Below are 115,343 nucleotides of genomic sequence, written 5' to 3' on the forward strand. Positions count from 1 at the left end.
GGGCTTAACGTTAAAGAATCTGACCGTCGCCAATGGTTATGCGGACCCGCAGGGCGGCGGCGTTTATAACCAATTCGGTAACCTCACCGTGTTGAATAGCACCTTTGTCGGTAATACCGCCACCCGCACCGGCGGCGGTATTGCCAACTACTCGGATACCTCTCTAGCCAATCCCGGCGGTAATCTCACGGTGGTTAACAGTACGTTCTCCGGCAACAGTTCGGTTTTCGGCGGCGCGATTAGAAACTCCGGTATTGCGGCGACGATTATCAACAGCACCATTGTCGGCAATAGCGTGCAGCTACCGGTTTGCCCGCCGGGCTTTTTTTGCTCCCTGGAAGACAACGGCGGCGGCATCGAAAATCTTGGGACGCTGAATCTACATAACAGCATAGTCGCCGGCAATACGGCGGCGGTGGGTGATGCCGATATTGGCGGTTCGCCAACGACTGCCAGTTACAACTTGATTGGCTTTCCCGCTACCCTGTTTTACAGATGGAACGGTATTGGCCCGATAGTGCAGGTAGATGGCAGCAATGGCAATATCACCGGTGTCGATGCGAGCACATTGGTCGCAGCTACTTTGGCTAACAACGGCGGCCCGACCCAAACTTTGGCGTTAATCCCTGGCAGCGCCGCCATTGATGCCGCCGATAACGCACTGTGCGCAACTGCACCGGTGAGCAATTTGGATCAACGCGGCTTGGCTCGCCCGCAAGGCCCGCAATGCGATATCGGTGCTTTCGAATTGGCAGCTGTACCTTCGGCGGATCTGGCAGTCAGCGGCACAGCCAGTGCGGCGATGGTGCGCGACAGCATGACCTTGACAATTGTCGTTAAGAATAACGGTACAGCCGATGCCACGGGTGTGAAGTTAATCGATACCTTGCCGGTCTCCGGATTGTCTTCAATCTCCGCAACTACATCGCAAGGCAGTTGCAGTGCGCCAGTCAGCGGCAAGATCACTTGTAACTTGGGTAGCCTGGCAAACACAGCCACCGCTACGGTCACCGTAAAAGCCATTCCCAGCGCTGCTGTTACGTTGAGCAATCAAGTGACTGTGCTGGCCGACCAAAATGACGGCCAGCCGCTTAACAACAGCGCCACGCAAACCGTCGCGGTGCAGCCGCTGTTGTGTAATGGTTTGGTGCCCACCATAGTCGGCACTCCCGGTGCGGATACTTTGGTCGGTACCAAACGCCGCGACATCATCCACGGTTTGAGCGGTAACGACACCATCAGCGGCGGCGCGGATAACGACATCATCTGCGGCGGTCTAGGCCAAGACACACTGAAAGGTGACGCCGGCAACGACACCCTAAACGGGGAAGCGGGTACGGATAGCTGCGACGGTGGTTCCGGCACCGATACCGCGACCAATTGCGAGGCTAAAATCGCTGTTCCTTAGGCTAAGCATGATTTCATATAGAGGATAGACTGGGTAAAACAATGTGAAACCCAGCGGAAACCATACTTTTGCAAGTTTATTTCTTGGGGATGGCAGGATGCCGATTACCCAAATGGTCGATGTCGTCCAGGCTCATAATCGGCGAATACATTAGATCGTTAATATCGCTGGAGCGCTCCCAACCCAAAACCATCTGACCTATGGCGCGTTTGGTCATTTTGATGAAGCGCGATTCCAGCTGTTGGCGGCCACCGGGCGAATTTTCCGATTCCGGGTGCATGCGCGCGGCGGAAACCACCGAACAGCGGCAGACCTTGTCATGGTAGGAAAACTGGAAACGAAAATTTCTGGCCCGGCTGTTGATGTCGCGGTTAGTCAGAAAAATAAAATAGGTGTTGCTGTCCGCTTCCGGCAAACGCTGCATTACGGTTTTAGCCTGTTCGAAGATGTCTTCCGCCGCGAATTGTTGAGAGCCCGGCATCGGCCATCAGGCCTTGCGTGCCCATAGCCACAGTGCCCTTAACCCACAGCCCGAATTCCTTACTCAAATCCCTGCCGATTTGCGCCGCAATATCTTCCGAGAAATCATTCAACGGAATCAGATAAACATTCACGGGACCGGTTTTTTCGGTGGCTGCTGGTGGGTAAAGTGAGGCGGTCGATATAGATTTTGGGGCCGGAGCGGGGTTGGCTGCGGCTAATGGCTGGGTATATGGAGAGCTTGTTGTGCAGCCAGCCAGGGCGGCCGATAAAATAATCGTCATTGATAGATGTTTCATTTGCGCTGTCTCGAGTCGATGCATAAGTTGGCATGGAAACGGATATGGGGTTTCCAAACGATGCCAGATGACTATCGCTTGGCTGTGTTAAACAAAGTGAAACTCATCGAAAATCTTTAAAGCAGGGTTTTAATCCACAGCTATGTGCTGCTGGGACGAGTAACATCAATCACAACAACATCAAGTCTATGTCTATCATCGATAGTTATTAGTGATCGAAGCGCATCTTCTAGTTCCTGAGCGGTTTCAGGTTTTTGTATTGGTTCTGGAGGCGTGGGCATGCGTTTTGTTGGTTTTTCGTCAAACCAAAATACCAAGTAAATACCATATCCGCTGGCTTGTGGGTCGCGTGTATATAGGGTATCCAACTGGTTTGCGCAGGCCGTCCATAAGGCCGAATGGTAATTCCGTTTAATTTCAATAGGCAATTTCTGTAAGGCTGCGTTCAGTAACACTATATCTGCGCGTTTGTCATCTACCATATGCCCTTCAGGTTCCACCGCTATTTCCAAAGGCGTAAACTTTTGTCTTAGCAAATCGATTAAACGGTCGCGGCAGGACTCCTCGGATTTGGGCTGGTTTGTAATTCGGCCATACGAGTCTTCGTTCCAGAATATTTTAAAAATATCTGTATTTTCTGTTCGAATTTTAATGGCAACATCTTTTAAATATTCGATAGTTAAATTATAAAGATCAGCTATGTTAGTTGGTTTGCCATTTGATAGCGCTGAGATTGTTTGTTGCCAGTTAGGTTGGGAAAATAGTTGTTTTCTCCTTAAAGAGCTCTGATTGGCTGCTGCGTGTTTTAAGTGATCTAAATAGCTATACAGTGTAGGTTCATTAATAAATTTATTTAAGACCTCTATTGATTCGTTATCCACTCGTGTTGCTAGCTGGGTTATTTTATTTTTAACAAATTGCGCAGCATCAAAAAACTCATGCGATTTATTGTTATCTTCGATTATTTCGTCAATATTAGGGTATCGACTGCCAGTCAACGTAATAATAAATTCTATTTGACTATTTGAAAGTAAAGTGGGGTGAGTTGTAGTGTCAGCAATTCGAATTCGATCACTAAACCATATGTATGTCAAAATAAAATCATCACGTTTTGAGGAGAAGTCTTCAATCGCTTTTTTGAAATTTTCAAAATCTAGTAAAAATCCAATACAAAACCATAATGCTTTTTGTTTTAAACGTATTTTTGTATGGGGTTTTATTGAGGAATATGTGAGTAGGAGTAACTGATTTTTCGCTTCAGGGATCGTAATGGCTTTTAATAGTAAAGTCCGCAATGACTCCATTGATGCTTTTGGATATTGGCTTAACAATCGCAAAATAGTTTCAGTCCTGTTTTTATCAAGATTGGAGTTTTCGCAAATATCTCTTAGGCCAATCACATGTTCTTTCTTGCTTGCCAAAAATAACTCCACTACTTCCAAGTAAGCTGATTGGACAAGTTCGGGATCATATTGAAATAATGCATATTGCCAGTCAGGTGTTATTTCTGTGCGGGAATTCCCTTCAGTAAGATAAAATGAGGGGAATAATAGATTTATTGTTAGGCTTGATTTGAGTGCTGGTTTAGGGATGTCGTTTAAATCGTTTTTTGTATTCCAGTATTCATTTGTTCCGGCTAATATTGCAAACCACCAATCTTTAAACCTTCCTTCTGAATATAGGCTTACTATTTCAAATGTTGTAGGGAGATCGTTTCTGTAAAGTGCGGCTTGTAGTCCTTCTAGCGAAAATTGCAAATTTGATTCACCCAGTTCTATTTCCAGGCGTTTATGTGGTATCAAAGTGTTATCAACATCAGAAAATCTTGAAAAATATATCTTTGCTAACCAACTCATCCAACCAAGATGCGAGCCTGCGCGGATCAAGGCCAGGTCTTTATCGAAAGCTATACGATTTTTTTGCTGGTTATTCAGTCTATTTTCCCTGAGGGTGACGGTTTTATTTATTTTATTCCAGCGCCATTCTGGGATTTCACATTGGCAGGTACGAGACCATATGTCTTCAAGTTCGGGATGATTAGTGCGGTAGTTAAATAAAATGTCAAATAATTCAATATTGGTTGTTTGCGAAGTTATTATGACTAAAGTCAACTCAAAAATAAATTGATCATGCTCGTCACAGTGTTCTTTATTTGCAATTTTTGAAAATGAATGTGTTGCAATTTCATCGGCATTGTATTGATATCTGACCAATTCCCGAAAATTATTCCAAAATCCATGGATATTAGAAAAGTCTTTATGCTCATTTAGTGCCAGGTTAAATATAAGGATTAAAAAACACGGGTTTTCTTCTAGCCAGGATTTAATAACGTCCCTGCGATGGCGTCCGTAGCCAGAATAGAACTTTAATCTTGATATCCAGCGCCATAGTTGGTTTGCATCAATGTTGCCTTCGGCGTGTAAAGTTCGTTCTAATAATTCATATGCAAAGCTCCAAACCTCATCATATTCACTGACATTATCGAAATTTATTTGCGATAACAAATCAAGTGTGTTTGGTAAGTCGTTAATAGGTAAGGCTCGGCTTAAGAGCCACAAGTTACCTGTAACAACTTTGTTATGGTCGTAGTGATTAATGTGGTCAATAATAAGATGAATAGTATCTTCAGGAGAAAAATACTCATTATATAATTTGTAAATTACTTCTTCTTTTAAACGAATGTCGTCGTTGGACGACTTAAGAGTTTCTCGGGTTGCTTTGACGGCTAATTGCTTTCCATTCGGAATGGCATGTATTAATCCTTCAATTGCACGAGACCTTTCGGCATAGGGTGCGCAGTTGTCGCAAAATAGATTTAATAACTCATCTTTAAGTTCAGGTTGTTGTTCCCCAAACTTAATTGCATCTAATACAATTGATCGCAAATGAAATTGTTGCGGTTTTCTTAATAATATAGATTTAAACTCACATGCTATATCTGGAGTGGATAAAAAACCAAGCGGCGCTCCTGACCAGTCTTCGGCACGAAACCAAGGGTTTTTTTCGGTAAGGTTTAGTAATTCATTTAGTAGTTTTTTCCGACTTGATAGTGAAAGACAGCTTACATCTCCAAGAACTAATACTCCGTAGGGGTCATTTTCTAGTAACGAATCAGTATGTTCGGGTAACAATTGAGTTAACCATGCATATAAGCCGCGCAGTTCCGGCGCTGGATGATTCTCTATTCCCAGCCAGCTAACTACTCGTCGAACAGGTAAGCCATTACGAACAGATTTAACTAACCAGCATGCGGCTAAATATTCGGCAATAGTCCGATGAGAATACCCGACTTGTTCTTCCTGATGATTGGTAATAACAAATGCGCGTTTTGTTATAGCCGCCAACACTATTTCCGAATCGGGATAAGGTATATCGGCATAACTGTTATCCGCGTTTGTAAGTAATGAAATGCCCTCAATATCTGTAATCAGTAATACAGCACAAGCAGCGCCAGCAGCATCTTTTAGCTGATCGATTTTGTATGCAGCTAATCGTTTGTGTTTGTGATTGCTGTTATGTTCCAACAGAAGTAAATCCGTTGCGTTTTCGAACAATTCAGTTTTTGTACTCGGCCATTGTCCATTTTTTACAGTATCAGCCAACATTATTAATGTTTGCGGGTTGCTGAGCATTGTTTCGATTCCTTTTTCGAATGCTTTTGCTTTGAATTCAGTAGGGTTGGCAATATTTTTTTCGCTCAATATTTGATCAATTCCATCCTCGTTCAAGGCTTCGAGGATCACTACACAATATCCACCAGTTGCATCGAAGTATGGCTTAAATAATTCAAGGTCTGTTTCTCCAAGCCAATCAGCCACCCGGCATGATAATCTGACCTTGGAGGGCTTTATTTGTTTGATGTGCTTGATTATTTCATCAATCGAATCTGGCTGATCTGTGCGTGATCGCTTCTCGTCTAGGGCATCGATATAAATTGGCTTATTGCTAAAATTTTCATCAGCATGAATTGTAAAATTTCGCGAGGATATGAAGTTTCCTTTTTCATGGTCTGCGCCGTTTCTGAAGAGATATGTTTTTCCAGCTCCAGGCTCCCCTAACAAAATAATATTTGGTATTTCCAAAATATCTGCAAACGTTAAAGCTTGGTTGCTTTCGTTATTTTGATTGGGAGGATATATTTTTTTGATTGCTCGGTCTAGCATCTATGAGGGTTAATCGTAGGGGCGGATTGAAGTCAGGTTAGGTATGTAGCACATACCAATTTTCTTGTCATAAAACCAAAATCAACCACCGCGCTGGTAATGATACCGACAAGCAATGACAGTAATATGGCTATCGGAAACGGCATAAACCAAGCGATGCGTATCGTCTATACGGCGCGACCAAAAACCGGCCAGATTTTCCTTTAACGCTTCCGGTTTTCCGATGCCTTCGAACGGTGCGCGCAATACTTCCGTAATCAGTTTGTTGATGCGGGTTAGGGTTTTTTTATCCTGTTCTTGCCAATACAGATAATCGGACCAGGCGGCTTCTGTCCAAGCCAGCAGTCTAGTCATCCAATAAAGCTCGTTCCGTGGTTTGGCCTTGGCGGTATTGGGCAATGGATTCGGCCAGGTGGGCGGCGTTGGCGGGCGATTTCAGCAGGTGCACGGTTTCCATCAGGCTGTTGTAATACTCTAGCGACATAACCACGGCGTCTTGGCTGTCGCGGCGGGTTATGACGGTGCAGTCGGCGTCGTTGACAACTTGGTCCAGCAGTGTTTTAAGGCCATTTCTGGCTTCGGTAAACGAGACTATGCGCATGATTGAACCCCAGTTGTTCCTAATATTGTACAAGTCTAGGTTGTCGGGTGGGGCTTTGCAACTTTGCGATTAGGTAGGCCGGAATAAGCGAAAGCGTTTCCGGCAAACTTAGCAGCCAGAAACGGTTGTCAGCTTATGGCGAGTTTGTTCGGGTAGCAAATTTGGCGAGCCAGCCGCTCAAAGCAGCATATGGGTATCAAGCAGCAGTTTCATCGTCAGTGCCGAATAGCTGCGCAATCTCTTCGCTGCCCATACTGTCAAAATCGTCGGGCACTTTGATATGCCCGCTTAGGAACCCCAAGCGTCGGATCTGATCGCCAGTTGAGTTGTACAGTGCGGAAACTTTAACCAACTGTTTGCCTGCTTTGGCAATCATGAACGGTTCGCCTTTGGCGGCTTGTTCGACCAAGCGAGATAAGTGAGTTTTTGCCTCGTGGATATTTACTGTTTGCACGAAGACCTCCGATAAACCAAGTTGAGTTGATTTAGCCTATCACGCATCTTTGCCGTTTGCCCCCTCAAAGTACTAGCGTTTGCTGATTTAGCCGGCTAATAAACTCTCATATGGAATCGCCAAGCCGTCGTGCAGGCGTTTGATCATTCTTAGGCTCAAAGGGCGTTTGCGGTTAAGGACTTCCGATACGCGGCCGCTGCTGCCGATATAAGTTTCCAGGTCTTTTGCGCTGAGGTTTTGCTGCTCCATACGGAATTTGATGGCCTCGATAGGGTCTGGCGGGGCGATAGCGTAATGTTTGTTTTCGTAAACCTCGATCAAGGTAACCCATACCTCCATTTCATCGGCCTCCGGGGTATCCGGTTCGGCTTGGAATATGGCTTCCAGCCGTTGAAAGGCGGCTTTTAATTCATCGTCGTTTCGGATTGGCTTAATAGTCATTGACCGTCTCCACGTCAATTAGGTCGTATTGGGCATGTGTGCCAACAAACTTTATCCAGGCAATGCCGGCGCGATATTGCATTTCTACTACTAGACGGTATTTGTTGCCGCCAATGTTAAATACTACGCGATTGTTATTGCAGATGCTGGCATTACGATATTGATTCTTGATGGCTTGCGGTGAAGGCCAATTGGCTTTCAGGGCTTCTTCGTACCAACTTTCAAGTGGGCCTTTTGCATCGCGATGCGAGGGCTGTTCCCAAAATTTCTTGATGGTGCTTTTTGCTATGACCCGCATGATTATAGAGTTTTATCTCCCCAATTGGGAGCAGTGTAAGCGGTGCTGTTACTCTACGCAAGGAACAAATATTCGCTTAACAAGTGCGCTGAGACTTAATGCGAAGAGTGCATGTCGCTCGCCAATTGAATTTGCGTTACTGGGGATGCGCCGACTGTAGCTCGGCGCATCCGTTCCAAAACAACTCTACTCGTCGTCCTGGCAGCCAAAATGATACTGATAATCCGCGATTGCGCGTCTGATGACCTCATGGGCCTCTTCGCGGCCGTAGACATGAGTAATTTCACAGACGCTTTTTTCGCTGGGTAAATGTTTGTAGGTCAGGAAGTAATGCTTCAAGCGATTGATATACGATTCGGGGCAGTCGGAGACGTCGCGCCATTGCCGGTAGAATTCGTCGCCTTTCATGACGGCGATGATTTTGTCGTCGGCCTCGCCGCCGTCTAGTAACCGAAAACCGCCGATGGGGATGGCTTGTAGCAGGATGTCGCCATGCGTCACGCTACGTTCGCTTAATACGCAAATATCCAGTGGGTCGCCGTCGCCCTTGCTGACCGGTTTGCCGGATTGTGCGGCGGCGTATTCGGCGATTTTTTCCGCGCAATAACTGCGCGGAATGAAGCCGTACAGAGTAGGAATCATGTTGGAGAATTTTTGCGGCCGGTCGATTTTCAGATAGCCGCTGTCTTTGTCGATTTCGTATTTCACCGTGTCGGACGGCACGATTTCTATGAAGGCGGTGACGATGTCCGGGGTGTTGTCGCCGGGCGAGATGCCGTGCCAGGGGTGGGCTTTGTGTTTTATATTCATCTAAGGTTTAGGGCTTTGGGGAACAAGGTTATAGGGATATTTACCAGGGTGGGGGCAATGCGCAAGCCAATCAAGTCTAATAGTAGTATCTGATTGGGCTTGCGTTAAATGCCGTTGAGTTTGTTTATCGGAATTACTCGTCGGCGGCGACAGGCGCGGGCTTGAGCTTCATGTCTTTATTCAGCCGTTGCAGGCGCTTGATCATTTCTTTTTTCATCTGTTCGCGGCCTATCGAGTGCTTCAGGCTGCTGCCTATGCCCGCGACTTGATCGGTAGAACTGCGGATCGAGTAAAACACCAGTGTGCCGTCTTTATAGGGCAAGCCGCCGGCGACCACTTGGCTGGAGTTGTAAGAGTGGCCGACGTAAAATTGTCTGGAGACGATGATGCCGCCGCCTTCGCCGATGGCGATTACTCGGTGATTTAGCACGGCGGTGGGGCGGTCCTCCACGCGCCGATTCAACCATAAAAACTGTTCGCTGGTATTGGCCGGCAATGCGGCGGGATAGTTTAACCAGGCTTGTTGCAATTCCGGAAAGTAACGCGCCCAGGCTTTGCTGTTCACGGCGTCGTTACGCAGTTCCGCAGCCGGGTCGGCTGTGCCGCCGTCGCGGCTGTAAGGGGCAATGCCGGCCAGGCCGCTTTTTTTATAGGCTTGCAGGCGTTGCAGTAAAAACTCGCGGTATTTTTGGTTGGCGGTTCTCAGTATGTTTTTGTTGTCGGCGTCTTCCAGTCCGGCTTGCAGGCTTTTCAAACTGTCCAGTTCGGCTTTGGAGAGGTTGAATTCGTCGCCCGGCTCAGCTTCCAGAAAGGCCTTGGCTTCGTCCAATTGCTTTTCGGTAAACGCAAACTTCTTAAAACTATCGACGCTGGCGTTATCGCCCAGTATGCCGGTGGCGACGATGTCGCTCTCGCCGGCGTTGAGTTTGCCCTTTTTGATGTAATCGGCCAGTTGCGGCAAGCCTACCGGTATGATCATCGCTACGCCAATAGCGAGTTCTTTTTGGCTGGTTTCGCTGACGTCGTAACCGACGATTTCGCCGCGTTCCAATTGCGGGATTTGTGCGGCGCTGATGCCGAAGTTCTGTAGCGCTTGCTGTGGGCTAGGCGCGTCTTGAGCGTATGCCGCTTGCTGAAATAGCGCGGCGGCACTCAGTAAAAGGATGGGAAAAGACAGTTTGTGGATCAACATAAAAACTCCGTTTCAAATAGGTATTCTGATAAAAAGTATGAGGCTTTGGGCCGCAGATTGCTGAAAGCGTTCATTCTGAAAACGTGTGTGCATCGCCGCGTGCCGTTTATTTGTCCGAACCGAACAATTTAGAAATACTGGAATCGCCGCGTCCTGCCGGTTTTGTCGGCGTTGTTGCCGTTGAGGTGGGCGCCGGCTGCGGTGTCGGTTGCTGATTTTCCGTATCGAACAGCCGCGCAAACTCAGAAGCAGGCAGCGGTTTGGAAAACAGATAGCCTTGGCCGTAGTCGCAACCGGCGGCAGTTAGCAATTCCAGTTGCTGCGCGGTTTCGATGCCTTCGGCTATCACTTTCAAGCCCAGTTTATGCGCCATCACTATTATTGCTTCGCACAGCGCCAGGTCGCTGGAATCCGCTTCCAGATTGCGTACAAAACTCTGGTCTATCTTCAGATAATCGATGTCGAATTTTTTCAGATAAGACAGTGACGAATAGCCGGTGCCGAAATCGTCGATAGCCACCTGGATGCCCGCATCGCGGTAGGCGTATAAATGGTCGCGGACAATATTGTCGGCATCCAGCAACAGGCTTTCGGTAATTTCGATGACGACGCATTGGCCTGATAAGCCTAGTTCATGCAAGTAGTCTATCCATTTGCTGTCACCCAGATTGCTGCGCGTAAATTGTACCGGCGACTTGTTAATACCCATTTGTAAATCCGGGCGATAGTGGGCGCGCCACTCGGCGACTTGTTTTGCCGCCATCCGAAATACCCAATCGCCGATATCGACTATCAGTCCGGTCTCTTCCGCCAACGGAATAAACTCCGCCGGGCTGATCATGCCGCGCGTGGGATGTTGCCAGCGGATCAGCGCTTCGGTTTTATGCATTCTGCCGTTGCTCAATTCGATTATCGGTTGATAGTACAGGCAAAACTCTTGATTGGTCAGTGCTTGGCGCAGGTCGCTGGTCAGGCGCATCCGGTTTTGCGCGGTCTGCTCCATCTCGCTGGTAAAAAAGTTGTAGCGGTTGCGGCCTTGTTGCTTGGCGGAATACATGGCCTGATCGGCGTTTTTGATCAGTTGCTCAGCTTCCAGCGCGTCTTGCGGATAGAAGGTAATGCCGATGCTGACCGAGATGTAGGCCAGTTCCTCGCCCAAACGAAACGGTTCGGCAAGCTGGTGCAGGATGGCTTGCGCGACGCGGTCTATGCTGGTTTGCGAGTCCAATTCGCCCAGAATGATGGTGAACTCGTCGCCGCCCAGCCGAGCCACCGTATCGACATTCCGCACGCAAGCCAAGATGCGCCGCGCGGTTTCCTGCAACAAAATATCGCCCATGCCGTGACCTAGGGTATCGTTGATCTCTTTGAAGCGGTCCAGGTCCAGCAGCATCACCGCCAAGCTGTTTTTGTCGCGCTGGGCTTTCTTGATTTCCTGGTTCAAGCGATCCTGGAACATGCGTCGGTTGGCCAAGTCGGTGAGCGGGTCGAAATTGGCTTGGCGCCAGATGGTTTGTTCGACATGTTTTTGCTCGGTAATTTCCGAGAACATCGCCACCCGGCGCTCTACTTCGCCGTGTTCGCCGTAGATGGTGTTGATCACCAGCCATTCTTGGTAAATATCGCCGTTTTTGCGTTTATTCCAGATCTCGCCTTGCCAGTGGCCGGTTTGTAACAGCGAGTGCCACATGGTTTGATAAAAATCCGGATCGTGGCGGCCCGATTTTAGAATGTCGGTGGACTGGCCTATCGCGTCTTCCGCGGTATAGCCGGTCAGGTGGGTAAACGCTTCATTGATCGCTATGATGCGATTATCGGCATCAGCGACCATCACCGCTTCGCCGATAGCCTGATAAATCATCGCCATTAACTGCATTTCGTGCTCAAGGCGTTTGCGCTCGCTGATGTCCAGCACCGAGACGATAATGTAGCGCCGGTTGTCTATATCGATAGGTGTCAAACTGATTTCCACCGGAAATTCCGTGCCGTCGCCGCGTATTGCGGTTAGTGAGCGGCTGGCACTCATCGGCCGCGCTTTGTTCTCTTGTAAAAATTGCGCGCGCTGTGCCGGGTGTTTGGCGCGGGCACGTTCCGGTACCAGCGCATCGACAGTCAGGCCTATCAGCTCATCCAAAGTATAAATAAATACTTTCGCCGCGGGCGGGTTGGCGAGTTTGATGAGACCGGTTTCTCCGACTAAAAGAGTGGCTTCCGGCGAACCATCGACAATCTTGGACAATTGCAGCCATTGCAGCTGTTTGCGTTCGGTAATGTCAGTTTGGGTACCGATCATTCGCAAGGCCTTGCCCTGGGCATCGCGGCTGATCACCAGGCCACGGGTCAGAATCCAGCGCCATTGGTTGTCGCCATGTTTTACTCGATGCTCGTTGCTGAAGCGCTCGCTGCGATTTTCCAGATGTGTCTGCAAATCGGCCATCATCCGGGCGCTATCTTCCGGGTGTATCGTGGCTTCCCAATTACGGTAATCGTTTTCTCTGTCTTGTTCGCTGAAGTTCAGAATCTCCATGCAGCGCGGCGACAGAAACACTTTGCCATTGGTCAAATCCCAATCCCAAACGCCGTCACCGCCGCTTTCCAACGCAAATTTCCAGCGCAATTCGCTTTCTTGTAATAATTTTTCCGATAACTTGCGTTCGCTGATGTCCGTGGAAATGCCGCACACTGCGTAAATTTCGCCTTGCGCATTGCGTAGCGGAAACTTATGCGACAAATAGGTGTGAATTTTACCGTCTTGATGGGTGAGTTTTTCTTCGAATATCTGCGCCTGGCCGCTATTGACGACCGCTAAATCGTTTTCCCACAGTAGTTTGGTGTCGTCGCCCGGAAATAAGTCGATATCCCGTTTGCCCCTGACCGTCTCGTTATCAACCGCGAACAGTTTTTCAAATTGGCGGTTGATCAGCTGGTATTGGCCTTGCAGGTCTTTGCTGTAAATCACCGTGGGCGTATTGTCCAAAATGCTTTGAAACCGCAATTCGCTGACCGACAGGGATTTGCCGAACTCGATGTTTAAGGATTCATCCTTGATCAGTTCGATAACGCCGACAATACGCTCCTGGTCGTCACGTAAGGGCATTTGCGTCGAACTGATCCAGCGGCCGTCGCCGGCGGTGAATGGGGTTTGATAGACGGTTTCGCCTTTTAACGCCTTTTGAATGCCGTCAGGGATTGGCGTTTGCGCCAGCCAGGGAAATAATTCAATGGGGGTTTTCCCCAGGCAAGCGGTTTGCGGCCGCCCCGTCAAGGTTTCCATAAAACGATTCCAGAGTTCGATACGGCCATGCAGATCGTAAACAATCACGCCTTCCTGAACCGAGCGCAGAATGTGTTTGTTGAAATCGCCGAGGGCTTTGCTGAATTGTTCCGACCGCTGGTAACGCTCGATGGCCAGCGCCAGGGAAATACCGACGCTGGACAGTACCAGCAAAAACGACCATTGCAGCAATAGGCCGGTTTCACTGCTGTCGGCTGCAAAAAAGCCTACCTGAAAAATCGCACCGAACATGCTTTGCAGCATGACCATGCTGATCAGTAACAAGGTGCCATGCAAGCCAAAATACAGTGCGCCGTAAACCAGAAAAGCGAACATATAAAAAGCTTTGCCGTAGTGGCCAAGATGCCACGGCCACTCCAGGAAAATCATTTGCCCCGCCAGAAACGCTGTTGTGACATAAAGCAACGCGCGCCAAACTTGATACGGGTTCCAGTTAAAACTTGGTGGCTGCCGCCAGACCAAAATAAGCGGCGTGAAAATCGCAATACCCAAGACATCGCCCATCCACCAATGCGCTAGACTGATCGGCCATTGCTGCGCCGTTATGGCGTCGAAATGTAACAGAATTAAGGAGCCCGCCATGGCCGAAACGACCGAAGCCAAGGCGCCGGCAAACAGGATGCGTAAGTAGTCTTGCGGCTGTTGCAGTTTGCGAATCTCGCCCAGCAGATAGCAGCCGACAAGTGCTTCCACGGTATTGCCGAAAGCGATAGGCAAGGCCTGCTCCAGCGGATTGCCTGCCCACAGATTGCCAAGTAATGCGCCCAGGAACACGCCGGGCCACAGTTTTTTACCGCCGAGCAGCAAGGCTGCCAGTGCGATGCCGCCAGGCGGCCAGATGATGGAAACGACGTGATTGGCGGCGAAAAACATCAGCACCAGTTTGGCAACGAGTGCGTAGGCGACCGCCAGGCCAACAAGGCGGACTAGTTCTGCATTGGAAAAGGTCGAAAAACGGCGCAAGAGATTACCTTGATTTATTGAAAGCTGACGAATAGACAAACAAAATATCTTGGTTTATCTCACGAAATGCAAGGTTTTGTCACGGGCTAAGTGCTGGGTTTTCGGCGCATTCCTAACGGATGAAAGGTGGCTTCGCGCTGGTGATTCACCTGCGCCGGTTTGGGTTTATACGCCCAAATTTTCAACTTCCACAGCCACTTTTAATTCGTGGTTTTGGCCGCCGAAAATCACCCCTTTTAACGGCGTGACATCGCTGTAGTCGCGGCCCCAGGCGACGATGATGTGCCTATCGCCCGGCAATTGGTTGTTGGTGGGATCGAAATCCATCCAGCCCAGGTCCGGTAAGTATACGGAGAACCAGGCATGCGAAGCGTCGGCGCCTACCAGTTTTTTCTTGCCGGGCGGCGGCAGGGTTTCGATATAACCGCTGACATAGCGGGCGGCCAGACCTTGCGAACGGATGCAGCCTATGGCTAGATGGGCGAAATCCTGGCAGACGCCGCGCCGATGTTGCAGGACGGTGGTCAGCGGCGTGGCCAGGTTGGTGAATTCCGGGTCGAAGGTAAAATCACGGTGGATACGTTGCATCAGATCGTGTATCGCTTCGATCAACGCCTTGCCGGGTGTGAACGAGGCTTGCGCATAACCGGCTAGCTCGGCATCGGCGGCTATGAACGGCGAATCCAAGGCAAATTGCCGGGCCTCCAATAGTGGTTCGCTTCTATCGTTCCAGAGCGCTTCCTTGACCAGTTCCCAGCTCATGCCGTGGCTGAAGTCCAACTGCACCGGTTGCGGAAAAATCTGTACTTCGCTGCTGGCGGTGACCACAAACTCCCGATGCGGCTCGCGAATCGAAAACCAGGCAACTTGATTGCCGAAAAAATCGGTACGGGTCCGATAGTCGCAGGGCAAGGGGGTGATTTTCAGTTGCGAACTGAGCAATTGTTGATTCGGGCAGGGGCGCGGCTGCATCCGCACTTCGTTGTAGGACAAGCCTACGGCCTGTTGATAACGGTAGGTAGTGGTATGGGTAACCCGATAACGCATGGTGACTCCCTTAGGACAGCGATTGCGGCGCGTCCCCGTGGCGGAAATAATTGGCGGTCAAGGTATCGGACAACGCGGCCAACAGTGCGTAAATCTTGCTGAGTTGTTGGTCCAGCGCTTCGCGAATGCCGGATTCGGATACGCTCAATAAATCGTCGATGTTGGCGATATTTAGAAGACAACTAGCCTCTAATAGTAGCCGCTCTTCAGCGCTTATTCGGCGCGTGCTGGGTTCGCGCGGTAGTTTACCGACATGTTCCTGCAAACGAGCGATTTGATAGGCCAGTGAGCGGGGATTGTTGGGGTCCATCAGCAGCAATTCCAAAAACGAGGCCAACTCCAGATTGCTCCGGTAATGCTGGCGGTAGCAAATCAGGTTGTCGCTGGTATCCAGCAAGGATTCGATCAAGCGGGTTTCCGCCGCTTCGCTTTGCGGCATTGTAAACGCCGTTCTCAACACCGATACCAGTTGCAAGCCGCGCTCCAGGCGCCGGCCAATGTCCAAAAACAGCCAGCCGTTGCCGCGCGTCATGCTTTCCATCACCAGACCACTGAATGCGGAGAGCGTGGTGATCAGCTGATCCATTTGCTCCTGCATCGACCATAAACCGATTTTGCCGAGGCGGCGAGCTTCGGAAACCTGTTCCTCGATTTCGTCGATGACCCGCCAGGTATCCGATGACCATAAATCGCGCACCGCGTAACCGGATTGGGTCATTCTGTTTACCGTGTTGGCCAGGCTGCCCGCTCGGCTTTCGTCAACCACTACCGCCAGTAATTCGGCTTCGGGGGTGTGCAGCAAGCTTTCTTTATCTTCGGCAAAAAAACCGGGGTAGGTACCGGTCATGCTGGTGACGCAGCGCAGCTGGGTTTCCAGACTGAGCTGATAGTCCGGGCTGTCGCGGTCAGGGTTGCTGAACAGTTTTTTTATCGTGGCCCGCAACAAGCGTACGCCACCTTCTGCGCGTTCCGCGTTGCGGCCCACCCAGAAAATATTGTCTGCGGCGCGGCTGGGTAAGGCATTGCCGTGGCCGGCTAGGCTGCTGCTGCGCTTGGCCGGAATGGCCGGGTGCTGCGGTTCCGTCGCGACCACCCAGGTATCTTTACTGATGCCGCCGGTTTGGTTGGTGATCATCATATTGCCGTATTGCGGCGCGCTGCGGCTCAAGCCGCCCGGCATCAGGGTATAACCGTCCGCTCGCGCCACCATAAAGCAGCGCAGCAAGGTTTGGCGGGGTTCGTAGCCGCCGGAAACCATCGCCGGTACGGTGGAAAAGCTTTCGTATTCCTGGCCGACGTAAAGCGCCGGGCGGGCCTTGATACGTGCGCGCCAGTCCGCGAGTTGCGCGCGGCTGAGTTGATGGCCGAACACCGAGTGTTCGCCGGGTTTGCGGTAGATCGGTTTGATGACCAGGCGTTCCAGATTGGCGAGCACGTAATTTAACTCGCGGGCTTGGCCGCACCACCAGGTGGCTATCGAATTTAGCTTTAGGGTTTGGCCCAGGAAGTATTTGGCGATGCCCGGCAGGAAGGGCATGATGCCGGGATTTTCCAGCACGCCGCTGCCCAGCGGATTAGCAATCGCCACATTGCCGCGTCTGACGACTTCCAATAAGCCGGGGACGCCTAGCCGCGAGTCTTCGCGCAGTTCCAGAGGGTCGCAGTAATTGTCGTCCACCCGCCTTAGAATCACGTCCACCCGTTGCAAGCCGACCAGCGATTTCAGCCAGACATAGCCGTCGCGAATGGTCAGGTCGTCGCCCTGTACCAGGGGGTAACCCAAATAGGAGGCCAGGTAGGCGTGTTCGAAAAAGGTTTCGTTCAGCGGACCGGGAGTCAATACCACCACGCGCGGGGTATCGGCGTCGCCGGGGGCGATAGCATTCAGGCCGGCGCGCAAGGACTGGAAAAAACGCGCCAGGCGGTGGACGTGGGTGTCGCGAAACAAGCTGGGCAAGACCCGCGACATGGCCAAGCGGTTTTCCAACGCGTAGCCGGCGCCGGATGGCGCTTGAGTACGGTCGCCGAGTACCCACATCTTTTTATCCGGGCCGCGCGCCAAGTCGGCGGCGCACAGCACTAACTGATGTTGGCCGGGCAAGCTTACTTGATCGCAAACGCGCAGGAAACCACCGTGGTTGTAGATCAGCTCCAGCGGCAGCAGGTTTTTCTTGATGAGCTGGCGCGGGCCGTACAGGTCGGCCAAAATCAGGTTCAACAGTTCGGCGCGTTGCAGTAGTCCGGCCTCAATGTCGAACCACTCGTCGCCGGACAGCAATAGCGGTATCGGGTCGAGTTGCCAAGGGCGGTTAATACCGTCCGGGTCGCCGTAGACGTTGTAGGTGACGCCGTTTTCGCGCAGCAGCCTTAGCGCTTCCTGGTGGCGTTCACCCACTTCGCGGGGGCCGAGCTGTTGCAATGCCTGCATTAGGTGGGCCCAATGCGGTCTAACCCGGCCCGTCTCGTCCAGCATTTCGTCGTGGATGCCCTTATCGAGGCGGTATCCCGGCGCGAAAGCTTCTGGTGTGCTTAAGGTTTTCATAGGTTTAGTTTGCCGGTTTACCGGGTATAGCGCAATTTATCAAAGCCGATCTCGTTTATTTATATTTTCTAAGCCGGTTTTTTAGCGCCGATGCCGATTCTGACGAGACTTTGGATGAATGCGTAGTCCAATAAACCCGCAAGAAGCATGCCGTTACGATCAGGAATGGCCGCGCGCATGATTGACCGCGTGGGTTCGGTCACTCTGCCTAGAGTAGTCCAATATAAAGCATCGGTTTGATTCAAGCTTCTGAACTAAAGGGTATTTCCCCGCGTTAAGGTAAGATAAGTCGGTCGGGGCCGAGTATATTGATAGCCGTAGGCGCGCGACTTGGCATTGCTATTGCTTTATTTCAGGTAACTGATTAGAACCGGTTTGCGTTGAAATGGTGCGGTGGTTTTTGCACCAATTCCGCGCGGACTTGCACCATAAAAGCAACGTTCACGGATGCATACAGCATGATTACACCAACAATTTGGGCGGATTACAGCGCCGATAAGGCTTACGACGAGATGATAGCCGCAGGCGGCAAGCCACGCGATGCCTGCGCCAGTTTGAGTCAATACTTACAATCTTTGGGCATGGACGCCATTAAAGGCCGGCTGTCGGCGGCGGAAGCGGCCATCATGGAGATGGGCATCACCTTTACCGTCTACAGCGATGAGGGCAATATCGACCGGGCTTGGCCTTTCGACATCATTCCGCGCCTGATCGATTTTCAGGAATGGCAAATGGTGGAAACCGGCCTGAAACAGCGTCTGAAAGCCTTGAATTGCTTTATCAATGATGTCTATAACCAGCAGCAGATTATCAAGGACGGACTGGTCCCAGCAGAATTGATCAACAGTTCCAGCAATTTTCGCAAGGAATGTTTGGGCATGCAGCCCAAATTCGGCAGTTGGGCCAATATCTGCGGCAGTGACTTGGTGCGAGCCGGCGACGGCAAGCTGTATGTGTTGGAAGACAATCTGCGCGTACCGTCCGGCGTCTCGTACATGATCGAAAATCGGGTAATTACCAAGCGGATATTTCCGGAGTTGCTGGAAAATCTGAATATCATGCCGGTGGACGATTACCCGACCCAGTTGTTCGAAATGCTGGCCTCGTTGGCACCGGATGCCGACGACACGCCGCAAATCGCGGTACTGACCCCTGGCATTTACAACTCGGCCTATTTCGAACACGCGTTCCTGGCGCAGCAGATGGGTGCGGAACTGGTGGAAGGCGGCGATTTGTTGGTCAAGGACGACGATTGCGTCTATATGCGTACCATTAAAGGTCTGGAAAAAGTCGATGTGATTTATCGGCGCATCGACGATCTATTTCTGGACCCTGAGGTATTTCATAAAGATTCGGTATTGGGTGTGAAGGGCCTGATGCGGGCCTGGAAGGCCGGAAATGTGGCCCTGGCCAATGCGCCCGGTGCCGGCGTGGCCGACGACAAGGTGGTCTATGCCTATGTGCCGGAGATGATTCGCTACTATTTGAACGAAGAGCCGATTCTGCCCAACGTGCCTACGTATCTGTGCAGCGACCCGGAGCAGTGCGCCTATGTGCTGGCGCATTTGCCGGAATTGGTGGTCAAGCCGGCGAACGAATCCGGCGGCTATGGCATGTTGGTCGGACCGCATGCTACGCAAAAAGAAATCAAGCAGTTTCATAAACTGATTCAGGATAACCCGCGCAATTACATTGCCCAGCCGACCTTGGCCTTATCCACCTGCCCGACCTTATGCAACGACAAACTGGAGCCGCGGCACATCGATTTACGGCCTTTTATCCTGCAAGGTGGAAATAGTTTCGTTACTGCCGGCGGTCTGACGCGGGTGGCGCTGCGGGCCGGTTCGCTGGTGGTGAACTCCTCGCAAGGCGGCGGCAGTAAAGACACTTGGATTATCAATAGGGAGCAATAAGATGTTATCGCGATCCGCCGAACGCTTGTACTGGATGGCTCGTTACCTGGAGCGCACCGAAAACACCGCCCGCCTGATCAGCGCCACGATGCATCTGATCTACGACTTGCCTTACGGGGTGGAGTTGGGCTGGCGCAATTTGTTGAATATTTGCGGCGTGGAAGAGGCGTTTTACCAACGCTTTAAAAACCCCAGCGAGCAAAATACCACGCGGTTTTTGCTGGCCGACATGAGCAATCCGGGCTCTTTGCTGGCGTCCTTGTCGTTTGCCCGCGAGAATATTCGCACCAGCCGAGAGCTGATGCCGGACGAAGCCTGGCAGCAGGTCAACGAGATGTATCTTTACGCCAATAACAATCTGGATAGCCTGTCCAATCGCCGGGGTAGGGCGCTGTTTTTGCAAGAAATCATGGCCGGATGCCAACGCTTTACCGGCTTTATGGCCGGGTCTATGAGCCGCAGCGACAGCGCCCGCTTTATCTGTATCGGCCGGAATCTGGAACGCGCCGATATGACCAGCCGGATCATGGATTTTGGCACGGTTTTGCTGGCGGAAAATCGCAGTACTAAGATGCGCGAATACGAGACTATCTTGTGGATCAACGTCTTGAAGTCGTTGAGTGCGGTGTTGATGTATCGCAAGCACGTTCGCAATCGAATCAAAGGCGAAGACGTTTTGAATTATCTGTTAAAAAACCCCGACTTTCCCAGGGCTGTGGTGCATTGTATCGAAGAGATAACCCACTGTATCAAGCGCTTGCCGAATGCGGTTGAGCTATTCCCGCAGCTGGAGCAATTGGAACAACAGGTACTGGCCATCGATATCAAGCAGACTACACCGGAGCAATTGCATCAGGTGCTGGACGGCTTGCAAGCTAAGTTCGACGATTTACACAAGCAAATCGCCGCAATGTGGTTTTTAAATAATCTTGGCGAGGCCGAATAGGAGAAAAATTGACACTATTGCCAACAGGAAGATTTTTACCAGCCATGCAGTTGTAGTGCTGTGAGCTAGGGTTGCTGAGCGGAAGCAAGCTGGATAGAAGGGGCGTTGCTTGGATTGCTACTGACCCAGGCCCCAGGTTTGCTATATCATGGAAGCATCGTTTTCTAAAACTAAAGGGGGGAGGATTATGGATAAGCTAAGGGCGTTGGGTCTGGGGCCGGTGGGGCAAGACGAGCAAGCTGTTAAGCAACAACTGCATCTTTATATCAATCTGAAACTGGCTTCGTGCGGGCAGCCGATTTGTATCGATACCGAGTCGGCGCAGTTTATGGATACCGCCCAGGACTTGCTGAATAGCTATCTGGAAAAAAGCCGCTTGTTGGCCAGTTCCTCCCTTTATCCCGCCGACAGACGGATTCAAGATTTCCTGGAGCGCTATTGCGCGGATCTTGGCTTGGCCAAAATCCCCAGCTTGCCGACGATGACCTTCGAGCTGGATAAGCACGGCGTGGCGCGCGAATTGTCCTTGCCCCTGGGCGAGGATGAATTTCGTTCCGAAATCGTGTCCAGCTTCCGAGTCAAGCAGGGCATTTTGCACAATCCGGCCAGTGACCGGCGTACCACACAAGGTTCGTTTCATGTTGCCGAAGGCGGCCTGCCGGTGCCTGGCGACAAGAAGCAGGTGCCTAAGCTGACCTTTGCCTTGATGTTGGGCGAGGCGCTGAATCCACCCGACGATTTGATGGTGCTGCCGTTTACCGCCCACCAACCCAAGCCGGCGCGGATGTTTGCATCCTTGCTGATGCGCCCGGTCGTCTGTCCGGAAATTCCCGGCGTTGCTGCCGAAAAGTCTATGGAAATCCGGTTTTTTGCGCCGGGCAACCTGGTTAGCAATCTGGATTTTGTTGAGAGTATCTTCGGTAACGGCGGCAATCCGGCTTTGCCGGAATGCGATGCGGCCCTGGATGTGGAGCATTGGTCCGGCCACAGCGGCTGCGTGATTCTGGCGCCGCATTTAACTAAGCTTACCAAGAAGCAGCTCGGATTGCCGCATTGGGACGAAGCCAGCGAACGGCAACGCGCCGATGGCATGTGCTGGCAAGATCCCGAGGAACTGTATAACGACGGTCAGGCGTTTAAACTGACTGCGCGCGACCGTAGCGGTGTGATCGTCACTTTGCTGGCCGATAACTATTACGGTTATTGCAAGAAGGAAGTCAAAACCCAGATCAGCTATGCCGCCAATTTGTTCGGCTTGGCGGAAGAAGAGCATGCCGGCGGCGCATTGGCGTTTCGCCGCGTCAATCACGGCGATGAGTTTGGCATTGGCAGTTTGACCCGCGAACCGGGCTACGATTTCGATGAGATGACTTATCACTACGGCGCGATCATGGATGTGCAGCCGGAAGGCTATGCGGTAGATAGGCATTTTCCGGACATTATCTACGTACCGCAGGATTTGCGGATGAGTCTGGCTACCCAGAAAATTACCTGGCTCCGTAACGGCCAAAGCCATAGCATTCGCTTGCAACCAGGCAAAATCTACGTGCAGCCCAACGGTTATAAAATCGAGATGTGTAAGCATCCCGGCGCGCCATCCTGGCGCTTGATCGGCACCGTCGCGGAAGGTACGTTTTGTCACAAGCCCTGCACAGTGTCCGGCGGCGGCAAATCGGAAATTTCCAAATCCATCGAGGATGCGGCGATCTACGGGCCGCTGTTTGTGGACGATTTGCAGCACGATCTGGATCGGGTGCAGGCGATTTTCGATAAAGATTATACCGGCCGCTTCTTGCCAGGCTTCGAGCGCGAAGACCGCGGCCCTAGCCGAACTGTGCTCAGTTCGGAGCGCAGCCTGGGTTCAGTAATCAAGTTATTGACGCCTTCTCCCAACCATACGCCGGAATTTAACGATTGGCTGCGGTCCATTCCGCCCAGTATTTTGGCTTTGGTGTTTTTGATCAAGCGCTTTTACCGGCCGGAATGGGGTAACAATTGGCGCGACAATCTGTCGGTGGACATTATCGACGGCGCGCCCGGTCACGAGTTGAAGCTGAACCAGCGCAAGATCGTCGCCACTTATTTACGGGTAGGTTTTGATCTGGACGGCGGCTGGCGAACCTTCAAGGTGCGGCAAGACTATATTGCTTGCGAGAAAGTACAGATGGAAGACGACATCAGTGCTTCGGTTGTCGTACCGAAGCAAGCAGTGCGAGCCTGTCTGCCGGACGATGGGTATGAAATGAGTTTGAAGTTGGTCAGCAACTGCGAATATCGACTGTTTCAACGCCCGGACGATGCGATTATTCCGGGTTACGACAAGCAGACCGAGCTGAACATGTCCGGGCCGGGTAATTTTATGGCCAATTTCGAGCCTTTGGATCACGAGCAGTTGTCGGCGGTGGTCGAGGACGTGATGACTTTTTCCAAATTCACCGCGCCTATGCAAAAGCTATTAAGCGATGCTTACCAGGACGGTAAAGGCTATGTGGTGTGTTCCGCACATCCGCGTTTGGTGAACGGCAAACCGTCGAAAAATCCGCGCTATCTGGAAACTCGCGTGGACGTGGTGAAACCCTTACGGAAATACGTGGCGGAAATCGGTGCGCGTTTGCATCGCAAAATTCCGCTCAATCAACCGCTCTGTCATCCGGTGGATGCGGTATTGACCGGGCGCCGCAACAATCCGCCCGAACCGGGTATCCGCGCGTTGGCGGTTTACAACCCGATTCATTATCAAGAATTGCCGGAACTGTTTATGGACTTTGTCTGTTCCTTGACCGGCAAATCGCCGTCTACTACCGGAGCCGGTAGTGAAGGTGCGCTGACTAAAGGGCCGTTCAATGCCTTGCGCGGCACGGTCGATTTGAACAATGCGCTGGTCTCGTTCATTTTGACCGGTTATCCGGGTTTTTCCAGCTCGGCCGGGTTTATTGGTCCGGATACCCGCGTCGATCACGACATCAGCTTGTTGATTCCGGAGATTTGGGCGCGGCTGTCGCGCGAAGAGCGCCACCCGGCATTTTTGTTGGAACATGGCTATCTGGAACCGTTAACCGATTTTGAACACAAGGGCCAAATCGTCTTGGCCAGCCGTTTGGGTTATCGCATCACCAGTCATTTCGTGCACGGCTTGATGGGTAAAATCTTCGATAATCCGTATGCGGTATTTACCGACGAGATTTTGCAGCCCGAGCGTCAGGATCTGGAGGTGTTTGTGGATGGTATCAATAATATCGTCGAAACCCAGCAGCGCGTGGCCCAGCAATATCTCGAAGACGGCAGCATAGAAGACGCATGTCCGCCGCTGTATGCTTTGCTGCATATCATGGCCGACGGTCATTATCAGGGCAAGGATGCGCATCATCCGGAGATACGGGCGATGTTTACCCGCGATTATTTGCTGGCCTCGGATTGGTATCGGGAACGCCTGCATATCAAGCAGCAGCGCGACATTGCCTTATGGCAACGGCATGTCGATTATTTGGGCGGCTTCCTACAAGAAAGCACTCACCAGACTTTGATTGGCGAATTGAAGCTGGTCGAGCGGCATCGGCAGGCGCAACAGACGTTGGTGGAGCTGGCGTCGCCGGCTTATTTAGAATCCTTGGTCGGTACCTTGGGTGCGGATCCGCTGGGGCCGTATCGGGGCGGGGCGGATTAAGCGCGACTGACTGCTGAAGTTTTGGGGTGGTCGCCGTGCTGCGGCTACCCCGCTAGCCTACCGCCATTATTCAGTCGAGTATGCGGCTAAACTCTTCGATAGGCAGCGGTAGACGGAAAAAATGGCCTTGAGCCCGGTCGCAATAGTGTTGTGTGAGAATATCCCGCTGCTGTTCGGTTTCCACTCCCTTGGCTTCGACCCGCAAGTTTAAGCCGTGGGCCAGGCCGATCAGCGAACGGACGATGCAGGCGTCGTCGGGATTATTACAGATGTCGTTGACGAAGGCCGGGGCTATTATCAGGGTATCCACCGGAAAGCGTTTTAGTCTTCTTAGCGAAGACAGGCCGCTGCCGAAGTTGTTTACCGTCAGCCGGATGCCGCGTTGTTTCAAGCCTTGCATGTAGTGCTCGGCCTGTTCGGCGCGCTCCATCAATATGCTTTCGGAAATTTCGAATTCCAGCCGGGATGTCGGTAAGCCGGTTTCCGAGAGCACCCTATCGATCAGCGCCAATAAATCGGTTTGCTTGAATTGGCGATTGGCAAGATTGACCGCCAGTTTCAATTCGCTCCGGGCCTGTAAAGCCGGGCTCATATAGTCTCGACAGGCGCTACGCAGTACCCATTCGCCGATCTCGCCAATCAAGCCGATGTCTTCGGCGATCGGTACGAACTCTTCCGGCGTCACCGGGCCGATTTCCGGCAGCCAGCGCAGCAAAGCTTCGGCGCCGACAATTCGGTTACTGTGCAAATCGATTTTAGCCTGGTAAACCAGGGAAAATTCGTTGCGCGCCAGACCGTGGCGTAACAGGTTTTCGATGGCTTGGCGGCGCAGTGATTGGGCGTTGGCGGTGGCGTTGTAAAACTCGAAGGTATTGCGACCGCGCTGTTTAGCCAGGTATAGCGCGTCGTCGGCATGTTTGAGCAATTGCTGGCCGTCGCTGCCGTCGGTGGGATACACGCTGATGCCGAGACTGGTGCCGATGAACAATTGATGGTCGTCGATGAAAAACGCTTGGTTGATGGTATCGATCACCCGTCTGGCGATATCGCCGGCATCGGCCGGCGTCCGCAAATTCATGCCGATCAGCGCAAATTCGTCGCCGCCCAGTCTGGCGACGATTTCTTGCTCGCGCAAGCACTGCGTGATGCGTTTGCCGACCTCGATCAGCAATTTATCGCCGACTAGATGGCCGAGGGTGTCGTTGATGTTTTTAAAATGGTCCAAATCCAAATAAATCACTGCGAAGCGAGTCTGATAGCGTTTGGCCTGGCCGATGGCCTGATTCAGGCGCTCGTTGAATAGCGTGCGATTCGGCAGGTCGGTCAGAGGGTCGTAATAGGCCATGTGGCGGATGACTTCTTCCGAATTCTTACGGTCGCTGATGTCGTGAATGATGGACACGAAATGGGTCACGTTATGGTGCTCGTCGAGCACCGGGGTAATCGATTCCAGACACCAGAACAACTCGCCGTTTTTTTTGCGGTTTAAAAATTCGCCGTGCCAAGCCGAGCCGGCGCGTAAAGTCGTCCACAAGTCTTTATAAGTCTTGGGAGAGGTCAGATCGGATTTGAGTAGATTGGCTTTTTGGCCCAGCACTTCCTGTTCGCAGTAGCCGGTTAATTTGTAAAAGGCCGGATTGCAATATTCGATGCGGGTCTTGGGGTCGGTGATCACCACGATGCTGGAGCTGAACTGCAAGGCCAGCGACAGCTTGCGCAATTCCTGTTCGGTTTTTTTATGGTTGTCTATTTCCTGGGCCAGCGCGCTATTGGCGGCCAGCAGCTGTTTCTGGCTGGGAATGGCCAACACCTTGGGAATCAAGGGCCAGATCAGGATGGCGGTGACGATGGAGCTGGCCGCGGTCGCGGCTTTGATGGCGCCGGACAGCCAGTAATCCGGTATCCAGATGTTCCAGATACTGAGCAGATGCGTGGTGCCGCACAGCAAGATAAACACGCCGAACTGCCAGTAAATCCAGCTAAACGGAATGTCTTTGCGTTTTTTTAGTACATATAACAACGCAAACGGGATGGAGTAATACGACAACACGATCAGCGCGTCGGACACTACATGCAACAACAATAAATCGCTCTGCCATAGGTAGCAATGGCCATGCGGCATGTAGCTGGTAATGTCGAGAGTATGATCTTGCATGCTTTCGATGACCGTGATGGAAGGCGGATGTCAAAAATCGGCTAGTCGGCGGCGAGCGAGCCTAGCTAGCTATTTATTCATACCTTCCTTAGCGTTATTGTATCGTGTGGTTGGCGGGGGAGCTTAACCCAAATCCCGCTAAATAAAAATAGCTAATGCCCGGATAGCGAGATGGCCGAGCTGGGGCCGCTGAAGTGGGGGGATTAGCGCGCGAGGCTGTTCCTCGCCAGGCTTTCCATGGCCGGCTTTGGAAGAGTAACGGGATATTGAAACGATCCGTCCCTGGATGGTTTTCGGGGTTTAGCCCTTGCGTTTGGCTTTGGTTTTTCCTTTGCCTTTTGGAAATTCCTGGGCGATTAGCGAACGCGCTAGTTTACGCAGGCCGTTGGAAGAGACTTCCAGGCCTAACGGCGAGCCTATCGATTCCAATTCGTACATCAAGTCCGTCGCGGCAATCAGCGTCACATAGCGCAGGCTGCTATTGCCCGGCAACTGCGTTGACGCGTCACGTAGTAGCGGGGCGAGTACGTCCCAGGAACTGTTGAAGAACTTGCGCACCGGATCGTTTTCCGCGACATATTCCGCAGTCAGGCCTTGTTCAAAGGCTACGCCGGCTTTTTGCAGTACATCGCGCAAGCTTGCCCGGCCGGCATCGGCGTTAGTGGCGATAGGGGCTTTCTCAATATTCTTTTCCAAAGACGCCTGCCAGCTTTGCCAGAGGCTACGCCATTGTTTCAATTCCGCTTCGTTCAATACCGGGGCCGCTTTTAAGCCGCCGGTATTTTGGTTGGTAGCGCTGTAGCCCACGTTGATTAAAATACCTTTCTCATCGGCTTTGACCTGATTGAAGCGCAGGCTGTTGATGGTGTCGTGCAACTCCTCGCTATCTTCGGCGGCAATGAAGGGAAGCAGAGTTTTAGTAATGTCCGGGCGGGATTGGTTTAAATCGATTTTCAGGGCGGCCAGCTTAGGTTCGGCGGCTTTTTTGATCAGCGATTGCAGTTGGGCGATATTTAATGGCTGGCCGTTGCGATCAAACGCATTCAGTTGGGTGACCGGGAAGCTCAGTACGTTACCGGAAGCATCCAAGGTCGGCTGTTGCAAGGTTTGCAAAATGCCGGACCATTCGATCAAGGTCATGCATTTGCCGCCCAGCGCGGTGCCGACTCGGGCTTGTACATTGTTCTGAATTTTGACCTGGCCTTGCTCACCGCTGATTTGCGGATGGTCCAGATCCAGAAAACTGCATTGTTTGCCGTCTTTCCAGGCTCTTACCGATTCATTCGGGCCGTCGTACAGCTCGCTAACCAGCACACTTTTGATTAAACCGTACTCCATTGGCACCGGAATATTGATTTCGCGGGCCATACCGGTCTGTGCAGTCAGCAGCAAGCCGGTGGTAAGTAACAGGGTACGCATTTTTGACATGATTTACTCCTTAACGTTGTCGGGCGCCGGTTTATTAAGCGCGGCCGTGCCGCGATAAGCGGATGAAATAGGGTAGCGGCGGTCACGGCCAAACGCTCTGGGCGTGATGCGGATACCGGGCGGCGATTGCCGGCGTTTATATTCGTTTCTATCCACCAGCGAAATAGCTCTGTGCACATCGGCAACCGCGAAGCCATGTGCTACGATCTCGGCGGCGGATTTGTCCTGTTCCACATACAAAGCAAGTATAGGATCCAACACAGAATAGGGCGGCAGGGAATCTTCGTCCTTTTGGTCCGGTGCCAATTCCGCCGACGGCGCACGGGTGATGACCCGTTGCGGAATGACTGGTGACAGAGTGTTGCGGTATTCGGCGAGTTGGTAGACCAGTAATTTCGATACGTCTTTCAACGGCGCAAAACCGCCGGCCATGTCGCCGTATAGCGTGGCATAACCCACGCTCATTTCGCTCTTGTTGCCGGTGGTCAACAGTAGCTTGCCTTGTTTATTCGAAATGGCCATCAGCAATACGCCGCGGCAACGAGCCTGGATGTTTTCTTCGGTGGTGTCTTTTTGACTACCGGCAAACAGCGGGGCCAGCATGCCGTTGAACGCAGTCACCGCTGGTTCGATGGGCAGTATGTGATATTTGACGCCCAAGGCTTCGGCTTCCTGGATTGCGTCTCGGTTGCTCATGTCTTGCGTATAGCGCGATGGCATCAACACCGCTTCGACATGATTGGCACCCAGCGCATCAACCGCCAAGGCCAATACCAGCGCGGAGTCGATACCGCCGGACAAGCCGAGAATCGCGCCGTGAAAGCCGTTTTTGCGCACGTAGTCTTGAATGCCCAACACCAGCGCCTTGTATTCGCTGACCACGGGTTGATACAAGTCGGCGATGGTGGATATTTGCGGTTGTTGATCGACAAATTCGACGATACCGAGTTGCTCCGTAAATTCCGCCGCTCGAAATACTACGCTGCCGTTAGAATCAGCGACAAATGAGGCACCGTCGAAAATTAACTCGTCCTGGCCGCCGATTTGATTGACATAAACCAACGGTATCTGCTCGGCTTTAATCTGCGAACAAATAATATCCTCGCGCTGCTGCATTTTGCCGGCATGAAACGGCGAAGCGTTCAGGGTCAGGATGATGTCAGCGCCGGCTGCGCGGTTTTGGGCAATGATGCCGGGCTGCCAGATGTCTTCGCAAATCGTCAACGCCAACTGGCTGTCTTTAACCGTAAACAGACAGGTTTGTGCGCCGGCGGTAAAGTAACGCTGTTCATCGAATACACCGTAGTTAGGCAGGGCCCGCTTATGGTACTCGGCAAGCGTTCGGCCGTCGCGTAAGGCTATTGCGGTATTGTAGAGACTGTCGTCCCGCTGTTCGGGATAACCGATCACCACCGTTATGCCGGAGACCTTCTCGGCAATTTCGGCAACGGCTTGTTGCGCCTGGTGAATAAAATCCGGTCGAAACAGTAAGTCTTCAGGTGGATAACCGGTGACACATAGCTCCGGAAACACGACCAAATCGGCCTGCCGCTGTTTGGCTTGTTCAGCGGCGGCCAGAATCTTGCCGGTGTTGGTCTGAATATCGGCAACTGTTAAGTTCAGTTGGGCTAGCGCTATTTTTATCGACATTATGTTTTGGAAAAACAATCCCGCATCGCGACGCCAATATCCGAAGGCGAACTGACCATACTGACGCCGGCTGCTTGCATCGCCGCAATTTTGCCAGCCGCTGTGCCTGCGCCGCCGGTGACAATTGCACCGGCATGGCCCATACGTTTGCCGGGCGGTGCGGTTTGGCCGGCGATGTAGCCGACCACCGGTTTGCTGACATTTGCCTTGATAAATTCCGCAGCTTGTTCCTCGTCACTGCCGCCGATTTCACCGACCATGACGATGCCATGGGTGTCCGGGTCGTCTTGGAAACGGCTCAGTACATCGATGAAGTTCATGCCGTGGATCGGGTCACCGCCAATGCCGACGCAAGTGCTTTGTCCCAAACCTTCGCGGGTGGTTTGATGCACGGCTTCGTAGGTCAGGGTGCCGGAGCGGGAAACGATGCCGATTTTACCGGGCAGATGGATATGGCCGGGCATGATGCCGATCTTGCATTGCCCTGGCGTAATCACGCCGGGGCAGTTGGGGCCGACCAGCAATGAGCTAGTGCCTTGCATTGCTGCTTTAACTTTTAGCATTTGCAGCACCGGGATGCCTTCGGTGATGCAGATAATCAGTTCGATGCCGGCATCGACCGCTTCCAGAATCGCGTCGGCGGCGAAAAACGGTGGCACGTAGATCATCGTTGCCGTGGCGCCGGTGGTTTTAACGGCTTGTTCGACGGTGTCGAATACCGGTAAATCCAGATGCTTGGAGCCGCCGCGTCCCGGCGTGACGCCGCCGACTAATCGGGTACCATAAGCTAGAGCTTGTTCGGAGTGAAAGGTACCTTGTTTGCCTGTGAAGCCTTGGCAAATGACTTTAGTGTGTTTGTCGATCAAAATGGACATTAGACAGCCTCCGCCAATTTAACCGCTTGTTCGGCGGCGCTGTTCAAATCTTCGGCCGCGTAAAGACCCAAGCCTGAGTCTTTCAACATAGCCAGCCCTTGCTCAACATTAGTACCTTCCAGCCGCACTACGACCGGTATGGTCAAATGCATTTCCTCGACCGCTGCCAGGATGCCGGCTGCGATCACATCGCATTTGACGATGCCGCCAAAAATATTCACCAAGACCGCTTTGGTGGTGCCGTCGGATAAAATCAATTTAAATGCAGCTTTCACCTTGTCTTTATTGGTGCCGCCGCCCACATCCAGGAAGTTGGCAGGTGCGCCGCCTTTGAGTTTGACCATATCCATGGTTGCCATTGCCAGTCCGGCGCCGTTGACCATGCAGCCGATATTGCCGTCCAGCGTGATGTAATTAAGATCGAACTGCTTGGCTTCCGCTTCCTTGGCGTCTTCCTGCGAGGCATCGCGCATCGCGGCGATGTCAGGGTGTAAGGGGATGGCGTTGTCGTCGAAATTGATCTTGCCGTCCAGCGCTACCAGTTTGCCGTCATCGGTTTGGATCAGTGGGTTGATTTCGATTTGGCTGGCATCCTTGGCTAAAAACAGTTGATACAGGCCGGTCATGATAGTTTGCAGTTGGCTTTGCTGGTCCTTGCCCAGTCCTAGCGCTGCCGCAACTTGCCGACATTGATAGGGTTGCAGTCCCGCAGCGGGATGCACCGGCACGCGGACGATTTTCTCCGGCGTCTCTGCGGCCACCGCTTCGATGTCCATACCGCCGGCGGCGGAGGCGATAAAAATTAGCCGTTCGCTTTCCCGGTCCAGCAACAAACTCAAATAATATTCTTGGTTGATTGCCGAGGCTTCTTCCACCCAAACGCTATTGACCGGCAGGCCGGCGGCATCGGTTTGATGCGTGACCAAACGCGTGCCCAACATCGCAGCACTGTAATCCTTCACTTCGTCCAGAGTCCGGGCAACCTTCACGCCGCCGGCTTTACCCCTGGCGCCGGCATGGATTTGGGCTTTAACTACCCACGCAGGACTGCTCAATGACTGTGCGGCTTGTTGCGCTTGTTCGGGCGTTGTTGCCACGGCGCCTTGCGGTGTGGGGATCGCAAACTCTTTGAAGAGTTGTTTCGCCTGGTATTCGTGAATATTCATTTAGTGCTCCATGGATGGCTTAAATCGCGGCGTCTCAAGTTGGTGCTATGATTGAACTGACAAACATTCTAACTAACTCTGCATAAAAAACCCGGGCAATGCTTTCTTCATCGGTCGATACTATTTATCCCTGCCCTTTTTCCAAAGGGTACGGCATTCCCGTTCGGCAAGCGTGGTTGATGTTGAAGATTTTCGCCCTCTATCGATTCATCACCGCCAGCTTGTTTGTGATGCTGTTTTATTTGCGGTTTGGGCCGTCGTTATTGGGTTCCTACGACGCATCATTGTACCAGTTCACCAGTGTTGCCTATCTGGGGATTTCGCTGATTGCCGCGCCGGTCGCATTTCGACCGCGTTGGGCTTATGCCAGTCTGGCACAGTTGTTTATTTTTACCGATATTGTCTTCATTACCTTGTTGATGCATGCCTGCGGTGGGATTGGCAGCGGCATTGGCATCTTGCTGGCTATCTCCATGGCGGCGGGTGGCTTATTGATTGGCGGGCGCTGCGCGATGTTGTTTGCAGCCTTGGCTAGCCTGGCAATTCTTGCTGAAGAGGTGTATGCGATAGAAACGCATGCTTTCGAAAATACCACCATGACCTATGCCGGCATGCTGGGGGTGTCGTTTTTTTCGATAGCATTTTTGTCGGTAATATTGGCGCAGCGCGCCGAACAATCGGCGGTTTTGGCCAGACGGCACGAGCAGACTATCGCCAGGCTGGAAAGTCTTAACCGCTATATCATCCAGCATTTGCAATCGGGCATCATGATCGTCGATGAGCGGCAGGTGACTCAGCTGTCCAATCAATCGGCGTTGCGGTTGTTGGGCTTGGTGTTGCACCCGGAGGAACTTGCCGAGGTGGCGCCTGAGCTGAGGCAGGCTTTCGAGTTGTGGCGCGCCAATCGGGACCAGGATTTTGCCATTATCCAATTAGCCAATCGCAACGAAGTGCAAGTGCGATTTTCCGAGTTGAGTATGGATGACGAAGCCCTGTATATGCTGATTTTCGAGGACATTGCTTTGTATAACCAACGCTTACAACAGAGCAAGCTGGCGTCTCTAGGCAGGTTGACCGCCAGTATTGCCCATGAAATTCGCAATCCGCTCAGTGCAATTAGTCATGCCGGGCAATTGCTATCCGAAGCGCCGGATCTGGATGTGCAGGAACTGCGGCTGACGGAAATCATTCAGCATCATTGTCAGCGCGTAAACAGCATCATCGAGGATATTCTCAAGTTGTCTCGGCGCAACCCGTCGCAGAAACAAAAAATCGCTTTGGATCAGTGGTTACCGGCCTACATTAACGACCAAAAATTGAATCTGGGTGAGCGGGCGGAGTGTTTTAAATTGGTTTTTAAGGCGCAAGGCTTGAATGCCTGTATCGATAGCGGTCACTTGAAGCAAATTCTCGACAATCTCTGCGCCAATGCGCTGCAATACGGTAGGCCTGAGCTAGGGCCTATCGTGCTTGAAGTCTCCCTGGTGCAGGATGCGCCGTGTATTAAAATTATCGATAATGGCGCCGGAATTGCCACTGAGCATCGGCAGCATTTGTTCGAACCGTTCTTTACCACCTCTCACCAAGGTACCGGCTTAGGTTTGTATATTTCCAGGGAATTGGCCGAACTGAATCAAGCGGAGTTAAGTTACGCCACCAGTTCCGGAAAACCTTGTTTCACTTTGTTGCTGGCTAATGCCGATCACGCTGTTATTGAAATATGAATATGCCTGTCACACTGGTTGTCGACGACGAGCCCGACATCAGAGAATTACTCGAAATAACCCTAAACCGGATGCACATTCAAACCCGTTGCGCGGCCAATTTGGCCGAGGCCAAACAGTTACTGGCCGCTGAAGTGTTCGATTTGTGTCTTACCGATATGAAGTTACCGGACGGCGACGGGCTGGATTTGGTCGATTACATTCAATTGGCCGGATTGCAGTTGCCGGTGGCGGTGATTACCGCGCATGGCAGCATGGATATTGCGATCAAAGCCATGAAAAAGGGCGCGTTCGATTTTCTGTCCAAGCCCGTCGATCTGGCTGTGCTTCGGCAGCTGGTCAGTCATGCGCTGCAAGCCTCGCTAACTCGGGTGTCCGACAAAGAGCGGCGCACCCGCGACATCTTGCTCGGCGAGTCGGCGCTGATGTGTGCCATTCGTTCGAAGATCGACAAGGTGGCTCGCAATCAGGCGCCGGTTTATATCAGCGGCGAGTCCGGTTCGGGGAAAGAGTTGGTGGCCAGATTGATACATCAGCAAAGCCCGCGCGGCGATAAGCCATTTATTGCGATCAACTGCGGCGCGATTCCTCCCGAATTGATGGAAAGCGAATTCTTCGGCCATAAAAAAGGCAGTTTCACCGGCGCGGTAGCCGACAAGCAGGGATTGTTTCAAGCGGCCGATGGCGGCACCTTGTTTTTGGACGAAGTGGCCGATTTGCCTTTGCCCTTGCAAGTCAAATTGTTGCGGGCGATTCAGGAGAAAAAAGTCCGTCCGGTTGGCGAGCAGCGGGAGGTTGCAGTCGATGTGCGCTTATTGAGTGCAACTCACAAGGATTTGACCAAAATGGTTCAAGAAGGCAGTTTTAGGCAGGATTTGTATTACCGGATCAATGTCATCGAACTGAGTTTGCCGCCCTTGCGCGCCCGGCCTGCCGATATTCCTCAGCTTACCGAGCACTTATTGGCGGGGTTGGCTAATGCTAACTGTATGGATTTGCCCAGGCTCAGTGACTCAGCGCTAAACGCTTTAAAGCACTATTATTTCCCAGGAAATGTCCGGGAGCTGGAAAATATACTGGAGCGAGCGCTGGCCTTGCACGATGGCGGCGTGATCGAAGCCGACGATCTGAACCTGCCTTTGGGGATGGAATTGGCGGCGGTCGAAGATTTTGATGCGGAGAAGATGTCGCTGGAAACGTATCTCGAAGACATAGAGAAAAAAGCCTTGAGCGCCGCGCTGGAGGAAAATCGTTGGAACAAAACCGCCACTGCTAAATACTTGGGCCTAAGTTTTCGTTCGCTACGGTATCGCTTGAAAAAGTTGGGTCTGGAATAACAAAAATCGATTGTAAGCGAGTAGGAGCCTACTACTCGCCTAAATAACTCGAAATATCCCTATTGATATTTGCTCATGCCTTTCAGTTGTTGCAGCGCGGCTTGGATTTTGGCGTTTGCGGCGTCGTCCAGTTCGTTGTTTTTATACACTTTGTCCAGCAAGCCTTCTTCTACTAATGCATCTTTGATCCAGCGTTTGGCAAAGGCATAGCTGGCTGGAACTTTGGCCACTTCACCTGTGTTTGGATTTTTCAGGCTATCGACAGCGGGTGTTGGAGAAACTGCGGCGGCTTTTTTTACCGGGGCGGATTTACTGGCTTTGGGGGCGGCGGGTTTGGGTGTGGCGGCTTTGGCTGGAGCGGGTTTTGCGGTGGTTTTTACAGCTGCGGGAGGAGGAGGTGCCAGTTCGGTTTGGATTGCCGGCTTGGCGGGCTCGGGTTTACTTGTTTCCGGTTTTTCTTTTTTGCCGCCCATCACTACAAATACTACATAAGCTACAAAAATAGTCGTCGCTATAAAAAGCAATTCAGCCATAACCCTTCCCCTTTGTTTGTTTTATTTATTAAGATTCAGAACAATGTGATGACACGTTTTAAACTCCGCGGGCGAATATACCAGAGCTAGTCAAGTCGGTAAACTAATACCCCATTTGCCGAAAAGTTCGCGAATTATGTTTAATCCGTTTCAAGTGATTAAACTGGCTACCTGGCTGCTACCCAGCAAAAGGTTCAGCGAAACCTTCTGGCCATCCAGTAGATTCTGCTCGGGTTTGCCGAATGCGTAGCCTTGGCCGAAATTGACGCCGATTTCTTTCAGCTTTATCGCCGTACCTGCCGATTCGACGAATTCGGCGATGGTTTTCTTGCCGAGTTTTGAGGCAATTTCCACCATGGATTTAACGAGTATCTGGTCGGTTTCGTTGTCGAGCAGGTTTCTGATGAATTGACCGTCGATTTTCACGTAATCGACCGGAAAGGTTTTGAGATAGTTGAACGAACAAAAGCCGGCGCCGAAATCGTCCAGAGCGAATTTGCAACCCAAGGCTCTTATTTTGTTAATCATGTGCCGGGTTTTTTCAAAATTGTCCACGGCGGCTGTTTCAGTAATTTCGAAGGTTAAACGGTTGGCGTCTATCCAGGTCATTTCCAGTTTATCCTTAATAGTGGAAAGTAAATCCGGATACTGAAACGCGGTACTTGAAAGGTTTACGGCCAGGGAAATATAAGACATGTAACTGGGTAGTGCCGCCAGAAAGTCGATGGCGTTTTCAACGACCCAAAGGTCTATCGCGTGAATCAAGCCGGTTCTTTCCGCCACCGGAATAAACTGATCCGGCGTGATGACTTCATTGCCTTCGCCGCGCATGCGCAACAACACTTCGTAGTGAGAGACATTGCCGTCCGACAACTGCACCACAGGCTGGAACACCAGAAATAGCTGATTATCCCGCAAGGCCTTGCGAATCAACGGCACCCAATAAATGTCCCGGCGTCTTTCCTTGACGATTAGATCATCGCTGTTGTAAACGCAGATTTTGTCTCTGCCGGTGCTTTTTGCAAAATTGCAAGCTTGGCGCGCATGTAAAATCATTTCGCCCGGATGGAACGCGGAAACGGTATTGTCCAGCGCGGCGATACCGATGGACACCGAGGCGCTGTAAGACACTTCTCCGGTGAAGAAACGGAAATTGTCCACGGTGGTTTTGATGGTTTCTGCGAGAATCTGTGCTTGCTTTTTGGTTTTGTTTTCCAGGAATAAACAAAACTCGTCGGCACCGATGCGGGCGAATAAACTGCCGGCCGGTAATAGTTTTCGGACCAGAATGGCCATTTCGACCAGTAAACGATCACCCACTTCAAAGCCTTCCAGTTCGTTAATCAGGCTGAAGCGGTCCACATCAATGAACAATAAAGACCCGTCTTTTTGCGCTTTATTACTATGATTTAGCACCAATCTCAGTTGGCGCTCGAAACTACTGCGATTAAATAAACCGGTTAATTCGTCGTGCGCGACCAGAAACTTCAGTTTCGCATCGATAACGTTTTTGGCGGCTAATTCATTGATCAATTGTTCTTCCTGACGGTGACGCAATTGGCGTTCCTGTTTCAGGCTCAGCAAAAACTTTACTGCAAGTATCAGCTCCTGGGTGTTAACCGGCGTATTGATTTTATAAGTTAAGCAATTGTCTTGTTGCGGCTGACAACGATCAAGTTCGCAGTCAAAGCAGTCGTCGTTCAGAATCACCACCGGGATGACTGATACCGAGTTGGCGCTGGATAAGCTTTGACACATCTCCCGAGGATGGCAAAGCGGCAACATTGCGTTCAGCACGATCAGACCGATTCTGTCGGGTTGATCGGCGTAAGGCTTCAATATTTCGTATATTTGTTCGCCATTTTCAGCAATACGAATATCGGTAAAGCCTTTGGCTTTCAATGTGGAAGCGATTTTTTGAGCAGAGACTTCATTATGCTCCGCAACGACAATCAGTTTTTCTTTGAGCGCGTCATTGGCAATCATCTAATACCATCCAGGTATTGGCATAAAATCGGGAGCTGTCAGCATGGTCAGGAGGAGGCCGGCATTTAATAAGCTTGTATTTTCATATAATTGGTCTAGGTTTAAGCGCAGCCTTTAATGCTATTTCTATGCTATTGGTTTTCAGTATAGGTGTAAATTTAATTTTTTAGAATTATTGATGATAGCTTACTCACCGTCCACATTGACTGTTGCCGATTTGCTTAGAGGTGATTTACAACTCGCCTCGCCGCCGAATGTCTATTTTTTGTTAAAAAAAATAGTCGAAGATCCGAATAAGACCGCGAAAGACGCGGCTGTGGTGATCGAAGCCGATGCGGCATTGGCGGTAAAGCTACTGAAGATAGTGAATAGTGCTTTTTATGGGTTTCCATCCCAAATCAGTTCGATTGCCAAAGCCATTACCATGATTGGTACCCGTGAGTTGCAGAATCTGGTGCTGGGTACCTTAATTGTCGAACGCTTTTCCGATTTACCGGGACAACATTTCTCTATACACGATTTTTGGGCCAGAAATTTGCGCTGCGCGTTGATTGCACGCGAGTTGGATATTCATTTCGGCAAGCACTATGCCGACACCGCGTTTCTGTGCGGCTTGGTCCACAACATCGGGCAATTGGTGTTTTATCGGCGGATTCCGGTATTGGCCCGGGAAGTCGACTTATTACTGCAATCGCAAATCCCGCTCGCGGTGGACGAAGAGGTCACGGTGGAGCAGAACGTGATCGGCTTCGACCACTTTCAGGCCGGTGCCGAGTTGTGCAAACAATGGATGTTACCGGACGTTATCGTGGAAAGTATTCGCTTGCATTGCTTTCCTGATCTGATCGGGCCTTACGCCGATCTGGCGGCCATGGTCAGGCTGGCCAACTGCTTAAGTCGAATCGAAAATCCCTACGATGCCCACGCTGTCAATGCTTTGAATCTGACGCCCGAACAAATCAGTTTCATCCTCGATAAAATCAGCGACGAATTCGAAGTCATTTTTAAATTGTTCTATCCCACTGTCTAAGTGCGCTTAGGCAATTGCAGCTGCTTCCTACAATTCCTTGAATATCTGTTGCTGAAAGGTGACAGCAGCCAATCGAAAAGATCTCAATAATTAGCTAGAGATAGGCTATCGACTTTTCTCGAATGCGGTTTTTGTCGCAAAAAAACAACGGATAGGCCAATTAAATTCGTTTTGTCATAAAGTTGTCATATTGCCTCCATACAATGCGCTCAAGCTCGCTGGTCGTTGTGATCTTTGAGTAACGCATTGATTTATATAATTATTGGAGAAATTTGATGAGACTTTCTAAGCTGAGCCTGGCAGTGGCAGCCGTTATCGGCTCGGGTATTTGCGCCGAGGCGATGGCGCTGGATTTGTATGTTGATGCCAAAACCAAGCAGATTTTTGCCGAGCCAGGTCCGGGTCGCACTAAGTTGGGTTCATTTGAAAAAGTCGAAGATACCGCCGCACAAAAAGCTGAAGCGCAAGCCACGAAAGCTGAAATTGCACAAATCAAGGAAGATTTGGCTTTGAAAAACAACGAATTAAAAGCACTGGATGAGCACATTAAAGATCCTAAATTTAGCGAACTAGAACTTAGCGAGAAAGGTATCAAGTTCGAAAGCAAGGATGGCAATTTCGAAATGGCTATCAATGGCAGGATGCAGGTTGATGCGCAAATGAACGTTCAGGACGCAAACACCACGACTGGCAGTACTCCGAATAGTACTCAACAACTGGCAGATGGCGCAAATATTCGCCGTGCTCGTCTGGGTGTCGAAGGTAGTTTCTTTAAGGATTACGAATATAAGTTCGAGTACGATTTTAGCCGCGGTAATGGCTCTGTAGCGGCTGGTATTACCGATGCCTACCTTAACTGGAAAGGTTACAGTAACCTTGGCGTGAAAATCGGATCGTTCAAGGAACCCTTCAGTTTGGAGGAAGCAACCAGCAACCGTTGGCTAACCTTTATTGAACGTAACATGGCGGTCAACTCGTTCTCCGATAACCCGAATGCCTACAAAACGGGTATTGGCTTGACTTGGGCGGAACCTCGGTGGACCGCATCTGGTGCCGTAATGACTGAGCCGGTGGGTGGCGGTTGGGCTTACTCTACATCTAAAAACGGTAACGCGGTCTGTACAAACGCTGGGTGTACGACATCAGTGGTAGTCAATAGTAACGGCGATAACAATCGCAATGGTGGCTCAGGTGATATGGGCTGGGAAATTACAGGTCGTGTGACGGGCTTGCCGTGGTTTGTTGATAAAACCAAGTTTTTACACATTGGTGCTTCAGGTTCTGAGCGATTCATGCCGAACAATCTTGGCGGTGGCACTAATAACATGGCCTATACCGCTGCGGTCAATAGCAACGTTGATAGAACCAACGTACTCAATACTGGCACGATTCCTCTTGGTTCAACGCTCACCCGGATGGGTGGTGAAACAGCATTGCTGTACGGTCCATTTTCGGCACAGGCTGAGTACATCCAAACTGATATCAGCAATTCATCCAACGCGCCAAACGCTCGATTTGCTGATGGTGCGACGCTATCTGGTTACTATGGATATGTCAGTTACTTCCTGACAGGCGAATCACGTGCCTACAAAGCGAAAACCGGTGCTTGGGATCGTATTAAACCCAATAGAAACTTCGATATGAAAGGTGGCTCAGGCGCCTGGGAAGTTGCGGCGGGTTATGACCATCTGAACTTAAATAGTGGCGGCATAAATGGGGGGGAAGCATCAACTGCGAAATTCGGTGTGAATTGGTATCCTCATTCTCACTTCAAATTTATGGCTAACTACATTCATGTACTGGATGTTCAGCAAGCCAACACTACACTTGGTGGCGCAAGAGGCGCTTCTTGGGACGGTGGCAACTTGGATATGTTCGAAATGCGCGGCCAAGTTGATTTCTAATAGATACGCAAGGGGGCTTAAATTGCTCCTTTGATTAAACTAAAAACCGCCTGGATTCAAAATGATCCAGGCGGTTTTTTTTGGATTGAATTTCAGAAGGAATGTACTCCAACGTTACTTGGTGTTATCGATAGCTGTTGTTATGACTCGGTCTGTTAAACTAACCAGCTATTTTTAGCATTTGCTTTTGATATGACTGACCAACAATCTCTAGCCCGATATGGCTGGCTATCCATTGCTGCCGCCGTCAGCACCATCGCACTAAAAAGTTACGCCTATTGGCTGACCGGTTCCGTGGGCTTGCTGTCCGATGCACTTGAGTCGCTGATTAATTTGGTGGCGGCGATCATCATGCTGGTAGTGCTGACTATTTCGGCGCGGCCGCCGGACGATACCCACGCCTACGGTCACGAAAAAGTTGAATATTTTTCCAGCGGTGCGGAAGGCATCATGATTTTGCTGGCGGCTTTTAGTATTGGCTACGCGGCCTGGGAACGCTTGTGGAATCCACTGCCGCTACAGCAACTTGATCTGGGTATTGCGGTTTCGGTGTTTGCTTCTCTGATCAATTTGGCGGTTGCCCGAATTTTGATTGGTGTCGGCCGCCGTCGGCAGTCGATTACCCTGGAAGCCGACGGTAAGCATTTGATGACCGATGTCTGGACGACAGTCGGGATTTTGGTCGGCATTGCCATTATCTCGGTGGCAAACCGTTTCGAGCCGAGTCTGGCGTTTGCCAGGCAATTGGGGTTGAATGGCTGGGAAATACTCGACCCGATTATTGCCATAGGAGTGGCGTTAAATATTGTCTGGGCCGGCTTGCAATTGATTCGCCGGACAGTGTCGGGCTTGTTGGATGCGGCACTATCGCCGGCGGAAATCGCTGAAATTGTCGCTGTGCTGGATGAGTATGTGGCCGGCGATGGCATTGCTTATCATGCGTTACGGACGCGTTACGCCGGCGCCAGGCGTTTCATGTCGGTGCATGTGTTGGTGCCGGGTGGCTGGACGGTGCAGCAGGGCCATGATTTGCTGGAAGCCATTGAGCAGCAGATCAAGGACAAGTTCGACAATATTGATATCGATACCCATCTTGAACCTATCGAAGATGTGGCTTCCTGGGAGCACTAACTCGAAATAGTCTTTGCGGGTAGAGTAGGATGTGCTGAGCGAAAGCGAAGCGCATCAATCGCGCCCGATGCGCTTCACGTTGTTCAGCACATCCTATATTTCCTTTGAGTTTCATATCTCAATCAGACTCAACCCCAGCTCTTCCACGCTTTGTCCGGCAATTTTGAAGCCGCGCATTTCCAACACGCCCTTGGTATTTAAGGAAATGATCAAATGCAGCGCATCCGGATAGCTGGCTTCCTGGATGTCGGTCGGTGAAGGCTGGGCCGGAGTGTGCGGGTGCGAGTGGTAGATAGCAAATAGCGTTTCGCCTTTTTCGCGTATTTGGCGCATGGCTTCGATTTGCTGGCTGGCGTCCAATAGGAACCGGTTCTCTGGTGTGGCCGCGCAATTTGCCACCGGATAACAACTCACTGGCAGGCCCGCGTTATCCGCGCCGATTAGACCGCAAATCTCCGTGTCCGGGGATAGCTGCGCCAAGTGCAGTAACTGATTGGTGAGCTTGCGCGGCAGAGAAATTTCGCTGTTGTTCATAATGTGTTCCAAATTCCTGAAGTCACCCGAGGATTGCCGGATAAATCGGCATGTGTGTTGACCTGTCGGTAACCCAATTCGTTGAAAATGGCCTGTACCTCGGTTTGTTGATTGTAGCCGTGTTCGACCAATAATTGCCCATAGTCTTTCAAATGCGCACGGGCTTGTTCGGCAAGTTGCCGAATGTCTTGCAGGCCGTTTTCGGCGCTGATCAAAGCGCTGCTGGGTTCGAAGCGTACATCGCCTTCGTACAAATGCGGGTCTTTATCCGCGATGTAGGGTGGATTGCTAAGTACCAAATCAAAGCCCGTTTCCTCGATATTGTCGAACCAACTCGATTGCAAAAAACTCACACTGCCCGTGTTGAGTTGCTGCGCGTTATATCGGGCGACTTCTAAAGCTGCCGAGCTTAGATCGCTGGCAAATACTTGGGTCAATGGTCGCTCGGCGGCCAGCGTGACGGCAATAATCCCGGAACCGGTGCCGAGATCGATGATTTTACAGGGCCGGTCTGTCGGTAATAGCGACAGGCTGAGCTCGATCAGCAATTCGGTGTCGGGTCGGGGAATCAACACATCCGGGCTGACTTTGAAATCGCGCGACCAGAACTCGCGCTGGCCGGTTAGGTAGGCAACCGGCGTGCCTTGCGAGCGTTGTTCGACCAGTAATTGAAACTGCGCGAGTTGTTCAGCGCTAGGCTGATGTTCCGGCCAGGCCCGGAGAAATGAGCGGTTTTTGTTCAGGCAGTGGCAAAGCAATACTTCGGCGTCAAGCATTGCGGTTTCGGATGTCGTGCTTAGCTGTTCGTTTGCCGCGATTAACAGGCTCAGGAGCGAATGGTCATTGTTTTTAGACATTGCCCAACTGCGTCAATAATTCCGCCTGATGTTCGTGTATCAGCGGTTGAACCACATGCTCCAGTCCGCCTTCCATAATCTCTTCCAGTTTGTAGAGCGTCAGATTGATCCGATGATCGGTCAGACGGCCTTGCGGGTAGTTATAGGTGCGGATGCGCTCGGAACGATCACCGCTACCGACTTGCAGTTTGCGGCTTTCAGACTGTTCGGCATGCTGTTTTTCCTGGGCTGCAGACATTAAGCGCGCTTGTAAAACCGACATCGCGCGGGCGCGATTTTTATGCTGCGAGCGTTCGTCCTGACATTCCACCACCACACCGGACGGAATATGGGTGATACGGATAGCCGATTCAGTACGGTTGACGTGCTGGCCGCCGGCGCCGGAGGCACGGAAGGTGTCGACGCGCAAATCCGCAGGGTTTATGTCGATTTCGTCAACCGCATCGACCTCCGGCATGATCGCCACGGTGCACGCCGAAGTATGCACGCGGCCTTGCGATTCGGTTTCCGGTACGCGTTGTACGCGATGGGTGCCCGACTCGAATTTCAGTTGCGAGTAAACATTCTGGCCGCTGATGCGCATGATGACTTCTTTAAAGCCGCCGTGTTCGCCGCGATTTTCGTTGATGATCTCGGTGCTCCAGCCTTGCTTTTCCGCATAGCGTTGATACATGCGCGCAAGATCGCCAGAGAATATTGCCGCTTCGTCGCCACCGGTACCGGCTCGGACTTCCAGAAACACGTTGCGGTTGTCGTTCGGGTCTTTTGGCAGCAGCAGGATTTGCAGTTGTTGTGTCAATTCCTCGCGTTGGGCTTCAGCAGCCTGGATTTCCTCCTTGGCCATTTCCCTCAGTTCCGGGTCGCTGTCCTTGGCCATTTCCTGGGCCGATTCCAGATTGGCTTCGTTTTCCTGATAGGTTTTGTAACAGGCGACCAGTGGCTCGATCTGCGCGTATTCCTGGCTTAGACTGCGGAATTGGTTTTGATTGCTTTGTACTTCCGGTTGCGACAACAACGCGGTGATTTCTTCGAAGCGTTCGCCGAGGTTTTCCAGTTTGGTTTGTATCGAGGGTTTCATTCAGTGGCTTATCGTAATTTGAAAATTTCGCGGGAAGCGGCGATCAGGTCGTGGCGTTCATTGGCGCCAGCCTCGCGCAATTGCGCGCAGGGGGTGTGGATCAATTTATTGGTCAAGGTGTGGGCGAGGCGCTGCAACACTTCGTCGGCAGCTGCGCCGCTGTTGAGTTGGGCTAAAGCCTTTTGTAATGCTTCGTCGCGAGTTTGTTCGGCCTGGGTGCGGAAATCGCGGATGGTTTCCTGCGCGCCTTGAGAGCGTAGCCAGGCCATAAAATGTTCGACTTGAGTGTCGATAATTTCCTCAGCCTGCTCGGCGGCGCGGCGGCGCGAGTCCATATTTTGATTGACGGTGTTTTGCAGGTCGTCGACGGTATACAAATACACGTCGCGCAGTTGTGCAACCTCTGCCTCAATGTCACGCGGCACGGCTAGATCAACCATGAACATCGGTTTGTGCTTGCGGATCTTGATCGCGCTTTCCACGCGGCCTTTGCCAAGTATCGGCAATTGGCTGGCGGTGGACGACACCACAATATCGGCTTCCGCCAAATGATTCGGCAACTCGGCTAGGTTTATCGCGTAGCCGTTGAATTGCATGGCTAAAGCGTGGGCTTTGTCGTAAGTGCGATTGGCAATAATGATGCGGCCGATACCGTGCTGGTATAGATGGCGGGCGGTAAGTTCTATGGTTTCGCCTGCACCTATTAGTAACGCGGTTTGTTCGCTGAGCTTGTCGAAAATCTGTTGCGCCAGTTGCACGGCGGCAAATGCGACGGAGACCGGGCTGGAGCCGATAGCGGTGTCGGTGCGCACTTTTTTTGCGGCGGAAAAGGTGTGTTGAAATAATTTACTGAGATTTCTGCCCAGCGTGCCGGCTTGTGAAGCGGCATGGTAGGCGGTTTTCATTTGGCCGAGAATTTGCGGCTCGCCCAAGATCATCGAATCCAGACCGCAAGCCACTCGGAACATATGTCTTATCGACTGGCTGTCTTTGTAGCTGTAAAGGTAGGGAGTGAAGTCGGCTGGTTTGATCTGTTTGGTGTCGGCTATCCAGTTTACCAACGAGGATTGGTTATCGCTGTCGGCCTGGTAGTAAAACTCGGTGCGATTGCAAGTCGATAGAATGGCCGCTTCGCTGATTTCGCGAAGATTCCACAGGTTTTTCAAGGTGTTATCGAGCGCTTCCGTCGGGAACGCCAAGCGTTCGCGGATCGCGACCGGGGCGGTATTGTAATTTATCCCTACGGCAAGAAGAGTCATCGGTTGCGAACAATAGCACAAGAAAAGTCCGCTATTTTAAGGAATGCGCTGTTTTTGTCCAAATACAATGAAACGACAGTCCGATTCAGGGGCTTTTTCTGGTAATCTATCGTCAATAGTTTTTCAAAAGTGGGTCAATTGATTGCATGAAAAAATGGATAGCCATAGCAATGTTTTTATCGATGTCAGGATGTGCGGTTTCTCCTGAGAAAGAGCCTGACGCAGAAGGTGTGCCAGCCAAGCCGGAGGGTTTGGAAAGCAGAGTTAACCGCAATACTGTGATCGACGAAGAGGTGCTGTATTTGCTGATGGCCGCCGAATTGGCAGGGCAGCGCAATCAGTATCATTTGGCCATGGATGCTTATTTGCAAGCCGCTAAGCGAGTCGATGATCCTAGGATTGCAGAGCGTGCCGTCAAAATCGGTTTGTTTTTGAAAGATGAGCAGCGTACCCGCGAGGCCTTGACAGTTTGGTTGTCCAAAGACGGTAAAAATTTGGCGGCGAGAAAGTTTGCCGTGTTGTTGGCGATCAAAAATTCAGATCAAAAGGCGGCTTTAGAAAATCTCAATGCCATGCTGGCTGATGATCCGGCCGGTTTTGAGGCTGGTGTGCTGGAAATGACCAAATTGATGGAAAAGGAAGGTCGCACGCAATTTACCTATGACGTGTTGGAAGAGTTGGCTGTTGAGCATCCTAATCAAGCGAGCGTATTTTTCTTGCAGGCGGTTTTGGCGTCGGTTCTCCAGAATAATGAGTTGGCTCAGCAGAAAGTTAGTCAAGCGTTGCTGATCCAGCCTGATTGGAATAAGGCTGTGATTTTGCAAGCACAGCTGGCCGGACGCTCCGGCGACTTGGCTAAGGCGCGCGCCTCTTTGGAAAAAGCGGTTAAGGCGGCGCCGGAAGATAGAATGCTGAGAAAGATGTTGTTGGAAGTGTTGGTTAACGGTCACGACTATGACGATGCGATAAAGCTGTGCCAGAGTGTGCTGGAAGATAGGCCGGACGATGCTGAAACGCTGTTTACGTTGGCTTTGGTATATATGCAGCAAGGCCAGGTCGATAAGGCTGAAAACGTACTTGAGAAGTTGCTGAATAACCCAGAGTGGGAAGGGCAGGCTAGTTTTTACTTGGGTAAGATTGAAGTTGATCAACAGCATCCGGATAAGGCGTTAACTTGGTTTGATCGGGTGAGCGACGGCAATTATGCATTCGACGCGGATATGGCTGCGGTGTCTTTGTTGATGAATCAAAAACGCTTCGACGAGATCGAGGCGCGCATCAAGCGGATGGATAACAAGTATCCTGAGCAGCATTTGCGGGTGTTGATGGTTAAGGCGGAGCTTTACAATCAATTGGGTAAATACCAGGAAGCCTTCGATGTTTTGACGCTGGCTTTAAAAGATATGCCCGATAATCGCGAAGTCTTATATGCCAGGGCATTGGTTGCGGAGCGCTTGGACAAGCTGGATGTGCTGGAATCCGACTTGCAGAAAATTTTAGAGAAAAAGCCGGACGATGTGGGGGCCCTGAACGCGTTGGGTTATACGTTGACCGATAGAACACAACGCTATGAGGAAGCGGCCAAATATTTGGAGCGCGCTCTCAGTTTGCAGCCTGATGAAGCAGTGGTGATAGATAGCTACGGATGGTTGCAATTTAAGCTCGGAAAGCCTGATCGGGCCCTGGAGTTTTTGCGTAGAGCCTACGAGAAGCAGCCGGAAAATGAAATTGCCGCGCATATTGCCGAGGTGCTTTGGTCTTTAGGCGAAAAAAAGGAAGCAAAAGAGCTTTTCGACAGTGTTTATAAAAAATCTCCTGATGACGAATATTTGTTGGAGTTTAAAAAGCGGTTTTTGCAGAACGGGCAATGATTTTTAAGAGCAGCGTATTTTTGTTGTCTGTGATGTCCGTGGCCGGCTGTTCTTTGTTGTCCGAGAAGCCTGTAGAGGCTTATCGGCTGCAAGATATGCAAGTTTTGCAGCAGCAGCGGCAATGGTATTTCGAGGGGCGTTTGGCTTTAGCTGATGAGAGGGATTCCTTTTCCGCTTCAGTGAGTTGGCGGCATCGCTTGGATCGGGATGATATAGAGCTTGCTGGGCCGCTGGCTCAAGGCAAGCTTGTGATTTCCGTGTCCGCTGATATGGTGTCTGTGGATGATGGCGATATCCGTAAAGAGTTTCGCGGGCCGGTTGAAGATGTATTGGCTGAGCAACTCGGCGTGATGATGCCTGTGGATGCTTTGAGATATTGGGTGCTTGGCTTGCCTGACCCAGAGCAGTCTTTTGTCGAGCAGGCTGATGGTTTTTTCCAGGCTGGATGGCGGGTCGGTTTCAAAGAAATGCAGCATGTTAACGCAGTGGTACTGCCGAGAAAAATCAATGCGGAAAAAGATAAGACAAGAATTAAATTAATAGTGGATCAATGGGATTTGTCGTGACGGGAATGCAAGAACAGGCGGCGGGTTGGGGTGAGAAATGGCCAGCGCCGGCTAAGTTGAATTTAATGTTGAGGATCACCGGGCGTCGTCCCGATGGCTACCATTTGCTGCAAACAGTATTTCAGATTATTGATTTGTGTGATTGGATAACTTTTTTTCCTGCGGAAAATGGCCGGGTTTATTTGCGCCATCCAATTCCAGGTGTCCCGGAACACGAAGACTTAACTGTTCGTGCCGCCAACTTATTGAAGCAATTTACCGAGTGTTCATCCGGGGTGTGTATCGACGTCGAAAAGAATCTACCTATGGGCGGCGGCTTGGGTGGCGGTAGTTCCGATGCTGCAACTACTCTGGTGGTGCTGAATAGGTTGTGGAATTTGCAGTTACCATTAGAAAAACTGATGGAGTTGGGCTTGCAGCTTGGTGCTGATGTGCCTGTTTTTGTCTATGGTTACACCGCTTGGGGTGAAGGTGTTGGGGAGGAATTAAAGCCCGTAACGATTCCGGAACAATGGGTTGTGGTGATCAAGCCTGATTGTCACGTGAACACTAAGCAGATTTTTTTGGCGGAAGAGTTGACAAGAGATAGCAAACCCATCACAATGCGCGACTTCATTGCAGGCGATTGGCGGAATGATTGTCTTCCCGTCGTTAGTAAGTTGTATGAGTCGGTGAGTAATGCATTGGATGCATTGTCTCAATATGCAGAAGCGAGATTAACTGGAACAGGGGCTTGTGTGTTTGCCCAGTTCAACTCGGAAGAGTCGGCGCGTGAGGCCTTTTCTGTGTTGAGTCAGAATTGGTCGGTTTATTTGGCTCGAGGGCTTAATGTGTCGCCTCTGCATGAAAAATTAGAACACGGATCTGTTTAATCAATTTAATGGGCTGTCGCCAAGCGGTAAGGCACGAGGTTTTGATCCTCGCATACCAAGGTTCGAATCCTTGCAGCCCAGCCATAATCTCCACACAATAGTTCCTTAGGAGTGCTTGAATGCGTGAAGCCTCGGTAATGGTATTCTCGGGGAATGCCAATAAGGCGTTGTCTGAAGGTATTGTGAAGAAGCTCAATATGCGCCTCGGCATGGCCACTGTTGGTCGTTTTAGTGATGGCGAGATTTTTGTTGAGATAGAAGAGAATGTTAGAGGTAGGGATGTATTTGTCATACAGCCTACCTGTGCGCCTACCAACGAAAACCTGATGGAATTGTTGGTGATGATCGATGCTATGAGGCGGGCGTCTGCGGCTAGAATAACCGCTGTGATGCCTTATTATGGTTATGCTCGGCAAGATAGGCGCTCAAGATCGGCCAGGGTGCCTATTACTGCAAGATTGGTTGCGGATATGATAGGAAATGCCGGGGCTGACAGGGCTTTGACCGTTGATTTGCATGCTGATCAAATTATGGGGTTCTTTGGGATTCCTGTTGATAATGTGTATGCTTCCCCTATTTTGCTAGGCGATATTTGGCGGCAAGAATACGAAGATTTGATCGTGGTGTCGCCCGATGTTGGAGGGGTGGTAAGGGCTAGAGCCATTGCCAAGCGCCTCGGCGATGCTGATTTGGCGATAATCGACAAGCGTAGGCCTAGGCCGAACGTTTCTGAAATAATGCACATTATCGGCGATGTAGAGGGTCGGACATGTGTCATGGTAGATGACTTGGTCGATACGGCCGGCACTTTGTGTCATGCGGCAGAAGCACTCAAGAAAAATGGTGCCAAGAAGGTTGTTGCATACTGTACTCACCCGGTGTTATCCGGTGCGGCTGCGGAGAATGTTGAAAATTCCGTTCTTGATGAGTTGGTGGTTACTGATACGATTCCGTTGACTGCAGAATTGTCCGGGATTGATAAGATCAGGCAGCTAAGTGTTGCGGAAATGTTGGCGGAAACAATACGGCGGATAGCTGTGGGCGAGTCTGTAAGCTCGCTTTATGTTGACTGATAAGAATTAAAGTAGTGCTTGTGGAACAAGCTTTTGGAGAAAAAAATGGCTAACGTGTTTGAATTTGTTGCAGAAGCTCGCAGTGCCTCGGGCAGTAGTGCGGCCAAAGTTGTTCGTCGCCAGGGTAAAGTGCCAGCCGTAGTTTATGGTGGTAACGGTGCTCCTGAGATGTTGTTGCTGGACCATAACGAAGTGGTTAAGCATTTGGTGCATGAGGCGGTTTATTCTCATGTGCTTGATCTTAAAATCGACGGCAAAACAGAAAAAGCTGTTCTTAAGCATATACAGAGACACCCTGCAAAGCCGATAGTTTTGCATATGGACTTTATGCGTGTTGATGAGACGCATAAATTGAAAGTCCATGTTCCTTTGCATTTTATCAATGAAGCTATTTCGGTCGGCGTTAAAAAGGGCGGTTTAGTCACTCATGCAATGGCTGATGTCGAGGTGTTGTGTATGCCTTCTGCTTTGCCGGAATTTATCGAGGTAGATCTGGCTGGTGTAGATGTTGGTTCGACAATACATTTGTCTGATTTGGTTTTGCCGGCCGGTGTTGAAATCGCTGCGTTGCAGCATGGTGCTGAGCATGATCATCCGGTTGCACAAATTGTTAAGCCAAGATCTGTGGAGTCAGCTGAGTAGTAGCATATTAAGCTTCGCTTGAATGATTAAGTTAGTTGTTGGTCTGGGTAATCCTGGGCGGCAATACGAAAAAACCCGGCATAATGCCGGGTTTTTGTTTGTGGAGTACCTGGCGGGATTGGCTGGTGTTGGTTGGTCGAGCAGTGGTCAGTTTTCCGGTGAGGTGGCGGAGTGCAATATTGGCGGATGTAAGCTGATATTGTTAAAGCCGATGACTTTTATGAATAAAAGCGGCATGTCTGTTGGTAAGCTTTTGCGATATTACAAGCTCAATCCAGACGAGATGCTTGTGGTTCATGATGATCTTGAGTTGTCCGAGGGTGTTGTCAGGTTAAAGCGGGATGGAGGTCATGGGGGGCATAATGGGCTTCGCGATATTATCGCCCACATTGATTCTCGTGATTTTTACCGGCTGAGACTCGGTATTGGTCGCCCTGTGACAAGGGAAAAGGTAGCTGATTACGTATTGTCTGGGTTGTCGCTAGACGGTCAGGCGAGACTGCTTGGTATGTTTGAGGGAGTGGCAAAAAATATGGAGGCGCTAATTGCGGGCGATTATGCTCTGATTAATGCCTAAGAGTCTTTAGAAAGGATTCTTAAAAAAAACTTGACTAGGATTTTATAAATAAGGATAATTGACCGAATAAGTAACGGAGGGGTTCCCGAGCGGCCAAAGGGATCAGACTGTAAATCTGCCGGTTCTACCTTCGGAGGTTCGAATCCTCCCCCCTCCACCACCAAATTTAATGGGATCTGCGGGTGTAGTTCAATGGTAGAACTCCAGCCTTCCAAGCTGATTGCGTGGGTTCGATTCCCATCACCCGCTCCATTCTCGAGGTAATGGTACTCGCTCATATAGCTCAGTAGGTAGAGCACTTCCTTGGTAAGGAAGAGGTCACCGGTTCGAATCCGGTTATGAGCTCCAGATAAGGTTGATTGTTTCTGTTGTAGTTAGGGTGTTTCATAATGGCTAAAGAAAAATTTGAAAGAAAGAAACCGCACGTAAACGTTGGCACCATTGGTCACGTTGACCATGGTAAAACCACATTGACAGCGGCATTAACAAAAGTAATGGCGGAGCTGCAAGGCGGCGAGGTCAAGGCTTTTGATCAAATCGACAACGCCCCGGAAGAACGTGCGCGCGGTATCACTATTTCTACCTCACACGTAGAGTATGAGTCAGCCAACCGCCACTATGCCCACGTTGACTGCCCTGGTCACGCTGACTACGTTAAAAACATGATTACCGGTGCGGCCCAAATGGACGGCGCCATCCTGGTTTGCTCGGCTGCGGACGGTCCTATGCCGCAAACGCGCGAACACATCCTGTTGTCACGTCAAGTCGGTGTGCCTTACATTGTCGTGTTCTTGAACAAAGCAGATATGGTAGACGACGCCGAGCTGATTGAGCTTGTCGAAATGGAAATTCGTGAGCTGTTGAATCAATATGAATTCCCTGGTGACGATACCCCTATTATTGTGGGTTCTGCATTGAAAGCTTTAGAAGGCGAGCAAAGCGAAATTGGTGTACAATCCGTAGTCCGCTTGGTTGAGGCCCTGGATAGTTACATTCCTGAGCCAGAGCGTGCGATCGACGGCAAATTCTTGATGCCCATCGAAGACGTGTTCTCAATTTCAGGTCGCGGTACCGTAGTAACCGGTCGTGTTGAGCGTGGCATCATCAAAGTGGGCGAAGCAGTTGAAATCGTCGGCATCAAAGACACCGTTCAAACGACCTGCACCGGTGTGGAAATGTTCCGCAAGCTGCTCGATCAAGGTCAAGCGGGTGATAACGTCGGTGTCCTGTTGCGTGGTACCAAAAGAGAAGATGTTGAACGTGGTCAAGTATTGGCGCATGTTAACTCCATCAAGCCACACGCTCACTTTAAAGCAGAGATTTATGTGCTGTCCAAAGAAGAGGGTGGTCGTCATACCCCGTTCTTCAACGGCTACCGTCCGCAGTTCTACTTTAGAACAACCGACGTAACCGGTGCGGTTGATTTGCCAGAAGGTGTGGAAATGGTGATGCCAGGCGATAACATCGCTGTTACCGTAAAACTAATCTCACCGATTGCGATGGAAGACGGCTTACGTTTTGCGATTCGCGAAGGTGGTCGCACCGTTGGTGCGGGTGTTGTTGCTTCAATTATCGAGTAATAACCGGTTTTGATTCAAAAAATATTTTCTGAATAGGTCAGTAGTTCAATTGGTAGAGCAGCGGTCTCCAAAACCGCAAGTTGGGGGTTCGAGTCCCTCCTGGCCTGCCATTCAGAGAATCTTCATAATTTAATTCAAGTTGACTAAATGAACGCACAGGCAGAAGAAGTCTCCTCAGTGGTGGACATCGTAAAGTTGGCTTTATCTCTGGTTTTTGTTGTTGCCGGCATATCAGCGTTCTACTATTTTTCTGATTTGCAGCTTCTTTATCGCGTTTTAGTTTTGGTGGCGGTTTTAGCGGCTGCTGTGGCTGTCGCTTTTACGACTGCTAAAGGTCGTGGTCTATGGGGTTTTATGCTGGAGTCGAAGCAGGAATTCAAGAGAATCGTATGGCCCACTAAAGACGAGGCGGTTCGTACTACGCTAATGGTTTTTTTAATGGTCTTCATAGTAGGCTTAATACTGTGGTTGCTAGATATGTTTTTGTTTTGGGGTGTTCAGCTTTTGATGAGCCAGGGGATTAAATAATGGCGCTTCGCTGGTATGTCGTTCATGCTTATTCCAACTTTGAAAATAAAGTCAAGCAAGCTCTGGAAGAGCGCATAAAACGTGAAGGATTGGAGGAATTTTTTGGAAAAATTCTGGTTCCTACCGAAGAGGTCGTTGAAATGCGTATGGGTCAGCAGCGTAAAAGTGAAAGAAAATTCTTTCCCGGATACGTGCTTGTGCAAATGGAATTGAATGACGAAACATGGCATTTGGTAAGGAACGTCCCCAGAGTATTGGGCTTTATTGGTGGGGCATCAGATAGGCCGTCACCAATCTCTGAAAAAGAAGCGATGGCAATATTAAATCGCGTTGAAGAGGGTGTGAATAAACCGAGGCCTAAAGTGTTGTTCGAAGTTGGGGAAGTTGTTCGGATTACCGATGGCCCATTTAAAGACTTCAATGGCAACATAGAAGAAGTCAATTACGAGAAGAGCCGGTTGCGCGTATCGGTTCTTATTTTCGGTCGATCTACACCAGTTGAATTAGAATTTGGACAGGTTGAAAAAGTCTAACCTACAATCCGAGATTTTTACGAATCCCTGTCATTTATGTGGCCGGGATTTTTGTTTGTTGGGGAGCTGAAAAGCGTTTGCACCCGTTAGGAGTATAAAATGGCAAAAAAAATTGATTCGTACATCAAGCTGCAAGTTAAAGCAGGTGAGGCTAATCCTAGTCCACCAATTGGTCCTGCATTGGGTCAGCGTGGTGTCAATATTATGGAGTTCTGCAAGGCGTTTAATGCGAGAACTCAAGAAGTTGAGAAAGGCCTGCCTTTGCCTGTTGTTATCACCGTCTATAGTGATAAAAGCTTTACTTTTATTACCAAGACGCCACCCGCTTCGGTTTTGTTGAAAAAAGCAGTGGGTATTAAAAGCGGAAGCAGCAAGCCCAATTCTAATAAAGTCGGCACGGTTTCGCGTGCGCAGTTGGAAGAAATCGCTAAAACCAAAATGGAAGACTTGAACGCAGCTAATTTGGAAGCGGCGATAAGAATTATTGCGGGAAGCGCTCGCAGCATGGGTTTGAACGTGGAGGGCGTGTAATGGCAAAAGTAACTAAAAAAGCAAAGGCTATCAAAGAAAAGGTAGTTAGAAGTAAACAATATTCGGTTGCCGAAGCGGTGGCTCTTTTAAAAGAGTTCGCGAATAGCAAGTTTGATGAGTCAGTGGATGTGAGTGTTAATTTGGGTGTTGATCCACGCAAATCCGACCAAAACGTTCGTGGTGCCTCCGTGTTGCCTAACGGGACTGGCAAAACGGTAAGAGTTGCTGTGTTTACTCAAGGCCCTAATGCTGATGCAGCGCGTGAAGCGGGCGCGGACATCGTCGGAATGGACGATTTGGCCGAGCAAGTTAAGCGCGGCGAGATGAACTTTGATGTGGTCATTGCCTCACCTGATGCAATGCGGGTGGTTGGTCAATTGGGCCAAATTTTGGGCCCAAGAGGCCTGATGCCTAACCCAAAGGTGGGTACCGTAACCCCAGATGTCGTTACCGCAGTCAAAAATGCCAAATCAGGACAGGTCAGGTACCGCACCGATAAATCAGGCATCATTCATTGCTCTATCGGCAAAGTGTCTTTCGATGAAACCTCACTTAAACAAAATCTGGAGTTTTTGATTTCAGATCTGAAAAAAGCCAAGCCTACGGCAGCGAAAGGCGTGTATCTGAAAAAAATTGCCCTGTCGTCGACTATGGGTCCAGGTTTGTGGATCGATCAAAGCAGCATCGATATTTAAGAAATTAACAGTTGTAAGGCTTTGGGTTGCCGAGTTATCGGCAACCGTCAAAGACCGTAGGTGCGCAAGCTTAATTTTCCTACGCAGACGGGAGCTGGAGCCGCAAAGTTGGTGAAAGGGACCGTGAAAGGGGCATCGAAAGATGCGTTTCATAGATCCGATGCATAATCGGAAAGTACCGGAGGTAGATGTGGCACTCAATTTAGATAGCAAAAAAGTTGTCGTAGAGGAAGTTGCTGAATTCGCCGCTAAAGCCCATTCCGCAATTGCTGCGGAATATCGGGGTTTGACAGTTACCGAATTAACGGAACTGCGTAAAACCGCGAGAGAAACGGGCGTTTATTTGCGCGTAGTCAAAAATACACTGGCTAAACGTGCTGTCGCTGGGACTGAGTTTGAATGTATGCAGGAAGGACTGGTTGGTCCTTTAATTCTGGCATTTTCCATGGAAGATCCAGGCTGCGCTGCACGACTCATCAGCGAATTCTCCAAAGGCCATAACAAACTGATCGCTAAAGTAGTTGCGATCGGCGGACAAGCCTTTGACGGATCGGAGCTGGATAGATTGGCAAGATTGCCAACCCGTGATCAAGGTATCAGCATGCTGATGTCGGTCATGAAAGCACCGGTCGAGAAACTCGCGCGTACTCTGGCTGCAATCAGAGACGAGAAAGAAGCAGCATAATCTCTCGTTAACCAGTTAAAACTCATTAATTTTAGAGGAATACACAATGGCAATTTCACAACAAGACATCTTGGAAGCAGTCTCTAACATGACTGTTATGGAAATCGTTGATCTGATTTCAGCGATGGAAGAAAAGTTTGGCGTTTCTGCTGCGGCGGCAGTGGCGGTTGCAGCTCCTGTAGCAGCGGCTGTTGTTGAAGAGCAAACCGAGTTCGATGTTATCTTGACCGGTTTCGGCGAGAACAAAGTAGCGGTTATTAAAGCAGTTCGCGGTTTGACAGGCTTGGGCTTGAAAGAAGCTAAAGACGCTGTTGAAGGCGCACCAACTACCGTTAAAGAAGGTGTCAACAAAGCCGAAGCTGAAGCGGCGAAAAAAGAGCTTGAAGAAGCTGGCGCAACTGCCGAAATCAAATAAGCATCTTGACTGCATACCAGGCATAAGCCTACCAAACCGGGCTGACGGCATTTTGCCGTCGGCCTTTTACTGTTTCTAAAACAGTAGTAAATAATCTCTGACGACGAAGGTATAGAAGCAATATGGCCTATTCTTTTACCGAAAAAAAGCGTATCCGTAATAATTTTGGGAAGGGTTCCGAAGTATTGGAAGTCCCCTATCTTTTGGCAACACAAATTGATTCGTATGCAAATTTTTTGCAGTCCGGCATAGAGCCGGATAAAAGACGTAATCAGGGGCTGCATGCCGCATTCTCCAGTGTCTTTCCGGTAGTAAGTCATTCCGGCTATGCCGTATTGGAGTACGTTAAATATCGCTTGGGGGAACCCGCATTCGATGTAAGAGAATGTCAACAGCGCGGTGCTACATTTTCAGCTCCGTTGCGCGTTTTAGTACGTTTAGTTATCTATGATAAAGACGCGCCTGCCAATACCAAGGTCGTTAAAGACATTAGAGAGCAAGAAGTTTACATGGGCGAACTTCCGCTAATGACCGATAACGGCACTTTCGTGATTAACGGTACTGAGCGGGTCATTGTGTCGCAGTTGCACAGATCTCCCGGTGTATTCTACGATCACGACAAAGGTAAAACCCATTCGTCCGGTAAATTGCTGTTCAATGCACGGGTAATACCGTATCGTGGCTCATGGTTGGATTTTGAATTCGATCATAAAGACGCCGTATATGTGCGTATAGACAGACGTAGAAAAATTCCGGCTACTATTTTGTTACGGGCTTTGGGATATGAAAACGAAGAAATGATCAACATTTTCTTCGAAACCAACAAGTTCTCATTGAGCGCCGAAAAATTGATGTTCCACGTTATTCCGGATAGGTTGCGTGGTGAAATGGCTGTTTTCGATATTAAGCACGACGGTAACGTTGTTATCGAAGAAGGTCGCAGAATTACAGCGAAGCATGTTCGTCAACTGGAAAAGTCCGGTGTCACTGAAATCGAAGTGCCTAGAGACTATCTGTATGGAAAAATTCTGGGCCACAATATTGTCGATAAATCCACTGGCGAGTTGTTGGCCAGTGTTAACGACGAAATCACCGATAATTTATTGCAAAAATTGATCGACGCAGGTGTTACCGAGATAAACACCCTGTATGTCAACGATTTGGATAGGGGGCCGTATATCTCCAATTCGATGCGCCTGGATACCACCACAAATCGCTTGGAAGCCTTGGTAGAAATTTATCGTATGATGCGTCCTGGCGAGCCGCCTACCGTCGAGTCTGCGGAAAATTTATTCGAAAACCTGTTCTTTACCGACGAGCGTTACGACCTGTCAGCTGTTGGACGGATGAAATTTAACCGTCGCCTGGGTCGTGAAGAGACAGAAGGCTTAGGGACTCTAAGCAAAGAAGACATCATCGATGTACTGAAAGAACTGATCAAGATCAGAAATGGTAACGGTACCGTAGACGATATCGATCATTTGGGTAACAGACGCGTACGTTCTGTTGGGGAAATGATCGAGAACCAGTTCCGTATCGGTTTAGTACGAGTTGAAAGGGCTGTCAGAGAGCGTTTGACTTTGGCGGATTCCGAAGGCTATATGCCGCAGGAAATCATCAATGCGAAACCAGTTTCCGCTGCGGTCAAAGAGTTCTTTGGTTCTAGCCAGCTGTCGCAGTTTATGGACCAAAACAATCCGCTGTCGCAAGTCACTCATAAACGCCGAGTTTCGGCCTTGGGACCAGGTGGTTTGGCCAGAGAACGCGCTGGATTCGAGGTTCGTGACGTTCACACCACTCACTATGGTCGGGTTTGCCCTATCGAAACGCCAGAGGGACCGAACATCGGTTTGATTAACTCTCTGTCGGTGTATGCTAGAACCAACGAATATGGCTTCCTGGAAACCCCTTATCGGAAAGTGGTCGATGGCAAAGTTACCGATCAGGTCGATTACATCTCGGCTATTGAGGAAGGCGAATACGTTATTGCGCAGTCCAGCGTTGCGGTTGACGAAAGCGGCAAATTGGTTGAAGGCTTAGTATCTTGCCGTTACAAAGACGAATTTACTTTGGCCTCCTCCGAAACTGTGCAGTATATGGACGTATCGTCCAAACAGATCGTTTCCGTGGCAGCATCGATTATTCCGTTCCTTGAGCACGATGACGCGAACCGGGCTTTGATGGGTTCTAACATGCAACGGCAAGCCGTTCCGACGTTGCGCGCTGAGAAGCCTTTAGTTGGTACCGGTATGGAACGCGTAGTGGCCAAAGACTCTGGCGTAACCGTAGTTGCGACTCGCGGCGGTCGTATCGAAGCGGTCGATGCAGCGCGCATCGTGGTACGTGCAAACGATAATGAAACGGTAGCTGGCGTACCAGGTGTCGATATTTATAACTTGATTAAATATACCCGATCTAACCAAAACACCTGCATTAACCAGAAACCACTGGTTAAACTCGGTGACATAGTTAGAGCCGGCGATATTTTGGCGGACGGTCCATCGACCGACATAGGCGAATTGGCACTTGGTCAAAACATGTTGATCGCCTTCATGCCATGGAACGGTTATAACTTCGAAGACTCGATTCTGGTTTCAGAGCGGGTGGTAAAGGAAGATCGTTTTACCACGATTCATATCGAAGAAAAAACCTGCGTAGCGCGTGAAACCAAACACAGCCCCGAAGAGATTACTGCGGATATACCAAACGTTAGTGAAGAAGCCTTATCCAAACTGGACGAATCCGGCATCGTTTATGTGGGCGCGGAAGTGAAAGGCGGCGACATTCTGGTTGGTAAAGTGACGCCAAAAGGCGAAACGCAATTAACGCCGGAAGAAAAACTGCTGAGAGCGATTTTCGGCGAAAAAGCGGCCGACGTTAAGGATACTTCTCTGCGCGTACCCGGCAATGTTCGCGGTACGGTGATCGATGTGCAAGTTTTCACCCGCGATGGTGTGAAGAAAGACAAGCGAGCATTGGAAATCGAAGATGCGGAAATCAAGCGTTACCGGAAAGACTTGGACGACCAGCTGAAAATCGTCGAGCACGATATTTTTGCGCGGGTAAAAACTTTGTTAGCCGGTAAAAAGGCTGAAAAAGGCCCGAATGGCTTGAAAAAAGGCGAAGAGATTACTGCCGATTACCTCGATGGACTGGTTCCCTCAGAGTTGTTGAAAATTCGCACACAGGACGAAGATGTCAATGTGCAGTTGGAGACTGTTGCCGAGCATGTAGAGCAGCAACGTAAAGAGTTCGACGAACGTTTCGAGCAGAAAAAGAAAAAAATCACGATGGGCGACGATTTGGCGCCAGGTGTGTTGAAAATGGTCAAAGTTTATTTGGCCGTGAAAAAACGCATTCAGCCCGGCGACAAAATGGCGGGTCGCCATGGTAACAAAGGTGTTATCTCGCAAATCGTACCGATTGAAGATATGCCTTATACAGCTGACGGCAATCCTGTCGACATTCTATTAAACCCACTCGGTGTACCGTCGCGTATGAACGTTGGACAGGTACTGGAAACACATTTGGGTTGGGCTTCCAAAGGTTTGGGTATCAAGATCGGTAAGATGCTTGAAGCTCAAGCAAAAGTCGTCGAAATTCGTGGTTTCTTGGAGAAAATTTACAATTGCAGCGGTAGAAAAGAAGATCTTAATTCATTCACCGATAAAGAAATTCTGGAGATGGCGGTAAATCTGGTCGCCGGTGTGCCGATGGCGACTCCTGTATTCGACGGTGCTTCCGAAGAAGATATTCGTACAATGTTGCGTTTAGCGGATTTGCCGGAACATGGACAAACCGTGCTTTATGATGGCTTAACGGGCGAACCGTTTGAGCGTGAAGTTACAGTGGGTTACATGTACATGCTGAAACTGAATCACTTGGTGGACGACAAAATGCATGCACGTTCAACCGGCCCATATAGTTTGGTAACACAACAGCCTTTGGGCGGTAAAGCCCAATTCGGTGGCCAACGTTTTGGTGAGATGGAGGTTTGGGCGCTCGAAGCTTACGGTGCCGCTTATACGTTACAAGAAATGTTGACGGTCAAATCCGACGACGTCACAGGCAGAACCAGAATGTATAAAAACATTGTCGATGGCAACCATTCAATGGAAGCCGGCATGCCGGAATCATTCAATGTCTTAGTGAAAGAGATTCGTTCGCTAGCAGTGAATATCGAAATGGAACAAGATTAATTCTGTTCTTTGCGAGATAGATTCTGGACAATATCGGATAACATTTAAAGGGGATAAGCTCTTGAAAGATTTAATGAATTTCTTAAAACGTCAAGGTCGTACAGATGATTTTGACAATATCCGCATTGGATTGGCTTCGCCGGACATGATTCGTTCTTGGTCTTATGGTGAAGTTAAAAAGCCTGAGACAATCAATTACCGTACCTTTAAGCCGGAACGTGATGGCCTGTTTTGCGCCAAGATTTTTGGACCGATCAGCGATTACGAGTGTTTGTGCGGTAAATACAAGCGCCTAAAACATCGCGGTGTCATCTGCGAAAAATGCGGAGTCGAAGTTACCCTGTCTAAGGTGCGCCGGGAACGAATGGGCCATATCGATTTGGCCAGCCCGGTTGCGCATATTTGGTTTCTGAAATCACTGCCTTCTCGGATTGCTTTGTTGTTGGATATGACGCTGCGTTCTATCGAGCGGGTGTTGTATTTCGAAACATTCGTAGTGATCGATCCGGGCATGTCGCCTTTGGAAAAAGGCCAGCTGCTGACCGACGAAGAATATTTGAACGCCGTTGAAGAGCACGGCGATGATTTTGTGGCAAAAATGGGTGCAGAAGCCATCTATGATTTGCTCAAGTCAATTGATTTAAAAGAAGAAATCAACACGCTGCGGGAAGAGATCAACGCGACGAATTCCGATACCAAAATCAAAAAATATTCGAAGCGTCTGAAAGTTATCGATTCCCTGCTGGCTTCCAATAATCGTCCAGAATGGATGATTATGACGGTGTTGCCAGTATTGCCGCCCGAGTTGCGCCCATTGGTGCCGCTGGATGGTGGTCGCTTTGCGACGTCTGATTTGAATGATTTGTATCGCCGGGTGATCAACAGAAACAATCGTTTGACACGCTTGTTGGACCTGAACGCGCCAGACATTATCGTTCGCAACGAAAAACGCATGCTGCAAGAGGCTGTCGATGCCTTGTTAGATAATGGTCGCCGCGGTCGTGCTATCACCGGTAGCAACAGACGTCCGTTGAAATCTTTGGCCGATATGATCAAAGGTAAGCAGGGTCGTTTCCGGCAAAACTTGTTGGGTAAACGTGTCGATTACTCGGGACGTTCGGTTATCGTGGTCGGCCCGACATTAAGACTGCATCAGTGCGGCTTGCCAAAAAAAATGGCACTGGAGCTGTTTAAACCTTTCATTTTTAGCAAATTGCAGCTACGCGGTTTGGCGACAACGATCAAAGCTGCCAAAAAAATGGTAGAACGGGAAGGCGCCGAAGTGTGGGATATTCTCGAAGAGGTAATTCGCGAACACCCTGTGCTGTTGAATCGTGCCCCGACTTTGCATAGATTGGGTATTCAAGCATTCGAGCCGATTTTGATCGAAGGCAAAGCCATTCAGCTGCATCCATTAGTTTGTAGTGCGTTTAACGCAGACTTTGACGGCGACCAAATGGCCGTGCATATTCCGTTGTCGATCGAGGCTCAGCTCGAAGCGCGTACCTTGATGATGGCGACTAACAATATTTTGTCACCCGCCAACGGTGAGCCTGTAATCAATCCGTCCCAGGACGTGGTATTGGGTTTGTATTACATCACGCGTGAGAAAATCAATGCGGTAGGCGAGGGTAGTGTGTTTGGCGATTTGTCCGAGGTAATGCTAGCTCTGGACGCTAAAGCTATTGAATTGCAGAGTAAAATCGAAGTACGTGTGACGGAGAAGTTAAAAACTCCGGAAGGTGACTTTGAAACTATAGTCAGTAGAAAGAAAACCACGGTTGGCCGTGCAATTGTTTGGGGCATCGTTCCTGACGGCATGCCATACGAATTGGTCAATGTGGACATGACCAAAAAGAACATATCCCGGCTGATCAACTATAGCTACCGCTATCTCGGTATCAAAGAAACCGTGATGTTGGCAGATAAGATCATGTATCTGGGATTCAAATACGCGACTCGTTCAGGCGTATCCTTCGGTATTGAAGACATGGAAATTCCGGTCAAAAAAGCCGACATCATCCGTTCAGCCGATGCTGAAGTTAACGAAATCCAGAATCAATACGCCTCAGGTTTGGTTACCGACGGCGAGCGCTACAACAAGGTTGTCGATATTTGGTCCCGCGCCAATGATCAGGTCGCCAAAGTGATGATGGAAGGCTTGGGGGAAGACGAAGTTGTCAACTCAAAAGGCGAGAAAGTAAAACAAAAGTCGTTCAACTCTATCTTTATGATGGCTGAATCCGGTGCGCGGGGTTCTGCGGCACAGATTCGACAGTTGGCGGGTATGCGTGGTTTGATGGCTAAGCCGGATGGCTCCATCATCGAGACCCCAATTACCGCGAACTTCCGTGAAGGTTTGGACGTATTACAGTACTTCATTTCAACCCACGGTGCGCGAAAAGGCTTGGCCGATACCGCTCTGAAAACCGCTAACTCGGGTTATTTGACCCGCCGTTTGGTTGACGTCGCGCAGGATTTGGTGATTGCCGAATCCGACTGCGGTACGCAAAACGGCCTGACCATGATGCCGATTATCGAAGGCGGCGACGTTGTCGAGCCATTGGTTGATCGCGTACTGGGACGGGTTGCTGCAATGGATGTAACTGATCCAGCCGGCAACAACGTTCTAATTCCTGCGGGCACGATGATCGATGAAAATCTGGTCACGGTTCTGGAGGATAACGGCGTCGATAAAATGTTGGTACGCTCAGTGATTACATGTGAATCGCGGCAAGGCGTGTGCGCCAAATGCTATGGTCGTGATTTGGGACGCGGCCATTTAGTCAACATTGGCGAAGCTGTTGGCGTTGTAGCGGCGCAGTCGATCGGTGAGCCGGGTACTCAGTTAACGATGCGGACGTTCCACATCGGAGGTGCTGCCTCCCGGTCTGCCGCGGTCAGTAACGTTCAGGTTAAATCGAGCGGTACTGCGAAGCTCAATAACTTGAAAACTGTGAAGAACAGAGAAAACAATCTCGTAGCCGTATCGCGGTCAGGCGAGGTTGGGGTGATGGATGATTACGGTCGTGAGCGCGAACGTTACAAAATACCTTACGGCGCTGTATTGTCTGTTGGTGACGGTAGTCCTGTCAGTGCCGGCGACATCATCGTTAATTGGGATCCGCACACCCATCCAGTTATTACCGAGGTAGACGGGTTTATTCAGCTGATCGATTTTATGGACGGTATTACTGTTCAAGAACAGTCGGATGACGTAACCGGCTTAACCTCGCGAGTGGTTACCGATCCTAAGCAAAGAAGCTCCGCTGGTAAAGAGTTGCGGCCTATGGTTCGTCTTCTCGATGAGCAAGGCGGACAAATCAATTTGCCGGGAACTGATATTCCCGCCCAATACTTCTTGCCGGCAGGCGCTATCGTCGGTGTTAAAGACGGTGGGGAAGTAAAGGTTGGTGACGTTTTGGCGAGAATTCCGCAAGAGTCTAGTAAAACTCGGGATATTACCGGTGGTTTGCCACGGGTCGCTGATTTGTTCGAAGCCCGGAAAACCAAAGATCCTGCGATTTTGGCCGAGGCAACCGGTATGGTCTCCTTTGGTAAAGAAACTAAGGGTAAGCAGCGCGTCATCATCACTGATTCGGAAGGCGAGCAATACGAAACATTGATTCCAAAATGGCGCCATATCACTGTGTTCGAGGGTGAGTTTGTCGATAAGGGCGAAACCATCGCTGAAGGTGAATTGACCCCGCATGACATCTTGAGATTACGTGGTATCGAAGAGTTGGCGGACTATCTGGTAAAAGAAATTCAGGATGTCTATCGTTTGCAAGGTGTGAAAATCAATGACAAGCACATTGAGGCAATCATCCGTCAAATGCTCAGAAAAGTTGAGATTACCGCGTCTGGTGATACCGATTTTGTTAAGGGGGAGCAGGTCGAGCGCACCATGATTAACGCGGTTAACGACCAAGTTGAAAGAGAAGGGAAGATTCCGGCTAGCTACGATTCTTTGTTGTTGGGCATCACGAAAGCGTCGTTGGCCACTGAGTCATTTATTTCGGCGGCGTCGTTCCAGGAGACAACTCGTGTATTGACCGATGCTGCGGTAAGAGGCATCAGCGATAGCTTGAATGGCTTGAAAGAGAACGTAATTGTTGGGCGTCTCATTCCAGCGGGTACTGGTTTGGCTTACCATGAACAACGGCGTAAGAGAAGAGCTGCGGACTCTGGCTCCAGCTCAGAAACGGCTACCCAGGCCATTGAAGCGGTTGACGTTGAAGAGGCTTTGAAACAAGCATTGAATGTAGAGTAGAGATTCTCAAAAATGCTTGACCTGGTTCTATTGTAAAGGTATTATGTTCTGCTCACATCAGCCAATAGGTTTGGGCGGAGCTGTATTGATCTGTGATTGCGCAGATTTCTTTATTGCTTATTAAACATTGCATATTCGGAGTAGTTAAGAATGGCCACGATCAATCAATTGGTCCGTAAGCCTCGTGCTAAAAAAATAGAGAAGACTAACGTTCCGGCGTTGGAAGCTTGTCCGCAAAGACGCGGGGTTTGTACCAGAGTTTATACCACAACCCCTAAAAAGCCGAACTCGGCTTTGCGTAAAGTTGCAAGGGTGAGGTTGACCAATGGTGCCGAGGTAAGTAGTTACATCGGTGGCGAGGGTCATAATCTTCAGGAGCATTCCGTGGTGTTGATTCGGGGTGGTCGTGTAAAAGATTTACCTGGTGTTCGCTATCACGTGGTTCGGGGAAGTCTCGATACTTCTGGTGTTAAGGATAGAAAATGTGGTCGCTCCAAATATGGCGCGAAAAGACCTAAGAAATAAAAGGTTGATAACAGATGTCAAGAAGAAGAGTTGCTGCAAAAAGAGTCATTAATCCGGATCCGCGTTTTGGTAGCGATATGTTGTCAAAATTCATGAATATGATCATGGAAGATGGTAAGAAGTCTGTCGCTGAGAAAATTGTTTACGGTGCGTTGGATGTCATTGAAGGTAAAGGCCATAAAGAGTCTTTAGATTTGGTTGCAAAAGCACTGGAAAATGTCCAGCCACGGGTTGAGGTTAAATCCCGCCGGGTTGGCGGTGCGACTTATCAGGTGCCTGTAGAGGTGCGTCCTGCTAGAAGGTTGGCGTTGTCGATGCGGTGGTTAATTGATGCTGCGCGCAAGCGCAACGAAAGAACCATGGCTGCTAAGTTGGCAGGTGAGTTGTTGGATGCGTCGGAAGGTCGTGGAGCGGCAGCAAAGAAACGCGAAGATACGCATAGAATGGCGGAAGCGAATAAAGCGTTTGCTCATTATCGCTGGTAATAAAGTTAGATTGGATTGTTGTTGTGGCTCGTAAGACGCCTATAGAGCGTTACCGTAATATAGGCATCATGGCTCATATCGATGCTGGAAAGACAACAACCACCGAGAGAATTCTGTTTTATACGGGTGTTTCTCACAAGATGGGCGAGGTCCATGATGGCGCCGCTACTATGGACTGGATGGAGCAAGAGCAAGAAAGAGGGATAACAATCACCTCTGCGGCGACTACGTGCTTTTGGTTGGGTATGGAAAAGCAATATCCAGAGCATCGGATCAACATAATTGATACGCCAGGGCATGTTGATTTCACGATAGAAGTGGAGCGGTCGTTGCGTGTGTTGGACGGTGCGTGCGCTGTTTTTTGTGCTGTAGGTGGGGTAGAGCCGCAGTCGGAAACAGTGTGGCGTCAAGCGAACAAGTATCATGTGCCTAGGCTGGCTTTTGTGAACAAAATGGATCGTTCCGGGGCTAATTTTTTGCGCGTCGTTGAGCAAATTAAGACGCGGCTAGGTAGTGTCGTAGTGCCGATGCAACTGCCCATTGGGGCAGAGGAAAGTTTTAAAGGTGTTGTAGATTTGCTGAAAATGAAGGCTATCTACTGGGAAGATGCCAACATGGGTGTAGGCTTTACGGAAATGGAAATTCCAGCAGAACTGCAAGATCGCGCAAGAGAGTGGCGTGAACGTATGGTTGAGGCCGCCGCTGACGCATCTGAAGAATTGATGGATAAATACCTTGAAAAAGGTGTTTTGACAAACGAAGAAGTAAAGCAGGGTATAAGAGCGCAGGTTCTGCAGAATAAGTTGGTCCCGGCTTATTGTGGGTCGGCGTTTAAGAACAAAGGTGTGCAGTGTATTCTCGATGGCGTGATAGATTTTCTGCCGTCTCCTCTCGATATAAAGCCCGTAGAAGGTCTATCGGATGCGGAGAGTAATGTCGTTCGCAGCGCCTCTGATGATGAGTCTTTCTCAGCCTTGGCATTTAAAATAGCCACAGATCCATTTGTTGGAACACTGACTTTTTTCAGGGTTTATTCTGGATTGGTCAAGTCTGGAGATGTGGTTTTAAATGCTGGTAAGGGTAAAAAGGAAAGGGTTGGACGCATTGTGCAGATGCATGCCAACAGTCGCGTTGAAATCAGTGAAGTAAGAGCGGGTGAAATCGCGGCGTTTATTGGGCTGAAAGACGTAACAACCGGCGATACGCTTTGTGATATTGAGAAGCCGATTTTGCTCGAGAAAATGGAATTCCCTGAGCCGGTTATTGCCGTGGCTGTAGAGCCAAGAACAAAAGCAGATCAAGATAAAATGGGAGCTGCGCTAGCCAAGTTAGCCCAAGAAGATCCGTCCTTTAGAGTCGGTAGTGACCCGGAATCGGGTCAAATAATAATTTCGGGCATGGGTGAATTGCATCTTGAAATTATCGTTGACCGAATGAAAAGAGAGTTTAACGTTGCGGCAAATGTGGGCGCGCCGCAAGTTGCATACAGGGAAACAATTAAGAGCGTCGTAGAGTGTGAAGGGAAGTTTATAAGGCAGTCAGGAGGCAAGGGTCAATATGGACATGTGTGGCTCAGGTTAGAACCAAAGGAGCGTGGTTCGGGCTATGAATTTGTGAGTGAAGTGGTTGGTGGAGCTATTCCAAAGGAATATATTCCAGCTATAGATAAAGGTGTGCAAGAGCAAATGGAGAACGGCGTTTTAGCTGGTTTTCCGGTTGTTGATGTAAAGGTTAGTTTATTCGATGGTTCATATCATGATGTCGATTCGAATGAAATGGCTTTCAAGATAGCAGGATCTATGTGCTTCAGGGATGGGGCTAAGACTGCAAATCCTGCGTTGCTGGAGCCCATTATGAAAGTCGAGGTAGTAACCCCCGAGGACTATATGGGTGAGGTAGTGGGTGACATTAATCGACGGAGAGGTGTTATTCATGGAATGGAAGATGTTCCGGCCGGAAAAGTAATAGAGTGCGAAGTGCCTCTTGCTGAAATGTTCGGTTATGCCACGGATCTAAGGTCGGCGACTCAGGGTAGGGCAACGTACAGTATGCAGTTTGAAAGATATAACGAAGCACCTGCAAATATTGCGGAAGCGATTATTAGAAAAGTATCTTAAATTTTTTACATATCAGGTATTGAATCATGGCTAAAGAAAAATTTGAAAGAAAGAAACCGCACGTAAACGTTGGCACCATTGGTCACGTTGACCATGGTAAAACCACATTGACAGCGGCATTAACAAAAGTAATGGCGGAGCTGCAAGGCGGCGAGGTCAAGGCTTTTGATCAAATCGACAACGCCCCGGAAGAACGTGCGCGCGGTATCACTATTTCTACCTCACACGTAGAGTATGAGTCAGCCAACCGCCACTATGCCCACGTTGACTGCCCTGGTCACGCTGACTACGTTAAAAACATGATTACCGGTGCGGCCCAAATGGACGGCGCCATCCTGGTTTGCTCGGCTGCGGACGGTCCTATGCCGCAAACGCGCGAACACATCCTGTTGTCACGTCAAGTCGGTGTGCCTTACATTGTCGTGTTCTTGAACAAAGCAGATATGGTAGACGACGCCGAGCTGATTGAGCTTGTCGAAATGGAAATTCGTGAGCTGTTGAATCAATATGAATTCCCTGGTGACGATACCCCTATTATTGTGGGTTCTGCATTGAAAGCTTTAGAAGGCGAGCAAAGCGAAATTGGTGTACAATCCGTAGTCCGCTTGGTTGAGGCCCTGGATAGTTACATTCCTGAGCCAGAGCGTGCGATCGACGGCAAATTCTTGATGCCCATCGAAGACGTGTTCTCAATTTCAGGTCGCGGTACCGTAGTAACCGGTCGTGTTGAGCGTGGCATCATCAAAGTGGGCGAAGCAGTTGAAATCGTCGGCATCAAAGACACCGTTCAAACGACCTGCACCGGTGTGGAAATGTTCCGCAAGCTGCTCGATCAAGGTCAAGCGGGTGATAACGTCGGTGTCCTGTTGCGTGGTACCAAAAGAGAAGATGTTGAACGTGGTCAAGTATTGGCGCATGTTAACTCCATCAAGCCACACGCTCACTTTAAAGCAGAGATTTATGTGCTGTCCAAAGAAGAGGGTGGTCGTCATACCCCGTTCTTCAACGGCTACCGTCCGCAGTTCTACTTTAGAACAACCGACGTAACCGGTGCGGTTGATTTGCCAGAAGGTGTGGAAATGGTGATGCCAGGCGATAACATCGCTGTTACCGTAAAACTAATCTCACCGATTGCGATGGAAGACGGCTTACGTTTTGCGATTCGCGAAGGTGGTCGCACCGTTGGTGCGGGTGTTGTTGCTTCTATTATCGAGTAATCAAGATGGCCAATCAAACTATCAGAATCCAATTAAAAGCGTTTGATCATAAATTGATTGATCAGTCAGCGGGTGAGATAGTAGAAACAGCGAAGAGAACAGGCGCCCAAGTTAAGGGGCCTATTCCTTTGCCTACTAGAAAAGAACGTTTTACTGTATTGATTTCACCGCATGTTAATAAAGATGCTCGTGATCAATATGAACTGAGAACTTACAAAAGGTTGCTTGATATCGTTGAGCCAACCGATAAGACTGTTGACGCCTTGATGAAGTTGGATCTGGCGGCTGGGGTCGATGTTCAAATTAAGCTTAAATAGCAGCAAGTAATAATTTAGAGGGATTGGCAGATGTCAATAGGTCTTATTGGTCGTAAATGTGGTATGACCAGAATTTTTTGCGAAGATGGCTCTTCGGTACCTGTTACCGTACTTCATATAGACTCTAACAGAGTTATACAGGTGAAGAGCATTGAAACTGATGGTTATCGCGCTATTCAGGTAGCGGCGGGTGATGTTAAGTCTTCAAAAGTCAACAAAGCAATGGCTGGGCATTACGCATCTGCCAATGTCACCGCAGGTCGTGGTCTGTGGGAATTTAGGCTAAGTGAGAGCGAGGCTGGCGAGTTTTCTGCAGGGACGGAGTTAAAAGTTAATGTGTTTGAAGCTGGGCAGGTCGTCGATGTGTCCGGTACTAGCATTGGTAAAGGTTTTGCCGGTACAGTTAAGCGCCATAATTTCAGAACGCAAGATGCGACGCACGGTAACTCACGTTCCCATCGGGTTCCAGGTTCTAGCGGTATGAATCAAACTCCGGGCCGAGTATTTAAAGGTAAGAAAATGTGCGGACACATGGGGGCGGTCAAAACTACAATACAGAATTTGACTATCCATGCTGTAGATGCTGAGCGGAGCCTGATTTTAGTCAGAGGCGCTGTGCCTGGTGCCAAGGGTGGTGATGTAGTGATCACCCCTGCAGTAAAAATGTTAAATAAAGGTTAATTTATGACTTTGCAAATACCTGCAATCAATAATCAAGATTCAGCACAGGCGCTCGATGTCTCCGAGGCGGTATTCGGACAGGATTTTAACGAAACGTTGGTGCATCAACTGGTAACCAAATATCTTTCAGCAGCAAGAGCGGGCACTAAAGGCCAAAAAAACCGCGCGGCGGTAAGTGGTGGTGGTGCTAAGCCTTTCCGTCAAAAAGGTACTGGTCGTGCGCGCGCAGGAACAACCAGGAGCCCGGTATGGCGTACAGGCGGTGTTACATTTGCAGCTCAACCAAGATCTTTTGATCAGAAGTTGAACAAGAAGATGTATAAGGTTGGTATTAGGTCTATTTTTTCTGAGTTGTTGAGACAGGGTAGGTTGGCTGTATGCAACGACATAACGCCGGCGACACCAAAAACAAAAGACTTTTTGAGCAAGATAAAAGGTATCGATGCGAAAAGATTGTTAGTGGTTGCGGATGACTTAAATGAAAATTTAATTCTGGCGGCTAGAAACATCCCTTATATAGCGGTAGTTACTCCAAGTAGTGTGGACCCAGTGTCCTTGGTTTCTGCGGATAAGGTAATTGCGACAGCAGCAGCGCTGAAACAGATTGAGGAGCGTTTGGCATGAGCATTGAAAAAATCAAACTAGCAAGCGTTCTGTATGCGCCAATTGTGTCGGAGAAAAGCTCCAACGCGGCTGACCAAAGTAATCAGTTTGTATTCAAAGTAAAAAAGTCTGCAACTAAATTGCAGATTAAAAATGCAGTTGAATTGATGTTTGGTGTTGAAGTAGCTGCCGTTCGTGTTCTGAATGTTAAAGGAAAAATTAAACGATTCGGACGTACATTGGGCAAGCGATCCGACTGGAAAAAAGCTTATGTTAAGCTTCAGCCCGGTCATAACATTGAATTAGCGACAGCATAATACTTTAAAGCAAATAAGGAGCGGTAGAAGAGCATGGCTATTCTAAAATCAAAACCGACATCTCCGGGTTCTCGGTTTGTAGTGCGTGTACAAAATAATGATTTGCATAAGGGTAAGCCATTTGCACAACTACTTGACAAAAAGAACAATACCGGTGGTCGTAACAATCTAGGTAGAATAACGACTCGCCATATTGGCGGCGGACACAAAAAATTCTATCGGATAGTAGACTTTAAACGCGACAAAACTGATATTCCCGCGCTAGTTGAGCGTATCGAATACGATCCGAACAGAACTGCGAATATAGCGCTGATTCTTTTTAAAGATGGCGAGCGCAAATATATAATCGCGCCAAAAGGCATCGAGATAGGCCAAGAGATATTGAGTGCTGAAACGACTCCGGTTAAGCCTGGAAATTGTATGCCTCTGCGGAATATGCCTTTGGGCACCACAATTCATTGTATCGAACTGAAGCCAGGAAAAGGCGCTCAAATTGCAAGAAGCGCTGGAACCTCTGTTCAATTGGTTGCTAAAGATGGCGCATACGTCACCATCCGGCTTCGTTCTGGAGAGATGAGGAAAGTCCCGTCAGATTGCAGAGGTGTAGTTGGCGAAGTCTCCAACTCTGAGCACAATCTTATTTCGTTAGGAAAAGCTGGTGCGAAAAGATGGCGCGGTGTTAGACCTACTGTTAGAGGTGTAGCGATGAATCCTGTAGACCATCCACATGGTGGTGGTGAAGGTAGAACCTCCGGTGGTAGACACCCTGTCTCTCCTTGGGGAACGCCTACAAAAGGCTATAAAACTCGAAAAAACAAACGTACTGACAACATGATTGTCAGACGCCGTAAGCAAAAATAAGAGGTATTTGACGTGCCACGTTCAATTAAAAAAGGTCCATTTATAGATCATCACTTGCTTAAGAAAGTAGAAGAAGCGGTGAGAGCGAATAATAGGAAACCGATTAAAACCTGGTCTAGAAGGTCAATGATCAGCCCAGATATGCTGGGATTGACTATTGCCGTGCATAATGGCAAACAGCATGTGCCGGTATTGATTTCAGAAAATATGGTCGGGCATAAGCTGGGTGAGTTCTCGCCTACAAGGACTTATAAAGGTCATATAGCAGACAAGAAATCAAGATAAGGAGTGAATGTGGAAGTTTCGGCTAAATTAAGTAACGCTCCTCTTTCTGCGCAAAAAGCACGGCTTGTAGGGGATCAAATACGCGGGTTACCTGTTGAAAAAGCATTGAATTTGCTGAGTTTCAGCTCTAAGAAAGCTGCTGCGATAATCAAAAAAGTTCTTGAGTCGGCAATAGCTAACGCAGAACATAACGAAAGTGCTGATGTAGATGAATTAAGGGTTTCGACCGTATTCGTTAACGAAGGCAGAACGTTAAAGAGAGTTAGCGCAAGGGCGAAAGGACGTGCGAATCACATCCTAAAAAGAACTTGTCATATAACAATTAAAGTAGCAGAGAAATAGAGGTAGCAAATGGGACAAAAGGTACATCCCACTGGGATTCGTCTCGGGATAGTAAAAGATTGGACTTCGAGATGGTATGCAAATAGCCAGAATTACCCTGTGTTTCTGTTGCAGGATTTGAAGGTTAGAGAATACATCAAACAAAAGTTAGCTCACGCATCTGTCAGCAGGGTGCAAATAAATCGTCCTGCGAATAATGCCAATATTACTGTGCACACAGCTCGTCCTGGGATTGTGATAGGTAAGAAAGGTGAAGATATAGATGTGTTAAGGCAGAGTATATCTGTAATGATGGGAGTTCCTGTTCAATTAAATGTCGAAGAGATTCGCAAGCCAGAACTTGACGCGTATTTAGTGGCTGAAAGCATAGCTCAGCAGCTTGAAAAACGGATTATGTACCGTCGTGCGATGAAGCGAGCTGTTACTAACACCATGCGTTTAGGTGCTGAGGGAATAAAAATCACCGTAGCAGGTAGACTGAACGGAGCTGAGATTGCTAGAACGGAATGGTATCGCGAAGGCCGTGTGCCGCTTCATACTTTGCGGGCAGATATTGATTACGGAACTGCTGAAGCCAAAACCACTTATGGAATTATCGGTATAAAGGTTTGGATATTTAAGGGTGAGGTGTTTGATATGGATGCTCATGCAGCGTCATTAAGCGCCGACTCAAAAAAATAGTTGAAGGAGTATATAAGAGATGCTTCAGCCAAAAAGAACAAAATTCCGCAAACAACATACCGGTAGAAATAACGGTACAGCGTTGCGCGGTTCGTCAGTAAGCTTCGGCGAGTATGGTTTAAAATCAGTTAGCCGTGGTAGAATGACCGCCCGCCAAATTGAGGCGGCCAGGAGAGCTATTAGTCGTCACGTAAAGCGTGGTGGTAAAATCTGGATCAGAATTTTTCCAGACAAGCCTATCACGAAAAAACCATTAGAAGTTCGTATGGGTAAAGGTAAAGGTAGTGTAGAATACTGGGTTGCTCAAATTAAACCCGGCACGATGCTGTTTGAAATTGAGGGTGTTTCTGAGGAATTAGCAAGAGAAGCCTTTGAATTGGCCGCAGCTAAACTGCCTGTGAAAACTACGTTCTCTGCACGGACAATAATGTAATGAAAGCGAAAGATTTAAGAAGCAAAACAAAAGAAGAGTTGAATTCCAGTCTTTTGGAGTTGTCTCGCGAACAATTCAATTTGAGAATGCAAAAGGGAACTGGGCAACTTAGCAAGCCGAGTCAAATTAAGCAGGTGAGGCGAGATATTGCTCGCATTAATACTATTCTAAGTGAAATGGTAAGAGTATAGATATGAGCGAAAATCTAGATACTGTACGTAAGGTAACTGGTCGGGTAGTTAGCAATAAAATGGATAAGACCGCTTCTGTTTTGGTTGAGCGCCTGGTAAAGCACCCTGTATACGGAAAGTATATAAAGCGATCCACCAAGCTTCTCGTTCACGACGAAAACAATATATGCCAAGAGGGCGACGTGGTTTCAATTACCTCTTGCCGTCCTATTTCTAAGAATAAGGCGTTCAAACTGTTGGAAGTATTAGAAACTGCCAATAGATAATCAATAATTTTAGTTGGGATTTTAAAAATGATTCAGATGCAAACTAGCCTTGACGTCGCCGATAACAGTGGCGCAAAAAAGGTCATGTGTATCAAGGTCCTTGGAGGTTCGCACCGCCGCTATGCTGGCATCGGTGATATCATCAAGGTAAGCGTCAAAGACGCTATGCCGCGTACGAGGGTTAAAAAAGGCGACGTATATAACGCATTAGTTGTAAGGACTCGTAAAGGTGTTCGTAGGGCTGATGGTTCAGTTATACGCTTTGACGGCAATGCCGCGGTAATTTTAAATAACCAACTACAACCAATTGGTACTCGTATCTTTGGGCCGGTTACTCGTGAATTAAGAGGCGATAAATTCATGAAGATTATCTCTCTAGCGCCAGAAGTATTGTAGAGGTCCAAAGATGCAAAAGATTAAACAAGGCGATGAAGTCATCGTAATAGTAGGAAAAGATAAGGGTAAGCTAGGGAAGGTAAGTAAAGTACTTGAAGACCAAAAACTATTAGTCGAGGGTATTAACTTAGTAAAGAAGCATCAAAGAGGTAATCCGAACCTAGGTGTTTCTGGTGGTATTGTTGATAAAAACATGCCAATCGACATTTCGAATGTTGCCTTATTTAACCCAAAAACGAAAAAAGGCGACAGAGTGGGTTTTAGAATTCTAGATGATGGAAAAAAAGTCAGATATTTTAAATCTACTAACGAAAACGTTGGTCTCTAAGGTAATAACGCTATGGCTAGACTACAAAGTAAATACAAATCCGAAATTGTTCCCGCGATGCAGGAGCAGTTTGGCTACAAAACAATAATGCAAGTGCCAAAGCTCACAAAAATAACGCTTAATATGGGTGTTGGTGGGGCTATTGCAGATAAAAAAGTTCTGCAATCTGCGGTTTCTGATATGGAAAAAATATCAGGACAGAAAGCTGTGATTACGTTGGCTAGAAAATCAATTGCAGGATTTAAGATTCGCGATGACATGCCGATTGGTTGCAAGGTTACGTTGCGCGCCGATAAAATGTATGAATTTCTGGATAGGCTAATTACGATTTCTATACCTAGAATACGCGATTTTAGAGGTATGAGTTCTAAGAGTTTCGACGGTCGTGGTAACTATTCAATGGGAATTAAAGAGCAAATTATTTTCCCTGAAATAGATTATGACAAGATTGATGCGCTCCGTGGTATGGATATTTGTATCACAACAACTGCTAAAACAGATGAAGAAGGTTTAGCACTGTTGAAGTTATTCAATTTTCCATTTAAAAACTAGGGCGTATCGACATGGCAAAAAAATCAATGATTGCTCGCGAAGTAAAGCGTGAAGGACTGATAAAAAAATATCAGGCAAAAAGAAGCGAATTGAAGGGAATAATTAGATCTCCGAATGCCTCCTTCGAAGAGAAAGAGAACGCTCAAATTCAACTTCAAAAATTACCCAGAGACTCCAGTAAATCCAGGTTGCGCAATAGATGTAATCTGACGGGGCGCCCGCATGGATATTACAGAAAATTTGGTCTTAGCAGAAATAAATTGAGGGAGGCCACCATGCGTGGTGACGTGCCAGGTTTATCAAAGGCTAGCTGGTAGTTCTGTTTAAGTTTTGGAGAATTGAAAAATGAGTATGACAGATCCAATAGCAGATATGCTTACCAGAATTAGAAATGGTCAATCTGCTGGCAAAAAAAGTGTAAAAATCCCTTCGTCTAAGCTAAAGCTGGCTATCGCGAAGGTTTTGAAAGAAGAGGGATATATTACCGATTTTAAAACTGAAGTTACTGGTTGTCATACAGAAATGACTGTTGAGCTGAAGTATTACAACGGGGTTCCTGTTATCGAGAGCGTTAAGCGAGTTAGCCGTCCAGGTCTTAGAATATACAAGTCTAAAGACGAGTTGCCTAAAGTGCTAGGTGGTTTAGGCATAGCTATAGTGTCAACCTCTAATGGTGTGATGACTGATCGCGCTGCGCGTGCTATAGGGCACGGCGGCGAAGTCATTTGCACTGTCTGCTAATTTAAGAGGTATATCATGTCTAGAGTAGCTAATGCGCCTATAACTTTGCCATCAGGCGTTGATGTAAGAGTTGACGGTAAGCAAATGATAGTTAACGGTAAACTAGGTCAGCTTGCGTTTGATCTTTGTGATGCTGTTGATCTTGAAATCGAATCTAACGTAATTAGAGTTAAATGGGACGATAGTGTAAAAGGTGCTAAGGCTCACGCTGGTACTGCTAGAGCTTCAATTAACAACATGGTGAAAGGAGTCTCTGAGGGCTTCGTAAAAAAAATGTTGTTGGTTGGAGTCGGGTACAGGGCGCAAGTTAAAGATAATCTTTTAACGCTCTCCTTGGGTTATTCAAATCCTGTCGAATATCTAATTCCCGACGGTGTAACTGTTGAAGCGCCAACGCAAACAGAATTGCATGTGAAGAGCAATGATAAACAGAAAGTCGGCCAAGTCGCATCTGAAATCAGAGCTTTTCGTCCGCCCGAGCCTTATAAAGGTAAGGGTGTGAGAATCGCTGACGAATACGTGGCTAGAAAAGAAGCCAAAAAGAAATAGGTGAAGTGATGGATAAGAAGTCTTCAAGATTAAAAAGGGCGTTAAGACTACGCTGCAAAATAAAAAAGTTAAATGTAAATAGACTTACCATACATAGAACTTCCCAGCATATTTATGCACAGGTTCTTAGTGCTGACGGCACGGCCACTCTTGCGGCGGCGTCTACATTGCAAGCTGACGTAAAGGCTGGTCTCAGTAATACAAGTAATATTAAGGCTGCTACCGAGGTGGGGCGTATTGTTGCTGAAAGAGCTATTGCAGCTGGTGTAACAGAGGTTGCATTTGATCGCTCTGGTTTTAAATATCATGGCCGCGTAAAAGCGTTAGCAGACGCTGCACGTGAAGCTGGCTTGAAGTTTTAGGGGAATAGCATGGCAACAGCACCATCTCAAGGTAGTACAGACGGATTGCAGGAAAAATTGGTTTCAGTAAGACGCGTTGCAAAAGTAGTAAAAGGCGGTCGGGTTTTTGGTTTCGCTGCGCTTACAGTCGTTGGCGATGGCGACGGGCGTGTTGGTTATGGCGTGTCCAAGGCGAGAGAAGTGCCTGTAGCGATTCAAAAATCGCTTGAGCAAGCTAGAAAAAATATGCGAAAAGTAGCGTTAAAAGAAGGTACTTTACAATATTCAATTATGTCGAATACCGGTGCCGCTAAGGTTTATATGCAGCCTGCTTCAGAGGGTACAGGTATTATCGCTGGTGGCGCTATGCGTGCCGTATTTGAGGTAGTTGGCGTGCATAATGTGCTGGCTAAGTGTATCGGTACAAGTAACCCGATCAATGTTGTGCGTGCCACAATTAACGGTTTGACCGCAATGCATGATGCTAAGAAAATCGCAGCAAAGCGCGGTTTATCTGTTGATCAAATAACAGGGTAAAACGATATGAGTGGCAAAAAATTAAGCGTAATGATGACTAAAAGTAAAAATGGTCGCTTAAAGAGTCATCAGCAATGTTTGAAAGGATTGGGTCTGAGCAGAATAAGGCAGGTCGTTGAGGTTATCGATACGCCTGAAAATCGCGGAATGATCAATAAGATCGCGTACATGCTAAAAGTTGAGGAAGTTTAATGTATCTAAACACAATACAAGCTGCATGCGGCGCAAGAAAAAAAGCGAAACGCGTTGGGCGGGGCATAGGATCTACTGATGGTAAAACTTGCGGTAGAGGTCATAAGGGTCAAAAGGCGCGGTCTGGAGGTTTTCATAAAGTCGGCTTTGAGGGTGGTCAGATGCCCTTACAGCGTAGACTGCCTAAAGTGGGCTTTACCTCCAGAACTAAAAAATTTACCGCTGAAGTTCGTCTAGCTGAAATTGATGTCCTTCAGGCTGATGTTGTAGATATTCAATTATTGATTAGTGAAAACATCATTCCTGCATTTTCGAAAAAAGTTAAAGTAGTGAATACTGGAACTGTTTCTAGGTCTTTAATTTTAAAAGGACTTGGTGTGACGGCTGGTGCAAAATTAACTATTGAAGCTGCTGGTGGCAAAGTCGAGGCTTAAGTGAGTGCTAAAGGAGTTGATGTTTCTGCAGGCACATTTCGGTTTGGTGAGCTCAAGTCAAGATTGTTGTTTGTTTTAGGCGCATTTGTCGTATACAGAATTGGCGCTCATATCCCTGTCCCAGGGATAGATCCAAAAGCGTTATCAATAATGTTCGAGCAGCAGTCCGGTTCCATCCTAAACATGTTTAACATGTTTTCAGGGGGGGCTTTGATGCGTTTGAGCCTCTTTGCGCTAGGTATAATGCCTTACATTTCGGCTTCTATCATTATGCAGCTTATGACTATAGTCATTCCTGCTATGGAGCAGCTTAAAAAAGAGGGTGAGTCCGGGCGTAGAAAGATTTCTCAGTACACCCGTTACGGTACCGTTGTGTTGGCCATGTTCCAATCGATTGGTATTTCAGTGGCCTTGCAAAACCAAACAGCCGGTGGGCTAGCTGTTGTTATCCAGCCAGGTGTTAGTTTTGTCCTTATAACCACCATAACGTTGGTTACTGGGACAATATTCCTAATGTGGCTTGGAGAGCAGGTTACGGAGAGGGGAATTGGTAATGGTATATCGCTAATTATCTTTGCCGGCATCGTGTCCGGGTTGCCTTCCGCAATCGGTGGAACACTAGAGCTTGCTCGTACTGGTGAAATGAATGGTGCGTTTATTGTTGTGTTGTTCGCGTTATCTATAGCCGTAACGGGTATTGTGGTTTTTGTTGAAAGAGGGCAAAGACGGATAACAATTAATTATCCAAAGAGACAGCAAGGCAATAAGGTGTATTCAGGGCAGAGTTCGTTTCTGCCCCTTAAGTTAAATATGGCTGGCGTGATTCCACCTATTTTTGCATCGAGCATTATATTGTTTCCTGCGACAATAGCGGGGTGGTTCGGGAATGTCGACGGCTTTTCATGGCTTCAGGATATTTCGTCTGTGCTTTCCCCAGGTCAGCCAGTGTACGTTTTGTGTTATGCTTTGGCCATTGTGTTCTTTTGTTTCTTTTATACTGCTCTGGTCTTTAACTCAAAAGAAACGGCCGAAAACCTGAAGAAGTCAGGTGCCTATCTGCCTGGGATTAGGCCGGGTGCTCATACCACCAGTTATATCGATAAGGTAATGACTCGGCTGACGTTGATAGGTGCAGTTTACATCACGCTGATCTGTTTGTTGCCCGAGTTTTTAATTGTTTATTGGAACGTGCCGTTTTCTTTTGGTGGTACCTCTTTGCTGATTATTGTGGTTGTTGTGATGGACTTTATTTCGCAAATGCAGACGCATTTAATGTCGCAGCAATATGAAGGCTTGATGAAAAAAGCTAATTTGAAAAAATCTTAAAAATTCCAGGAGTTTGCCGTGAAAGTACGAGCTTCAATAAAAGCTATATGCAAAAGTTGTAAAGTAATTAAAAGAAACGGCGTTGTGCGGGTTATCTGCAAAGATGGCAGGCATAAACAGCGTCAAGGCTAACTTGTTTTTGTGATTTATTTTGCAGGGTGATATAATCCCCTGTTTAACCTTATAGTACTGTTTTTGGAGTATTTGAATGGCTCGTATTGCCGGTATAAACGTGGCTGACCATAAGCATGCGGAGATAGCGTTGACTGCTATCTATGGAATTGGCAGGCAAACTGCTAGAAATATCTGCGATGAAGTTGGGGTTCAGCCAACCGTCAAGATTCGAGACCTTTCTGAGGATCAAGTGGAATCGATACGTAAGGTTATTTCAGCGATGACTGTCGAAGGTGATCTTCGCAGAGAAGTTTCAATGAATATAAAAAGATTAATGGATCTGGGTTGCTATCGTGGTATCAGGCACCGTCGTGGCTTGCCATTGAGAGGGCAAAGAACCAGAACAAATGCTCGGACTCGAAAAGGTCCGCGTAAGTCAGTTACTAAATAAATACATCTAGATAGGCATTTTTGATGGCAACCCAGAATCGAGTTAAAAAACGTATTAAGAAAGAAGTGGCGGACGGTATCGTTCACGTCCACGCTTCCTTTAACAATACAATCGTTACTATCACAGACAGAAAAGGTAACGCGTTATCTTGGGCAACATCTGGTGGATCCGGTTTTCGTGGCTCGCGCAAAAGTACGCCTTTCGCAGCTCAGGTAGCTGCTGAGAAAGCTGGAGCCGTGGCCCAGGAATATGGCATGAAGAATCTGGATGTTATGATAAAAGGGCCTGGCCCTGGTAGGGAATCTGCTGTTCGCTCCTTGAACAGTATGGGGTTCAAAATTTCAAATATCGTGGACGTTACTCCCATACCTCATAATGGTTGTCGCCCACCCAAAAAACGTCGTGTTTAGGATAGTGGAGTAAATTTAATGGCAAGATATCTTGGTCCTGCTTGCAAGCTGAGTCGTAGGGAAGGTACTGATTTATTTTTGAAAAGCAGAGGGAAGTCTCTGGAAAGCAAATGTAAATTGGAACAAAGACCTGGTCAACATGGTGCTAAGCGTACAAGGAATTCTGATTATGCTATGCAGCTCCGCGCCAAACAGCGCTTGCGTCGCATATACGGAGTATTAGAAAAACAGTTCCGAAACTATTACAAAGCTGCAGATCTACAAAAGGGTGCTACCGGTCAGAACCTGCTCGATTTTTTAGAGTCTCGTTTGGATAACGTTGTTTACCGGATGGGCTACGCTGCTACTCGAGCGGAAGCTAGGCAGTTAGTCTCTCACAAAGCGATTTTGGTAAATGATAGGTTAATTAATATCCCTTCTTTCCAAGTTGCTGCCGGCGACGTAATTAAGATTAGAGAAAAAGCTAAGAGCCAACAACGCATTAAAGACTCGCTGGTCGTTACGGAGCAGTATGGTTTTCCGGTTTGGGTTGAAGTAAATTCGAAAGAGATGAGTGGAACATTCAAGTCTGTTCCTGACCGCGTAGATTTAGGCTCTGACATCAACGAACAGCTGGTTGTTGAGCTTTATTCTAAGTAATAAATAAGTCCAGGATTTAAATTATGCAGAGTTCTATTGTTGGCCTACTAAAGCCTAGACTTGTCGAGGTGATTAACGAATCGGCCAACCACTCGAGAATCGTTATCGAACCTCTGGAGCGCGGCTTTGGGCATTCTTTGGGCAATGCTTTGAGGCGGGTCATGCTGTCTTCAATTCCAGGTTGCGCAGTTACAGAAATTTCTATCGAGGGTGTATTGCATGAATTCACCACGATAGAGGGAGTTCAGGAGGATGTTATAGACATCATACTGAACCTTAAAAAACTAGCTGTTGTCGTTCATTCTAAGGACGAAGTAACTCTTACACTGTCAAAATCTGGCGTCGGTGTGGTAACTGCTCGGGATATTGACCTACCTCATAACGTAGAGTTGGTAAACCCCGATCTGATAATAGCTAACATCAATAATCAAGATTGTTCGCTCAACATTAAGATTAAAGTCGAGCGAGGTAGAGGATATGTCCCTGCCAGTCTGAGGAAGGAAATGCACGACGACGCTCCGGTAGGAGTGTTAATGGTCGACGCGGCTTTTAGTCCTATAGTAAAAGTTGCTTATCATGTAGAAAGCACACGTGTCGAACAGCGCACTAACCTGGACAGGCTTGTTATCGAATTGGAGACAAACGGCACAGTCGATCCCGAACAGGCAATCAAGCTGGCTGCTTCTATTCTTCATGATCAATTATCAGTTTTTGTTGATTTCGAGAAAGTTAATGAGCAGATACATGAAGAGGTGGCGATTGAAGAAGAGTCTTTCGATCCTGTGTTGTTACGTCCTGTAGACGATTTGGAGTTGACGGTTCGTTCTGCCAACTGCCTAAAGGCAGAAAACATCTTCTATATCGGTGATCTTATTCAGCGGACTGAGGTAGAGTTGTTGAGAACACCGAATCTAGGTAAGAAATCGTTAACGGAAATTAAAGATATTCTTGCAATTAAAGGTCTGTCATTGGGTATGCGGTTGGAAAACTGGCCACCTGAAAATCTGGCTGATCAATCGCAAGCTGGAATTTGAATATAAGGCATTTGAAAAATGAGACACCGTAAATCTGGAAGACAGTTAAATAAAAATAGTAGCCACAGAAAAGCGCTATTTAGTAACATGGCTTGCTCTTTGTTTAGACACGAATTAATCAAAACTACGTTACCAAAAGCAAAAGAGTTGCGTGTAATCGCTGAACCTTTGATTACACTATCTAAAGTCGATTCTGTTGCGAAACGTCGTCAGGCGTTCTCTAAGTTGCGTGATAGAGATGTTGTAACGAAGTTATTTAACGAGCTTGGTCCAAGATACCAATCCAGAAACGGTGGGTATTTAAGGATTATTAAATGCGGATTTCGATCTGGTGATGACGCACCTATGGCTTACGTTGAGTTGGTAGATAGGCCGGAGCCCGTTAAAACCGAGGAATAAGTACCATTAGGTATTTAAATCTATCGTTTTAGACGGCAGATTAGCTAAACAGCTAATCTGCCGTTTTTGTTTTTGTGCCCTCCGGTGTCATCCAGATTCCTAAAATACATTCCTTGGGCTGATTATTTTGTTTCTTTCTGATGTAGCTCTCATTTTTCGCTGTGCGAGGTTTTTGCTATTATCCTTGTTAATATGCGCCAACTTTCCAGTTTTTTTTGGAATGGCATTGTTGCATGCGCTGGGCTTGTGGACGGTAATCGGTGGTATATTAATCCATCTGTGGAAATATAAGGTTGAACAAGCTTTTGAAAGGTTTTTTCTGCCGTTAAGCCGTTAAAGAATAAATGCGTAATACTAGGGTGAGCTAGGAAAAAGTCTGGAAAATCATTCGTAACAATACTGTTTTTGTCTATTTTCGTATCCAGACTGCTATTGTGCCTATGGCATGACTTGACTACATCCCATAGTGCTATGCCAGCTAATTTTAATGATTCGATTCTCGCTGAGTATGGGCTGGCGGGATCGATTGCCAGAAGCTCGGTTATGATAGGCCAAAAATGATTACGTGGATGTGCGTAATATTGACCAGCCTCCAGTGAAGCTTTTCCCGGAATGCTGCCAAGAATCAAAACTGTTGCATCCGGTGATGACTCCGCTGAGAAGCTTGTTATTTGGTTCATTCAGCCGGAATTTGATGGGGTCGCATTAGGCGTTTTGCAAACTTGCTAGCACTAGTTTTGTAAAATGCCCAATACGTCTAATACTCGGCAGCAATATGCGTGCTCATTGTCATGCATCAAAGATAGGCCGAGCTGGTGGCCTTGGCTGACAGTTAGATGATGCATCAATAATATAGAAGAATATTGGGTTTCCATATAATCTATGCTGGCCTTTTGATGGCCCCATGCGCCATAGTCACAATGAATAATTCCCGCTAATTGTTTGTTGGCGTAATCTTCAAACAGTTCTACGCATTCTTCTAACGACGTTTTCCGCGAAAGATTGGCCGTTAAATCAATGACTGAGACAATTGCTGTTGGCACTCTGTAAGACATAGCTACCAGTTTGCCTTCGAGTCTCGGTAATACCAATGTCGTGGATTTACCTACGTTCGTGCTAGTTGGGATAATGGAAGACGCACATCCGCGGCCAAGTTGGGATGATGCGTGATAACCATCCAATACGCGTTGATCTGAAAGTTGCGGATGGATAGTGATGGCTCTGGCGTAATCGATGCCGATATGCTTATCAAGCACATGACAGATAGGAACCAGTGCATTACCCGTGCAAGTACTGGCTGAGATGACATCATGGTGCAATGGATCGTATGCCGAATGATTTACTCCGAATACCACGCTAATGTCGCAACCGCTCACATTCCAGGTACAAAGGACTTTTTTAGCGACTTCCTGCTTTATCAAGGAACGGAAATCATGGATCGTGGCGGTGCCCGTGGCGTCAAATAATACATCAAGATCAAATTGGCGCAATACGCCGAAGCTGTCGTCATCGGGTGAGCTACGGCGCCTGTCTACCTTCTGATAGCGAACTCTTTTGCCGTCTATGATCAGGTCGTTGCCATCACAGTCCACGCTAAACGGAGGGCGGCCATAGGTGCTGTCGTTTGCTAATAAGTAAGCAACGTGATCGATAGCCATTACGTCACAGACTACGCGTATATCGAATCTGCCGCCTTTTTCTTGCGCGAAATTTCCTCTTAATACCCCGCGACCAATTCTGCCTAAACCGACGATCCCTATGTTAAGGCCCATTGTTTAAAATCTCCGCTTTGATAGTGCTTTGCGTTAAAACGCCAATAGCGCCTGTGGTTTGGGGAGGTCGCTGGTGTTGGTTTATGCTCATGGCGTTAGTTTTCGTTTTTATTTGTCAAGATTGGGAGTAGCAATGCTTGAAAAACTAGAGCAACAAGCCGCCCAAGTCAAGGCAAAGTAAAATATAACGGAGGGGCTGCTTCTGTTTCGGGTAGGGTGCGGTAGATTGGAGAGTCCAGCCAAATGGGCTTATTCCTATTGAGGCTCGTCCTCGGATGTCACAAATTTTTCTGATAAGCGTAACAGCACGAACAAGGCACCTGTACCGCCAGCCTTGGGAGGGGCTGAGCAAAACGCCAGGACATCTTTATGTTGGCGTAGCCAGAGATTAATATCATTTTTTAAGACTGGCTGATTGTCCGTAGAGTTGTACCCCTTGCCGTGAATGATTTGTACGCAGCGATAACCGTCTTCAACGCAATAGTGTAAAAATCGTAATAGCTGCTGTTGTGCATCCCGGCTACTTAAGCCATGTAGATCGATATCGGCATCCACGCCGTAATATCCCTTACGAAGCTTTTTGATGACGCTTTTTTGCATGCCTGGTACCAGGAAGGCGATCTTGTCTTCTTGGAACAGGGTCTCCAAGTTGCCCTCAACATCTTTTTGTAACGGATCAACCTGCTCCAGCGGCTTAAATAAGGGTATAGGCCGCGGTTTCTTGTCTGGCTTAAGAATAGCGGTATTGGTGTCTATGGTCTGGACTTTACCGATCGAGTTTCGAAACAAGAGGGCATCGTCTGCGGAAGTGGTTTTTTTTGTCACGTAAGCTGCTGGTTTTGCGGTTTTTTTGCTACTATGCGGGAATTTTAAAGCGTTTCACGGCAGTATGCACATACTAATCAGCAACGACGACGGTTATTTAGCGCAAGGCATCAACACACTGGCCGAAGCTCTGCGTCAATACGCCAGCGTGTCAGTTGTGGCGCCCGATAAAAACCGGAGTGCCGCAAGCAATTCTTTAACCTTGGATATGCCTTTGCGAGCCACACAATGCGAAAACGGTTTTGTCAGGGTGGATGGTACACCGACGGATTGCGTGCATCTGGCCATTACCGGGCTATTAGCGCACGAACCCGATATGGTATTCGCCGGTATCAATCATGGCGCCAATCTCGGCGACGATGTGCTTTATTCTGGCACCGTGGCTGCGGCTACCGAAGGGCGTTTTCTTGGACTGCCTGCGGTAGCTATATCTTTGGCATCCAGCGATCCTAAACATTTCGATACGGCGGCACATGTGGCTGTGACATTAATGCAAAAAATCCTCGCTCATCCATTGCCCGAAGACACTTTGTTAAACGTCAACGTGCCTGATTTGCCGATCGCTGAATTAAAAGGTTATCAATCTACCCGACTCGGACAGCGGCACAAAGCGGAAGCGGTAATACGCTCGCAGGATCCGCGCGGTCACATTATTTACTGGGTAGGGCCGCCCGGTAGCGAACAAGACGCCGGGCCGGGTACCGATTTTGATGCGATAAGAAACGGGTACGTGTCCGTAACGCCGTTACAGCTGGATTTAACGCGTTACGAACGACTAGAGGGATTGCGCGATTGGCTGGCAATGGAGGCGCGCGTATGAGTAGACGCATCCAGGGTATAGGTATGACTTCTCGGCGGACCAGAGAGCGGATGATTTCTCGGCTGCGCGAGCAAGGTATCCATAACAGCAAAGTCTTGGCGGTAATGTCTGACACACCGAGGCATATTTTTGTCGACGAAGCTTTGGAGAGTCGCGCTTATGAAGATACCGCCTTGCCAATCGGCCACAATCAAACTATATCTCAGCCGTATATTGTCGCCAAAATGACGGAATTGCTATTGGAAAAAGGTCCGCTGCATAAGGTACTGGAAATTGGTACGGGTTGCGGATATCAAACCGCAATATTGTCGAAGTTGGTAGAGCAAGTATATTCGGTGGAACGGATTGCGCCGTTGATGAAAAAAGCCCGAGATACCCTATGGGAGTTGGATATTAAGACCGTGGGTTTTAAGCATAGCGATGGCGGTTGGGGTTGGCCGGAGCATGCGCCATACGATGGGATTTTAGCTGCTGCCGCGCCGGTCGAAATTCCAGAAGCCCTACTTGAGCAAATGGCGCTGGGAGGCGTGATGGTGATTCCAGTCGGGCTGGAAGGGATGCAGGAATTGCATCGGGTAACCCGCACAGAGCATGGCTTTGAGGATGAAGTGATTGAGCGCGTCAGTTTTGTGCCGTTTTTATCAGGTGTCAGTCAATAAGTTTTAATCGTTTTATCGCGCCGGTTTTGTTAGCCAATTGGCGTGTCCGGCGCGACGGTGATGAATTTGCTAGAAATTCAAATGCTGCTTACGTTTGCTGGCTATAAATCCTAATAAAGCAGAGCCGAATAGCCAAACGGACGAAGGAACCGGCACAGCTGTTACCGAAACTTGCCAGCCCACATCTTTCAGCGCGGCGAGATCGAGTTGCGTAAACACCTTGCGCGTGCCAACGTGTATAGTTGGGTCCATTGCTGTTTCTTGTTCAATGCCGTTTACCGTGCTTTTGGTACCGTCTAACCAATGAACCTTATCTCCTTCCAGCGGCACATTGCTGCCATAAGCCGCTACTGCATTGGCACCGGTAAAGCCGGAGCCTGAGGCTTGATTATCCCAAGAGTCGGAACTGCCTAGACCTAATAAGTGGCCTAACTCATGCAGAGCCACCGAATAAAAATCGTTGCCGCTAAAGGCTTCTGTGGTTGAAAGATCGGCGTCGAAATACCAGTTTGCCGAACTGCTGAAGGTCAATTGGCCGCCCCATGGTGCAAAATCAGTTGCCAATGGGCCGGAGGTAGGATTTGATTGGCCGCGTTGCGCTGCATTGGTCAAAAAATCTTGGGTACCGCTGACGTTGTAACCGCCGTAGCCGCCATAGCCCAAGTTGCCGGCGCCCATGGTCTGTCCGCCAACAAACACCGTGAGTGTGTCGGCTGCTACACTGAAATTGCTTAATGTAGTCTCGGCGCCAGTATCCGGGCGATTAAATACCGCGCTGAAATTATTGGCACCGCCGGATGTAATCGCTGTCAAGCTGTCGGTCAAGATGCTTCCCAAAAAGCCGCCGGCGGCGTCTAGGATGTCTCGTCTACTTGTGTTGCTGCCGGAGAAAAAGCCGCCATCGTAGGTATAGTCAAAATTGATGACGACAGCGTCAGCTGATTGGCTGGCGGCCAGCAACAAGACGCCGGCGAATGCGGATGGTTTAATAAGCATGAATTTAACTCGCTCAAGTTGGTTAATAATTGCTGCGGTTAGCTCGGTCTTGATTTAGATTCGAGCACTGTGCAGCGCTAGTTCTTGTTCTCGGTGGGCGCATTCAGTAATGCAATACACTGATGATTGCCGTAGGCGAAAAGTAACATCGCAAATATTCGCCAGGCAAGCATTTTATTCGAAACACGTCGAAAAATTGTTCTTTGCTGAAATTTATTTCACTTGGCAACCACTGCGTGGATAGTGCTATCCAGAAAAACGAGAGTGTTCGATCAGAAAGCCGACTAAAATAGGCGCGTCGCTTGCTTGCTTGAATACTTGGCAGGCTGCTCTTCATAATTAGAATAAACATACTAAGTACTTTTGAAAAACAACGCTGCTACTTATTCGGTCGGAATCGACCTAGGCACGACCCATACCGTGGTCGCCTACTCCGACATCCACGATCCTGCGAAAGCAATTCACCTGTTCGAGATTCCTCAGCTGATCGCGCCAGGGGAAGTGAATGCCAAGCCACTATTACCGTCGGTGCGTTACCATCCTGCGCTCGGAGAAATAAGCGCCGAGGCCGGGTTTTTAACCCAGGAAAATGGCGCTGTGCTGGGTGAAGCGGCGCGCTTGCTGGGTGCCAAGTCGCAAGGCCGTTTGGTTACCAGCGCCAAGAGTTGGTTGTCGCACACAGCCGTTGATCACAGTGCTGCTATTTTGCCTTGGGGCAGTGACGAATCGGTATTTAAAGTCTCGCCGCTGGAAGCCAGCGCTAGTTATTTGCGACATGTCTGTTCCGTTTGGGAGCAGCGTTTTCCCTCTGCGCCACTTGCTCTGCAGGAAGTTGTGATTACGGTGCCGGCGTCCTTCGACGAGTCCGCGCGATCCTTGACCCTGGAAGCGGCAAAGATGGCCGGTTTGAAAGGCGTCAGGTTGCTAGAAGAGCCGCAAGCAGTTTGTTACGACTGGCTGCGCCGGCATGCCGGTACCATCAAATCCAGTCTGGCCGGTAGCCGGTTATTGCTGGTCTGCGATGTCGGCGGCGGTACTACCGATTTGACTTTGATCAAGATTGAGCAGGGTCTAGATGAGCCGCGGCTGACGCGCATAGGTGTCGGCGACCACCTGATGTTGGGTGGCGACAATATTGATCTGGCTCTGGCGCATTTAGCGGAAAGCCGCTTGCGAGCCGGCGACAAAAAACTCTCTACCGCCGATTTATCGCAATTGCTGGAGCAATGTCGGATCGCCAAGGAATTGTTATTGGCTGACGATGCCCCGGAGCACGTTGCTGTAACCTTATTGGGCGGCGGTTCCAGGTTGATTGGCGGCACTAAAAGCGCCACGCTAAGCAGAGAGGAAGTTAAGCAAATTGCCTTGGATGGTTTTTTGCCCCTATCCGGTTTGCAAGACCTGCCGGACAGGAAGCGTAGCGGAGTAGTGGAGTTTGGCTTGCCCTACGCGGCGGAGCCGGCTATCAGTAAGCATATAGCCGCCTTTTTGCAGTTGCATGCGCAAGCGGCACAAACTGCCCTGGGTAGTACGGGCGCAGAGCATCAAATAGTCCCCGACGCCTTATTGCTGAACGGCGGCGTGTTTCGCAGTTCGGCCATGGTGCAACGGTTAATTGATTTATTAACCCGATGGCGTGGCGGGCGGCCGCCGTTATTGCTGGATAATAGCCATCCGGAATTGGCGGTGGCTTACGGTGCGGTAAGTTATGCAGTTGCCCGCCGCGAGAAGAACTTGAAAATCGGCGGCGGTGCGGCGCGTAGTTATTTTCTGCTTGTTGATGCCACGGTCAAAAGTGGCGATGGTAAGCAAGGCGGTCGTGGCGTTTGTATCCTGCCGAAAGGTAGTGAGGAAGGCCATGAGATTTTGTTAAGTGATCGGCAATTCGCTCTCCGAGTGGGACAACCGGTACGGTTTCATTTGCTGTCCAGCAGCGGAGACGGTAATTACCGGCCCGGCGCAATAGTCGAGCTAGATGACGAGCGGTTTCACAGTCTGCCGCCGTTGGCAGTGGCGTTCGAAGGCCAGTTGAAAACTGAAGTTGCGGTGCAATTGCTGGCGACATATACCGAAGTCGGTACTTTGCAATTGCAGTGCGTAGCGGTGGCAGACTCCAACCAGCGTTGGGATGTAGAGTTTCAAATTCGCAAAAAAGCCCAAACATCCATAAATGCCGAATTACCTGGTCAATTGCCGCAAGCGCTGGAGAAAGTCCAGGCCGTATTCGGAGCCAAATCCAAACAAGTCGATCCGCAGGCGGTAAAAACCTTGCGCGCCGATCTGGAAAACGTTCTCGCGGCACCGCGAGGCGCCTGGCAAACCCCGTTACTGCGCGAGTTGTTTACGGCCTTGCTGGACGGCAGTAAATACCGGCGGCGTAGTGAACAGCACGAACGCCTCTGGTTGAGTTTGGCTGGCTTTTGCCTGCGTCCGGGCTTTGGTTATCCGCTCGACGATTGGCGGGTAGAGCAACTCTGGAAGCTATATGCAGAAGGGCTGCAGTTCGTTAACGAAAAACAGAACTGGGCCGAATGGTGGACCTTATGGCGGCGCGTTGCCGGTGGCCTGGGTGCGGATGCTCAACATCGTATCTTTAACGACATCGCCAAATTCATCAATCCGGCTGCCTCGCGCCAGCCGGGTGTCGCGAAGCAACTGGCTACACGAGGTTACGAAGATATGGTGCGACTGGCGGCGGCACTAGAGCGGTTGAACCTTGTCGATAAAATTCAACTGGGCGAGTGGCTCTTGAAGCGTCTGGAAAAAGCCGGAGAGCCTGAGCAGAGTTGGTGGGCGGTCGGACGTATCGGTGGGCGGATTCTGTTTCACGGCAACAATCATCAGGTAATTCCAGCGAAGACTGCCGAAATCTGGCTGAAACAGCTATTGAGAGCTGATTGGAAAAAGCTAACCCAGGCCGGCTTTGCCGCCACCTTGTTGGCGAGGCGTTGCGACGACCGTGCTCGGGATATCGACGATAGCCTGCGAGCGCAGGTGATCGACAAGCTCAAACAAGCTAAATCCCCTGTGTCGTGGGTAGACATGGTTGCCGAATTCAAACAACTGGATGAACAACAGGAAAAGCAAGTCTTCGGCGAAGCGCTGCCGCCGGGCTTGAAACTAATTGTTTAATGCTAAGCTTTGTGATGCCGATATAACAATCAACAGCGGCACGTTACCTGAACCGGTTATTGGCATAGAAATCGCTTTATCCAGTTCAATAGCGGTTTTTCACTCTGAAAGCACATTAAACGACAAAAATATGGCAGACAAATACGGCATAGACAGTCATAAACTGGTGTATCACCCGCAGCGGGTGGCGCAATGGTTGGATGGCAGGCACGATTGGCAGCAAGCGAAAGCCGTGTATCCTATCTACATGGAGGTCTCTCCGGTAGGTGCCTGTAATCACCGTTGCACGTTTTGCGCAGTGGATTACATCGGTTATAAAGCGCAGCGTCTGGATGTCAAAATTTTGGCGGAGCGTTTGACTGAGATGGGTAAGCTTGGTGTGAAAAGCATCATGTACGCCGGCGAAGGCGAGCCTATGCTGCACAAGGAGATCAATGACATCGTCAAATGGACTTTCGATGCCGGTATCGATGTGTCTTTCACTACCAACGGCACCTTGATGAACCAGCGTTTTGTCGAGCAATCCTTGCCGCTGGTATCGTGGATAAAGGTGTCGCTGAATGCCGGCAGTGCCGAAAATTATGCAGCCATTCATCAAACCAAGGCGTCCGATTTTGACTTGGTGCTGAACAATCTGCGTCGTGCGGTCGACCATAAGAAAACCCAGCAATTATCCTGCGCTCTGGGAGCACAAATTTTATTGTTGCCGGAAAATCAACATGAAGTAAGCACGCTGGCAAAAATCTGCCGCGAAATCGGTTTGGATTATCTGGTCGTCAAGCCGTATTCCCAACATCTATTCAGCGAAACCCGCCGCTACGAAGCCTTGCGATACGACAATCTACTGGGAATGGCCGAGGAACTGGCCCAATTCAACGGCGACGGCTTTAACGTGGTATTTCGCGAACAGACCATGAAGAACTACAGCCAATCGGAAACCGAGCGTTACAAAACCTGCCACGCCACTCCTTATTTTTGGGGCTATATCATGGCTGACGGCGAAGTCTACGGCTGCAGTGCCTATCTCACCGATCAACGCTTTGCTTACGGCAATATCCATCAGCAGTCTTTCCAAGCCATCTGGGAAGGCGAGAAACGCCGGCAGAACTGGCAGTACATCACCCAGGACTTGGATATTAGCCAATGCCGCAAAAATTGCCGGATGGAGTCGGTTAATCAGTATCTGGACAAGCTCACGGCCAATCAGCCGGCCCATATCAATTTTATCTAGGACAGACGCATGAAAGTATTGGTTACCGGCGGAGCGGGATTTATTGGCAGTCATTTGAGTCGCGAGTTATGGCAACAAGGCCATCAGGTCAGCGTGATCGACAGTCTGGTTGGCGGCCGTAAAGAAACTATTGCCGATTTGCTCGACCAAGAGCGTTTTGAGTTTCATCACGCCGATATTCGCGACGCCGAAACCATCGCGCCATTATTTGCAGGTATTGACTGGGTTTTTCACTTGGCCGGTCTAGCCGACATCGTACCCTCCATCGAGCAGCCGCGCGCGTATTACGAGACCAATGTCAGCGGTACATTCAATGTATTGGAAGCGGCTCGCGCCGCCGGTATCAAGCGATTTGTCTACGCGGCGTCGTCATCCTGCTACGGCATTCCAGATCAGTTTCCCACGCCGGAATCTGCGCCCGTTCAGCCACAGTATCCTTACGCTTTGACTAAATACTTGGGTGAGGAACTGGTGATGCACTGGGCACAGCTCTATGACTTGCCTGCAGTGTCGCTGCGCTTATTCAACGTCTACGGCCCACATGCTCGTACCACGGGCGCTTACGGCGCGGTGTTCGGGGTGTTTCTGGCGCAAAAGATTAATGGTAAACCCTTTACCGTGGTCGGCGACGGCACCCAGACCCGCGACTTTACCTACGTCACGGATGTGGCCAAAGCCTTTATCGCCGCTGCCGAATCGGAACTTTGTGGCGAGATCATGAATGTCGGTAGCGGCGGCACCTACAGTGTCAATCAACTGGTGGGATTATTGGGCGGTGCGATCGAATACATTCCCAAGCGGCCCGGCGAGCCCGATTGCACCTTTGCCGACACCCGTAAGATCAAGACAAAACTTGGCTGGCAACCGCAAGTTAGTTTCGAGCAGGGTGTGGCCAATATGCTGGCGCACATCGATTACTGGCAAAACGCCCCGCTGTGGACTTCGGCTTCTATCGCTGACGCTACTGCGGGCTGGTTTAAGTACCTGGACAAATAGGGAGGAGCCCATGGCTATCGGACAAGCGGCAGCGGATTTTGCGACTTTGCTGAACAACAGCGTATTTACAGACGCGCAGGGCCAAACCCTGGACGGCGAATCGGTGATACAGCAATTGCTTGCCGAGTTTGCCAGAGTCCGCGACCAGCAGGCTAAGATCATGGTGTTGGGCAACGGCGGCAGCGCTGCGATTGCCAGTCATGTGATTACCGACTTACGGAATGTCGGCGGCTTGTGCGCCTTGACCTTGCACGAAGCCGCGCCTTTGACTTGTTTTACCAATGATTTCGGTTACGAGCAGGCCTTCGCCAAACAAATTACCGCATTCGCGAATCCGGACGATTTATTGATCGCGATTAGCAGTTCCGGGCAATCCTTGAATATCGTCAACGCGGTACAAGCTGCCAACGCCAAAGGCTTGCCGGTCATGACCCTAAGTGGCTTTAAGGCCGACAATCCGCTCCGTAAACTGGGGCGCTGGAATTGCTGGCTGGACAGCAGTCATTACGGCATGGTCGAGTTGGGGCATCTGTTCGTGTTGCACCATATTACCGATCATCTGCTCAGGAAATAAGCTCATGTCCACGGAAAAAATTGTCTCCATCGAACAACTGGCAAAACGTGCCGCCGAGTTGAAAGGCCAAGGCAAAACGGTGGCTTTATGTCACGGCACCTTCGATTTATTGCATATCGGCCATATTCGCCACCTGCAAAGCGGCGCGCGGCAGGCCGATGCATTGCTGGTCAGCGTTACCGCCGACGAATACGTCAATAAAGGCCCAGGGCGGCCGGTGTTCAACCAATATTTGCGTGCGGAAAACATAGCGGCACTGGCTTGCGTCGATAGTGTGGCTATCAATCATGCGATTACCGCTGTGGAAGTATTGGACCAGGTCAAGCCTGATTTATATGTGAAGGGTAGCGATTACAAAAGTACCAGCGACGATTTGACCGGTAATATCCAGCACGAAAAAGACGCGGTAGAACGGCACGGCGGCAAGATTTACTTTACCGATGAACTGACATCCAGTTCGACGCGCTTATTGAACGAATATTTTGAGGTGTTCTCCCCGGAAATCTCCGCGTACCTGGATCAATTCAAGGAAACTGTCGGCGCCAACGAGATTATTGATAAACTCAAGGCCTTAAGCGGTTTGAATGTATTGGTGTTGGGCGAAGCAATTGTCGACGAATACCATTACACCTCGCCCCTGGGGCAGACTGGCAAGGGCAATGTGTTTTCGGTGAAATACAACGACTACGAACGCTTTGCCGGTGGCGCGATAGCGGTGGCGAATCACGTCGCGGAATTTGCCCACAACGTCACTTTGCTGTCGGGTTTGGGCGCCACCAAAAGTCACGAAGATTTCATCCGTACCAATCTGAACCCGGCGATTGATCCGGTGTTCTTCTTCAGTCAGGATCGGCCGACGATCGTGAAGCGACGTTATGTCGATGCCGACATCGCTAAGTTATTTGAAGTGTATTTTTATAACGATGCGCCCTTGCCGGAGGAAACCAATCGCAAGATCGTGGCTTGGCTGGAAAAGCATTTGCGCGATTACGATGTGGTGATCGTGCCGGATTTTGGTAATGGCTTCATCTCCAATCAAATGGTCGCGGCCTTGTCCAAAGGCGCTAAATATTTGGCGGTGAACGCGCAGGTCAATAGTGGCAATCGGGGTTATCACTTAATCACGCGTTATCCGAACGCGGATTTCTTGTCGTTAAACGAACCGGAATTACGATTGGCGAGCCACGATAGAGGTGGTGCCATCGAGGAATTGGCCGGCCAGTTGGCCGACAAATTAAGCGCCAACCATATCGCCATTACCCGCGGTACTAAAGGTGCGTTAATGCTGGATCACGCTAAAACGGCATACAAGATTCCCGCTTTGTCGTCCAAAGTGGTGGATCGGATCGGTGCCGGCGATGCTTTTCTGTCCGTGGCGGGTTTATGTTTGGGCGGAGGGCTGTCGCCGGAGCAAGCCTTGTTTGCCGGCAGTGCCGCCGCCGCGCTGGATGTGCAAATTGTCTGTAACCGCGAGCCGGTGCGGGCAGTGGCTTTATTCAAATACATTACCACCTTGTTGAAATGACCGTCATGAGTCCAGCATCTGCCGACTTGAAGCACCTGTATTATCAAATGCTGCGCATCCGCCGCGCTGAGGAAGCGATTGCTCGGCGCTATGCCGAGCAGCAAATGCGTTGTCCCACGCACCTTTGCATCGGCGAGGAAGCTATCGCAGTGGGGGTTTGCGCGCATTTGACAGTTCAAGACAAAGTGTTCAGCAATCATCGCGGTCACGGCCACTATTTGGCCAAAGGCGGTGATTTGCCACGCCTGTTGGCCGAGCTCTATGGTTTTGCCGAAGGCTGCTGCGGTGGTCGAGGTGGATCCATGCATCTTACCGACTTGGACGCCGGCTTTGTCGCTTCCACGCCCATCGTCGGCGGCACTGTGCCATTAGCCGCCGGTTATGCCTGGGCCGAGCAGATGAAAAAATCCGGCGCCGCACAGGGATGTGCCAGTGTCGCGGGAGGCAGGATGCCGGAAGCGACCAACGTTGTGGTGATTTTCTTCGGCGATGGTTGCTTTGAAGAAGGGGTGATGCACGAAACCTTGAATTTTGCGGTTTTAAAGCAACTGCCGTTGCTATTTATCTGCGAGAACAACCAATATTCGGTTATGACGCCGTTGGCGGAGCGCCAGCCCAAACGCGATATTTATAAAATAGCCGCTGCCCACGGTTTACACGCAGTTAGCGGCGACGGTAATCGGGTTGATGAAGTATATGAACTGGCGCAAGCGGCTGTTGCCAACGCCCGAAATGGATTGGGTCCGCAGTTTTTGGAATTGCATACCCATCGCTGGCCGGAACACTGCGGACCTAACGAAGATGACGACTTAGGTTATCGCAACCCAGGCGAATTGGCGGCTTGGAAATTGCGCTGCCCGTTATTGCAAACCCGGCAGACGTTGCTTGACGCACAATTGAGCGATGATGCCGAAATAATACAAATGGAAACCTGTTTGGCCCTGGAAATTGAACAAGCCTTTGCCTGGGCTTTGCAAGGGACACGTCCCAAGATCGACAGCATGAGGCAGCACCTGTATGCGTGATGTTAGGCTGATGAGTTATGGTGAGGCGATCCGCGAAGCGTTGGACGATGCTTTGGCCCAGTTTCCGGACATGTTATTAATCGGCGAAGGCGTGCCGGACCCGAAGACCATCTTTGCAACGACCCAGGGTTTGCGCGAGAAGCACGGTGCTGATCGGGTATTAGACATGCCGTTGGCAGAAAACGGCATGACCGGGATCTGCATCGGTGCGGCCCTGGCGGGTATGCGGCCGGTGCTGGTGCATCAGCGTATTGATTTTGCCTTGCTGTCGGTTGATCAATTGGTCAATAACGCCGCGAAATGGCATTACATGTTCGATGGCCAGCAACAGGTGCCGCTGGTGATTCGGGTGATTATTGGAAGGGGATGGGGGCAGGGACCGCAGCATTCCCAAAGTCTGCAAGCTATGTTCGCGCAAGTGCCGGGCTTGAAAGTGGTGATGCCGACCACCGCCGGCGATGCCTACCACTTTATGTTGGCGGCAATTGCCGATAACAATCCGGTGCTGTTTATCGAACATCGCTGGTTGCATCACATCATTGGCGAGGTGGATAAACAGGCGCCGGCGGCTGGCTTGGACGGCGCGGCGGTAATGCGCGAAGGCCGGGATGTGACGTTGGCGGCGTTCTCGCACATGAGTATTGAAGCCTTGAAGGCGGCAACGACACTGGCCGAACACGGCATTGATGCCGAAGTATTGGATATGCGATGCGTCAGTGCGTTGGACGTAGAGAGTGTTGCCGCATCGCTGGCTAAAACCGGCGGTAAATTGTTAATAGCGGATTGCGCGCCGGAAATGGCGTCGAGCGGCCATCAGTTGCTATCTAAGCTCGTGTTGGCGCACGGGGATAGCCTGAAGCAAGCGCCGCGCTTGATTGTTTATCCTAATCACCCGGTACCGACCTCGCATTATGTCGCGAACCACTATTATCCGGGAGCCGAGCAGATCGCCAGTGCCGTACTGGAAATGCTAGGTCGATCAGAATTAACAGCCTCGGTAATCGGCGCTTTGCAGTCCGATTTGCCCAAAGATCAACCCGACCGCAGCTTCGTCGGCCCGTTTTAACGAAAAAGAGCATCAGACCATGGCAAAAATTGAACAAACCAATCGCTTCGGCAACAGCGCCGTCACCGATATACCCGACAACGTGCCCATGTTCAGCCAACCCGGACATAAACTGCGCACGTCCAATAACATCGTGGACCGCAGCGCCTTGTCGAGCGACTATCAGGTGATCGACACCAGCCAGTTGGCTAAATTGCCAGGCCAGAAATTACAAAGCATTTCCCACGACGATCAAGAAGGCATCATCCGCCTGGAAGCGGGCAGTGAGCAGGAACAGCACGTTCCCAACCAGTTTACTGGCCCCAGTTTCCGCACCCAGCGAGAACGGTTTCGTTTCGACGGTCACAAAATGATGCACCATTTAGACAGAGTGCAGGCTTGGCAAAACGGCCAACGTTTTGCGCCGGTGCATATCGATATGGGGTTGACCAAGTTTTGCAATACCGCCTGCCTGTATTGCTACGCCGTGGTACAGAACATGACCAAGGGCACCATGATAGGCCGGGATGCTTTGCTGAATTTTGTCCGTGATTGCGGCAAGTTGGGTGTGCGCTCCTTGGGCTTTATCGGCGATGGCGAACCGACGCTGAACCCGACCCTCTACGATGCTACTGTGCTGGCCGGCGAACTGGGTATCGATACAGCGATGGCCACGAATGGTTTGTTATTGGATATGGATCGGGCTCACGACTTACTGAAAAATATGAGTTACATCCGCTTCAATCTATCCGCCGGTACCCCGGAAGGTTTCAGACGAGTGCATCAATCCAAAGAAGTCAATTTTCATTTGCTGATCGACAAGATCCGCGAACTGGTGAAAATCAAGAAAGAAAACAATTACAAATGCACGCTGGGCTTGCAGATGGTGCTAATCCCGGAATGCTTTGATGAGGTATTGGACGAGGCTAAACTGGGTGCCGAATTGGGTGTGGATTATTTCGTGATCAAGCATTGTTCAGATTCAGAATACAAGGAAATCGGTATCGATTACGACGCCTATCTAAAAATCGGCGATACCCTGAAACAAGCTGAGGCGCTGAGTAATGACACCTACGTGGTTCAAGCCAAATGGAACAAGATCAACGCTGCCGGTGAAACAAATCTTTATAAGGACGGCTACCGCAAATACGACCAATGTTTCGGCACGCCGTTTTTATTGCAGATTTCCGGTAACGGCAAAATTTATCCTTGTGGACCGTTTTTCAATAAAGAGCGCTTTTACATCGGCGATCTACATACCGATTCGTTTTACGATTTGGTAGCCACCAGCGAACGCTACTGGCAGGTACACAAAGATGTGGCTGAATCGGTAGATGTGCATAAAGACTGTGCGATCGGTTGTCGGCAAGATTATGTGAATAAGTTTCTGTGGGATTTAAAAAATCCGCCTGAACATATCAATTTTATTTGATCGACCCGGACGCTCTGATGACCTCGGTGTTGGCAGATATATTTTTTCTGGATATCCAGGATGCTTATGCTGAGGCGGCCAAGCAACAATGGCTGCGCGATGTCAATGGTGTTGAGCGCCTGCAATATTGCTATTACGACGGCTTGCTCACCGACATCGTACTACCGAATTTTATTCAGGTCCCCGCCGACAAGTTTGTCGAATTTTTTTCGCACAATCAATTACCGATACCTCAGCTGATCGCCATTTCTCAAGATGGCGACGTACATTTCAACAATATGCCCAGCGATGTTATTGACGAAGTGATGCAGTACCGCAGTCAATATCGCGTGCCGGACTATGTGCATTTCGATACTTATTTTATCGATCCGCTGCAGGCACTGAATGCGGCAAAGCAGCGCAATCGGGTGGCTTGCGATCATCCGACCATAGATGGCTTGCAGGTTTGTTATTACCGGGGCGAGTTACCCTCGCATGGTTTTGAGAATCTGATCCATCTGGAACTACCGGATTTGCAGGATTTTTTTATTCGCTCTCGCATGCGGTTCCCGGAGAATTTAGAGATTCCGGAAGAGTTAGACGAGGACGTTAAAGCCGAGCTCAAACAAGATATTGCCGCCGTCCGTAGTGCGGTCGAACGTCAGCGCCGGATCTTACTTCAGCAGCTATTGAACAAAGCCAAAACCTTAAAACCGCGCTTAGTCGGCAATAAACCGCCCAGGATATTCATTCCTACCAGCCGTTTGACTACGGTCATGCAATACAGCTCGCGGGGCGTAGCCAAGGCTTTTGCAGATCTGGGTTGGGATGTGCTGCTTTACGTTCAAGACAATGAAATGGAAGGCAGCAATATGGTGGATATGCTGGAAAAATATATCAGCTTCGATCCGCATGCCTGTTTTTATGTCAACAGTTTGAACAACAGCTTCATGCACGATGACATCGTCAATCTAGTCTGGTGGCAAGATTTGATGCCGCAGCTGAAGAATCGGCAACCGCTAAAATGGCGAGCTCGGGATTTCAATTTGTCGATTTCGCCCCTGTTCGACCGCTATCTGGAGCAATGCGGGGCATCGAAAGTGGAACGTCTACATTTCGTGATCGACGACGAGATATTCCATGGCGACCAGCAAACCGCCCGGACAGACAAAATTGTGTTTGTCGGCAGTTCCTATCTGCCGGTGATAGATCCGGAAAATAGTCAGCATAAACTGGCGTTGGCTGCACTACTCGCGGTTATGGAGCAAGGTGGCCGCTTTGACGAAGCGACGGTTACCCAAATCGCCGCAGCCAGTTCTTTAAGCTATGAGTTCGTATTCTGGAAGCTGCTGCATTACGTAATCCGCGACCATGCCGTGAAATGGTTATGCGCCGCACAGGGATGTGCCGGTTTGCCGGTGGATGTCTATGGCCGCTATTGGGATCAGGACGCCGAGGTGGCGGCCTATTATCGCGGCGAGTTGCAACATGGCGTGGCGGTGGCGGATGTTTATCGTTCGGCGCGCTATGCCTTGGTTTGCCATCCTTTCGAAATCAACTCCCAGCGCCTTGCCGAAGTAGCCGCCTGCGGCTGCATTCCGTTGGTATACGATTGCCGGGATGTCGCCGAGCCGCCGCATTGGGACGAGTATTGCCTGTTCTTCAAAACGGCCGAAGAATTGCAAAACATCTTGCGTCAGCGCTTGCAGCCGGCCAAGCCGCCGGAGGGTCTGGCCCGACAGTTTACGTACAAGGCCGCAGTCCGGCGTTTAATCGATTTAACCGATTTACGCGCGCTGAGTAATGCCGAGCATATCAGAGCACCGGAGTCGGTAGCCGTTTTGCCTGGACTCTGTGGCGAGAACGTATTGCTAATCAGTAGCTTGGAGTTTGCGCGGCAAACGTGTCTTGCCAATTTGCAAAACAATCTGTTGTGCCTGGCCGAATATCGCCCCGAGTTAGGCCAAGCCTTAATGGCCGCTTGGCCACGGCAGCAGATAGCCATCACGGTCGATCAAGATATCGCTGGCGAATACTGGCGGATTTCGGTGGAAAGGGATGGCAAAGAAAGCTATCGGCTCGACAACATTGCACTGCTCGAGCATAAAGGTTTGATCGAGAATAATATTGCCGAGATGACCCGTGAAAATACCTGCTGCTATGCTTTAGTGGGTTTGGGTTCTGGTTATGAGTTATTAGCAGTATTTAACGCGACTGCTCTACCGATTACAGAGATGGCAGAATTTGAAGTACCCGTTTATCTGCTCGAATCCAAGCCGGAAATATGGCTCTTGAATCTGCTATTGCATGATTTACGACCTTTATTGCTTGCCCCGCGTGTGCGCATTTATCACGATGAACATGCCGAGGCCGATTTATTTGTCGAGTTTTCGAAATTCGAAGCCGCCGTACCGGACGTGTTGTTCAATCTCGATCCGCAAGCGCCGATTGGCGCAGAGCGAGTTTATCAATTATCCATGGCAGCCAAGCAAGATAAAGCCGAGCGGCATCTTGTAAATTTGCAGCAAATTGCCGATTACTATAGCCGTATCACAGCAGATGAGTGGCGACGGAAATTTAGTCCGGAACACGCCGGCCAACTGCGCGTGCTGGGGTACATCTCGCGTTTCTCCAGTTTTCTCAAATACTGCATGCGCGACTGGCTGGACGGGTTCGAGCGTTTGGGTGCGACGATCCGCTTATGTAGCGAAACTGAAAATTATTACTTAAGTAATATCGAGCATTTAATAGGCGAGATTAATTATTTCAAGCCGGACATTATCCTGATAATAGATCATTTTCGGCATGAAATTGATGGCGTTCCCGAGTCCGTGCCATTTGTAAACTGGATACAGGATATGTTGCCGAATATTACGGACAACAAAAACGCAATGCATGAGATGGATTTTACTTTTGTATTTTCTAAGCAATGGCTGGCAATGAACGGTGGAACTATATATAAGGATTATCCTGCGGAATATTTGCCTATAGGATTTAACGACACCTACTATCGCCCTGAAAATAATCACCAATATGATTATGATTTTTTAGTGATTAGTCATTTGGGGGCGATCAAGGATACATATATTCCTTTCGATGAAGATGAGCCTAAAGATGAAATATTGAATAATATTGAAATAGCATGTTTGAAAAGCAATCAAATATCTTTTCAGGATTTGTCAAGGTTGTATAGGGTTATTTCTGAATATTTGAATTGTCTTGATTTGAATTCCCTGCATAAGTTGCGTATGGATGGTCAATTCAATGGATTCAAAGAGCTAAAAGAGGTATTACGTAAGGGCAGGTTTAACATAAATGAAAAAACTTTTGAATCATTGATGGTCGGAAGCAGTAGTAGGTTCCATAATCACTATTTGTTTAAGGTCAAGACAGCGCCGATTGCGGCTATAGTTAATTCCGGTATGAAAATTCGACTCGGAATTTATGGAAAAAACTGGCAAAATATTAAATTATTCGAGCCATTTGCCAAGGGAATAGCAGAAAACGGTGAGGTTATCAATCGTCTTATGGCAAGATCTAAAATTTGTTTCAATGGAAGTCCAGGGTCGACATTGCATATGCGCTCTATCGAGATTATGGCGGCGGGCGCGTTCATGATTTCTAGAAGAATATATCAAGATAGTTCACCGTTGACTGATTATTTCAATGAGAGCGATATTGTTTTTTATGAAAACGAGGCAGAGTTGATAGAAAAAGTAAGGTTTTTTCTTGAAAATGATGAACTGCGTGCCCAATTAGCAAACACACTTCATGAGCAAGCAATAAAAATATTCTCATATAAGTCGATTGCAAATATTGTAATGACCGCAATTGTAGAAAGATTAAATTCTAAAGGTTAGAAAACACATGATAATAACGATGGAAGATTTTCGAAAAATTCGTGGAGTTCCGGTGCGACCTAACTTGCACATGGAGGTGTCGCTTGGTTGTAATATTTCATGTGAGATGTGTACTTTTCATGATAATTTGAAAAAGTTTTCTTACATGTCCTTGGAAAGCCTAAAAAAAATAAATGGTGGATTTGATTATTTTGGTGCGGTTCATATGGGCGATGGTAGTGAGCCGTTTATAAATCCTGACTTAATAGACATTATAAAGTATTTGTCAGAGAAAGGGGTCTTTGTATCAGTCCAGACAAATGCAAAGTTAATTCGAAATGAAAGTGATGCGGAAAAAATCGTTAAATCCGGGCTAAACATGCTGTTAATTTCTGTAGATGCCGTATATGACGAAACGTTACATAAAATTCGTGACGGAATGAGTTTTTCGCATATTGCTAGAGTTATCGATCTTGTCAATGAAGCAAAGCATAAACTAAATTCAAAAACGCCATATCTCGGTTCTAACGCGGTTGTAATGCGTCGGAATTTGAATGAGATTCCTCTATTGGTAACACACCTTTTAGATAATGAATTCAGTTTTATACGGTTAGGTTTCCTAGAATTGAGAAAACCAAATAATAGTTTGGCTGGAGAATTGTTGATCTATGAGATGGGTAAAGCTTTGGAAATAATAAATAAGACAAGATCCCAGGTTGAGGTGCATCGGAATTCGGTAGTGTTTGACACTGATATTTTTAATGGTGGAATGAGTTCAATTCGACGAGGTCAATGCAGTGCTTATCGAGATAGGGTTTACGTGACGCATATTGGTGATATGTGGGCTTGTTATGGAAAACAACGAATTGGTAATATTTTTGAATCAAGTATTGATCAGCTAATAAATTCTGCTACATATAAGGAGTATATTGAGAAAGTAACGACTCCTGGAAATCCAATTTGCTCGGCATGTACTTTTTGTCACATCATGTCGATGGATAATATTGGAGATCATTTCGGGCGAAACGCCATAAATCACTACGGGATTGAATTGATTGAGAAATCTCTTGAGTTTGCCGCAGCAGGAGGTGAGCCGAGGGAGTTCTGGGCAAAACAATCTTTGGCTTAATCGATGTCTTCGCGACAATTTACATGAATAAGCGCATTTCTATATTTTTTCCAACCGCTAGTGTATTTCATCAACGAATTTTTGGGTTTTTGAAAATATCATTTTTACGTCACGGTTTTGAGGTTAGTGGTGATTGCCGATTATTAGATGCAGATGAAATGAACATTTGGCTAAAGGAGTATAAGCCAGATGTTGTTTTTGAAATGAATCGAGTCAAAGACGAAATTCCGTTGTTGCATGAGTTAGGTATAAAGCACATATCGTGGGTGGTCGATATGCAAGGACGAAGTGAGTCTGAAATTCGCGGAAGCGAAATTACCTATACATTCGATCCCAATTGGGAGTTTCATTTCGATACTGGAGGACATACTGAATGGTTGCCGCCAGGTGTGTGCACTGATTCGTTTTATTTTGATCCAAATACAATCAAGGAAATAGATTTTAGTTTTATCGGACATATCCCTTATCCTTGGAGAGATTTCGAGTTATCAAGAAAGATAAGGCATGAAGAGCGGGAAATCTATTTTTCCGATCTACTCGCGTCTTATGTTGCTCACATGGCGAAGGTATCGTACAAGCAACACAATCACCAAAAATGTGTTACTGTCATCGATGATATATTGACAGAGAAGTTGGGAGAGGCTGTCGAATTATCCAAAGATATGTATTACGACTTATTGGTGAGGATCAAACGAATGAGTAATCGTACAGAATTGATTGATTTTGTACTGGAAAGAAGTAAGTCTTTGTTGATTTATGGTAGTGAAAATTGGAAGTTTTGGTCTAAATATGGAAAGTATTATTCAGGTTTTATCGATAATACTGAAGAAATGAGACAACTATTTATAAAGTCGAAATTCAACTTGCACGATGGTGTAGGGTTTCATTTTCGGTCTATCGACTGCCTAGCTTCTGGTGGAACGCTGTTTTGGTACGATGATAACGGCGGTGACCGTTTCGATGAAATTCCTGTGCTTACAAATACCATCCCGAGAAGAGGTTTACATAGTTTTTTTGAGCCGCAGCGGCATTATTTCGAATTTCGTTGGGAGTCATTCGATGCAGTTTACGAGATGGCTTGCGAAAGATCGCAGCAGGATTGTAAGATAAGACAAGAGGTAACAGATATTATTAATAGCGCACACACTTGGGATTGTCGAGTACGAAAAATTATACAAGATTTGCAGCGGTTTTAAGAGGGTGTTAGTGGTTTGTGGGTAGAAATTTTCAAATTTTATTTTTGGCAATGATTCAGTATTTTTTCGCAGAAGTTTTTCAAGCGTCTTTGGTAAGGCTTTCGTTGGTTAAGGAGTTGGTTGTACGCTTGTCGGGCATCAATTCTCACATTGAAATCTTTTTGAATTAATTGTGTTTTGATAACAGGCTAAGATAATCAGATAATATGTTAGAGAACTCGCGATATAGGTTTGATAAAACTCCCGGGCCACTATCTAAAATAGATATAGAGCGTTTTTGTGCACAGGGTTTCGTTACCATAGATAATTTTTTCGATAAAAAATTACTTAAACAAATAGTGGACGAATGGCATGCTTTTTCTGCAACCGATACTCCTTCCTATTTGCCATCTGCCGAACCCGCTGCTGTTTTTTGGCGGCATGTTCAGGGCGATGTCAAGCGAATACGGCCGCTTGCTGAGTTTATTGCGCTGCGAGAGATTGCCTTGGGAGAATCTTCCAGCCAAATTGCCCGGCAGTTAGCGGTGGCCAGCCAAGGTGAAACCGAGTTACGTTTGTTCGAGACTATTGTGTTTTCCAAGCCACCATTGGAAGGCGGTATGCTGAGCTGGCATCAGGACAATCCGTTTTTTCCGTTTGAGCCGCAGAATCAAATTGCGTTATGGATTCCACTCGACGATGTTGACCCGGAGAACGGCGGTCTGGAATATGCGATAGGTAGCCATAAGGCGGGTATCAGCGCGCCGTTCGATTTACATTCCGGGGCTAACCTTGGAGACGGAGATATATGTTTGACGCCTGCCGATATTGCAGACGACAAATTCGATACTGCTGCGGTTAGCCTGCGCGTGGGCGGTGTTGCCGTGCACGACGGGCGCACCTGGCATCGCTCATTTCCAAATACTTCCCCGACCCGGCAGCGGCGTGCGATCTCCTTGCGTTACTTGGTTGGCCCCACCCGTTATTCGCCGCGTCAAGGTACGGCAGCCAGCATGAACGCCCAAATAAATGTCCCGGCTGGCGCCCTGATCGATTGTCCGACTTTTCCGTTGGTTTGAGCATTGGCTGAACAACCGAATTTAAGCACGCCGGATGGATTGGAAAGCCTAGTTTGTCACGCTTGTGGCGCAGACTCGCTCAGCGTATTTGATCAGTCGCGCGGACTGGCTGCGGTCACTTCGGACTGCCGAGCCTGGCCCGCTTCATTTTTAGTAGCGATTTGCCCAGTGTGCGGTTTAGTGCAAAAAGTGGTGGATGCCGCTTGGCGTCAGTCTGCCTCACGAATTTATGGCAGTTACGACCTTTATCATCAAACCCCTGGTCGTACTGAGCAGGTCATATTCGACCAAGGTAGCGGCCTTGCCTTGCCTCGCTCTGAGCTGATGTTTGGACATTTTTTTCGCCATCGTCCGCTGGCGACCAGCGGCACGTATTTGGATTTAGGATGCGGCACCGGTCCAACGCTTACCGCTTTTTCTAAGCTTGCCAGTGGTTGGCAATTGTTTGGCTATGACCCGCATTTACCCGACGCTCAGCGCGTGTTAGCGATACCTGGGGTTGTCGAGGTGTTTGCCGGAGATTTACGTGAAATTTCTGGCAAATTCGATTTGATTACGGCGGTGCATGTACTTGAGCACGTCACTGAACCGCTGCCGTTCCTGCAGGCAATGCGGTCGTTGATGCACGCCGACAGCCGAGCGTTGATTCAAATCCCGCATTTTCCCTCTTCACTATTTGATTTAGCAATTTTTGATCATTGCTCGCATTTCACCGGCAGCAGTATTTCGCAGCTGTTGGCAGAAGCCGGCCTAGCGATTGAAGCAATAGATATCGAATTGATACCGAAGGAAATCAGCATTGTGGTTAAGCGCGGTGAGCCGCATTTAACTCGCCCGGTTGGCGATCAAGCTGAGTCACGTGCTGCGGTGGTGTCCAGTATTGCTTGGTTATGTGCTCTCCAGGCGCAGGCTATTGGGGTTGATACTGAACATGTGGGCGTTTTCGGTACCTCGATCGGGGCAAACTGGTTGCACGGTTTGTTGGCCGAACGGATTGAGTTTTTTGTCGATGAGGATCTATCCAGGCAAGGACAGCTGTATCGCGGTTGCCCGGTTTTGGCACCAAATGCGGTGCCGGGTAGAGCGCAAGTATTAATGCCTCTGCCGCCAGTGACGGCCGCGCAAATACGCCGTCGACTCGGCAGCCTGTCTGCAGACTACCTGTTGCCGCCGGGTGACACATTTATAAACTGATTTGCTTAATTTAAAGGTTTAAGACACGCATGAGTACGTTCGATGGTTTTCGAAAAACAGGCCCTGATCAGGCGACAGAGGATAGTCTACGAGACCATTGCGCCGATTTCGGAATCGATCCGCTAACTGCGGTCAAATTATTTCCGGTTCTGGCTCGTCGACAGTGGTTAAAGCGTTTTTTGGCGCATGCCGAGCTTTTTAAACAAACTTTGAATGTACCGGGCGATATTGCCGAGTTCGGAGTGTTTCGGGGGCTGAGCCTGATGACCTGGGCGAATTTACTGGAAACATATGCGATTGGTGACCGGACTAAAGTTGTCTATGGTTTTGACAATTGGCAGGGTTTTACCGGGTTTTCCTCAGAAGACGGTCAGTTGACGCCAGAGGTGAATAAGGTTTTCGGAGGTTACGATTCGTCGGGTTTTAAAAGTGAATTAGAAGCAGCGCTCGCTATTTTCGATGCGGATCGGTTTGTTACTTGGAAGCCTAGGGTGAAGCTAATCAACGGAGATATAACCGACAGCGTGCCGCGTTTTGTGGCCGATAACCCCGGTGTAAGGTTTTCATTGGTGCATTTTGACTGTGATTTGTACGCTCCAACCAAGGCAGCGCTTACTGCGATTTGGCCGAAAGTCAGTCGGGGCGGCTTGGTACTGTTCGATGAATATGCATTGAAGGAATGGCAGGGAGAAAGCCAAGCGGTTGACGAATTTTTTGTCAATCAGCCGGAAGTAAAGTTACGTACCCTAGAGTGGACCAACTCGCCGGCCGCCTATCTGATCAAGCCGTAGCGAAGTAGTGAAGGAAGCGCCGCTATGAAATTCTGCGATGCGATTACCGACGCCGCTGCACTTAGACCCAGCGCTTTGGCTGCGCTGGGTGACGGTTGGCGTGAGTTACTGAATGGCGAATCGTTCAATCATGAAGCTTACGCAAACGCCTTAGTCTGTGTATTACAAGAGTATTTGCCCAGGGGCACGGTCACGATTCGCGGTATCTCGCCGGTTACAAGCCTGTTATGCGAACAGTTGACCGCACTACCCTATCAGGTGGAGATCGATCCACTCGACAATCCTACTAATCGTCGCCACTTTTGCGGGGTGCCTCTACAGCGCGGTGGTGCTGGTGACGCGGTGTTAGAAGGATTTATCTACGATGACTGCAAGTTGGCACCTGCTAATGTGTTCAGTATCCGCAGCGCCAAGGTGCAAAAGGCGTATGCGTTGTTCTTGTACCAGCATCGATGCCGCTTAGCAGGGCGCTTAAATCAGTTGTTGACCGGCGACAATCCCATGGTGATTTTTGTTGCTAAAAACGCTTATTACAACCAATTGCGGATGAGTGCCAGCTTACGTAAGCGGGGCGTCCATACGGTTGCCGTCACCTTTAATCCCGATCTACGTGATCACAAATCCGGATATTTCGATGATATTTTGACTACCGACCTGCTTAGTTTCTTATTGTGGTTGCAAACTGCACAAGGGGCGGTGCTTCATACTCAAGGTTGGTTGTTTCGCTATCACATCCCCGTGTTGATTGACGCGTTTTTACCCGACAACTGCCGGCAGTTTGTAGAGTTGATGGATATAAACTCGTTTTTTTTACCGACTGATACTCTCCCAAAGTTACTTCCTTACATGCGTCAAACTTGGGGCGAGGAGGTAGCAGAATTGCAAAGGGTGCAGCTAGCTTGCGAACAATATTTGGTCATTCATGCTGACGGTATCATTTACCAAGGTAGTAGCCGTATTGTCGATTTGTTTGGCGGACTCTCACAGCGGAACCGCTGGTTACAGTTTTTGTGTTACCCGTTGCCGGAATTTTGCGTTGCGGATCGCTCGAAGCGGTCGATACCTAAACATGCTCGATTAGTATTTGCCGGGGGGGTCCCGCCCCTGAATTCCAAACATCCCGCTGCCTTGTTCGGTGATGCTCAGTTGGTCGATACGGTCAAAACCATTGTCAGCCAAGGTTTGGAGTTGGACGTCTTCAACAATCCGCTAAAAATGGCTGAGGAGGACTATCTAAACGTCTACGCGGCCCATCTCGAGCTGGCGGAACAGTACCCGAATTACCGTTTTCTAAAAGGTGAATTGCCGGGGCGTATCGCTCAAATCATTAGCAATTACGACTTCGGGCTGATTGTTTACGATTATTCTGATGAGTTGTTGGTCGGACCGGAACATTTTAAAACTTTGATTCCGGCCAAGTTGTTCACGTATCTCGAAGCTGGTTTACCGGTTTTGGTCAGTTGCCGGGCCGAGGCAACTGCTGAATTTGTCGAGCGGTACGGCTGCGGGGTTGCGATTTCCTCCACCGAATTGCGTGACTTACCCAATTTCTTGCGAAACTTGGATTGGGACAGTTTGCGCGCAGGCGTGGTTGAGGCGAGGGAATGCTTGTCGATGGACAAACAAGTTCAGCGGCTGATTGATTTCTATAGGCTTTGTGAGCAGCAACGGGACACTGTGATGGCCAATCTGATCGGCAATCAGCTATAGGATAAACGGATGACGATACGGGTTTTGATTGTGGTGCCAGCGCGTTCAGGCTCTAAAGGTTTAGCTGATAAAAACATAAAATTGCTGGCTGGGCGCCCCTTGTTGGAGTGGACGGCCGCGAGTATTGCTCAGGCGGCAATTCCAGACAGCTTTACGATTTTATCCACCGATTCCGAAGAGTATGCAATTTTAGGGCGCCAAGCTGGACTTTGCGTACCGTTTCTCCGACCCGCTGTTTACGCCGGAGACAACGTGGCAGCAGTGTCGGTGTTAGAGCACGCCGTTGCTTGGTTCGTCGACCACTATGGCTATCAACCCGATTTCACGATGTGGTTGCAACCTACGTCACCTTTTCGTTCTCCAGCTATACTTCGTCAGGCTGTTGCGATCACTAGTGACAGGGAAGCTGACTCGGTGATCGGCTGCAAAGAAATCCACCGCGATCTGACCACACTGTTTAACTTGGAGGGTGGCTTCATGGTGCCGCTGAATACCGACAAGCCGACTCAGACATCGCGTCAGCAGACTGAACCATTGCTGACGCCGAACGGCGCAATGTACTTGTGCAGGACGGACCATTTATTGACATTCAAGTCGTTTTATCCGCCAAAAACGGTGCCATTGATTATGGATACAGTGCAAAGTCTAGATATCGACACTGAAGAAGACTGGGCTATTGCCGAGGCTTTTATTAAACAAGGACTGGTATGAACAAGGTTTTAGTCACTGGCGCCGACGGTTTTATCGGCTCGCATTTGACGGAAATGTTGGTAGCGCGCGGCTTTCAGGTGCGGGCGCTGGCGCAATATAACTCCTTCAACAACTGGGGTTGGCTCGAAGATGTGGTCTGTAAAGACCAAATTGAGGTAATTTGTGGTGATGTACGCGACCCGCAGTTTTGCCGCCTTGCCTGCCGTGATGTTGATACGGTGTTCCATTTGGCGGCATTAATTGCCATCCCGTATTCCTACCAGGCCCCGGACAGTTATGTCGATACCAATATCCGCGGCACGCTGAATATATGCCAGGCGGCGCGCGATAATGGCGTCGGGCGAGTGATTCATACCTCCACCAGCGAAGTTTACGGCACCGCGCAATATGTGCCGATAGACGAGAAGCATCCGTTACAGCCCCAGTCGCCTTATAGCGCCTCGAAAATCGCCGCCGATGCAATGGCGATGAGTTTTTTCAACGCCTTCAATCTGCCGCTGACGATCGCTCGGCCTTTTAATACCTATGGCCCCAGGCAATCTGCGCGGGCGGTGATTCCGACCATCATCACCCAGATAGCCAACGGTAAAAAACAGATCCAGCTCGGCGATGTGTCGCCGACTCGCGATTTCAATTATGTGGAAGATACCTGCCGCGGCTTCATCGCCTTGGCCGAATCGGATAAGGCCATAGGTGAGACGGTCAACATCGGTTCCAATTTTGAAATCTCGGTCGGCGATACCTTGAATCTGATAAAAAGAATCATGGCCAGCGATGTCGAGTTTTTGGTCGATGAGCAAAGGCTGCGGCCGGAAAAGTCGGAAGTAAACCATTTATGGTGCGACAACAGCAAGATCAAGCAACTGACGGATTTTGCGCCGCAAGTGAGTTTGGAAGAAGGTTTGCGCCGCACCGTGGCTTGGTTCTGCAACGCAGACAATCTGAAAAGATATAAAGCGGATATTTACAATGTTTGACAGTTTTATCCGCCTGGTCCGCGAGATTTATCAAACCAATGATTTTATTCCGCTACACGAACCGCGCTTTGCCGGCAACGAGAAGCAGTATTTGCTGGATGTGATCGACAGTACTTTCGTATCCAGCGTTGGCCCTTACGTCAGCCAATTTGAAATCAAAATCGCCGAATACACAGGCGCCAAACACGCCATAGCGACCGTCAACGGCACGGCTGCGCTACATATTGCCCTATTGCTGGCCGGCGTTCAGCCGGGCGAAGAAGTGATTACTCAAGCCGTGACTTTCGTTGCCACCTGCAACGCCATTCATTACTGCGGTGCAGAGCCGGTGTTTGTGGATATTGAGGTTGGGACGCTGGGTTTGTCGCCGCTAGCCCTGGCGGAATTTTTAGAGCAATACTGCGAGCGCCGTGACGATGGCGTTTACAACAAAACCAGCGGTAAGCGCATCGCCGCCTGTTTGCCGATGCATACCTTCGGTCATCCGTGCGATATGGCTGGATTGTTACGAGTATGCGACGACTACGGCATACCGTTGGTGGAAGACGCCGCCGAAGCCTTGGGCAGCCGACTTGACGGCCGGCATTGTGGGAAGTTCGGTAAACTGGGCGTGCTCAGTTTCAACGGCAACAAGATCATCACCACGGGCGGTGGTGGGATGATCTTGACCGACGATGATGATCTCGCGCGGCGGGCCAAACATCTCACAACCACCGCAAAGCTGCCGCACGCCTGGAAATTTACGCACGATCAAATCGGTTTTAACTATCGGATGCCAAACCTCAATGCGGCGTTGGGGCTGGCTCAACTTGAGCAATTGCCGACTTTCGTCGAACGCAAACGCGTGTTGGCGCAGAGCTACCTGGAATGGGCGGCGGGCGCGGGTGTGGAAATCGTCTCGGAACCGAGCGATGCTTGTTCTAATTACTGGCTGAATGCCTTGTTACTGGATGATGTGGTGCAACGCGATGCCTTCCTTGAATACAGCAACGCTCAAGGCGTCATGACGCGCCCGCTATGGGATTTGATGGTGGACCTGCCGATGTATAAAGATTGCCAACGCCACAGCTTGGTGCAATCAAGGCGTTTGGCAGAGCGACTGGTCAACGTCCCCAGTAGCGTGGTCTTGTGATGGCTAATGTGCCGCGCAAAATTTGCGTTATCACGGGCTCCAGGGCTGAGTACGGTTTGTTGTACTGGTTGTTACGAGACATTCAGGATGATAGTGAATTGGCGTTGCAATTAATCGTAACCGGCATGCACCTGTCGCCGGAGTTTGGTTTGACCTGGCAACAGATTGCCGCCGACGGTTTTGCTATCAATCGCAAGGTCGAAATGCTGTTATCTTCGGATACACCGGTGGGTATCAGTAAGGCCATGGGTTTGGGCTTGATTGGATTTGCCGATGCTTTGAATGAATTGCAACCGGACATTGTCGTCGTGTTGGGTGACCGCTTCGAGATTTTTGCGGCAACACAGGCGGCGATGAACTTACGCATTCCCATTGCACATGTCCACGGCGGCGAACTCACCGAAGGCGCGGTGGACGATGCGATTCGCCATGCCATTACCAAAATGGCTCACCTGCATTTCACCTCAACCGAGGTTTATCGGCAGCGGGTGGTTCAACTCGGCGAGCAGCCTGATCGGGTATTCAATGTTGGCGCGCCGGGACTGGATAATGTTTATCGCTTGCCGTTGCTCGACAAAGAACAGTTGGAGCAGGTGCTTGGTTTTAAGTTTGGCAAACGTAATTTGTTGGTGACCTTTCATCCGGTTACATTGGAAACGGCTACCACTATCGAGCAGTTTGATCGGTTATTGCGGGCCTTGGATGAGTTCGATGACGTTCATATCATATTTACCCACGCCAATGCCGATGCCGATGGCAGGGCCATAGCCGGGATGATAGAAGATTATCGGCAACGTCATGCGGATCGGGTGACCAGCTTTGTTTCCATGGGCTCTCAGCGTTATCTATCTGCATTGAAGCTGGTCGACGCTGTAGTTGGCAATTCTTCCAGCGGTATTTTAGAAGCGCCGGCGTTTAAGGTTGCCACCGTCAATATTGGTGATCGCCAGCGAGGACGGATCTGTGCCGGTAGCGTAATCCACTGCGCGCCGCAAACCGATGCGATCCGCGCCGCCCTGCTAAAAATATTTTCCGGCGAATTTGCGAATACCCTGAAGTGTGTCGAAAACCCCTGCGGTCAGGGCGGCGCTTCGGCGAAGATTAAAGAGCTTCTCAAACTTACGCCTGTGGATGGGCTGCTGAAGAAGCGTTTTTACGATTTAAAGGTGGTTGTATGAGTGTTTTCATCATTGCTGAGGCAGGTGTCAATCATAACGGCAGTTTGCAAACCGCCATGGAACTGGTCGATGCGGCGGTAGCTGCGGGTGCCGATGCGGTGAAATTCCAGACTTTCAAGGCAGAGAAATTAGTGACTCGGGCTGCGAGCAAGGCCGAGTATCAGAAACAAAGCACTGGTGCAGCCGAGAGCCAATTGGATATGCTGCGTAAGTTGGAGCTGAAATACGAGTTTCATTTTCAGTTGCGTGACTATTGCCAACGCCAAGGTATTGAGTTTCTTTCGACCGCGTTTGATTTCGATAGTTTAGCGTTTTTGGTGGACGAACTCGGTCTATCCAGATTGAAAATTCCGTCGGGTGAGATTACCAACGGGCCGTTTTTGCTGGCCCATGCCCAAACCGGGAAGGATATTATTGTCTCTACCGGTATGGCCACTCTCGGTGAAGTGGAAGCGGCGCTGGGTGTATTGGCGTTTGGCTTTTTGGGGTGGGAGCAACCGTCTCTGGCTGCATTTCAGCAAGCCTACGGCTTGGAAGCGGGACAAGCGGTTTTACATGAAAAAGTCACCTTGCTGCATTGCACCAGCGAATACCCGACGCCGATGACAGATGTGAATTTGCGGGCGATGGACGTGTTGCAGCAGGCGTTTGGATTGCCGGTCGGCTATTCAGATCACACCGAAGGGCTGGTCGTGCCGATTGCCGCTGTGGCGCGGGGTGCAATATTGATCGAAAAGCATTTTACCTTGGATCGCAGTCAAAAAGGTCCGGATCACCAAGTATCATTGGAACCGACTGAATTAAAACATATGGTGCGGGATATTCGCGCCGTCGAACAGGCGCTTGGTCGTCCGGGCAAGATGCCGCAAGCCTTGGAATTACAAAATCGTACGGTCGCCCGCAAAAGTTTGGTGGCGCATACATCAATAGCCGCGGGTGAAATTTTTAGTGCCGAAAATTTGACGACCAAGCGGCCCGGAACCGGTCTGAATCCGATGGAATATTGGCGATTACTTGGTCAAACCAGTCATCGTAGCTATGACGTGGATGATTTGATCGAATGAGTAAACCGGTCATTTTACTGGGAGGCGGTGGGCATGCGCGGGTGTTGCTCGACATGTTACGGCGGTTGGAAATCGAAATACTGGGCATGGCCGATCCGCACCGACTGCCAGGAAGCGAGCATTTTGGGGTCAAAATACTGGGCGGAGACACGGACGTACGGGCTTACGCTGCAGGCGGCGTCGAGTTGGTTAACGGTATAGGTTCTTTGCCACGCGACGCTGGCTTGCGCGGAAACCTATATGAACAATTTGTGAAGCAAGGGTATGTGTTTCAAACGTTAGTTGATCCGCGCGCGTTTACAGCCGGTGGCGTGCAACTCGCACAGGGCGTACAGGTCATGGCCGGCGCCATTATTCAGGCAGGCACAAAAATTGCTGAAAACTGCATAGTCAATAGCGGGGCGATTGTAGAGCATGATTGCCGCATTGGTCGTGATGTGCATATAGCGCCGGGTGCGGTGCTGAGTGGGGGGGTGGAGTTGGGCAATAACGTGCACATTGGCACCGGCGCCACCATCATTCAAGGCCTAAGAATCGGTTCCGGCAGCGTGGTGGGCGCGGGCAGCGTGGTGACGCGCGATATCGGTTGTAAGCAGATTGTCTATCCACCGCGTTCGCATATACAGGATTTGTAACTGGATTAATAAATGAAACAGCATTGGCAGCAGGTTTTGATTCGACCAGAAGCGACGTTGCGAGCGACTATCGAGGTGATTGATCGTGCCGCCTTGCAGATTGCTCTAGTCGTAGACGACCAAGAAAAATTGCTGGGTGTCGTCACGGATGGTGATATTCGTCGGGCCTTGATTCGCGGATTGTCTTTGGAGCATCCGGTTTTTGAGGTGATGAATAAGCGGCCGAAAGTTGCCCCTTTAAGTGACAGCAAGACCCAATTGATAGCCATTATGGAAGGCCATCATCTCTACCAATTGCCGGTTGTCGATGAACAAGGCCGGGTGGTGCGCCTGGAGTCGTTGCAAGCGCTGTACAAGCAGCCGGCATTCCCAAACCCGGTTTTTTTGATGGCGGGTGGATTCGGTACGCGTTTACGGCCCTATACGGACGAATGCCCCAAACCACTCTTAGAAATCGGTGGCAAGCCGATTTTGGAAACCATTATTGAGAATTTCGTTAAGTCGGGTTTTCGGCAGTTTTACATTGCCGTGCACTATCGCGCGCAGCAGATCAAAGACTATTTTGGTGACGGGGGGCGCTGGGGCATCAAAATCGATTATATCGACGAGAGCGAGCCTATGGGTACGGCGGGTGCGATTGGTTTAATGCCGGACAATTTGCCGGACGTACCCTTGATTGTGATGAACGGCGATATTCTGACTCAGATCGACTTTTCCAGGTTATTGGCCTATCACAACGAGCAACAAGCTA

108 protein-coding genes and 5 tRNA genes (2 of these 113 running past the window's edge) are annotated in these 115,343 nt (G+C 49.2%); 85 read left to right on the forward strand and 28 right to left on the reverse strand.

What is annotated here, in order from left to right:
- On the forward strand, positions 1-1,408 hold the 3' portion of the coding sequence (locus tag G006_RS0118665; protein ID WP_020484750.1) for a DUF11 domain-containing protein. Its footprint begins 371 nt before the window's first position; the window shows 1,408 of its 1,779 coding nt (coding positions 372-1,779); the start codon falls outside the window, past its left edge; its stop codon occupies positions 1,406-1,408.
- A gap of 76 nt (positions 1,409-1,484) precedes the next feature.
- On the opposite strand, the gene G006_RS0118670 is transcribed toward G006_RS0118665, so the two are convergent.
- The 13 genes from G006_RS0118670 to G006_RS0118725 all read right to left on the reverse strand — a co-directional run bounded on the left by G006_RS0118670 (position 1,485) and on the right by G006_RS0118725 (position 17,993).
- Positions 1,485-1,889, reverse strand: a complete 405-nt coding sequence (locus tag G006_RS0118670; RefSeq protein ID WP_020484751.1) for a hypothetical protein — start codon at positions 1,887-1,889, stop codon at positions 1,485-1,487.
- A complete protein-coding gene (locus G006_RS28440; protein ID WP_152428970.1) occupies positions 1,840-2,187 on the reverse strand; it encodes a hypothetical protein in 348 nt (115 codons plus the stop codon). The genes G006_RS0118670 and G006_RS28440 overlap by 50 nt, the downstream gene beginning before the upstream one ends.
- A gap of 140 nt (positions 2,188-2,327) precedes the next feature.
- Positions 2,328-6,350 carry an NACHT domain-containing protein gene (locus G006_RS0118675; protein ID WP_020484752.1) on the reverse strand — a complete coding sequence of 1,341 codons (4,023 nt, stop codon included), beginning with the start codon at positions 6,348-6,350 and terminating at the stop codon, positions 2,328-2,330.
- An 81-nt stretch (positions 6,351-6,431) separates the two neighbouring features.
- Positions 6,432-6,704 (reverse strand): Txe/YoeB family addiction module toxin, encoded by a 273-nt coding sequence (locus G006_RS0118680; RefSeq protein ID WP_020484753.1) that lies wholly within the window; start codon positions 6,702-6,704, stop codon positions 6,432-6,434.
- Entirely contained in the window at positions 6,697-6,951 is a 255-nt protein-coding gene (locus G006_RS0118685; protein ID WP_020484754.1) for a type II toxin-antitoxin system Phd/YefM family antitoxin, read from the reverse strand. The genes G006_RS0118680 and G006_RS0118685 overlap by 8 nt, the downstream gene beginning before the upstream one ends.
- Positions 6,952-7,147: 196 nt before the next feature.
- Positions 7,148-7,405, reverse strand: a complete 258-nt coding sequence (locus G006_RS0118690) for a type II toxin-antitoxin system Phd/YefM family antitoxin (RefSeq protein ID WP_026147165.1) — start codon at positions 7,403-7,405, stop codon at positions 7,148-7,150.
- 87 nt (positions 7,406-7,492) lie between these two features.
- Entirely contained in the window at positions 7,493-7,846 is a 354-nt protein-coding gene (locus G006_RS0118695; RefSeq protein ID WP_020484756.1) for a helix-turn-helix domain-containing protein, read from the reverse strand.
- Complete coding sequence (locus G006_RS0118700) at positions 7,836-8,144, reverse strand: type II toxin-antitoxin system HigB family toxin (protein WP_020484757.1); 309 nt, start codon at positions 8,142-8,144, stop codon at positions 7,836-7,838. The genes G006_RS0118695 and G006_RS0118700 overlap by 11 nt, the downstream gene beginning before the upstream one ends.
- A gap of 186 nt (positions 8,145-8,330) precedes the next feature.
- Positions 8,331-8,954: an inorganic pyrophosphatase gene (locus G006_RS0118705; RefSeq protein ID WP_020484758.1), complete on the reverse strand. Its 624-nt coding sequence runs from the start codon at positions 8,952-8,954 to the stop codon at positions 8,331-8,333.
- Positions 8,955-9,087: 133 nt separating this feature from the next.
- Complete coding sequence (locus G006_RS0118710; RefSeq protein WP_020484759.1) at positions 9,088-10,146, reverse strand: hypothetical protein; 1,059 nt, start codon at positions 10,144-10,146, stop codon at positions 9,088-9,090.
- A gap of 106 nt (positions 10,147-10,252) precedes the next feature.
- A complete protein-coding gene (locus G006_RS25955; protein WP_020484760.1) occupies positions 10,253-14,404 on the reverse strand; it encodes an EAL domain-containing protein in 4,152 nt (1,383 codons plus the stop codon).
- 165 nt (positions 14,405-14,569) lie between these two features.
- Positions 14,570-15,451, reverse strand: coding sequence for a transglutaminase family protein (locus G006_RS0118720; protein WP_020484761.1), 882 nt, complete (start codon positions 15,449-15,451; stop codon positions 14,570-14,572).
- Positions 15,452-15,461: 10 nt separating this feature from the next.
- On the reverse strand, positions 15,462-17,993 hold the full coding sequence (locus tag G006_RS0118725; RefSeq protein WP_020484762.1) for a circularly permuted type 2 ATP-grasp protein: 2,532 nt from the start codon (positions 17,991-17,993) through the stop codon (positions 15,462-15,464).
- A 458-nt stretch (positions 17,994-18,451) separates the two neighbouring features.
- Here G006_RS0118725 and G006_RS0118740 point away from each other — a divergent pair, with 458 nt between their 5' ends.
- The 3 genes from G006_RS0118740 to G006_RS0118750 all read left to right on the forward strand — a co-directional run bounded on the left by G006_RS0118740 (position 18,452) and on the right by G006_RS0118750 (position 24,516).
- Positions 18,452-19,906 carry a circularly permuted type 2 ATP-grasp protein gene (locus tag G006_RS0118740; RefSeq protein WP_020484765.1) on the forward strand — a complete coding sequence of 485 codons (1,455 nt, stop codon included), beginning with the start codon at positions 18,452-18,454 and terminating at the stop codon, positions 19,904-19,906.
- A gap of 1 nt (position 19,907) precedes the next feature.
- Entirely contained in the window at positions 19,908-20,852 is a 945-nt protein-coding gene (locus G006_RS0118745; RefSeq protein ID WP_020484766.1) for an alpha-E domain-containing protein, read from the forward strand.
- Between the two features lie 187 nt (positions 20,853-21,039).
- On the forward strand, positions 21,040-24,516 hold the full coding sequence (locus G006_RS0118750; protein ID WP_020484767.1) for a hypothetical protein: 3,477 nt from the start codon (positions 21,040-21,042) through the stop codon (positions 24,514-24,516).
- 70 nt (positions 24,517-24,586) lie between these two features.
- Here the strand turns inward: G006_RS0118750 and G006_RS25960 are convergent, their stop codons facing one another.
- The 5 genes from G006_RS25960 to sucC form a co-directional block, all read right to left on the reverse strand.
- Positions 24,587-26,671, reverse strand: a complete 2,085-nt coding sequence (locus tag G006_RS25960; protein WP_020484768.1) for a putative bifunctional diguanylate cyclase/phosphodiesterase — start codon at positions 26,669-26,671, stop codon at positions 24,587-24,589.
- Between the two features lie 300 nt (positions 26,672-26,971).
- Positions 26,972-28,099: a hypothetical protein gene (locus G006_RS0118760; protein WP_020484769.1), complete on the reverse strand. Its 1,128-nt coding sequence runs from the start codon at positions 28,097-28,099 to the stop codon at positions 26,972-26,974.
- A 3-nt stretch (positions 28,100-28,102) separates the two neighbouring features.
- The gene (locus G006_RS0118765) at positions 28,103-29,749 is read right to left on the reverse strand and encodes an NAD+ synthase (protein ID WP_020484770.1); all 1,647 of its coding nucleotides are present in this window, start codon (positions 29,747-29,749) and stop codon (positions 28,103-28,105) included.
- On the reverse strand, positions 29,749-30,624 hold the full coding sequence (gene sucD / locus G006_RS0118770) for a succinate--CoA ligase subunit alpha (RefSeq protein ID WP_020484771.1): 876 nt from the start codon (positions 30,622-30,624) through the stop codon (positions 29,749-29,751). Before sucD ends, G006_RS0118765 begins: the two co-directional genes overlap by 1 nt.
- Positions 30,624-31,790, reverse strand: coding sequence for an ADP-forming succinate--CoA ligase subunit beta (sucC, locus tag G006_RS0118775; RefSeq protein ID WP_020484772.1), 1,167 nt, complete (start codon positions 31,788-31,790; stop codon positions 30,624-30,626). The genes sucD and sucC overlap by 1 nt, the downstream gene beginning before the upstream one ends.
- Positions 31,791-31,888: 98 nt before the next feature.
- Between sucC and G006_RS0118780 the strand changes: the two genes are divergently transcribed.
- Both G006_RS0118780 and G006_RS0118785 read left to right on the forward strand, forming a co-directional pair.
- Positions 31,889-33,514 carry a sensor histidine kinase gene (locus G006_RS0118780; RefSeq protein WP_026147167.1) on the forward strand — a complete coding sequence of 542 codons (1,626 nt, stop codon included), beginning with the start codon at positions 31,889-31,891 and terminating at the stop codon, positions 33,512-33,514.
- Complete coding sequence (locus G006_RS0118785) at positions 33,511-34,851, forward strand: sigma-54-dependent transcriptional regulator (protein ID WP_020484774.1); 1,341 nt, start codon at positions 33,511-33,513, stop codon at positions 34,849-34,851. The genes G006_RS0118780 and G006_RS0118785 overlap by 4 nt, the downstream gene beginning before the upstream one ends.
- Before the next feature lie 59 nt (positions 34,852-34,910).
- Here the strand turns inward: G006_RS0118785 and G006_RS0118790 are convergent, their stop codons facing one another.
- Positions 34,911-35,384: a hypothetical protein gene (locus G006_RS0118790; RefSeq protein WP_020484775.1), complete on the reverse strand. Its 474-nt coding sequence runs from the start codon at positions 35,382-35,384 to the stop codon at positions 34,911-34,913.
- A 150-nt stretch (positions 35,385-35,534) separates the two neighbouring features.
- Positions 35,535-37,370 carry a GGDEF and EAL domain-containing protein gene (locus tag G006_RS0118795; RefSeq protein WP_020484776.1) on the reverse strand — a complete coding sequence of 612 codons (1,836 nt, stop codon included), beginning with the start codon at positions 37,368-37,370 and terminating at the stop codon, positions 35,535-35,537.
- Between the two features lie 178 nt (positions 37,371-37,548).
- Between G006_RS0118795 and G006_RS0118800 the strand changes: the two genes are divergently transcribed.
- The 3 genes from G006_RS0118800 (at position 37,549) to G006_RS0118810 (ending at position 41,435) form a co-directional block, all read left to right on the forward strand.
- Complete coding sequence (locus G006_RS0118800) at positions 37,549-38,400, forward strand: HDOD domain-containing protein (RefSeq protein WP_020484777.1); 852 nt, start codon at positions 37,549-37,551, stop codon at positions 38,398-38,400.
- A gap of 275 nt (positions 38,401-38,675) precedes the next feature.
- Positions 38,676-40,304: an OprO/OprP family phosphate-selective porin gene (locus G006_RS0118805; protein ID WP_020484778.1), complete on the forward strand. Its 1,629-nt coding sequence runs from the start codon at positions 38,676-38,678 to the stop codon at positions 40,302-40,304.
- Between the two features lie 192 nt (positions 40,305-40,496).
- Positions 40,497-41,435, forward strand: a complete 939-nt coding sequence (locus G006_RS0118810; protein WP_020484779.1) for a cation diffusion facilitator family transporter — start codon at positions 40,497-40,499, stop codon at positions 41,433-41,435.
- A 111-nt stretch (positions 41,436-41,546) separates the two neighbouring features.
- Here the strand turns inward: G006_RS0118810 and G006_RS0118815 are convergent, their stop codons facing one another.
- Genes G006_RS0118815 through hemA form a run of 4 tightly spaced genes read right to left on the reverse strand, consistent with a single transcriptional unit; the run spans position 41,547 to position 45,163 of the window.
- Positions 41,547-41,969 carry a M67 family metallopeptidase gene (locus G006_RS0118815; protein ID WP_020484780.1) on the reverse strand — a complete coding sequence of 141 codons (423 nt, stop codon included), beginning with the start codon at positions 41,967-41,969 and terminating at the stop codon, positions 41,547-41,549.
- Positions 41,966-42,826, reverse strand: coding sequence for a peptide chain release factor N(5)-glutamine methyltransferase (gene prmC, locus G006_RS0118820; protein WP_020484781.1), 861 nt, complete (start codon positions 42,824-42,826; stop codon positions 41,966-41,968). The genes G006_RS0118815 and prmC overlap by 4 nt, the downstream gene beginning before the upstream one ends.
- Positions 42,819-43,904 (reverse strand): peptide chain release factor 1, encoded by a 1,086-nt coding sequence (gene prfA / locus G006_RS0118825; protein WP_020484782.1) that lies wholly within the window; start codon positions 43,902-43,904, stop codon positions 42,819-42,821. Before prfA ends, prmC begins: the two co-directional genes overlap by 8 nt.
- 8 nt (positions 43,905-43,912) lie before the next feature.
- On the reverse strand, positions 43,913-45,163 hold the full coding sequence (hemA, locus tag G006_RS0118830) for a glutamyl-tRNA reductase (protein ID WP_020484783.1): 1,251 nt from the start codon (positions 45,161-45,163) through the stop codon (positions 43,913-43,915).
- A gap of 146 nt (positions 45,164-45,309) precedes the next feature.
- Here hemA and G006_RS0118835 point away from each other — a divergent pair, with 146 nt between their 5' ends.
- The 52 genes from G006_RS0118835 (at position 45,310) to rplQ (ending at position 81,967) form a co-directional block, all read left to right on the forward strand.
- Positions 45,310-47,034 (forward strand): tetratricopeptide repeat protein, encoded by a 1,725-nt coding sequence (locus tag G006_RS0118835; protein WP_026147168.1) that lies wholly within the window; start codon positions 45,310-45,312, stop codon positions 47,032-47,034.
- 32 nt (positions 47,035-47,066) lie between these two features.
- Positions 47,067-47,600: a lipoprotein insertase outer membrane protein LolB gene (gene lolB / locus G006_RS0118840; RefSeq protein ID WP_235048889.1), complete on the forward strand. Its 534-nt coding sequence runs from the start codon at positions 47,067-47,069 to the stop codon at positions 47,598-47,600.
- A 5-nt stretch (positions 47,601-47,605) separates the two neighbouring features.
- On the forward strand, positions 47,606-48,472 hold the full coding sequence (gene ispE / locus G006_RS0118845) for a 4-(cytidine 5'-diphospho)-2-C-methyl-D-erythritol kinase (RefSeq protein ID WP_026147169.1): 867 nt from the start codon (positions 47,606-47,608) through the stop codon (positions 48,470-48,472).
- 9 nt (positions 48,473-48,481) lie between these two features.
- Positions 48,482-48,556, forward strand: a tRNA-Gln gene (locus G006_RS0118850).
- A gap of 35 nt (positions 48,557-48,591) precedes the next feature.
- On the forward strand, positions 48,592-49,545 hold the full coding sequence (locus G006_RS0118855; protein WP_020484787.1) for a ribose-phosphate diphosphokinase: 954 nt from the start codon (positions 48,592-48,594) through the stop codon (positions 49,543-49,545).
- Positions 49,546-49,590: 45 nt separating this feature from the next.
- Positions 49,591-50,187, forward strand: coding sequence for a 50S ribosomal protein L25/general stress protein Ctc (locus tag G006_RS0118860; RefSeq protein WP_020484788.1), 597 nt, complete (start codon positions 49,591-49,593; stop codon positions 50,185-50,187).
- 22 nt (positions 50,188-50,209) lie between these two features.
- Positions 50,210-50,764: an aminoacyl-tRNA hydrolase gene (gene pth, locus G006_RS0118865; RefSeq protein WP_020484789.1), complete on the forward strand. Its 555-nt coding sequence runs from the start codon at positions 50,210-50,212 to the stop codon at positions 50,762-50,764.
- A gap of 75 nt (positions 50,765-50,839) precedes the next feature.
- Positions 50,840-50,924: transfer RNA gene (locus tag G006_RS0118870), tRNA-Tyr, on the forward strand.
- A gap of 18 nt (positions 50,925-50,942) precedes the next feature.
- Positions 50,943-51,016: transfer RNA gene (locus tag G006_RS0118875), tRNA-Gly, on the forward strand.
- 20 nt (positions 51,017-51,036) lie between these two features.
- Positions 51,037-51,112 (forward strand) — tRNA-Thr (locus tag G006_RS0118880).
- Positions 51,113-51,153: 41 nt separating this feature from the next.
- A complete protein-coding gene (tuf, locus tag G006_RS0118885) occupies positions 51,154-52,344 on the forward strand; it encodes an elongation factor Tu (RefSeq protein ID WP_020484790.1) in 1,191 nt (396 codons plus the stop codon).
- A gap of 34 nt (positions 52,345-52,378) precedes the next feature.
- Positions 52,379-52,454 (forward strand) — tRNA-Trp (locus G006_RS0118890).
- Positions 52,455-52,491: 37 nt separating this feature from the next.
- Positions 52,492-52,872: a preprotein translocase subunit SecE gene (gene secE, locus G006_RS0118895; RefSeq protein WP_020484791.1), complete on the forward strand. Its 381-nt coding sequence runs from the start codon at positions 52,492-52,494 to the stop codon at positions 52,870-52,872.
- A complete protein-coding gene (gene nusG / locus G006_RS0118900) occupies positions 52,872-53,405 on the forward strand; it encodes a transcription termination/antitermination protein NusG (RefSeq protein ID WP_020484792.1) in 534 nt (177 codons plus the stop codon). The genes secE and nusG overlap by 1 nt, the downstream gene beginning before the upstream one ends.
- Positions 53,406-53,504: 99 nt before the next feature.
- A complete protein-coding gene (rplK, locus tag G006_RS0118905; protein WP_020484793.1) occupies positions 53,505-53,936 on the forward strand; it encodes a 50S ribosomal protein L11 in 432 nt (143 codons plus the stop codon).
- The gene (gene rplA, locus G006_RS0118910; protein WP_020484794.1) at positions 53,936-54,631 is read left to right on the forward strand and encodes a 50S ribosomal protein L1; all 696 of its coding nucleotides are present in this window, start codon (positions 53,936-53,938) and stop codon (positions 54,629-54,631) included. The genes rplK and rplA overlap by 1 nt, the downstream gene beginning before the upstream one ends.
- Positions 54,632-54,821: 190 nt before the next feature.
- The gene (gene rplJ, locus G006_RS0118915; protein WP_026147170.1) at positions 54,822-55,316 is read left to right on the forward strand and encodes a 50S ribosomal protein L10; all 495 of its coding nucleotides are present in this window, start codon (positions 54,822-54,824) and stop codon (positions 55,314-55,316) included.
- Between the two features lie 46 nt (positions 55,317-55,362).
- Positions 55,363-55,731, forward strand: coding sequence for a 50S ribosomal protein L7/L12 (gene rplL / locus G006_RS0118920; RefSeq protein WP_020484796.1), 369 nt, complete (start codon positions 55,363-55,365; stop codon positions 55,729-55,731).
- Positions 55,732-55,853: 122 nt separating this feature from the next.
- Positions 55,854-59,930 carry a DNA-directed RNA polymerase subunit beta gene (rpoB, locus tag G006_RS0118925; RefSeq protein WP_020484797.1) on the forward strand — a complete coding sequence of 1,359 codons (4,077 nt, stop codon included), beginning with the start codon at positions 55,854-55,856 and terminating at the stop codon, positions 59,928-59,930.
- A 73-nt stretch (positions 59,931-60,003) separates the two neighbouring features.
- On the forward strand, positions 60,004-64,203 hold the full coding sequence (rpoC, locus tag G006_RS0118930; protein WP_020484798.1) for a DNA-directed RNA polymerase subunit beta': 4,200 nt from the start codon (positions 60,004-60,006) through the stop codon (positions 64,201-64,203).
- A 150-nt stretch (positions 64,204-64,353) separates the two neighbouring features.
- Positions 64,354-64,728, forward strand: coding sequence for a 30S ribosomal protein S12 (gene rpsL, locus G006_RS0118935; protein WP_013820393.1), 375 nt, complete (start codon positions 64,354-64,356; stop codon positions 64,726-64,728).
- Positions 64,729-64,742: 14 nt separating this feature from the next.
- Positions 64,743-65,213: a 30S ribosomal protein S7 gene (gene rpsG / locus G006_RS0118940; protein ID WP_020484799.1), complete on the forward strand. Its 471-nt coding sequence runs from the start codon at positions 64,743-64,745 to the stop codon at positions 65,211-65,213.
- Between the two features lie 23 nt (positions 65,214-65,236).
- Positions 65,237-67,330 carry an elongation factor G gene (fusA, locus tag G006_RS0118945; RefSeq protein ID WP_026147171.1) on the forward strand — a complete coding sequence of 698 codons (2,094 nt, stop codon included), beginning with the start codon at positions 65,237-65,239 and terminating at the stop codon, positions 67,328-67,330.
- 26 nt (positions 67,331-67,356) lie between these two features.
- Positions 67,357-68,547, forward strand: coding sequence for an elongation factor Tu (tuf, locus tag G006_RS0118950; protein ID WP_020484790.1), 1,191 nt, complete (start codon positions 67,357-67,359; stop codon positions 68,545-68,547).
- A gap of 5 nt (positions 68,548-68,552) precedes the next feature.
- Complete coding sequence (rpsJ, locus tag G006_RS0118955) at positions 68,553-68,864, forward strand: 30S ribosomal protein S10 (protein ID WP_020484801.1); 312 nt, start codon at positions 68,553-68,555, stop codon at positions 68,862-68,864.
- Positions 68,865-68,894: 30 nt separating this feature from the next.
- The gene (gene rplC / locus G006_RS0118960; protein ID WP_020484802.1) at positions 68,895-69,545 is read left to right on the forward strand and encodes a 50S ribosomal protein L3; all 651 of its coding nucleotides are present in this window, start codon (positions 68,895-68,897) and stop codon (positions 69,543-69,545) included.
- Between the two features lie 3 nt (positions 69,546-69,548).
- Positions 69,549-70,169 (forward strand): 50S ribosomal protein L4, encoded by a 621-nt coding sequence (gene rplD / locus G006_RS0118965; protein ID WP_020484803.1) that lies wholly within the window; start codon positions 69,549-69,551, stop codon positions 70,167-70,169.
- Positions 70,166-70,465: a 50S ribosomal protein L23 gene (rplW, locus tag G006_RS0118970; protein ID WP_020484804.1), complete on the forward strand. Its 300-nt coding sequence runs from the start codon at positions 70,166-70,168 to the stop codon at positions 70,463-70,465. The genes rplD and rplW overlap by 4 nt, the downstream gene beginning before the upstream one ends.
- 33 nt (positions 70,466-70,498) lie before the next feature.
- The gene (gene rplB / locus G006_RS0118975; RefSeq protein ID WP_020484805.1) at positions 70,499-71,326 is read left to right on the forward strand and encodes a 50S ribosomal protein L2; all 828 of its coding nucleotides are present in this window, start codon (positions 70,499-70,501) and stop codon (positions 71,324-71,326) included.
- A 12-nt stretch (positions 71,327-71,338) separates the two neighbouring features.
- Complete coding sequence (rpsS, locus tag G006_RS27995) at positions 71,339-71,611, forward strand: 30S ribosomal protein S19 (RefSeq protein ID WP_081607975.1); 273 nt, start codon at positions 71,339-71,341, stop codon at positions 71,609-71,611.
- Between the two features lie 9 nt (positions 71,612-71,620).
- Positions 71,621-71,953, forward strand: a complete 333-nt coding sequence (gene rplV / locus G006_RS0118980) for a 50S ribosomal protein L22 (RefSeq protein WP_020484806.1) — start codon at positions 71,621-71,623, stop codon at positions 71,951-71,953.
- A 9-nt stretch (positions 71,954-71,962) separates the two neighbouring features.
- Positions 71,963-72,634 (forward strand): 30S ribosomal protein S3, encoded by a 672-nt coding sequence (gene rpsC, locus G006_RS0118985; protein ID WP_020484807.1) that lies wholly within the window; start codon positions 71,963-71,965, stop codon positions 72,632-72,634.
- Between the two features lie 19 nt (positions 72,635-72,653).
- Positions 72,654-73,067 carry a 50S ribosomal protein L16 gene (rplP, locus tag G006_RS0118990; RefSeq protein ID WP_020484808.1) on the forward strand — a complete coding sequence of 138 codons (414 nt, stop codon included), beginning with the start codon at positions 72,654-72,656 and terminating at the stop codon, positions 73,065-73,067.
- A complete protein-coding gene (gene rpmC, locus G006_RS0118995) occupies positions 73,067-73,258 on the forward strand; it encodes a 50S ribosomal protein L29 (protein WP_020484809.1) in 192 nt (63 codons plus the stop codon). Before rplP ends, rpmC begins: the two co-directional genes overlap by 1 nt.
- Positions 73,259-73,260: 2 nt before the next feature.
- Positions 73,261-73,524 (forward strand): 30S ribosomal protein S17, encoded by a 264-nt coding sequence (gene rpsQ / locus G006_RS0119000; protein ID WP_020484810.1) that lies wholly within the window; start codon positions 73,261-73,263, stop codon positions 73,522-73,524.
- A gap of 27 nt (positions 73,525-73,551) precedes the next feature.
- Complete coding sequence (gene rplN, locus G006_RS0119005) at positions 73,552-73,920, forward strand: 50S ribosomal protein L14 (protein ID WP_013820378.1); 369 nt, start codon at positions 73,552-73,554, stop codon at positions 73,918-73,920.
- A 10-nt stretch (positions 73,921-73,930) separates the two neighbouring features.
- Positions 73,931-74,248 carry a 50S ribosomal protein L24 gene (gene rplX / locus G006_RS0119010; protein WP_020484811.1) on the forward strand — a complete coding sequence of 106 codons (318 nt, stop codon included), beginning with the start codon at positions 73,931-73,933 and terminating at the stop codon, positions 74,246-74,248.
- A gap of 12 nt (positions 74,249-74,260) precedes the next feature.
- Complete coding sequence (gene rplE, locus G006_RS0119015) at positions 74,261-74,800, forward strand: 50S ribosomal protein L5 (protein ID WP_020484812.1); 540 nt, start codon at positions 74,261-74,263, stop codon at positions 74,798-74,800.
- 11 nt (positions 74,801-74,811) lie between these two features.
- Positions 74,812-75,117: a 30S ribosomal protein S14 gene (gene rpsN / locus G006_RS0119020; RefSeq protein WP_020484813.1), complete on the forward strand. Its 306-nt coding sequence runs from the start codon at positions 74,812-74,814 to the stop codon at positions 75,115-75,117.
- 28 nt (positions 75,118-75,145) lie between these two features.
- Positions 75,146-75,541, forward strand: a complete 396-nt coding sequence (rpsH, locus tag G006_RS0119025; protein ID WP_020484814.1) for a 30S ribosomal protein S8 — start codon at positions 75,146-75,148, stop codon at positions 75,539-75,541.
- 15 nt (positions 75,542-75,556) lie between these two features.
- Positions 75,557-76,090: a 50S ribosomal protein L6 gene (gene rplF, locus G006_RS0119030; protein ID WP_026147172.1), complete on the forward strand. Its 534-nt coding sequence runs from the start codon at positions 75,557-75,559 to the stop codon at positions 76,088-76,090.
- An 8-nt stretch (positions 76,091-76,098) separates the two neighbouring features.
- Positions 76,099-76,452, forward strand: coding sequence for a 50S ribosomal protein L18 (gene rplR / locus G006_RS0119035; protein ID WP_020484816.1), 354 nt, complete (start codon positions 76,099-76,101; stop codon positions 76,450-76,452).
- Between the two features lie 9 nt (positions 76,453-76,461).
- On the forward strand, positions 76,462-76,968 hold the full coding sequence (gene rpsE, locus G006_RS0119040; RefSeq protein WP_020484817.1) for a 30S ribosomal protein S5: 507 nt from the start codon (positions 76,462-76,464) through the stop codon (positions 76,966-76,968).
- Positions 76,969-76,974: 6 nt separating this feature from the next.
- Positions 76,975-77,160 (forward strand): 50S ribosomal protein L30, encoded by a 186-nt coding sequence (gene rpmD, locus G006_RS0119045; protein WP_020484818.1) that lies wholly within the window; start codon positions 76,975-76,977, stop codon positions 77,158-77,160.
- Positions 77,160-77,594, forward strand: coding sequence for a 50S ribosomal protein L15 (gene rplO / locus G006_RS0119050; protein WP_020484819.1), 435 nt, complete (start codon positions 77,160-77,162; stop codon positions 77,592-77,594). Before rpmD ends, rplO begins: the two co-directional genes overlap by 1 nt.
- Positions 77,595-78,920 (forward strand): preprotein translocase subunit SecY, encoded by a 1,326-nt coding sequence (gene secY, locus G006_RS0119055; RefSeq protein ID WP_020484820.1) that lies wholly within the window; start codon positions 77,595-77,597, stop codon positions 78,918-78,920.
- An 18-nt stretch (positions 78,921-78,938) separates the two neighbouring features.
- Positions 78,939-79,052, forward strand: coding sequence for a 50S ribosomal protein L36 (gene rpmJ / locus G006_RS28000; RefSeq protein ID WP_081607976.1), 114 nt, complete (start codon positions 78,939-78,941; stop codon positions 79,050-79,052).
- Positions 79,053-79,128: 76 nt separating this feature from the next.
- Positions 79,129-79,485, forward strand: coding sequence for a 30S ribosomal protein S13 (rpsM, locus tag G006_RS0119060; RefSeq protein WP_020484821.1), 357 nt, complete (start codon positions 79,129-79,131; stop codon positions 79,483-79,485).
- A 23-nt stretch (positions 79,486-79,508) separates the two neighbouring features.
- Positions 79,509-79,895: a 30S ribosomal protein S11 gene (rpsK, locus tag G006_RS0119065; protein WP_020484822.1), complete on the forward strand. Its 387-nt coding sequence runs from the start codon at positions 79,509-79,511 to the stop codon at positions 79,893-79,895.
- 18 nt (positions 79,896-79,913) lie between these two features.
- Entirely contained in the window at positions 79,914-80,534 is a 621-nt protein-coding gene (gene rpsD / locus G006_RS0119070) for a 30S ribosomal protein S4 (RefSeq protein WP_020484823.1), read from the forward strand.
- A 23-nt stretch (positions 80,535-80,557) separates the two neighbouring features.
- Entirely contained in the window at positions 80,558-81,568 is a 1,011-nt protein-coding gene (locus G006_RS0119075; protein WP_020484824.1) for a DNA-directed RNA polymerase subunit alpha, read from the forward strand.
- A gap of 18 nt (positions 81,569-81,586) precedes the next feature.
- Positions 81,587-81,967: a 50S ribosomal protein L17 gene (gene rplQ, locus G006_RS0119080; protein WP_020484825.1), complete on the forward strand. Its 381-nt coding sequence runs from the start codon at positions 81,587-81,589 to the stop codon at positions 81,965-81,967.
- Between the two features lie 149 nt (positions 81,968-82,116).
- Here the strand turns inward: rplQ and G006_RS0119085 are convergent, their stop codons facing one another.
- From G006_RS0119085 to G006_RS0119095, 3 genes are all read right to left on the reverse strand, one after another.
- Positions 82,117-82,647 (reverse strand): DNA-deoxyinosine glycosylase, encoded by a 531-nt coding sequence (locus G006_RS0119085; protein ID WP_020484826.1) that lies wholly within the window; start codon positions 82,645-82,647, stop codon positions 82,117-82,119.
- Between the two features lie 51 nt (positions 82,648-82,698).
- Complete coding sequence (locus tag G006_RS0119090) at positions 82,699-83,739, reverse strand: type I glyceraldehyde-3-phosphate dehydrogenase (RefSeq protein ID WP_020484827.1); 1,041 nt, start codon at positions 83,737-83,739, stop codon at positions 82,699-82,701.
- A 255-nt stretch (positions 83,740-83,994) separates the two neighbouring features.
- A complete protein-coding gene (locus G006_RS0119095; RefSeq protein WP_020484828.1) occupies positions 83,995-84,564 on the reverse strand; it encodes a Smr/MutS family protein in 570 nt (189 codons plus the stop codon).
- Between the two features lie 64 nt (positions 84,565-84,628).
- On the opposite strand from G006_RS0119095, the gene surE reads away from it, so the two are divergent.
- On the forward strand, positions 84,629-85,384 hold the full coding sequence (surE, locus tag G006_RS0119100; RefSeq protein ID WP_020484829.1) for a 5'/3'-nucleotidase SurE: 756 nt from the start codon (positions 84,629-84,631) through the stop codon (positions 85,382-85,384).
- Complete coding sequence (locus G006_RS0119105; protein ID WP_026147173.1) at positions 85,381-86,043, forward strand: protein-L-isoaspartate(D-aspartate) O-methyltransferase; 663 nt, start codon at positions 85,381-85,383, stop codon at positions 86,041-86,043. Before surE ends, G006_RS0119105 begins: the two co-directional genes overlap by 4 nt.
- Positions 86,044-86,112: 69 nt before the next feature.
- Here the strand turns inward: G006_RS0119105 and G006_RS0119110 are convergent, their stop codons facing one another.
- Positions 86,113-87,039 (reverse strand): PEP-CTERM sorting domain-containing protein, encoded by a 927-nt coding sequence (locus G006_RS0119110; RefSeq protein WP_020484831.1) that lies wholly within the window; start codon positions 87,037-87,039, stop codon positions 86,113-86,115.
- Between the two features lie 363 nt (positions 87,040-87,402).
- On the opposite strand from G006_RS0119110, the gene G006_RS0119115 reads away from it, so the two are divergent.
- From G006_RS0119115 to G006_RS0119220, 22 genes are all read left to right on the forward strand, one after another.
- Positions 87,403-90,171, forward strand: a complete 2,769-nt coding sequence (locus G006_RS0119115) for an Hsp70 family protein (RefSeq protein ID WP_020484832.1) — start codon at positions 87,403-87,405, stop codon at positions 90,169-90,171.
- A gap of 130 nt (positions 90,172-90,301) precedes the next feature.
- Positions 90,302-91,402 (forward strand): radical SAM protein, encoded by a 1,101-nt coding sequence (locus G006_RS0119120; protein ID WP_026147174.1) that lies wholly within the window; start codon positions 90,302-90,304, stop codon positions 91,400-91,402.
- A gap of 9 nt (positions 91,403-91,411) precedes the next feature.
- Entirely contained in the window at positions 91,412-92,398 is a 987-nt protein-coding gene (locus G006_RS0119125; RefSeq protein ID WP_020484834.1) for an SDR family oxidoreductase, read from the forward strand.
- A 10-nt stretch (positions 92,399-92,408) separates the two neighbouring features.
- Positions 92,409-92,972, forward strand: a complete 564-nt coding sequence (locus G006_RS0119130) for an SIS domain-containing protein (protein ID WP_020484835.1) — start codon at positions 92,409-92,411, stop codon at positions 92,970-92,972.
- A 4-nt stretch (positions 92,973-92,976) separates the two neighbouring features.
- A complete protein-coding gene (locus G006_RS0119135; protein ID WP_020484836.1) occupies positions 92,977-94,497 on the forward strand; it encodes a PfkB family carbohydrate kinase in 1,521 nt (506 codons plus the stop codon).
- Positions 94,498-94,502: 5 nt separating this feature from the next.
- Positions 94,503-95,522: a thiamine pyrophosphate-dependent dehydrogenase E1 component subunit alpha gene (locus G006_RS0119140; RefSeq protein WP_033194346.1), complete on the forward strand. Its 1,020-nt coding sequence runs from the start codon at positions 94,503-94,505 to the stop codon at positions 95,520-95,522.
- Positions 95,515-96,588, forward strand: coding sequence for an alpha-ketoacid dehydrogenase subunit beta (locus G006_RS0119145; protein WP_020484838.1), 1,074 nt, complete (start codon positions 95,515-95,517; stop codon positions 96,586-96,588). The genes G006_RS0119140 and G006_RS0119145 overlap by 8 nt, the downstream gene beginning before the upstream one ends.
- Before the next feature lie 19 nt (positions 96,589-96,607).
- A complete protein-coding gene (locus G006_RS25965) occupies positions 96,608-97,999 on the forward strand; it encodes a radical SAM protein (protein WP_020484839.1) in 1,392 nt (463 codons plus the stop codon).
- A gap of 17 nt (positions 98,000-98,016) precedes the next feature.
- Complete coding sequence (locus tag G006_RS0119155; protein ID WP_152428971.1) at positions 98,017-101,838, forward strand: glycosyltransferase family protein; 3,822 nt, start codon at positions 98,017-98,019, stop codon at positions 101,836-101,838.
- A 19-nt stretch (positions 101,839-101,857) separates the two neighbouring features.
- On the forward strand, positions 101,858-102,946 hold the full coding sequence (locus G006_RS27240) for a radical SAM protein (protein WP_160167683.1): 1,089 nt from the start codon (positions 101,858-101,860) through the stop codon (positions 102,944-102,946).
- Between the two features lie 23 nt (positions 102,947-102,969).
- On the forward strand, positions 102,970-104,142 hold the full coding sequence (locus tag G006_RS0119165) for a hypothetical protein (RefSeq protein ID WP_152428972.1): 1,173 nt from the start codon (positions 102,970-102,972) through the stop codon (positions 104,140-104,142).
- 206 nt (positions 104,143-104,348) lie between these two features.
- Entirely contained in the window at positions 104,349-105,200 is an 852-nt protein-coding gene (locus G006_RS0119170) for a phytanoyl-CoA dioxygenase family protein (protein ID WP_081607977.1), read from the forward strand.
- A 3-nt stretch (positions 105,201-105,203) separates the two neighbouring features.
- Positions 105,204-106,394, forward strand: coding sequence for a class I SAM-dependent methyltransferase (locus G006_RS0119175; RefSeq protein ID WP_235048890.1), 1,191 nt, complete (start codon positions 105,204-105,206; stop codon positions 106,392-106,394).
- A gap of 179 nt (positions 106,395-106,573) precedes the next feature.
- Positions 106,574-107,185 carry a TylF/MycF/NovP-related O-methyltransferase gene (locus G006_RS0119180; protein WP_200860475.1) on the forward strand — a complete coding sequence of 204 codons (612 nt, stop codon included), beginning with the start codon at positions 106,574-106,576 and terminating at the stop codon, positions 107,183-107,185.
- A 24-nt stretch (positions 107,186-107,209) separates the two neighbouring features.
- On the forward strand, positions 107,210-108,895 hold the full coding sequence (locus G006_RS0119185) for a hypothetical protein (protein WP_020484846.1): 1,686 nt from the start codon (positions 107,210-107,212) through the stop codon (positions 108,893-108,895).
- A 9-nt stretch (positions 108,896-108,904) separates the two neighbouring features.
- Positions 108,905-109,606 (forward strand): acylneuraminate cytidylyltransferase family protein, encoded by a 702-nt coding sequence (locus G006_RS0119190; protein WP_020484847.1) that lies wholly within the window; start codon positions 108,905-108,907, stop codon positions 109,604-109,606.
- The gene (locus G006_RS0119195; RefSeq protein WP_020484848.1) at positions 109,603-110,583 is read left to right on the forward strand and encodes an NAD-dependent 4,6-dehydratase LegB; all 981 of its coding nucleotides are present in this window, start codon (positions 109,603-109,605) and stop codon (positions 110,581-110,583) included. The genes G006_RS0119190 and G006_RS0119195 overlap by 4 nt, the downstream gene beginning before the upstream one ends.
- Positions 110,576-111,715: a LegC family aminotransferase gene (locus G006_RS0119200; protein WP_020484849.1), complete on the forward strand. Its 1,140-nt coding sequence runs from the start codon at positions 110,576-110,578 to the stop codon at positions 111,713-111,715. The genes G006_RS0119195 and G006_RS0119200 overlap by 8 nt, the downstream gene beginning before the upstream one ends.
- A complete protein-coding gene (gene neuC, locus G006_RS0119205; RefSeq protein ID WP_020484850.1) occupies positions 111,715-112,893 on the forward strand; it encodes a UDP-N-acetylglucosamine 2-epimerase in 1,179 nt (392 codons plus the stop codon). The genes G006_RS0119200 and neuC overlap by 1 nt, the downstream gene beginning before the upstream one ends.
- The gene (neuB, locus tag G006_RS0119210; RefSeq protein ID WP_020484851.1) at positions 112,890-113,957 is read left to right on the forward strand and encodes an N-acetylneuraminate synthase; all 1,068 of its coding nucleotides are present in this window, start codon (positions 112,890-112,892) and stop codon (positions 113,955-113,957) included. The genes neuC and neuB overlap by 4 nt, the downstream gene beginning before the upstream one ends.
- Entirely contained in the window at positions 113,954-114,592 is a 639-nt protein-coding gene (locus tag G006_RS0119215) for an acetyltransferase (RefSeq protein ID WP_020484852.1), read from the forward strand. Before neuB ends, G006_RS0119215 begins: the two co-directional genes overlap by 4 nt.
- A gap of 12 nt (positions 114,593-114,604) precedes the next feature.
- Positions 114,605-115,343, forward strand: the 5' portion of a protein-coding gene (locus G006_RS0119220) for a nucleotidyltransferase family protein (protein ID WP_020484853.1). Its footprint extends 314 nt past the window's final position; 739 of the gene's 1,053 nt are visible here — the first part of the coding sequence; it begins with the start codon at positions 114,605-114,607; its stop codon lies off the right edge, out of view.

The sequence above is a fragment of the Methylomonas sp. MK1 genome (assembly GCF_000365425.1).
Classification (GTDB): Bacteria; Pseudomonadota; Gammaproteobacteria; order Methylococcales; family Methylomonadaceae; genus Methylomonas.

What these genes read in the sequence shown, in the direction of transcription:
- G006_RS0119140 (WP_033194346.1), top strand. Translation starts at nt 94,503, where the DNA reads ATGAGTCCAGCATCTGCCGACTTGAAGCACCTGTATTATCAAATGCTG.
- G006_RS0118855 (WP_020484787.1), top strand. Translation starts at nt 48,592, where the DNA reads ATGCGTGAAGCCTCGGTAATGGTATTCTCGGGGAATGCCAATAAGGCG.
- rpsH (WP_020484814.1), top strand. Translation starts at nt 75,146, where the DNA reads ATGAGTATGACAGATCCAATAGCAGATATGCTTACCAGAATTAGAAAT.
- G006_RS0118670 (WP_020484751.1), bottom strand. Translation starts at nt 1,889, where the DNA reads ATGCCGGGCTCTCAACAATTCGCGGCGGAAGACATCTTCGAACAGGCT.
- G006_RS0119085 (WP_020484826.1), bottom strand. Translation starts at nt 82,647, where the DNA reads ATGAACCAAATAACAAGCTTCTCAGCGGAGTCATCACCGGATGCAACA.
- rplO (WP_020484819.1), top strand. Translation starts at nt 77,160, where the DNA reads ATGTATCTAAACACAATACAAGCTGCATGCGGCGCAAGAAAAAAAGCG.
- rplX (WP_020484811.1), top strand. Translation starts at nt 73,931, where the DNA reads ATGCAAAAGATTAAACAAGGCGATGAAGTCATCGTAATAGTAGGAAAA.
- G006_RS0118810 (WP_020484779.1), top strand. Translation starts at nt 40,497, where the DNA reads ATGACTGACCAACAATCTCTAGCCCGATATGGCTGGCTATCCATTGCT.
- G006_RS0119195 (WP_020484848.1), top strand. Translation starts at nt 109,603, where the DNA reads ATGAACAAGGTTTTAGTCACTGGCGCCGACGGTTTTATCGGCTCGCAT.
- G006_RS0118780 (WP_026147167.1), top strand. Translation starts at nt 31,889, where the DNA reads ATGCTTTCTTCATCGGTCGATACTATTTATCCCTGCCCTTTTTCCAAA.
- rplP (WP_020484808.1), top strand. Translation starts at nt 72,654, where the DNA reads ATGCTTCAGCCAAAAAGAACAAAATTCCGCAAACAACATACCGGTAGA.
- rplA (WP_020484794.1), top strand. Translation starts at nt 53,936, where the DNA reads ATGGCAAAAGTAACTAAAAAAGCAAAGGCTATCAAAGAAAAGGTAGTT.
- pth (WP_020484789.1), top strand. Translation starts at nt 50,210, where the DNA reads ATGATTAAGTTAGTTGTTGGTCTGGGTAATCCTGGGCGGCAATACGAA.
- G006_RS0118680 (WP_020484753.1), bottom strand. Translation starts at nt 6,704, where the DNA reads ATGACTAGACTGCTGGCTTGGACAGAAGCCGCCTGGTCCGATTATCTG.
- rplR (WP_020484816.1), top strand. Translation starts at nt 76,099, where the DNA reads ATGGATAAGAAGTCTTCAAGATTAAAAAGGGCGTTAAGACTACGCTGC.
- rpsL (WP_013820393.1), top strand. Translation starts at nt 64,354, where the DNA reads ATGGCCACGATCAATCAATTGGTCCGTAAGCCTCGTGCTAAAAAAATA.
- G006_RS0118765 (WP_020484770.1), bottom strand. Translation starts at nt 29,749, where the DNA reads ATGTCGATAAAAATAGCGCTAGCCCAACTGAACTTAACAGTTGCCGAT.
- G006_RS0119170 (WP_081607977.1), top strand. Translation starts at nt 104,349, where the DNA reads ATGTTAGAGAACTCGCGATATAGGTTTGATAAAACTCCCGGGCCACTA.
- lolB (WP_235048889.1), top strand. Translation starts at nt 47,067, where the DNA reads ATGTCCGTGGCCGGCTGTTCTTTGTTGTCCGAGAAGCCTGTAGAGGCT.
- G006_RS0119155 (WP_152428971.1), top strand. Translation starts at nt 98,017, where the DNA reads ATGACCTCGGTGTTGGCAGATATATTTTTTCTGGATATCCAGGATGCT.
- rplC (WP_020484802.1), top strand. Translation starts at nt 68,895, where the DNA reads ATGTCAATAGGTCTTATTGGTCGTAAATGTGGTATGACCAGAATTTTT.
- ispE (WP_026147169.1), top strand. Translation starts at nt 47,606, where the DNA reads ATGCAAGAACAGGCGGCGGGTTGGGGTGAGAAATGGCCAGCGCCGGCT.
- rplE (WP_020484812.1), top strand. Translation starts at nt 74,261, where the DNA reads ATGGCTAGACTACAAAGTAAATACAAATCCGAAATTGTTCCCGCGATG.
- G006_RS0118705 (WP_020484758.1), bottom strand. Translation starts at nt 8,954, where the DNA reads ATGAATATAAAACACAAAGCCCACCCCTGGCACGGCATCTCGCCCGGC.
- G006_RS0119190 (WP_020484847.1), top strand. Translation starts at nt 108,905, where the DNA reads ATGACGATACGGGTTTTGATTGTGGTGCCAGCGCGTTCAGGCTCTAAA.
- rpsE (WP_020484817.1), top strand. Translation starts at nt 76,462, where the DNA reads ATGGCAACAGCACCATCTCAAGGTAGTACAGACGGATTGCAGGAAAAA.
- G006_RS0118800 (WP_020484777.1), top strand. Translation starts at nt 37,549, where the DNA reads ATGATAGCTTACTCACCGTCCACATTGACTGTTGCCGATTTGCTTAGA.
- G006_RS0119165 (WP_152428972.1), top strand. Translation starts at nt 102,970, where the DNA reads ATGAATAAGCGCATTTCTATATTTTTTCCAACCGCTAGTGTATTTCAT.
- rpmD (WP_020484818.1), top strand. Translation starts at nt 76,975, where the DNA reads ATGAGTGGCAAAAAATTAAGCGTAATGATGACTAAAAGTAAAAATGGT.
- G006_RS0118710 (WP_020484759.1), bottom strand. Translation starts at nt 10,146, where the DNA reads ATGTTGATCCACAAACTGTCTTTTCCCATCCTTTTACTGAGTGCCGCC.
- rpsC (WP_020484807.1), top strand. Translation starts at nt 71,963, where the DNA reads ATGGGACAAAAGGTACATCCCACTGGGATTCGTCTCGGGATAGTAAAA.
- tuf (WP_020484790.1), top strand. Translation starts at nt 51,154, where the DNA reads ATGGCTAAAGAAAAATTTGAAAGAAAGAAACCGCACGTAAACGTTGGC.
- neuB (WP_020484851.1), top strand. Translation starts at nt 112,890, where the DNA reads ATGAGTGTTTTCATCATTGCTGAGGCAGGTGTCAATCATAACGGCAGT.
- secE (WP_020484791.1), top strand. Translation starts at nt 52,492, where the DNA reads ATGAACGCACAGGCAGAAGAAGTCTCCTCAGTGGTGGACATCGTAAAG.
- G006_RS0119105 (WP_026147173.1), top strand. Translation starts at nt 85,381, where the DNA reads ATGAGTAGACGCATCCAGGGTATAGGTATGACTTCTCGGCGGACCAGA.
- G006_RS0118790 (WP_020484775.1), bottom strand. Translation starts at nt 35,384, where the DNA reads ATGGCTGAATTGCTTTTTATAGCGACGACTATTTTTGTAGCTTATGTA.
- G006_RS0118860 (WP_020484788.1), top strand. Translation starts at nt 49,591, where the DNA reads ATGGCTAACGTGTTTGAATTTGTTGCAGAAGCTCGCAGTGCCTCGGGC.
- rpsG (WP_020484799.1), top strand. Translation starts at nt 64,743, where the DNA reads ATGTCAAGAAGAAGAGTTGCTGCAAAAAGAGTCATTAATCCGGATCCG.
- G006_RS25965 (WP_020484839.1), top strand. Translation starts at nt 96,608, where the DNA reads ATGGCAAAAATTGAACAAACCAATCGCTTCGGCAACAGCGCCGTCACC.
- rpsN (WP_020484813.1), top strand. Translation starts at nt 74,812, where the DNA reads ATGGCAAAAAAATCAATGATTGCTCGCGAAGTAAAGCGTGAAGGACTG.
- hemA (WP_020484783.1), bottom strand. Translation starts at nt 45,163, where the DNA reads ATGACTCTTCTTGCCGTAGGGATAAATTACAATACCGCCCCGGTCGCG.
- G006_RS0118805 (WP_020484778.1), top strand. Translation starts at nt 38,676, where the DNA reads ATGAGACTTTCTAAGCTGAGCCTGGCAGTGGCAGCCGTTATCGGCTCG.
- G006_RS0118740 (WP_020484765.1), top strand. Translation starts at nt 18,452, where the DNA reads ATGATTACACCAACAATTTGGGCGGATTACAGCGCCGATAAGGCTTAC.
- G006_RS0119145 (WP_020484838.1), top strand. Translation starts at nt 95,515, where the DNA reads ATGCGTGATGTTAGGCTGATGAGTTATGGTGAGGCGATCCGCGAAGCG.
- rplQ (WP_020484825.1), top strand. Translation starts at nt 81,587, where the DNA reads ATGAGACACCGTAAATCTGGAAGACAGTTAAATAAAAATAGTAGCCAC.
- G006_RS25960 (WP_020484768.1), bottom strand. Translation starts at nt 26,671, where the DNA reads ATGCAAGATCATACTCTCGACATTACCAGCTACATGCCGCATGGCCAT.
- G006_RS0118745 (WP_020484766.1), top strand. Translation starts at nt 19,908, where the DNA reads ATGTTATCGCGATCCGCCGAACGCTTGTACTGGATGGCTCGTTACCTG.
- G006_RS0118675 (WP_020484752.1), bottom strand. Translation starts at nt 6,350, where the DNA reads ATGCTAGACCGAGCAATCAAAAAAATATATCCTCCCAATCAAAATAAC.
- prmC (WP_020484781.1), bottom strand. Translation starts at nt 42,826, where the DNA reads ATGTCTAAAAACAATGACCATTCGCTCCTGAGCCTGTTAATCGCGGCA.
- rpoB (WP_020484797.1), top strand. Translation starts at nt 55,854, where the DNA reads ATGGCCTATTCTTTTACCGAAAAAAAGCGTATCCGTAATAATTTTGGG.
- G006_RS0119075 (WP_020484824.1), top strand. Translation starts at nt 80,558, where the DNA reads ATGCAGAGTTCTATTGTTGGCCTACTAAAGCCTAGACTTGTCGAGGTG.
- rplW (WP_020484804.1), top strand. Translation starts at nt 70,166, where the DNA reads ATGAGCATTGAAAAAATCAAACTAGCAAGCGTTCTGTATGCGCCAATT.
- G006_RS0119090 (WP_020484827.1), bottom strand. Translation starts at nt 83,739, where the DNA reads ATGGGCCTTAACATAGGGATCGTCGGTTTAGGCAGAATTGGTCGCGGG.
- rplB (WP_020484805.1), top strand. Translation starts at nt 70,499, where the DNA reads ATGGCTATTCTAAAATCAAAACCGACATCTCCGGGTTCTCGGTTTGTA.
- G006_RS0118785 (WP_020484774.1), top strand. Translation starts at nt 33,511, where the DNA reads ATGAATATGCCTGTCACACTGGTTGTCGACGACGAGCCCGACATCAGA.
- G006_RS0118760 (WP_020484769.1), bottom strand. Translation starts at nt 28,099, where the DNA reads ATGTCAAAAATGCGTACCCTGTTACTTACCACCGGCTTGCTGCTGACT.
- G006_RS0118750 (WP_020484767.1), top strand. Translation starts at nt 21,040, where the DNA reads ATGGATAAGCTAAGGGCGTTGGGTCTGGGGCCGGTGGGGCAAGACGAG.
- G006_RS0119200 (WP_020484849.1), top strand. Translation starts at nt 110,576, where the DNA reads ATGTTTGACAGTTTTATCCGCCTGGTCCGCGAGATTTATCAAACCAAT.
- G006_RS0119120 (WP_026147174.1), top strand. Translation starts at nt 90,302, where the DNA reads ATGGCAGACAAATACGGCATAGACAGTCATAAACTGGTGTATCACCCG.
- sucC (WP_020484772.1), bottom strand. Translation starts at nt 31,790, where the DNA reads ATGAATATTCACGAATACCAGGCGAAACAACTCTTCAAAGAGTTTGCG.
- G006_RS0119185 (WP_020484846.1), top strand. Translation starts at nt 107,210, where the DNA reads ATGAAATTCTGCGATGCGATTACCGACGCCGCTGCACTTAGACCCAGC.
- G006_RS0119135 (WP_020484836.1), top strand. Translation starts at nt 92,977, where the DNA reads ATGTCCACGGAAAAAATTGTCTCCATCGAACAACTGGCAAAACGTGCC.
- rplK (WP_020484793.1), top strand. Translation starts at nt 53,505, where the DNA reads ATGGCAAAAAAAATTGATTCGTACATCAAGCTGCAAGTTAAAGCAGGT.
- rplD (WP_020484803.1), top strand. Translation starts at nt 69,549, where the DNA reads ATGACTTTGCAAATACCTGCAATCAATAATCAAGATTCAGCACAGGCG.
- rplL (WP_020484796.1), top strand. Translation starts at nt 55,363, where the DNA reads ATGGCAATTTCACAACAAGACATCTTGGAAGCAGTCTCTAACATGACT.
- rplF (WP_026147172.1), top strand. Translation starts at nt 75,557, where the DNA reads ATGTCTAGAGTAGCTAATGCGCCTATAACTTTGCCATCAGGCGTTGAT.
- rpsK (WP_020484822.1), top strand. Translation starts at nt 79,509, where the DNA reads ATGGCAACCCAGAATCGAGTTAAAAAACGTATTAAGAAAGAAGTGGCG.
- G006_RS0118795 (WP_020484776.1), bottom strand. Translation starts at nt 37,370, where the DNA reads ATGATTGCCAATGACGCGCTCAAAGAAAAACTGATTGTCGTTGCGGAG.
- G006_RS0118835 (WP_026147168.1), top strand. Translation starts at nt 45,310, where the DNA reads ATGAAAAAATGGATAGCCATAGCAATGTTTTTATCGATGTCAGGATGT.
- rpsM (WP_020484821.1), top strand. Translation starts at nt 79,129, where the DNA reads ATGGCTCGTATTGCCGGTATAAACGTGGCTGACCATAAGCATGCGGAG.
- G006_RS27240 (WP_160167683.1), top strand. Translation starts at nt 101,858, where the DNA reads ATGGAAGATTTTCGAAAAATTCGTGGAGTTCCGGTGCGACCTAACTTG.
- prfA (WP_020484782.1), bottom strand. Translation starts at nt 43,904, where the DNA reads ATGAAACCCTCGATACAAACCAAACTGGAAAACCTCGGCGAACGCTTC.
- surE (WP_020484829.1), top strand. Translation starts at nt 84,629, where the DNA reads ATGCACATACTAATCAGCAACGACGACGGTTATTTAGCGCAAGGCATC.
- G006_RS28440 (WP_152428970.1), bottom strand. Translation starts at nt 2,187, where the DNA reads ATGAAACATCTATCAATGACGATTATTTTATCGGCCGCCCTGGCTGGC.
- rplN (WP_013820378.1), top strand. Translation starts at nt 73,552, where the DNA reads ATGATTCAGATGCAAACTAGCCTTGACGTCGCCGATAACAGTGGCGCA.
- G006_RS0119125 (WP_020484834.1), top strand. Translation starts at nt 91,412, where the DNA reads ATGAAAGTATTGGTTACCGGCGGAGCGGGATTTATTGGCAGTCATTTG.
- rpmC (WP_020484809.1), top strand. Translation starts at nt 73,067, where the DNA reads ATGAAAGCGAAAGATTTAAGAAGCAAAACAAAAGAAGAGTTGAATTCC.
- rpoC (WP_020484798.1), top strand. Translation starts at nt 60,004, where the DNA reads ATGAATTTCTTAAAACGTCAAGGTCGTACAGATGATTTTGACAATATC.
- G006_RS0118685 (WP_020484754.1), bottom strand. Translation starts at nt 6,951, where the DNA reads ATGCGCATAGTCTCGTTTACCGAAGCCAGAAATGGCCTTAAAACACTG.
- G006_RS0118720 (WP_020484761.1), bottom strand. Translation starts at nt 15,451, where the DNA reads ATGCGTTATCGGGTTACCCATACCACTACCTACCGTTATCAACAGGCC.
- G006_RS0119215 (WP_020484852.1), top strand. Translation starts at nt 113,954, where the DNA reads ATGAGTAAACCGGTCATTTTACTGGGAGGCGGTGGGCATGCGCGGGTG.
- nusG (WP_020484792.1), top strand. Translation starts at nt 52,872, where the DNA reads ATGGCGCTTCGCTGGTATGTCGTTCATGCTTATTCCAACTTTGAAAAT.
- tuf (WP_020484790.1), top strand. Translation starts at nt 67,357, where the DNA reads ATGGCTAAAGAAAAATTTGAAAGAAAGAAACCGCACGTAAACGTTGGC.
- neuC (WP_020484850.1), top strand. Translation starts at nt 111,715, where the DNA reads ATGGCTAATGTGCCGCGCAAAATTTGCGTTATCACGGGCTCCAGGGCT.
- rpsQ (WP_020484810.1), top strand. Translation starts at nt 73,261, where the DNA reads ATGAGCGAAAATCTAGATACTGTACGTAAGGTAACTGGTCGGGTAGTT.
- G006_RS0118815 (WP_020484780.1), bottom strand. Translation starts at nt 41,969, where the DNA reads ATGAACAACAGCGAAATTTCTCTGCCGCGCAAGCTCACCAATCAGTTA.
- sucD (WP_020484771.1), bottom strand. Translation starts at nt 30,624, where the DNA reads ATGTCCATTTTGATCGACAAACACACTAAAGTCATTTGCCAAGGCTTC.
- G006_RS0119130 (WP_020484835.1), top strand. Translation starts at nt 92,409, where the DNA reads ATGGCTATCGGACAAGCGGCAGCGGATTTTGCGACTTTGCTGAACAAC.
- G006_RS0118695 (WP_020484756.1), bottom strand. Translation starts at nt 7,846, where the DNA reads ATGACTATTAAGCCAATCCGAAACGACGATGAATTAAAAGCCGCCTTT.
- G006_RS0119110 (WP_020484831.1), bottom strand. Translation starts at nt 87,039, where the DNA reads ATGCTTATTAAACCATCCGCATTCGCCGGCGTCTTGTTGCTGGCCGCC.
- G006_RS0118725 (WP_020484762.1), bottom strand. Translation starts at nt 17,993, where the DNA reads ATGAAAACCTTAAGCACACCAGAAGCTTTCGCGCCGGGATACCGCCTC.
- rpsD (WP_020484823.1), top strand. Translation starts at nt 79,914, where the DNA reads ATGGCAAGATATCTTGGTCCTGCTTGCAAGCTGAGTCGTAGGGAAGGT.
- rpsJ (WP_020484801.1), top strand. Translation starts at nt 68,553, where the DNA reads ATGGCCAATCAAACTATCAGAATCCAATTAAAAGCGTTTGATCATAAA.
- G006_RS0118700 (WP_020484757.1), bottom strand. Translation starts at nt 8,144, where the DNA reads ATGCGGGTCATAGCAAAAAGCACCATCAAGAAATTTTGGGAACAGCCC.